Raw genomic sequence first — 83,085 nt, 5'->3', positions numbered from 1 at the left:
GAGTGGCCAAAGGGAGCAGACTGTAAATCTGCCGGCACTGCCTTCGATGGTTCGAATCCGTCCCCCTCCACCATATTGAAGAAGCCAGCTCATTGAGCTGGCTTTTTTCGTTTCAGGATCTTGATAGCATAGTCCTACTACAACGAACCTTTCACTCCTAACCGAAACTCTGCTCGATTGAATACCTATCACAGTAAATAAGTGATCAGAAATAGCGTAGGGAAAATGCTTGAGAACAAGGCGCAGTTATCGAGTATTTTAACAAGCTAGAATGACCAGTTATTTACTACGATTGGTATAACCTATACTCAATCTCACTAAAGCAACCAACCCCATGTGAAACTCCACAAACAAAAGGCTGAGGAGCAGATCTTTACCCTACAAACAATGTACTAGCTATTTTGATTTTGTTAGTTCGTATGGCCTTAATATGAATGTTCAATATAAATAGGAAAACACTTGAGGACTTACTAGAAAAAGTGGGCTCGCAAAATTACCAAACGGACTCAATTAGTGATGTTTGTATAAAAACACGTACAAGAAATATAAATGATAGATACAAAAAATCCCGAAGGGGATGCGGGATTTTTACTAGTGGCTAAATTGGTTTAAAGGTGACTAGCCTTGAATACCAACGATTAACCATGGCGCATTAGGCGCAGTCAAGTCACGCTCTAGGTGCCAGATATCTTCGATTTCTTCTTCAACACCTTCTACTGTGTCACGGTAACGACCGCTAAACTGCAGACTAAGCTGTGCTTTATTTGCATCGTAATCAGCACGGACGATCTCCGCATCAACGTACATTACGTCAGTATGCTGCTCACCGTCGAGCTTCGCGCGCTCTGCTTTTAGGTCTTCAAACAAGCTTGGAGAAACATATTCTTCAATAGTTTCTAGCTGGTTGTGATTCCACGCACCTTGCAGGATTCGATAGTGTTCACGAGAACCATTAATGAACGCTGCTTGGTCAAAACCCGGTGGGTAGTTATGTGGTACGTCTGTTTGAGCGCCAAAACCACCAAAGCCACCATTATTTGTGTTTGGTTGTTGCTCAAAGTTTTGCATGTTTGGTTGCTCAAACTTAGATGCGTTGCCACCAAATGCAGGCTGTTGACGATGCTGGTTCATACTGCCCTGCTTCGCACCTAGCATACCGCGCATTAGTTTAAAGATGACAAAGGCAATCAAACCAATAATTAGGATATCCATAAACTGGATACCTTCAAAAGCACCGCCAAAGAATGCAGCAAGTAGACCACCAGCAAGAAGTCCGCCTAGCAGACCACCCATAAGGCCTTTCTTACTTGAAGACTTTGTCGTCTGATCTTTGCCGACCGTATTGGTGTTTTGTTGCTGTTGTTTCGGTGCTGGTGCGGTTTTGTAGCTCTTACCGAAAGACTTACTGCCACCAAACTTCTTCGCTTCCGCGATAGGCGTTACAGCAACGGTAAACATCAACAAAGCAACAATAGAAAATAAACGTTTCATCGTTATCCTTAAAGTTAGCTATCTAAGATAGTGCCCCATTTTCAAGACGAAACAATCGTTGTTTCAAACAGTAGCACGCCAAAGATGATTTTTAAGTCATCATACTCTGTATACCGATTGATGAAAATAGCTTATAGAAGCTGACATGTATCAGAATATTGCCAAAAATGCAGACTGCTCACACTGCTTACAATTCAGCTGAAGGCGCTTGATCAATGTAAAAAAAGTATGGAATAAGTTCACTAATACTCCAGATTGTTTTACTTGAATTAGAATCAGTGACACAGCTCAGAATCCTACACCTTGAGGGCACTTGGACACATTGCCTTGTTGACGGTTAATAGGTAGCTGACTATCATATTGAACGATGTTCAATAAAGTAGTTTGAGAGTATGGCGCGCAGAAACGATCACACCCGAGAAGAGTTAGTGAATTTGACGTTAACAACGGTCAAAAACTTTTTAGATGAGAATTCTTACCACGAACTCAGTCTTCGTAAAATCGCTAACATGATTGGTTACGTGCCAAGCACATTGGTAAATGTTTTTGGTAATTATAATTTGTTGTTGCTTCATGTTGTCGCTCAAACTTTAGATGAGTTATCTCAAGAAGCACGCAAAGCGACTAATGACAGCAAAGACTCCCATCAAGCGCTTTTTGAACTCGCTTATTGCTACCACGATTTTGCTCAAAAACACCCATACCGTTGGCAGTTAGTGTTCGAACACAACATGAATGGAGCAGAACTTCCGGAATGGCATGCCAAACGTATCGATGGTATGACGGGAATGCTAGAGTCACTATTGGCTCAAATCGCACCACATCGTACTGAATCCGAAGTGATTCAAGCGAGTCGAGTCCTTTGGTCTGGCGTACATGGCATTACTTTACTCAGTGTTGATGATAAGTTTTTCTCTAGTGAACCGATTGATGGCAAAGAATTGATCAGTAATCTTCTTTCTAACTACCTCACGAACTGGTAACAAAGGATTATCCATGTCATCCGACAGACAGCCGTCGTTACTTACGCAGAGAAAGTTCCTGCCCTATTTCATTACTCAGTTTTTTGGCGCTTTCAACGACAATATTTTTAAAAACGTTTTGCTGTTGTTTGTCGCATTCGCTGGCTCCAGTGCACTACCTATTTCGAGCAATTTGTTCATCAACCTTGCGGCAGGCTTGTTCATTCTACCGTTCTTTCTGTTCTCTGCTTCCGCTGGCGTATTAGCCGACAAATATGAAAAGTCATGGTTTATTCGTAAGGTTAAACTATTTGAAATAGCCATCATGCTCTTGGGTGCCATCGGATTCATAACCGAAAGTTATGGTGTGCTTTTATTGCTACTGTTTTTAATGGGCACACAGTCAGCATTTTTTGGCCCAGTTAAATATGCCCTTTTGCCTCAAAAGTTAAATGCTAAAGAGTTAGTGCCCGGCAACGCTCTTGTTGAAGCTGGTACCTTTATCGCCATCCTTATTGGCACCTTAGGCGCTGGGATTATAGCCTCTGCAGACAACGCAAAATACCTTGCCGCATTTTGTGTCGTGATCTTCGCATTGTTAGGCTACTTGTCGAGCCGCTCAATCCCCTTTGCTGCAGCCAGCGCGCCCAATCTCTCTTTTCGTTGGCAACCATACAAGCAAACCAAACACACGCTCTCTATCGCCAAATCCGATCGAGTTGTTTTTCAATGCATAATGGCAATAAGCTGGTTTTGGTTTTTAGGCGCCGCATATCTAACACAATTCCCGAATTTCACTAAGATTTACCTAAATGGCACCGAGAGTGCGGTGTCTTTCTTGCTCGCTCTATTTTCCATTGGTATCGCGCTAGGGTCGCTACTTTGCAATTGGATCTCAAACCATCGTATCGAAGTCGGTATTGTGCCAATTGGTGCCTTTGGCATTACGGGATTTGGGTACCTAATGGCCACTTCCATTCCCAATGATCTACCTATTTTCCATAACTTTGTAGACTTCTTTAGATATGAGCCTTTTTGGCCATTATTTTTCTACCTATTGATGATTGGCGCTTCGGGCGGTTTGTTTATCGTGCCGCTTTACGCATTAATGCAGCATCGAGCAAAGGAAACCGAACGTGCTCAAGTCATCGCAGGGCTCAACATTTTTAACTCTCTGTTTATGGTCGGCAGCGCTGTCTTAGGTATTGTGTGCCTAAGTGTAATCAAGATGACAATTCCTCAGCTGTTTGCATTGTTAGCCATTTTAAATTTCTTAGTTGCCGCTTACATCTTTTTGCAAATTCCTATTTTTGTAGTTCGCTTTGTCATGTGGATGCTTACGCACACCATCTATCGAGTTAAGCATAAGAATCTACACAACCTACCCGAGCATGGTGGGGCATTGATTGTATGTAATCATGTAAGCTACATGGATGCATTGCTACTTAGTGCAGTATGCCCAAGGTTGATTCGTTTTGTGATGGAGGAAGATTACGCCAACCTACCTCCATTAAGGCGCTTTTTACGTCGAACTGGGGTAATTCCAATTTCAGCGAGTAACAGAAGCTCTATTAGACGTGCATTTAACGATGTGGAAGCCGCGCTAAGCGAAGGTCATATCGTCTGTATTTTCCCTGAAGGAAGATTAACTTCAGATGGTGAAATGAATGAATTCATGCGCGGTATTGATATCATTCTACGTCGTAGCCCAGTACCCGTCATACCTGTTGCACTTAAAGGCTTATGGGGAAGCTATTTCAGCCGCGCAAAAGGTCGCGCATGCTGTGGCTTACCGACTCGATTTTGGTCAAAGCTAGAAATTGAAGCAGGACAACCGGTGCCACCAAATGAGGCAACGGCAAAAACAATGTTCGATAAAGTGCATCAACTCAGAGGCGACTGGCGATAAATACACTTGAACACATGTTTAGGATAACTGAACATGTGTTCAAATCATTAAGACAAACTGACCACACCCAGTGCGATATACTCTCCCTTTCATTCACAACAGCGAATAAAAACCTTGAATAGAAACTACCTCCTGTTTGGATTGGCGTTACTTTTTTGTTTAACCCCCCTTGCCTCCTCTCCTATTGCTCTAGTTATCGGTTTTCTACTCGCAAGTTTTGGTTTTGTGCCTTCCGAGCTGCCCATCGCTTCTTTTACTAAAAAGCTGCTGTCTTACTCGATTATTGGCTTAGGCTTTGGCATCAACTTTGAGCAAGCACTTGCAGTCACATCGGATGGTATCGGCCTGATCATCGCCACTATTACAGGCACACTGATCATGGGCACTCTCATTGCCAGGGTAATTAAATTGGAGCGAGTAACCGCTTACTTAATCTCATCAGGTACTGCAATTTGTGGTGGTAGCGCAATTGCTGCTGTGGCACCGGCGATTAAAGCGAAAGACGAGCAGATTGGATTAGCACTGGCAACGGTATTTGTCCTGAACTCCATTGCACTCTTTGTGTTTCCTGTGATTGGACATGCTTTAGGGCTAGATCAACACACGTTTGGCACATGGGCTGCGATTGCCATTCATGACACATCTTCTGTTGTCGGGGCTGCCTCGGCCTATGGGGAAGAAGCACTAACGACGGCAACAACATTGAAACTCGCGCGCGCTTTATGGATCATTCCTGTTGCTTTGATCAGTGCCGTCATCTTTTCAAGAGGCCAAAAAGAGAATGGAAAGAAAAAACTAGCTATCCCTTATTTCATTTTTTGGTACTGTGCAGCTATCGCGTTTAGCGACTTCTTTCCTCAATTTGAAATGGTCTATCACGGCATTTTCATTGGAGCAAAGCAAGCGTTGGTTGTATGTCTGTTCTTGATAGGTTGTAGCATTTCAATTTCAAAACTAAAGTCTGCTGGAGCTAAGCCACTGTTGTTTGGTGTGACTCTGTGGGTGTTAATTTCGACCACTTCTCTAAGTTGGTTACTGTTTTAGATATTGGTGGTCTGCTTATCGCGTTGAGGGGACGGTATTTCCCGTTTGCTATTTTTGTATATAACGACCAACGCAATAGCGATCAAAAATGCCGTTAGCTCTGCAAGAGAGCGGGCTAGCCCTTCACTACTTATCGCGATACCAATTTGTAGTGCTACTGCCGCAATTAAAACTAGCTTTGCCATCCTGAACCTTATGCATTTTCTCTCCACGAAGAAGCATAATTATGATTCAGAGTTATAAGGATACGAAATTCTCTTTATGACTAATACATAGCAAAATTGACTAATGCTGAAGTGATGACAGTAGCCACTCTTTCACGGCCTTACGTGAAATTTTGATCCCACCTTCTAGTAGAGTTAGTGGCATTACATGGTATTCCACTGGCCATTTAAACTTCTCTAACTTTGATTGTAAGTGCTGGTCATACTCCGACTTGCTGCGCAATCCATTGGTCTGAATCACAGCTACTGGTCTATGACCAAACTCCGCGTCTTCGACTGGAACCACTATACTCTGCACTACACCATCAATTTGGTTCAAAGCGGCTTCAATCTCTTCACAATGGATATTCTCACCACCAGAGATAAACTGATTGTCGGCACGGCCGATTATCTTTAATTCATCACCTTGCCACTCGCCAAGATCCTTGCTGTAAAACCAGCCTTTCTCATCCAGAAATGGGGTAACATGTCCTTGATGGAAATACCCTGCCGCTAATGTCTTACCGCCAATAAAAATGCGTTGGTCAACTAATTTTATCTTACGGTGCTTCAATACATGTCCAGCATTACTGGTGCTGTCAATTCTCTTTGCGGTAACGGTAGAGGCCGCCTCCGTCATCCCATAACCTAACCATGTCTCAATGCCTTGCCCTGTTGCTCGTAGTGCCAACTCGTGATCAACGTGGCTGCCGCCCAGTAGCACATGTGTCAATGACAAATGTGCATCATCATCCAATAACCGTTTGAGCTGAGTCGCAACCAAAGAAGCGTGTGATACGCCCTGAACATCATCAACAAGTTTCCCTGAACCGACTTTTAGTGTTGCTCCGACATATAGCCAACGATAGACAATCGCTAATCCAGAGACGTGATACAGCGGAAGCGATAACAGCCAAGCATCTTGCTGAGTGAAAATGAACTCCTGCAACAAGCCCTCTGCAGACGCAAGATGCTGTCGATGTGTATGAACCACAGCTTTAGGCTCACCTGTAGAGCCAGAAGTAAATACTACTGAAGCGAGCCGGTCATGATGATAGCTATCTTCAGTCAACGAATCACTCTCTTGCGGTGATACTACAGGCGGTGAAAGCAATGTTGCCTTGAGTTTTTGTATATCATGTTCAGAAAAGGTCGAAGCGCATTCCTGAGAAAACCAGATAAACCGAGTTTGATCAGGCCTGTAAAGTGTAGCAAGCTTACCCTGCAACTTATCTAGTGGTTGTTCCATGGTCAGCGCAGCGAGCGCGCCTAACTGTTTGGAGGCAAGATAAAACAACAGTGTTTCTACTTGGTTCTTGCCAACCAAAGTCAGCACATCCCCCCGAGTTACACCCAAGTCATTCAAATAGTGAGTGTATTGGTCAATACGCTTCGAGAGTTGTTGCCAGTTTAAAACTTCTGTTGATGTCTTGAGTGCAATAGAAAAAGGGCTCGTTTGAGCCCAATATTTCCATGGTGCCTTCGCAATATTGTCTACGCAGAATGCCACACAATCTCCTGGTCTTTTAGAGGAAGAACGGGAAGTTCACACTTAGGCCAGCCCTGCTCTAGCTGAGCTTTGAATAAGCCAATCGTATCCAAACCTGGAACTTCATCAGGCAGCTGCCATTGGGCAAAGCGCGCTAATTGAGTTAAACCGAGACTGGATTCAATGCTCGAGCTAATCACTGCTTTCATCCCTAGTGACTTCGCTTTCTCTATCAGTGTAATACAAAAATCCACTGAACCAATGAGTGTGGGTTTGATAATGATCGTTTTCACTCCAGTTAGATCTTCAAGACGGAAATCTTCACGACGAACCGCATCTTGCAATGTTTCATCCCAAGCGATAGCAATACCAGTATTAATCGCAAAAGAGAGACTATCGCCAGGAGAGCGGCACGGCTCTTCCAAAAAGGTAATGCGCTGACGCAAAGACGGAGTAATGTATTTAGCAAACTGCTGCGCTCTTTCTGGTGTCCAAGCGCGATTGGCATCGAGTCGAAGCGTTAATTGAGGGATTGATTCAAGAAAAAGGTTCACAAGCATGCCATCGCGAATTGGCTCATAAAGTCCAACTTTCACCTTAGCGACTTTCTCACCTTCCATTTCGTTCAGCTTTGGAATGAGCTCATCTGGGTCGCCAGTGCATAGTGGCGCTGTTTGGTATTTACCTTGTTGTGGTAAGCCACCAGCTAATTCAAGCTGTGCCATCGATAAACCAAACGCAACCGACGGGTACATATTGGCATAATCCACATCCAACTCTGCTACCCAACGTTCCGCCTGTTCTTGTAGCTGAACACCCGCATCTTCGGTGCTCTCTAAACTAAAACTAGGAAGAGGAGCGACTTCTCCAAACCCTATTTGGTCACCTTCAGAAAGCGCAACAACATAACCAACACGTTCGGTTAGCTTGTTGTCACGTAGGATGACACCACTATCCATGGGCAAGCTATAACGATAAATTTTCGCTTCACGCATAATTCAAGTCCTATGTAATGCCTTATATTTGAGCGTTCTGACGAGCAATCCCACCAGCCTCCCAGAGGGCGAGGCGCTCAGGAAAAAAGGAACAGAGGAGCTAACACGCTCCTCATTTAGACGGATTATGGGTTGCGAGGGAATTTATCGAAGTCTGGGCGACGCTTCTCGTTAAAGGCGTTACGACCTTCTTGGCCTTCATCAGTCATGTAGAACATCATCGTTGCGTTACCCGCTAGCTCTTGCAGACCCGCTTGACCATCACAATCTGCGTTTAATGCAGCTTTCAGGCAGCGCAATGCCATTGGGCTGTGCTGTAGTACTTCACGACACCAACGAACGGTTTCTTTCTCTAGATCCGCTAGTGGTACAACTGTGTTTACTAGGCCCATGTCTACCGCTTCTTGAGCATTGTAGAAACGACATAGGAACCAAATTTCGCGAGCTTTCTTTTGGCCTACGATGCGAGCCATGTAAGATGCACCCCAACCGCCATCAAATGAACCCACTTTAGGGCCTGTTTGACCAAATTGAGCGTTGTCAGCTGCAATCGTTAGGTCACACATCATGTGCAGAACGTGACCACCGCCAACAGCCCAACCCGCTACCGATGCGATCACTGGTTTTGGACAAGTACGAATATCGCGTTGGAAGTCCAATACGTTTAGGTGATGCGTACCTTGGTCATCTTTATAGCCGCCATAGTCGCCACGGATCTTCTGGTCGCCGCCAGAACAGAATGCGTCTTCACCTAGACCTGTCAGAATGATCACGCCAACACCAGAGTCGTAACGCGCATCTGCCAACGCATCAATCATCTCTTTTACCGTTTGAGGACGAAACGCGTTACGCACTTGAGGACGCGCAATGGTGATTTTCGCGATACCATCTTCAGACTTATGGTAATGAATGTCCTCGTATTTCTCGCCGCAATCTTTCCATTGAACCGGAGCGTAAAGTTCTTCTTCAGAAATGCCTACTGTTTTAGCCATGGTGATTCCCATTGTTCTCGTTACTCTCACCAAAGTGAGACTGAATTATTTGCTTGGTATGTATCGCAAACTGTTTGGGCTGCTCTTGATGGACGTTATGACCAGCGCCTTCAACTTGTCGATACGCCAACCCGCTATGTTGTGCCAGTTGGCTAAATTTTTGGTCTTTCTCACCACACAAGTAATACACTGGTATGTTCTGCTTTTGCAGTGAGGGCAACAAATATGCCTGTTTGGCTAACGATGTCGCCATCAACATATTCGCCACCGCTGAGCCAAGATTATCACTTCGCTTCGCAATGAATGTTTGTCTTTGCTCATGGTTTAGTGAAGAAAACACCGCTTGTTGGTACCAATCGTTCAAAACACGTTCAAGTGGTTCAGTTTTGAAACGCATTGCCCAGCGAGCATCATTCTCTAATCTCACCTGTTTCTCTGACTCAGTTTGAAGCCCGAAGTTTCCCCCTTCAACAATCGCGCCCGCAATATTGAGATCTGGAAAGCATTGATGGGCAATACCATGCATCGCAATGCGGCCGCCCATAGAGTAACCAATCAAAATAAGTGGTTGTTGTGAGGGAAATAATAAAGATAGTGTGGAACCAAGAAGTTTGCAGCAATCATTCAGATCGCTGCAAGAAATAGATTGGCTGTGCCCATGACCAGGGAGGTCAACCGTAACACGTTCATACTCGGGTAACGCGTTGATACACGATTGCCAATCTTCACCGCTACCAAGCAAACCATGCAAAAACACCAAAGTGGGCAACGTTCTACTTTGGTGTTTTTCTAATACAGGGAAACGTTCAAAGTAAAGCATTCAGACTCTTATTAAATGCCTTGAGTGTCTCAGCAGCTTGATTAGGTGGGGTTTGAACCTCGACCAGCAACGTTCCTTGGCGGTGACATAAATGCTCTTTTACAGATGATTGGAATTGCTCCAGTGTAGAAACATGCAAATACGCCAAACCAAACTGCTTTGCCGCGTGTTCAAACTGATAACCATGAGGCATTTGATAATATGTCGTCCTGCGCTCTGGTGGTACTGGCAACATATCAAAAATCGCACCGCCGTCATTATTAGTAACAACAAGTACCGCCGGCAGTTTATTGTGAGAAAATAGCGCCAGAGAATTGAGATCATAAAGTGCTGCTGTGTCACCGATATACATTAGTAACGGATTACCTCTTGCCCGTTGCACGCCTGATGCCGCAGCAAACAAACCGTCAATCCCTGATGCGCCTCGATTAGTGAAAACCTCTACACCATCCAATTTTCCGTACATATCAACAAGCCGAACAAACAAGCTATTACCCAAGAAAACATCTACGTTCTTTGTGCGCTCGTTGATGTCTGCTGCCAACGCAATTTCGTCAATGGCAGACGCTGAATCAGATAGGAAGGCTTCTTCGATACGTTGATGAACTCGCTTAACGTCATTCGCTAACCTATCAGCCCACCCAGCAAATATTGACTTCTCAAAACTAATGCGAGAAACCCACGTTTTAGGAGGCTCAACCCAGTGCATTTGCGCCAGATGATTTTGGTTATTCCGGTCCATACAAGGTGAGACATACCAATACTGAACGTCTTTACTTTGTTGATTTTTCGATACTTGTTTATCAATCCATTGGTTCAAACGTTTGGAGATGATTCGGCTACCAAATTGGATAATAAGTTCACAAGATTCAAGCTCGTTTGCGAACTCGGGAAGTTGAAGCCATACATCGTAATACGCCCAATCCGAACTGAGACCACTTTGCGGGTCTGCAAGTACTGGCCATCCCATCTTTTGTGCAAATGCCTGCGCCGACTTCGCTTGTTCAAGCGGTAAGCTGCCAATCACAACCAAGCCTTTTTTGTCTGAAAAAGGCGGGATGTTCGCCTGTGACAAATGGCTAAAACGCTGAGTATAAGTGCCGCTTCCTTTTCGCCATCCGGCGACCGAATCTAAGTAGGTTTGATAATCCGCTTTTGCGCCGTTGGAATACAAAGGCTCTGGAAATGCACAATTAATATGAACGGCACTACCCTGCAATTGCTGAGTAAACATCACTTCGTCAACAGAGGTCAGCAACCAGTTAAGCGACGTTGCTAAATTTGGGCTTGGTAAATTCAAACTGGCCGAAACATGATGTGAAAAAATACCCAATTGATTTATCGCTTGGTTTGCACCACAGCCGACAAGTTCTACTGGACGATCTGCTGTCAGCAGCACCAGTTTTTCACCAGTAAGTTTGACTTCGGCAACCGACGGTAATAAGTTCGCCACTGCCGTACCAGAGGTAACGATAATTGCCACGGGTTCCTGAGTAGCTTTCGCTAAACCAAGAGCCATAAAGCCCAATCCACGCTCATCAAAATGAGTATGAATGGAAAAGTCGGACTGTTCTGCCGCTTCTAAAGTTAAAGGCGTAGAACGAGATCCGGGAGCGATACAAACATGCTTAACGCCAAATCGCTGAAGCTCAATCAATATGGTTTCTGACCAAACTCGATTGAGCACCGCTTGGTCATGACTCATGATGCGACTCCCAATGGCGGATGATCAGAAATCAGCGTAAGTAACGTCGACATTTTCTTATCAAGTTCTGCCCACTCATGTTCTGCAATGGAGCCTGGAACAATCCCTGCGCCCGCAAACAGTTGTACTTGCTCACCGAGCACAAGCGCACTTCTGATTGCGACACAAAACTCTGCACGCTCATGGCTGATGTAACCCATAGAGCCTGCATACCAGCCGCGTGCAAACGGCTCATTATCAAGAATAAACTGCATGGACTCTTGTCGGGGTAAGCCAGCAACCGCCGCTGTTGGCTGAAGCGCCGATAACAACTGAACACCATTTATCCCCGCTCTTAGACTAGCGTGAATATTTCGCTTAAGGTGCTGCACTTTTCGTAGTCTGACCAAACTCGGTTCAGCTTCCACTTCAACCATTTCAGAATGCGGTGATAGACGGTCAATGATGTCGTCCACCACATACTGGTTTTCGTTGAGGTTCTTTTGGTCTTGGGATAACCAATTCGCCAACTCCATATCTTGAGTGGCATTGTCTCCCCGACCAATCGTACCTGCTAACGCTTCGGTATGTAGCTCATGCCCTACGCGAGAATACAAACGTTCTGGCGTAGACCCCATAAAACTGTGCTTACTGTCTAAGCTCAGCATGAAATGGAAGCTATGATGGTTATTTAAGTAACTTGCTTTAAGTAGCTGTGCAGCACTTAATGTGTTATCAAGCTGCACGGTAGAGCGACGCGCTAAAACCACTTTCTTAAAATCATCATTCTCTATACCAGTCAGAACCTTATGAACTAACTCATTCCATTGAGGCTGACTTGGCGTATGAACAATAGAGCGGATGTGAGACGAAATTGGAGCTAAGGTTGCGACCTCACAAACCAGTTTATTCAACCCAGCTAGAGTTCGCGCTTTGTCTTCTGAAATATTAACTGCGAGAGACCACTGTTGGTCAAAACGAATTAACTCAATTTGAGGCAAAAAGAAAAAAGAAGGCATACAGCGACGATTCTTCTCATGCTGTCCATCAAAAGAGCGCCCGCCCCAGACTCTTTGCCCTTCACCTAGAATGGTATAAGCAGGACCTGGCTCAACAAAAGCGTGCAATTGCCCTAGTGCAACGACCTCTTCACGTGTATCGCGGGACTGCCAATAAAACTTAGGGAAAAGTGGTTGTGCATCAAGCCAATCAATAAATGAGAAATTAGGTTTCTCACTAAGGGGCTCGACCAGACGTGTTTGATTGCCTTCCGATTGCTGAACTCGCTCGATAATTCTCTTTACGGCTTGATGGAACTGTGACAAATCAACCTCGTTGTATGTGAGGATAAATGGTAACTGACGGCTACTCTAAGTTTAGACCCAAAGCAAATCAAGGTCGTATGCGATCTTTTGCAAAATCCTGTGATAGCAAGCGAGCAAAACTTAACCAGCAGACAGATTATTTACAGATATATATTCTAATAAAAAACAAATTATTGTATTTTAATAAAGAAATTAACGAATTTTTAGGAATTAAACAATGCAAAATATCGGGATGTCGTCAAAACTCGACAATGTCTGCTACGACATTAGGGGTCCTGTACTCAAACATGCTAAGCGCATGGAGGAAGAAGGGCATAAAATCCTAAAGCTAAACATTGGTAACCCTGCCCCATTTGGTTTTGACGCCCCTGATGAGATTTTAGTCGACGTGATTCGTAATCTGCCGACTTCTCAAGGCTATTGTGATTCCAAAGGCATTTACTCTGCTCGTAAAGCTGTGGTCCAACACTATCAGCGTAAAGGTATACGCTCGCTAGATGTCGAAGATGTGTATGTAGGTAACGGCGTGTCTGAGTTGATCGTAATGGCCATGCAAGCGCTATTAAACAATGGCGACGAAATGCTGATCCCAGCACCAGACTATCCGTTATGGACAGCTTCAGTTGCACTATCTGGTGGTAAGCCGGTTCATTATCTATGTGATGAAAAGGCTGACTGGTACCCAGACCTTGAAGACATCAAAAAGAAAATCACACCAAAGACACGTGGCATTGTTCTGATCAACCCGAACAACCCGACAGGTGCGGTATACAGCCGTGACTTCCTACTTGAAGTGATTGAGATAGCACGCCAGCACAAACTGATCATTTTCGCAGATGAGATCTACGACAAAGTGTTGTACGACGGTGCAACACATACCTCAGTCGCCACACTCACTGAAGACGTGCTAGTTATGACATTCAATGGCCTTTCAAAAGCCTACCGTGTTTGTGGTTTCCGTGGTGGCTGGATGTTCCTAACGGGGCCTAAACATCTGGCTCAAGGGTACGTGAATGGCTTGGAGCTGCTTTCATCGATGCGTTTATGCGCAAACGTACCAATGCAACATGCGATTCAAACCGCGTTAGGTGGATACCAGAGTATTAATGAACTGATTTTACCTGGCGGACGCTTATTAGAGCAGCGCAACCGAGCGTATGAACTGATCAATCAGATTCCTGGTGTTTCTTGTGTCAAACCTAAGGGTGCGATGTACCTCTTCCCGAAAATCGACACTAAAATGTACAACATCAAGAACGATCAACAGATGGTTTTAGATTTCTTAAAACAAGAGAAGGTCTTACTGGTGCAAGGTTCTGGTTTTAACTGGCCAAAACCAGACCACTTCCGCATCGTGACACTACCGCACGTTGAAGATCTAGAAATCGCCATTGGACGTTTTGAAAGATTCCTATCAACCTACAGCCAGTAATGAATCACTGGTAGTAATTAGTGCTGATCTCTCATATGCTTAGAGGAACTCCTAGTGAGTTCCTTTTTTACACCAGAAACGGAGAAAGCCATGAAAGAAAGCCATTTTTTCGCCCACCTGGCTCGAATGAAGCTGATCCAACGCTGGCCTTTAATGCGGTCCGTCTCACCAGAAAACGTTTCAGAGCATAGCTTACAAGTTGCTTTTGTCGCTCATGCCCTTGCCCTAATTAAAAACAAAAAGTTCGGCGGTAACCTTAATCCAGAGCGCATCGCGATTCTTGCCATGTACCATGACTCCAGTGAAGTATTAACGGGTGACCTTCCGACTCCAGTGAAGTATTACAACCCTGAAATTGCCAAAGAATATAAGAAGATAGAATCAGCAGCGGAGCAAAAATTACTCTCAATGTTACCGGAAGAGTTCCAAGATGATTTTGCTCCCTATCTTCTTTCTCACTCTGCACACGAAGAGGACGCAAAAATCGTTAAGCAAGCCGATTCCATCTGTGCCTATTTAAAATGTCTTGAAGAACTAAGCGCCGGTAACCATGAGTTCGCTCTGGCAAAAAAACGCTTAGACGTCACTTTGCAAGAACGCAGAACACCTGAAATGGATTACTTTCTCAATACCTTTGCCCCAAGTTTCGAATTATCGTTAGATGAAATCAGTTAGCTTACGGAGATAATCGTGTCGTTTGAATTACACCCGCAATGGCAAGAGCGCCATGATGATGAGCATAAAATCCGTCGAGACGACCATCGGAGCCCGTACCAACGAGACCGAGCGCGCATTCTTCACTCGGCTGCATTTCGACGCCTACAAGCAAAAACCCAAGTACACGGCAATAGCTTGGAAGACTTTCACCGCAGTCGGTTAACACACTCCTTAGAAGCGTCGCAACTCGGGACCGGTATCGTCGCCCAACTAAAGAAAAAACAGCCAGAGTTCCGTGATCTATTACCATCAGACAGCTTAATTGATTCATTATGTTTGGCTCACGACATCGGGCATCCTCCATACGGTCATGGAGGAGAAGTCGCTCTAAACTACGTAATGCGCGAACATGGCGGCTTCGAGGGGAACGCCCAAACCTTTCGTATCGTCACTAAGTTAGAGCCTTATACTGAGCATTTCGGAATGAATTTATCACGCCGCACACTGCTTGGTTTGATTAAGTACCCTGCCCTCATTAGTCAAACACGCTCCGTCAAGTTGCCTCAACCAGCCGAGCATCAACGTAAACTAAAAGCAAAAGATTGGAGCCCAGCTAAAGGCATTTATGATTGTGATAAAGACTTATTTGATTGGGTAATTGCACCGCTTTCTGACAACGACAAGGCATTGCTTAGTCTGATGCGTTCAACGCCAGAATCGGAGTTTGAGCACAGTAAAACGCGTTTTAAATCACTCGATTGCTCAATCATGGAGCTAGCAGATGATATCGCCTACGGTGTTCATGATTTAGAAGATGCAATCGTACTTGGTATGGTGACACGTCAGCAATGGCAAGAAGGCGCAGCAAGTCAATTAGCGGACTGTGGCGACCCGTGGTTTGAAGCTCATATCGATTCCATCGGACAGATGCTATTTAGCGGTAAGCACCATGAGCGGAAAGATGCTATCGGTGGTATGGTTAACGCGCTACTGACCAGCATTTCAATCAAAACGGTGGATGAGCCGTTTAATAACCCTTTACTTTCTTGGAATGCGTGTTTAGAACCACAGATGGCACGTGCACTTGACGTACTCAAGCACTTTGTCAGCACCTTCGTTATCCAAGTCCCGCAGGTCCAGATCGTTGAGTATAAGGGTCAGCAAATTATTATGGATATTTTTGAAGCGTTAACAGCAGACCCAGAGCGCTTACTACCCGTTCATACAAAAGAGCTGTGGTGTCAGGCGAAGAGCGAAAGCAATAAGATGAGGGTCATCGCCGATTACATTTCTGCAATGACCGATGGTCACGCACAAAAGCTACACCGCCAACTTTTCTCTTCCATCGTTCTTTAGTAACACTCAACCTTTCAAATAATTCTTTTCAAAAACGCCCGGAGGCATCTGGGCGATTTGGAATTCGATCATATTTTCAAAGGCATGCATAAGCGGTGTAAAGTCTCGCTCGGGTTCAAGCAAGCGAAGCGAATGATAACCTGCCTCGACTGTCGATAAGCTATTCTCAGAGGGCGCCTTACGAATGGTGTAGTGCCCTTGTAGTTGCTTAGGCAACTGCACGGTTGGGAGTGGATGTAAGTTGCTTGAGAGTTGCCACATTTTGTACGCTTTTTTCCACGTACCATCGAGCAAAATCAAACGTATTTTCTTAGATACACTATGACTCGCTTGAGTGATTTCAGAAATGCATCGTGACCCTTCTGATGGGTAAAGAACAAAATGTTGATATGACTCATCCGCTAATAAGTGATTTAAGACATCATCACAAGAAAAGTCCTCTCCTATCAAACAAATACAGTTATCTAAACTCAAATTGAGAATCCGTGCCGTACCAAGCGGACGATGTTCTTCACTCGTGTGCTGAAGAATGATAAGTTCTACCTCGCTTGCCAGCGGTACAATCCATTGGCAAATACACGCTTTTTGCGATTTTCCACAACGAGAACAATAACGAGACATAGAGTGAACCTTTATACCTTGCTGAGTATTATCAGCGTGATCTGTTTGATACTTCAATTTGAACCAATGGCAAGCCTAACCGAGTGGCACAGCTACAATATACGCCATGGTGAATGGTGGCGAATCGTAACAGGAAATCTCACACATACCAACTTTGCGCACTTAGGAATGAACCTCGCCGGATTGTGGATCATTACTTTTATTTTTCGCCCAAGCACTCGTAACTTCCTTATCGTTTTTTCAATCTTATGTGCATGTGTTGGTGCGCTGAATTTGTTTACCAACATGTCGGTGTACGTGGGTTTATCCGGCGTATTACACGGATTGTTTGGATTTTGGGCGCTCAGAGAAGTCTTTGAAAGTAGAAGAAGCAGTGTGTTGTTAGTCGGAGGGCTAATCGCCAAAGTAGCATGGGAGCAGGTCTATGGCCCATCAAGCAGTACTGCTGAGCTTATCGGTGCAAACGTTGCTATTGATGCTCATATGTTTGGCGCACTCGGTGGGTTAGTAATGGCTTTACTGGAAAAAGGCCTTCGCCGTCGTTTATTCGGATAAAAAATCCCGAACCACGAAAGAGGTGCTGGTTCGGGAAAGCAGTAATAGGGAAGCAGATATTGTTCTGAATTCAGACTCAATATCTGCAATACATCAAGCTACAGTAAAATGCGGTCTTCGTTTTTCTTAACTGTCGCTTCACCAATGCCTTTTACGCTCTTCAAATCTGCTGCCGTTTTAAAAGGGCCATGTTCCTCGCGGTAGTCCACTATACTCTGCGCTTTCTTCTCACCTATACCTTTCAACATGGTCGCAATTTCTTCAGCAGTGGCCGTGTTGATATTTACAGTAATTTCAATTCCTTCATATTTGTCAGTGGCTGAATCCGCAGCCATGCTAAAAGGTGCAAAAACAAATAAGCACAATGTCAAAATCCATTTCATATTGAACATACAATCTCCAAAATAGTAGGCTAAAAACAGTCGTCGAGTGCGAGTCACTATCAAGTTTGCAATGGAAAGCAATATGGTTATGCATTTAACAAACTGAGATGACCCGGAATTCACAACGGCCGCTATCACTTAAACGCGCACTAATTTAAGTAATGCCTATTGATGATTGAAGTTCATAAAGACAAAAATAAAACGGACCGCTTATGCGGTCCGTTTTATTCAACATACAAATTACACTAATTGTGCTTAGTTGCTCACAACAAAGTACTCAATGTCAGTATTTGCACGCAGTACGGCTAGTACAGATGATAAGTCTTGCTGAGAAGATGCACGCTGCATTTGCATCGCAACTTGATCTTCTAACTCACTATCTAGCTCTGCGTTTACAGCATCAAGCTCGATGATAATGATGTTACCTTCAAGATCTTTAGACTGACCGTATACTGGTTTACCATCGACTGGTTTTGCCATCGCGAATACCGTTGTTGCCAACGGAGAACGACGATCTACTGTCTCTTGTTCACCAAAGGCAAGATTGTTTTCAGCAAGCACGTTCGTCTTACCTTCTTTCAATGCCGTAACGACTTGTGTTCCAAGCTCCATCGCTTCTTGCTCACCTTTAACACGAGATAGCTCTGCAACAACCTGATCTTTCACTTCTTCTAGTGGAAGAACTGTCTCGTCACGCGCATCTTCAACACGAACAACGATAATATGCTCAGGCGCAACTTCGATAGCTTCAGAGTTTAGGCCATCTTCTTTAACTTCAGGACTCAGGATAGCTTGCATTACAGCAGGGCTACGAAGCACTTCAGGTGCATCAACCTGAGAAATAAAGTCCGTTGTCTTCACTTCTTGGTTAACCGCTTGAGAAGCATCATACAATGAGTCTGGGTATTCAAACGCTACGCGCTCAAGCTCATTTTGCAACTCGTAGAATTGATCGATAGCTTGTTGGTCAACCATCTCTTGTTTGATTTCAGCAGCGACTTCTTCAAATGGCTTCGCCACAGAATCTTTTAGCTCTTCAAGCTTGATAATGTGATAGCCAAAGTCCGACTTTACTAGACCCGACGTATCGCCAGGATTCTTCAGTTCGAATGCCGCTTCTTCAAAAGCAGGGTCCATCACATCACGCTCAATCCAACCTAGGTCACCACCGTTTTCAGCGCTGCCAAAATCGTCAGATTTCTCTTGAGCAAGCGTCGCAAAATCTGCACCCGCGTTTAGCTCATCTAGGATAGCTTGCGCTTTTGCTTCATCGTCCCCTTCTACAAGAATGTGAGCGACACGTCGTTGCTCTTCTGAAGAGTATTTGTTTAAGTGATCGTCGTAGTACTTTTTCACCTCAGCATCAGAAACATTAACTTGTTCCTTTAGCGCTTCAGCTGACAGTTCGATGTAAGAGACTTTAACCTGCTCTGGGCGTGTAAAGTTGTCTGGGTTTGCTTTGTAGTACTCTTGAATTTCTTCGTCGGTCAATTCAATATTTTTCGCAAACTCCGCTAAGTCGATCTGAATCGTGCGAATATCACGAGTTTGAGTGAACAGCTTGCCTTCTGCTTGTACTTCACCCGGCAGAATAAATTCACTGTTTTGTAGCGCATTCAGCAGTTGCTCACGAACCAATTCACGACGCATGTACTCAGCAAAAGAGTCTGGCGAAAAGCCTGCACGACGCAAAGAAGCTTGATAGATCTCTTGATCAAACTGACCATTAGATTGGAACTGAGGCATGTCTAGAATCATGCTACGCACTTGAGTGTCGCTGATTCGTAGACCCAAAGCTTCAGCTTGTTGGTCAAGCAACACGTCATTGATCATTCGATCTAAAACGGATTTGCGGAAAGATTCAACATATGCAGGGTCAGCCAGCATTTGAGAGAAGTAGTCACCCAACTGAGCTTGCATACGGTTACGCTCATTTTGGTATGCCATCTCGAACTCACCACGAGGAATCTCAGTGTTACCGACTTTCGCTGCAGAGTTGTTGCTACCACTAACGATGTAGCTACCTACACCTGCAAATACGAAAGACAGGATGATAAGTCCAAGGATAATTTTGACCGCGATGCTATTCACGCCTTCGCGTAGTCGATCCATCATAATTTAACTGCTCTCCACAATTGAAGCCTACTGCTTCTATCTAATAGAAATAATGGCGCAATAATATCAGAAAAAGAAATGCGCATCAGTATGATGCGCATAATTTAAGAAAGTTCGGCTCGAAGTTTGTAAATTTTTGTTCGAAACTTATTGTTTGAGCAAAAGTTAAGCAAATGGCCGGTTACAGAAATAACGCCGTGATTAGTTACAAGCGTCTTTCAGTGCTTTACCAGCTTTGAAAGCTGGTACTTTTGCTTCTGCGATTTGGATTTCTTCACCAGTTTTTGGGTTACGACCAGTACGTGCAGCACGAGTACGAACGCTGAATGTACCAAAGCCAACTAGAGCGACTTGATCACCAGATTGAAGAGTTCCGCTTACTGCTTCGATGAATGCATCTAGAGCACGACCCGCTGACGCTTTAGAAATATCTGCATTTTCTGCGATTTGTTCTACTAACTGAGTTTTATTCACTGTAATTTCCCCTTTGTGTCATCTGTGATTATTTTTGTGATGACTTTCGTTCCATTGTTAAGAAAATATGCTCCACCCCTTATTCATCAAGGGCTGGCAGCTATCGAAACTAACTTAGCGCCCAAAAAAAACGCTGACAAGCCTTTTTGGGCTTATCAGCGTAAACTTTTACTTATTTTTGCTACACATCACTATTTTTGAGACTCAAACTCAACGCCCGTCGGGTCTCGCTCTAGTGCGACTTTCAGTACTTCATCAATCCACTGTACAGGGATAACTTCCAGATCCGCGATAACATTATCAGGAATCTCTTCCAAATCACGCTCGTTATCTTTTGGAATTAGCACTGTCTTAATGCCACCACGGTGTGCCGCAAGTAACTTCTCTTTTAGGCCGCCGATAGGTAGAACCTCACCACGCAGTGTGATTTCACCCGTCATCGCTACTTCTGCTTTCACAGGGTTGCCTGTTAGAGAAGAAACCAATGCTGTACACATTGCTGTACCCGCACTTGGACCATCTTTTGGTGTCGCGCCTTCCGGGACGTGTACGTGAATATCTTTCTTCTCGTAGAAGTCAGTATTGATACCTAGCTTTTCTGCACGAGAGCGAACCACTGTCATTGCTGCTTGGATAGACTCTTGCATCACATCACCAAGAGAACCCGTTTGTGTCAGCTTACCTTTACCTGGCATTGATTGAGTTTCAATCGTTAACAGATCGCCACCCACCTCTGTCCAAGCTAGGCCAGTTACTTGACCAATTCGGTTACTTTCATCCGCTTTACCGTAATCGAAACGTTGAACACCTAAGTACTCTTTTAGGTTGTCCATCGTTACCGTTACTGACTTGATGTCCTTATCCAGCAAGATGTTCTTCACCGCTTTACGGCAGATCTTAGAAATCTCACGCTCTAAGTTACGGACACCCGCTTCACGCGTGTAGTAACGAATGATGCCAATAATCGCAGAATCTTCAATGACGATCTCATCCGCTTTCAAGCCATTACGCTTCACTTGTTTATCAACAAGGTGACGTTTTGCAATGTTCAGCTTCTCGTCTTCGGTGTAACCAGATAAACGAATAACTTCCATACGGTCTAACAATGGACCCGGGATGTTCATCGAGTTCGATGTCGCAACAAACATAACGTCAGAGAGATCGTAATCCACTTCTAGGTAGTGATCGTTGAACGAGTTATTCTGTTCAGGATCAAGTACTTCTAGCAGAGCCGATGCTGGATCACCACGCATATCGGAAGACATTTTGTCGATTTCGTCCAATAAGAACAGCGGGTTCTTCACACCAACCTTCGACATCTTCTGGATCAATTTGCCTGGTAATGAGCCGATATAAGTACGACGGTGACCACGAATTTCCGCTTCATCACGCACACCACCCAACGCCATACGAACATACTTACGGCCTGTAGCTGAAGCAATTGAACGACCAAGAGATGTTTTACCGACACCAGGAGGACCAACAAGACAAAGGATAGGACCTTTTAGCTTGTTGATACGGTTTTGAACCGCCAGGTATTCAAGGATACGTTCTTTGACGCGTTCTAGACCGTAGTGATCTTCATTAAGAACCTCTTCTGCTTTCGCTAAGTTTTTCTTAACTTTTGAGCGCTTAGCCCAAGGAACGCTGACCATCCAATCGATGTAGCTACGAACCACTGTTGCTTCAGCAGACATTGGAGACATCATCTTAAGCTTTTGCAGCTCTTGCTCTGTCTTTTCACGTGCCTCTTGAGGCATTTTTGATTCGTCAATCTTCTTCTGTAGCGTTTCGAACTCGTCTGGTGCGTCTTCCATCTCACCAAGTTCTTTCTGAATCGCTTTCATTTGCTCATTCAGATAGTACTCACGCTGAGATTTTTCCATTTGCTTTTTAACGCGACCACGAATTCGTTTTTCAACTTGCAGCAAGTCGATCTCTGATTCCATCTGGCCCATCAGGAATTCCAGACGCTCAGTGACGTCAACAATTTCAAGCACTTGCTGCTTATCCACCAACTTTAACGGCATATGAGCCGCAATGGTATCCGCTAAGCGTGCGGCTTCGTCGATACCATTAAGTGACGTTAGCACTTCTGGTGGAATCTTCTTGTTTAGCTTAATGAACCCTTCAAACTGATTAATCGCGCTGCGAACAATCACTTCTTGCTCACGCTCATCCAATTCTGGCGTAACAACAAATTCAGCTTCTGCTAGGAAGAAGTCACTCTCTTTAAAGTGATTGATTTTTGCTCGCTGCTGGCCTTCGACCAATACTTTTACTGTGCCATCCGGAAGCTTCAAGAGCTGGAGAATGGTGGCTACCGTACCTACGTCAAATAGGTCGTCAACCGTAGGCTCGTCAGTATCCGCTTGCTTTTGTGCCACAAGAAGAACTTGTTTGTTGGTTTCCATCGCCGTTTCTAGACAGCTAATCGATTTCTCACGACCAACAAACAATGGAATAACCATGTGTGGGTAGACCACTACGTCACGTAGAGGTAGTACCGGGATCTCGATACGCTCGGAACGTTCCAAGTTCATATAATTCTCTCTTCCGCTTTCACGTTTAACGTATTACTTAAGGCAGTATATGGGGGCTAATTGTTTGGATTCAATAAGAGAAATAAAAAAAGGAGGTAATTACTTACCTCCTTTTTCATTATGGCTGAATTTACTCTGCTCCAGCTGCCTGATTGTCTGCGTTACTGTAAATAAGCAGTGGCTCTGACTCGCCATTAATGACGGACTCATCAATCACGACTTTACTAACGTCTGTTGCAGATGGTAATTCGTACATGGTTTCAAGTAGCACGCCTTCAAGAATCGAGCGTAAGCCACGAGCACCTGTTTTACGCTCCATTGCTTTTTTCGCGATAGCGCGCAGCGCATCTTCACGGAATTCAAGTTCAGCGTTTTCTAGCTCAAACAATGCTGCATATTGCTTGGTCAGTGCGTTCTTCGGTTCACATAGGATCTGAATCAACGCTTCTTCATCAAGCTCAGTCAGTGTTGTTGTTACAGGTAGACGACCAATGAATTCTGGAATGAGGCCGTACTTCACTAAGTCTTCAGGTTCAACTTGAGTAAATAGCTCACCTACCGTCTTCGATTCATTCTTCGAACGAACTTCAGCACCAAAGCCAATACCTGTACCTGTTGCAACACGCTGCTCAATCACCTTGTCTAAGCCAGCAAAAGCACCACCACAAATGAACAGGATCTTAGATGTGTCCACTTGTAGGAATTCTTGCTGAGGATGCTTACGACCACCTTGAGGTGGAACCGATGCAACCGTACCTTCGATAAGTTTTAGTAGCGCCTGCTGAACACCTTCACCAGATACGTCACGCGTAATAGATGGGTTTTCAGCTTTGCGTGAAATCTTATCAATTTCATCAATGTAAACGATGCCGCGTTCCGCTTTAGCTACATCGTAATCACATTTTTGCAGAAGCTTTTGGATGATGTTTTCAACGTCTTCACCTACGTAACCGGCTTCGGTTAGTGTCGTCGCGTCTGCCATTGTAAATGGCACATCCAAGAATCGAGCTAATGTCTCCGCAAGTAGTGTTTTACCGCTACCTGTAGGACCAATTAGAAGGATGTTACTCTTACCAAGCTCCACACCTTCGCTCGTTGTATCACCATTGCGTAAACGCTTGTAGTGGTTATATACCGCAACTGCGAGCACTTTTTTCGCGTAATCTTGCCCGATCACATAGTCATCAAGGTGTTCACGGATCTGTTTTGGCGTTGGTAACGCTTCAGATTCTTTCTTAGGGAGAACATCCTTGATTTCTTCGCGAATAATATCGTTACATAAGTCGACACACTCGTCGCAAATGTACACTGACGGACCTGCGATTAGCTTGCGAACTTCGTGCTGACTTTTGCCGCAGAAAGAACAGTACAGCAATTTACCGCTGCCACTTTCTTTGCTTTTATCTGTCATTCGCTAACCTCTTAGCCTTTACTCTTCATGAATGAGTGTATATCAATTTTTGCCAAAATGCGCTGGCAAATTACTCGCCACGGTGGCTTAACACTGCATCCACGATACCGTATTCCACAGCCTGCTCTGATGACATGAAGTTATCACGATCAGTATCGCGCTCAATGACTTCAAGAGGTTGGCCTGTATGTTCTGCTAACAACTTGTTTAGCTTCTGTTTAATCGTCAGGATTTCCTGAGCATGGATTTGGATATCAGAAGCTTGACCCTGGAAACCACCCAATGGTTGGTGGATCATTACACGAGAGTTAGGCAGTACGTAACGCTTACCTGGCGCACCACCTGCAAGCAGGAAGGCACCCATTGAACATGCTTGACCCATACATACTGTGCTCACATTTGGCTTAATGAACTGCATGGTGTCGTAAATAGACATACCTGCTGTTACGCTGCCGCCTGGTGAGTTGATGTATAGGAAAATATCTTTATCTGGATTTTCAGATTCTAGGAAAAGTAGCTGAGCCACGACAAGGTTTGCCATGTGGTCTTCCACTTGACCCGTTAAAAAAATCACGCGCTCTTTCAGCAGACGTGAGTAGATGTCGTAAGAACGTTCGCCTCGGGAAGTTTGTTCAACCACCATTGGTACTAGCGCGTCCATAATTGGCGACATTGCATTTTTTTCTTGGTAGCTCATATTCTTATGTCCCTAAAATAAATGGCCCGGATGATGACTATCATACGGACCATTGTTAGCAGAATAGTTAACGTTAAGTCAACCTTCTACGCAAGATATTGCTTATTAAGCAGCAGGTTGTTGTTGGTTAAGTAGCTCGTTGAAGCCTACTTCTTTCTCAGAAACCTGTGCTTTAGCGATGATCGCGTCGATTGCTTGCTCTTCTAGAGCTACGTTGCGCATGTTGTTCATCATTTCTTCGTTTTGCTCGTAGTAAGCAATAACTTCTGATGGATCTTCGTATGCAGTAGCCATTTCTTCGATTAGCGCTTTAACTTTCTCGTCGTCCGCTTTTAGCTCTTCAGATTTGATTACTTCACCTAGTAGAAGACCAACAACTACGCGACGTTTAGCTTGTTCTTCGAACAGTTCACGTGGAAGCTGAGCAGCAGCTTCTGGGTTACCACCGAAGCGTTGTGCAGCTTGTTGACGTAGAACTTGGATTTCTTGCTCGATAAGCGCTGATGGTACGTTGATGTCGTTTTGCTCAACTAGACCGTCAATCGCTTGCTCTTTGATGCGGTTCTTAACAGCTTGCTTAAGTTCGCGTTCCATGTTCTTACGAACTTCAGCTTTAAGTGCTTCAACACCACCTTCAACAACACCGAACTTAGCAACGAACTCGTCGTTTAGTTCTGGAAGTTCACGAGCTTCAACTTTGTTCACTTTGATTGCGAACTTAGCTGCTTTACCTTTTAGGTTTTCAGCGTGGTAATCTTCTGGGAAAGTCACGTCGATGTCGAATTCCATACCAGCAGTTTTACCTGCGATACCGTCTTCGAAACCAGGGATCATGCGACCAGCACCCATTTCTAGAGGGAAGTTCTCAGCTTTACCGCCTTCGAACTCTTCACCGTCGATAGAACCAACGAAGTCGATGCTTACGCGTTTGCCATCTTCTGCTGCTTCTTCAACTTCAACCCAAGTTGCTTGTTGCTTACGTAGAGTATCGATCATCTCTTCTACGTCTGCATCTTTAACTTCTGTTAGTGGTTTTTCAACAGTGATGCTCTCTAGGCCTTTAAGCTCAACTTCTGGGTAAACTTCAAAAGTTGCAGTGAAAACTAGGTCTGAACCTTCTTTGTTCTCTACAGGAGCGAAAGTTGGAGCGCCAGCTGGGTTGATTTTCTCTTTAACGATAGCTTCGATGAAGTGGCGTTGCATTACTTCACCAAGAACGTCTTGACGTACTGCTTTGCCGTACATCTTAGCAACCATTTTTAGAGGCACTTTACCCTTACGGAAACCATCGAAACGACGGTTTTTAGCGATGTTGCGTAGTTCAGCTGTTACAGCGTCTTCGATGTTTGCAGCTGGAACAGTAATGTTTAGACGGCGCTCTAGGCCCTCTAGCGTTTCAACAGTAACTTGCATTATATATAAACCTCTAAAGTGGCTCGGTTTTCCGAGCGTATGAGCGAAACTCAGAGGAGCTTACGCTTCATCCTTGTGTAGTGTTCTGTCCGAACACCTAATTTAAAATCGAGTATCGATACTGGTTGTCAGTACCGGACTAATCAGTGATATCTTCGATAAAATAACCAAAGGTATCTCCTATTAGCCTCAGGACAGAATTTTTAGACGCGACATTCTAGCGATCTGTCGCAACCCTGTCGAGCCAATAGCCACTATGTGGACATTGTCTGCGCTAAATTCTCGAATGCTGACCCATTTTTTCTTCAAAAATGCGATTCAGACACCGTCTAAGCATCGCCAGCATATCTAGAATGGGGACAATAGCGACTTTTTCAAGAGAATCGACCGGTTTTTTTATCGAAAAGCCTAAAAAGAGATCTTGCTCTTGTTTTACTCCACAGAGTTGAAAACTAAATCCCTAATCCTTCCTACAAACTATTAACATTTTCTTACGTGACCAAAGGAAGTTGTAAGGAGTGTAAGGATGTCGCAAAAAAAACGGATTCTGCTGACATTTTTTGCTTTCTATTTCCTGTCCGCAATTATCGGTGGCCATTGGGTTTGGCAGACCAGTTATCAATCTCTACTTGATAAACACCAATCACAGCTGGAGCAGTTTTCTGGCCATATAAAAAATAAACTCGATAAGTACGCCCATATCCCAAATCTTCTCGCTAAAGATGATCCTCTTTATCAAGCGCTTCTGCACCCCAACAACAGTGCGCAACTGGAAATCACTAATCGGTATTTAGAATCCGTTAATGCCGTGATTGAAGCAGCGGATACGTACTTAATCGATCAATGGGGTACAACGATCGCGGCCAGCAACTGGCGTAAAGAGCGCTCCTTTATCGGTCGAAATTTTGCATTTCGACCTTATTTCAAACAAGCCATTGTAGGTAAACGAAGCCAATACTACGCACTGGGCTCAACATCTGGTAAACGTGGCTACTACTATTCTTATCCCATCGTATACGCTGGCGGTGTACTTGGTGTCGTCGTGGTGAAGATGGACCTAAGTAAGATAGAGGACAACTGGCAGCAACCTAACAGTGTTTTTGTCGCCAGCGACCCATACGGAATTGTTTTCATGAGTAGCCGAAGTGAATGGCTACTCAAAAGCTTACAACCACTGACAAAAAAAGAGAAAAAGCAAGTTTGGGCAAGCCAACAATATCTTGATGCGCCAATTGAAACGCTTGGATTAGTAGGTAGTTTGGACGAGGTGCATTCTGAGCTTAAACAGGGTTACCCATACAATAAAGGAACCTTGGTGGTCTCTTCGCTGCCCCTTCCCGAACTCAAACTGACAATTCGTGTGCTGTCTCCTAAACAGTCGATCGTTTGGTTCACCATGGGTTACATCTTTGTACTCACTCTAGCATTCATGGTTTTGTTTTTAATTGGTCAGCTTATCTATCACCGTCAACAGCGTCACTTGCAAATTGAACGAATTCAACAAGAAGCCAATCAAAAGTTGGAATATCAAGTCATGGCACGGACTGCCGAGTTGCAAGCTGAGATCGCACAGCGTATCGATACCGAGCAAACTTTACGCGTTACTCAAGATGAATTGGTGCAAGCAGCGAAACTCGCGGTGTTAGGACAAATGTCAGCCAGTATCAGCCATGAACTGAATAATCCACTTGCGGCAATTCGTAGCTTTGCGGAGAACGGCAAGCTGTTTCTAAAAAAAGAAAAATATGAGCGAGTGGAAGATAATCTCACTCGCATTTCTGCTCTCACTGACCGTATGGCAAATATCAGTCAGCAACTTCGCTCTTTCGCCAAAAAAACCAGTGGTGACGAGTTGGCTCAATCTCGATTGTTCCCTGTGATTGCCTCTGTAAAAGAACTGATGAAGCCCGCATTTAAATCAGGGCGCGTCACGTTAGAAACAAATTTGCCAAAGCATGATGTTGAAGTGCAGATCAATATTATTCAACTGGAGCAAGTGTTGGTCAATTTACTGACTAATGCGATAGAAGCACTCAAAGAACAACAAGACAAACAGGTAGAATTATCTGTAGAACACGATGAGCACACTGATTTGGTTTGGATTCATGTTGATGATAATGGCCCAGGGCTTGGCTCTTTCTCACTTTCTGATTTATGTGAACCGTTTCTAACTACTAAACTGAACGGTTTAGGTTTGGGTCTCTCTATCTCGCAACAAATCTTAGCCAGTATGAATGGAAAATTATGTGCCCATAATCGAGAACAAGGCGGCGCTCGATTCTCATTGTGTTTACCTATCACTTCTTACAACACTGAACCATCAAAAGGATAAGATCATGTGTCAGGTGTTTTTTATTGATGATGAGGCCGATCTCAGAATCGCTATAGAACAGACCTTTGAACTGGCGGATATCGACGCCAAGTTTTTTGTGGATGCAGAATCGGCTTTAATAGCGATGCAGCAAGGAGAAGAAGCTGGCGTCGTGGTCACTGATATCTGTTTGCCGGGCATTTCTGGTATGGATATGCTGACAACTTTGACTCAACGCGATGCAAACTTACCCGTCATCATGATCACTGGACACGGTGATATTTCCATGGCTGTGCAAGCCCTTCATCAAGGCGCTTACGACTTTATTGAGAAACCTTTTGCGCCAGAACATTTGGTTGAAACGGTTAAGCGGGCGATTGAGAAGCGCAAACTAACCAATGAAAATGAAAAACTGCGCCTGTCACTTAAAGCCAGTAAAACCCTTGGTCCACGAGTTATTGGTGAAACCTCTAGCATCCAAATATTACGAGAGACCATCACCCAAATCGCCGATACCGACGCCGATATTTTGTTGTTTGGTGAAACCGGTACAGGGAAAGAGTTAATCGCTCGTTCTTTACATGAGCAAAGCTCTCGCCGGAACCAAAACTTTGTCGCCGTAAATTGTGGAGCGGTTCCAGAGAACTTAATTGAGAGTGAACTCTACGGCCATGAAAAAGGCGCATTCACTGGCGCCGAAAGCCGTCGTATCGGTAAATTTGAGTTTGCACAAGGCGGCACACTTTTCTTGGATGAGATCGAGTCGATGCCTATCCAAGCCCAAATTCGTTTATTGAGGGTATTACAAGAGCGCGTGATTGAGCGTGTCGGTTCAAATGAATTATTGCCTTTAGATATTCGAGTGATTGCCGCAACAAAGGTCGATTTAAAACACGCAGCTGAAGAAGGTACTTTCCGTCAGGACCTCTATTATCGGCTCAATGTCGTGACCTTGGATCTCCCGCCACTACGCGAACGAAAAGAAGACATTCCAGCCCTCTTTCACCACTTTCTGTTGGTAGCAGCTTCACGTTATGGCAAAAGCTCACCTAGCTTGTCACCCCAAGATCTAGCGCAACTGATGAGCCATGACTGGCCTGGCAATGTTCGAGAACTCAGAAATGCTGCAGAGCGTTTTGTGCTATTGGGTAAGTTAATTCAGTTGGGAGAATCGAACCCAGTTGCTAAGTCTTCCTCAAGCCTTGCAGAGCAAGTGGCGGAGTTTGAGAGAGCAGCCATTGAAGGCGCTTTATTAGAAAACAACGGTAGTATTAAACAGACAATGTGCCAATTGAATGTGCCAAGAAAAACTCTTTACGACAAGATGCAGCGCTACCAAATAAATAAAGACCTTTACAAATAAAACACGTTCAAATAGCTGGCATTATATTCAACTTGAATCATAATTTTTAACAACGGGTTTATCATGGTTGTTATAGATATGAACGAAAAAGTGAGAATACCGATTGTTACAGATACCGTGCTCGTAGACGGTTGCTATCAAGAAGAGAGAAGATTCGGTGAAGAGCGTCGCAAAAATAAAAAGAGGTGGCGACACTATGAACGTCGAATTAATTCAGACCCGCGCAAAACTTGTTACAAGTCAATAGACGAAGAGGTGTGAATTCTCACACCTCTTTCTACTTTCTGGCTTCCATTACTTGGTAATGATCTCCGGCCCCATCAAGGTAGTAGGCAACCAAGTCGAAACCCATGGTACATATGTGACGATAATTAGGAATAAGAACATCACTCCAACCCAGGGTAATGCTGCCTTCACTACGTTCATCATCGACATTTTGGCAACACCAGCGGTCACAAATAAGTTAAGACCCACGGGCGGCGTTATCATTCCTATCTCCATATTCACCACCATCATTATGCCCAAATGAATTGGGTCTATACCTAATGCAATCGCAATTGGGAACACGAGCGGCGCAACAATGATCAACAAGCCTGATGGCTCCATGAACTGACCACCAATCAGCAACAAGACGTTCACCACAATCAAGAAAGTGATTGGTCCGAGACCAGCCGAGAGCATCGACTCGGTGATCATTTGCGGGATGCGTTCTTCCGTTAAAACATGCTTCAAAATTAAGGCATTAGCAATGATGAACAGCAGCATGATGGTGAGTTTGCCCGCTTCATATAGGGTGTGTTTGGTGTCTTTATGAACAAAGGTTTGGAAGATTTTAACGAGCGCAGGTTTAGTGTTTTTCTTGTCTGCAAATGGCCCCATGTCTTTGTATACAAAGTTAGCAATAAAGAATGAGTACACAGCAGCAACCGCAGCGGCTTCTGTCGGCGTAAAGATACCGCCATAGATACCACCAAGAATGATGACGACCAACAACAAGCCCCAGCTTGCATCCTTGGCGGCATCAAAAGTTTCTTTCCAACCGACAAAAGGTTGCTTTGGAAGGTTCTTGATTCTCGCGGCAATGTAAATCGCGATCATCAACATGACACCCGCCAGCAAACCGGGAATCACACCACCAAGGAACATACGTCCAACTGAAACATCCGTTGCGGCTGCATACACCACCATCACAATCGAAGGTGGGATCAAAATCCCTAGCGTACCTGCGTTACAAATTACCCCAGAGGCAAACTCTTTTGAGTACCCGTTTTTGATCATACCTGCGATAACAATACTACCTATGGCAACAACCGTTGCAGGTGAGGAACCTGACAACGCGGCAAACATCATACACGCTACAACCGAAGCCATCGCCAAACCGCCGCGGAACCAGCCTACAATGGCAATGGCGAAACGAATGATCCGCTTTGCTACGCCACCCGTCGACATAAAGCTTGAAGCCAATATAAAGAATGGAATAGCCAATAGCGTGTAGTGGCCCGCGAATGCATTAAACAGCGTTTGAGCAACTGACGCTAAAGAGGCATCCGAATGCATTAAAAGAAAAAGAACACTGGAAAGGCCCAGCGAAATAGCAATTGGCACGCCAACCAGCATAAAGCCAATTACCATCAAAAATAGAAATAAGATATCCATGGCTTATTGCTCCTTGTTTTTAGCGTCTTGCGAGGCCTTTGGAGCCATTACGTCTTCAGCGTCACTCATCTCAGCTTTAAGAGATTCGAGCTCTTCCTCCGCTTCATGTCCTGCAATCAAGCGATCGAGCTTACCAATAGCGATTTGCCACGTGACTTGAACAAATCTAAACGTTAGTAGCGCCATTCCAAGTGGCAAAGCGAAGTAAGGAATAAAACGTGGCAGCTTTTCATAACGCTCTCCCTCATTTAGCCAGTCGGCCATGAACTGGAGTATTTCAGGCATCGGAATATCGTCCGTTTCATACCACGCTCGGTCGGTAGCGAACGGATACCAGTAGTTCCAGGCGCCAATTAACAGCAAAATAGAGAAGGCTAAGCAACACATTGCTGCAAAAAGCGCCAGGGCTTTTCGCTTACCTTCCGGAACGATGTTAATAATGACATCGACACCAATATGAAAGTGTTTTTTCACACCATAAGATGCGCCAACCAACACCATCCATGCGAACATGAAAACGGTGAGCTCAAGCGCCCAAAGAATATTGTCGTTAAAGACATAACGAAAGATGACATTGGCAAAGGTCAGCAAGGTCATGGCACCCAAGAAGAAAGCAATCAAAGTCTCTTCAATGGCATCGGTGATTCGTCCAGCCTTGGCAAAAAAAGTCTGTTCCATAATTACATCACGTCGTCTGTAGGGGGAAAGAGCCCCCTCAGTTTGAGAGGGCTAAATGTGCTAGGTGTTATTATTTTTGGTTAGACGCCAAAGCGGCTTCGATTAGGTCAGAACCAATGTCTTTTTCGAACTTCTTCCATACTGGTTGAAGTGCAGTGACCCATTCTTGGCGCTGTTCTGGCGTTAGAGTACGAACCACACCACCTGCTTCGATGATATTGTTCTTATTCGCAAGGTTTACTTTGGTTGACTCAGCATTACGCTGCGCAGTTACCTCTTGAATAATGGTGTTTAACTGCTCGCGCTGATCATCTGGTAAGTTTTTCCAGAAGTCGTTTGACGTCACAACTAAGTAATCCAGAATTCCGTGGTTCGTTTCCGTAATGCCATCTTGAACTTCGAAGAATTTTTTGCCGTAAATGTTTGACCAAGTATTTTCTTGACCATCAATAACCTTAGTTTGCAAGCCGCCGTAAACTTCTTTGAACGACATTTTTTGTGGGTTAGCACCTAGCTGCTCAAACTGAGCAACGAGTACATCAGACGCTTGAACACGGAACTTAAGTCCTTCAGCATCAGTTGGAGAAATGAGCGGCTTGTTGGCTGACATTTGCTTCATGCCGTTATGCCAAAACGCAATGCCTTGTAGGCCACGACGTTTCATTGAATTTTTCAGCTTTTCACCCGCTTCCGAGTTTTGGAAACGGTCAACCGCGTCGACATCATCGAACAAGAAAGGGAGATCGAAAAGGCGGTACTTCTTGGTGAATTTCTCAAACTTAGAAAGAGAAGGAGCAGCGAGTTGAACATCACCATTCAGTAGCGCTTCCAACACTTTGTCATCATCATAAAGAGTTGAGTTAGGAAACACCTGCATACAGACTTTACCGTTCATCTCTTCGTTGACGCGCTTTTCAAGTAACGAAGCCGCGATGCCTTTAGGGTGTTTGTCCGCATTCGTTACATGGCTAAACTTGATGACCGTTTCACCCGGGTCACAATTTGCGGCAGCATTAAAACTGGTAACAGCAAGTGCAGAGACAGATAGTAGAGTTAGAGGCTTAAACATTATTATTCTCCTTGTTGAATCACATCCCATCCCGTCCATGAGTAACTAGGTGTTAGGCGATGGGTACGGATGTTCAACAAAGAGCAATTAATGGGCCATGTTAAAATTTATATGTATTTCAACAAATTAACAAAGCCCATTAACATAAATCCGAAGTGTAACGAGTGAATTCCACCCAAGAAAAAGATATAAATGGGTAGGAAATGACCCATTTATGAAGAACAGCTTATCTCCATTTTCTTCCCCCATTCCGGCGGCAATTTCGCGTAATCATCAAACTCGGGTTGCTCATCAAATGGGCGTTTTAACAGTTCGGCCAATCGGCGTAATTCGCTAAAGTCCCCTTCTTCCGCTTTATCAATCGCCAACTGAGCCAAGTAGTTACGCAAGATGTATTTGGGATTGGCTTGACGCATCTGTTTGCAACGCTGTTCGGTTGAAATCAGGCCCCCTAGTTCATCAACCTCTAGCTCACACCGAGCTAAGTACAGTTCAAGCCAAGCTCGCGCAGCTTCTCGGTCGAGAAATAAATCGATTACGGCTTGGGAAGGCGCATTATCAAGGTTTGAAAGCGTTCTGAAGAAGCGAGTGTAGTCCGTTTTGCTCTGGTGAAGAAGCTCAAACATAGCTTCAAACAAACGCCCATCTTCCGCTATCTTGGTTTTTAAGCCCAACTTCTCACGCATGAGGCGGCTGAACTGCTGGCTTAAATGAACTTCAAATTGACTCAACGACGATTCTAAATCTTCTCGTTCAACGAGTGGCGATAGCGCATGCGCCAGTGCTGACAGGTTCCAAAGCGCAATTCTAGGCTGTTGATCAAATGCGTAACGACCCTGGTAGTCTGAATGATTACAAATGTATCCCGGCTCATAATCATCAAGAAAGCCAAACGGACCATAATCAAAAGTTTGCCCAAGAATTGACATGTTATCGGTATTCATCACACCATGCGCAAAACCAAAAGCTTGCCAATATGCGATCATCTCGGCTGTTTTAGTCACGATGGCGTCAAACATCGCGGCATATGGTTTCTCCACCGATGCACAATCAGCAAAGTGCCACTCAATCACCTTATCCGCCAACAGCTTCTGCTCTGCTAACTGGTTGGTGTAAAAGAAATGCTCAAAGTGACCGAATCGAACATGGGTTTCAGCCATTCGAAGTAACAAAGCGCCCGATTCCGTTTTTTCTCGATAAACAGGTGTATCACTGACCATCATACCGAGAGCACGTGTCGTGGGAACCCCAAGGCCTGCCATGGCTTCACTGCACAGGTACTCACGGATAGTCGAGCGTAATACCGCTCGCCCATCTCCCATTCGCGAGTAAGGCGTTAGCCCTGCACCTTTGAGGTGAAGATCAAACCAAGTACCATCCTGATGCTCAATTTCTGCCAACAGTAATCCACGTCCATCGCCCAAATCTGGGTTGTAAACGCCAAACTGATGGCCTGCATATTTCATCGCAAGAGGACGAAATTGTTCGAATTCACTTAGCCCAGAAAAAACCGCCAATAACTCATCGTTTTGCTCTTCTGGTAAACCAAACTGCTGTGCAAACTCACCATTCCAAGCGACCCAGCGAGTGTTGTCCAAGGGTTGTGGCTCGACCAACGTATAGAACGCTGACGGTAATTGACTAAAGCGATGGGTGAAATTGACCCGTTGCCAAATGGACATGTAGGGTTCCTTAATAAAAAGAAGTACTGTTGTGAGTATACGTGTGAATGTCCCTTTCATTCAGCCATGAAATGGGCATGGGTATTTTGCGTGAATAACGCGAAAGCGGCAGGAAGGTATCAACCTGCCGCAGACCGTCTCCTAAACGGAGGTAGCTTGTAAAAACGATCAAAGGGTTAAGCGGAAAATTCTTCACCCGTTTTTGGTGGCTGTGATGGCGTATCAAAACGAGCGCGTTCGATATCCACTACCGTTTTATAGCTCAACGATAACAATGCCAGCTGGTACGCGCCAAAAATACCATAGGCCACACCGACGAGGCTCAACATAAAGAGATTCGTAAAGTGGCTAAAGATCAGCTGACTGAGCAAGCCCGCACCCAATGGAATTAGTCCCATCAAAATGAATACTTGTTTGTTGTATGCTCTGCTCTGGTTCCACGAACGACGCAAACTGCGCGGCTGATGATCCATTGCAGTCGCTGGCAACACAAATGACCATCGCGCCATTACCCAATAGCCAGGAATGCTTGCAATCGTTGTGATAATAGCCATAGCAACAAAGTCGGCTTCACCACTTTCTGCAATGTAGATAAACGACAACACAAAGATCGGGATACCAATAACGAGCATCATCATCAGTCCAAACAGTATCCACCAGCCTATGAAACGGAATTCTCGAGCTGACAAACGAAATACATCCAACGCAGAGTGCATGTAATCGCCGGCTAAATAAATTCGATGCACACGCACAGCCGCCATAGCGGCAACAAGTGGGTACAAAATAATTGTGACGAAATAAAATCCTGCGACATTGCCTTCTTGAACGTTCGCTTGATCTTTCCCCGTCATTTCAGGATACATAAAAGCAAAAATTGAGTGCACGATAATCAACGGAATACAAGCAATAACAATTGCGAGTAGATTCCTTCTGACCATCACTGCCGCTTCTCGGCATATTTCCGAAACAGAAAAGGCCTCGGTAGACATATAACATCCTTAGTTCATAAAAATCGGCCCCTAGGGTAACCGCAGAGTAGAAAAATCGCTTTAAAAATAATGAGAAACACATCTCATAAGACAATGAGAACGAAACCAAAATAGATCAGATAAAAAATAAGCCACTCAATGTGAGTGGCTTATACCGCAATTCAATACCGTTTTAGACGCGACGTCGCCAGCCTAATGTTGCAAGTAACATCAAAGCCCAATAAGAAACACTGCCGCTACCTTCAGAGTTCTTGAATGTCGTTGTCTTCAAAGAAGCAACAACCGTCACGATAACTTCACCCGTAGCAGTGGCACCATGACCGTCTGAAACCGTATATCGCAGCTTGATGCCGTCAGTAGGGCTATCCGGTGCTTGAAAACGGATTTTGCCATTCTCTACACTCGCACTTCCCACACCCGTTACGTTCTGTACGCTTTCTACAACCAGTTTATCGCCGTTCACATCCGAATCATTGCTCGCTGCATCAATCAGAATACTTTCACCAACGGCAACGGTCGCCGTATCTGCAAGCGTAAGTGGCGCTGCGTTTTTCATGGTTAAATCGACGGTAGCACTGGACGTTTCATTACTAGGATCAGTCACGGTTAAACGGAATGTCAGAACCTCACCAGCTTTTGCACCTTGAGGCACCGTAAAGCTTGTGCTAACACTGGTTGCATTGCCAAGAGAAACTGAAGTGCCAGCCAACTGCTCCCATTTATAACTCAACACATCACCATCAGCATCCGTACTATTTAACGCAGACAACGTGACTCGCTGCCCAACCGTCATGTCTTTATTATCAACATCAATCACAGCCACTGGCGCTTCGTTGCTGCCAAGCACTTCCACCTGCACATTCACGATTGAAGATGAGTACGCACCATCAACCGACAACAAACGATATTGGAAAGTGTCCAGACCAACGAAGTTAGCTTCAGGTTGGTACTGGTTGCCAGAGATGGTGCCGTGCTCAGGCTTCTGCACAATGTCCACATTGAACTGATACGCTACCGCCATGAAATCATTGTCCATCAGGTTCAGTTTGATTGGCGTATTTTTATTGGTTTGTAACGAATCAGATTTCGCTTCAACCAAGTTGCTCGCATCCACATTTAATAATGCTGCAAACGGAATATAAGAGAACCCGGCTTTTTCTAGACCAAACGTGCCAATCTCACTGTAATCACCAGTCCACATTACAGGTAGAGAGGCTTTTTCAGTTTTTAGCAAGCGACCGAAATCAAAGTTTGCATCAAATTGACCGCCTTCCAATTCAACGACCAATAAATGCTGACCCGCACTCAATTGGCTTGGTTGGGGGAATAAAATTCGAGATGACTTTTGGAAGTTACCTTGCTGTAAAAGCTCAGTGTTGTTTTGATTCAATATTAATCGATAGCCAATGTTTCCAGAAAATGGGAATCGCCAAACTCGATAAGTCATGTCACTTTGAGCGCTATCTCTTTGCGCGTAAAGTTGAAGACCATCAAGCTCTGTATCACTATTCAAGTCCAGTGACACCGCCAGAGTGTTACTCCCACTCGCGTACACATAACCTTGGTGAAGAGAGTTCAGCCATGCTGATTTATTTGGTTCGTTTGTATGCTCAAGAGAAAAGCTACCGCCGTTGGTGTTGCTGGCAATGTTGGAAATACGAACCCCAGTATCAAACCCTGTGATCGCTCTCAGACCCGGGGTCGATGTATCTGAAATGACATCGCCACCATTAGGGTATAAATCGTCAGCGTCACTCCTACCATCATTTTCTAACTCATTCAGACCATCAGCCTGCATGATTTGAACCTGCATCGCGCCAACATCATTAAAGCGGTTCTGGACATTGACCGACGTCGCTAGGATACCTTCAGCCGCCAATGCTCGGTCGTAACCGCTAAAGGTGCGATTTTCCAAGTAAATACGTGGACCAAACTCTTTCAAGTACGGGTCGAGATACACCAGCTTGACATCGTCGTTGTTCACAGAAATAGGCGCTGGACTTTCATGAGTTACCGTTGGTACAACAAAACCAGCAGCGTGTTTGCTCCATGCACTCATGTTCACCGGAGTGTCACCAGCGTATGAATCTCCCGGTTTCTGCGCCCATGAACCGCCACCCATCACGCCCCAAGAGCCGATCGAGGCATCACTGTTCCTTGCGTACAAATCCGGTAAGCCAAGCATTAAGTGGCCAAGCTCGTGTACGATCACGCCCAAGGTCGCTTGATGATCAACTTGATAGTCAGCGAACACACAATAGTCTGTGATCTTTTTACCATCTAGTGTGACATCATCGTGAGAGAATTTGTGTGGCCAAATAGCAGGACGGTTGAGAACCCCTGTTGAACGATCTCCCCCCGCAAAAATAAACATGACAGAGAGTTCTGACGGTTCTACGGTACCATTTTGATTGCTGTCGTAGGCCGAAAGATTAAAGTATGGATCCAGTTTTTGATAAGCCTCGGTGAAAACCGCATTCAACTTGGCGGTGCATGTCTTATCAGTCGAACTAGAGTGACAGTTAGGGTGGCTTTGTGCCACAGTCACATCTATCACACCGTCATTGGCGGTGCCGTAACTCTCAAGTGCAGGAACAACTTTGAATTTACCTTGAGAGTTTTTATCAAAGTAATCCACAACGCTTTGACCATTGGTATTAAATACGCGTTGCTCGAAATCGTGCACCATTGCTTGGTCATCAAACGAAACTTGCACAACCAATAGGGGCTGCTGCTTCACCGTTGAACTGCTCATCGCCTGGTAACCTTGCGCCGAACGCAGTAGGTTTTTTCGTGCCATCGGTTCAATGGTTTTTAGAGAAGATAATTGCGGTTTAACTTGTAAATCCGGGCGAAACCTCGCCGACTCAGGTGGCTCACTCGACTGCGTTTTCACCACACCTGTCGAGATCAATATTGGCGTGTCTGACTCGCGCTGAATCTGCGCGAAAAACCAAACGCCGTCTTCCTGAAGTAAGGCATTGCCCTGCTTATCTTCAAACCAGTGGAAATCTGCCGTTCCACGTAGAATTGCCTCACTGGAGCTACCATCGCTCAACGCAATAGTATGCCAAACCGGTGATGGCGGAGTAGTTGCCATGCTCTTCCCTGCAAGAAGCGCAGTTAGCATAGCCATGGCGAGTGTGTTGAATTTCAAAGTACGACTCCATCTTTTCGATTCGTTAATTAATACCGAGCACAACAAACACAAAGTAACCCTATGGGCATAGAGTAAGACTGAGTGACTATTGACGAAGGCTGGTATCAATTCGCTCAGATAACACGACGTAGTTTGGTGTCACACTACAAAAGCGTCGGATTCCAAAACGCTGTTATGAGCGTAGCTTCTGAGAATATAAATTGAGTGAATGAATAGTATCGAAACGAAAGGAAGAAGAAATGAACTTCTACGAATTTGTAGGTAAAACTGGGCAACATTCCACATATTCTATAAATGTACGAGCACTGCTATTAATCAATGCTCGTAATGGTCGCGCGGCCATTGTTTAACGCTATATTAACCTGTAAGAACGGCGTCTTCTGGGTATTTGACCAAGGTAGGTTCAGGACGTGCCAACATGTAGGCAAGCGTGAGCGGCCCAATACGACCAATGATCATCACCACGATCATAATGTATTTACCAGGTTCAGAAAGTTCCGCAGTCAAACCGGCGGTGAGCCCCACTGTGGCAAATGCGGAAATAGTTTCAAACATAACTTTATCAAAGCTGGCCTTCTCGGTAAGCATCAATAAAAACATTGCGCTTGTCAGGATGGCTCCGCTCACAACGATAATTGCCAATGACTTAGTCACAGTTTGCCAATTTATGGTTCGCTTAAACATAACCACATGTTTCTTTTGGCGTAAAAAGGTCCACGTAGCCATAAACGCAACAGCAAATGTGGAAACTTTAATACCGCCCCCCGTTGAGGTGGAACCCGCTCCAATTAACATTAGAACAATCATGACCAGTAAGGCTGGCTGGGTAAACAACGCCAAGTCAACACTATTAAACCCTGCCGTTCGAGCACTCGCAGATTGAAAGAATGCCGCCAACCATTGCCCTGTTGCAGGTAAAGACGCCATTGTGTTTGGGTTGCTTCGCTCAAGTAACCAAAACATCATCGTTCCGACTAAGAGCAATATCGGTGTCGCAATCAGCATGATTTTGGTGTGAAGATGCAAAAAGTGGAAACCTTTGCGCCAGTTTAGCCAGATGTCACCCACAACAGTAAAACCAAGCCCGCCAAAAATGAATAGCCCCGCCAGTGTAAAGATAACCAACGGATCATTCACAAAGCTCATCATACTGTCAGAAAACAGCGCGAACCCAGCGTTGTTAAATGCAGAAATTGCATGAAACAAGGCGTAAAACATACCAGTCTGCCAGCCCATTTCAGGGACCCAGCGGATAGAGAGAAAAATAAACCCGATCGTTTCTGCAACAAGCGCGAAAACAACAATCCGCTTTACTAGTCGGTTTAGATTGACTTGCCGATCTTGCCCTAATGCTTCTTTCGCCAGCGCTTGTTGACGCAAACTCAAACGCACGCCGAACATATAGAGTAAGACCGCCGACAACGTCATCTGCCCCAACCCACCGATTTGCATTAAAAACATCAGCAAGATTTTACCCGCAAGCGTAAAGTGTTGCCCAGTATCGACAACACCAAGCCCTGTCACACTAATAGCGGACGTTGCGGTAAACAAAGCATCCGTTATCGACAGGCCCGTAACAGAAAAAACTGGCAAGGTTAGCAATACCGCAGAAGGCAGTAAAACACCGAGAAAACTGAGCAATATAATTCGCGGTTCGTTGCCTTTCGCTTTCTCTTGTTTACCATCTGGTGCGTAAAAAACACCTTTCTGATGAAAATACGTCATAGCGATTTTAATTTATTTGCGAGCGCATCTTGAGGGCCGACCACAATAATTAGGTCACCAATTTCTAGTGTGGTATTAAGGTCAGGTGCCTTGGTAATTTCTGGGCCCCGTTTAAACCCTAGCACTTGCACGCCATCGACTTTGCACAGAGCCAAATCACTTAGTGTCTTACCCATCCAACGAGAGCCAATCACAAACTCCGTCATAGCTAAGCCACTGCCTAATGGGTGGAACTCAAGAACCCGTTTATCGAGCATTTTACGCGCGACACGTATCCCCATGTCACGCTCAGGCATGATAATGTGGTCTGCGCCAATTTTTTGCAGAACACGAGCTTGGAAGCGATCGTTGGCTTTAACCCATACTGACTTTACTCCCGCCTCTTTAGCAATCAATGTCGCAAGAATACTGGCATTGACATCCGCTCCGATGGCAATCATCACCATGTCGTAATCATCAAGTTTGAGCTCAGCAACCGTCTCTTCGTGAGTACAGTTAGCCACAACCGCCTGACTAACAAAACTGGCGGCTTCTTTAACTCTGTCTTCGTTGATGTCAACGGCTAAAACTTGAGCGCCTGAATCTTGTAACTCTTTACACACTGCCAAACCAAATCGGCCAAGACCAATAACGGCGAATTGCTTATCACCTGTTTTCATTTGTGCCCCATCTTATGCATTCATTAGCAAGCAAAAAAGTTTGCGCCCATTCCTTACCTTGTGCAAACCTGCGGACAGATAATTGACAAAAGCTTAACGCACCTTGATTCACTTTACGTGTTAAGCGTATGACACTGATTAACTTTTTTCCTCATTACCGAATAGAAACCGTCGCGATGGCTACATAATTGGATGCCTAAAAACGCAAAAAGCCGCAAGAATGCGGCTTTTAGATCATGGGATAAACTGGCTATTTTGATTCGCGCTTATCGTGCGGTTTACGTTTATTCTTAGGCACGTAATTTAAAATTGAAATAGGTACTGGCTTTCTTGGCGCAAAACCTTCAATTTCCACTCGCTCTAGCAAGTGCCCTAAACGACTTTCAATCATGCAGAGGTTCTTAAAGTCGTCTTTTGAAACCAGTGATATCGCCTCACCTTTCGCGCCAGCACGACCTGTACGACCAATACGATGTACATACTCATCCGCTGGGTAAGGTAAATCGTAGTTGATGACAACTGGCAGATTATCAATATCAATACCGCGCGCAGCAACGCCGGTTGCGACTAAGTACTGGATTTCACCCGCTTTAAACTTTTCTATTAATTCCTGGCGAACACGCTGATTACGGCCACTGTGGAATGCTTCTGCCACAATGCCACGTTTCTCAAGTTGGCTTACCAGTTTGGCCGCGCCGTGTTTAGTTTCAATAAATACCAGTACTTGCGACCAGTCATTTTCTTTAAGCAAGTGACTTAACAGCGACGACTTCATGTCTTTATCGACGGTCGTGATCCACTGTTTAATATTTGATTTTGAGGCACTGTGCTTTGCAATCGTGATCTCTTCAGGATCAATAATCGCATTTTTCGCCAAGTCACGAACAGGGTTAGATAACGTCGCTGAGAACAGCAAACTTTGCACATGTTCTGGCATACAGTCGACGATTTTGTCGATCGCATCGATGAATCCCATATCCAACATTTTGTCGGCTTCATCAAGCACTAGCATTTCCACTTCATCAAAGTGAATCGCGCGTTGACCGTACAGATCAATCAAGCGCCCAGGCGTGCTTACCACAATATCGACACCCTCGATCAAGGCTTGTTTTTGTGGTGCATAATCCACACCACCAAACATCGCCATTGAGCGTAATGGTAAGTTTTTACCATAAGCTTCAATACTTTGATGAACCTGAAGCGCAAGTTCGCGTGTTGGAGTTAGGATAATCGCACGAGCGCGTTTTTTACGTTGCGTTTCGCCTCGACTAAGCTTTTCTAAGATTGGCAGAACAAAACTGGCCGTTTTACCTGTGCCCGTTTGCGCTGCTGCAATTAAATTGCGGCCACGCAATACGATTGGAATGGCTTTTTGTTGGATAGAAGTGGGTTTTTCATAACCTAGCGCTTTTACTGCATCAGCAATCGATGCGCTTAAACCAAGCTTAGAAAATGGCATAGAAAGGTCTCAACAGAGGAAATGGGCGCGTAGTGTATCAGAATCCCTGTGAAGTAACAGAAGGATTCATGCACGAAAAACTAGGAACATGACACAATCTTAGCCCATGAAATTGGGCTGCAAACCTTTTTCTAATTTTTGCCTCACTTTGTAGGAAACATCATTAAGCGTGATTTTCCCCGTTTTGTGGCGGTCGATACCTGCATTCTGTCGATAGGCAATTGAGCCTTGTCTGAACAAAACGAAAGACGGCGGTTTACCAATCGCAGCAGGGTAGAGAATGGCCATGTAAGCATCTTCTAAGCTATTAATTTTATTTCGATAGGGCCAATAGTACGCTTTCACATAGTCAAGTTGTTCAAGCGCGCTCATTCTCGCAAGAGTCTTTGTGTTCACTCCTAATGATTCTGCGGTAGAGGGCATAAATTGAATTAACCCTGTAGCCCCGCTTCCGGAACCATTTTTGATGCTTGGACTGAAAGTTTCAGCAGTTTCAAATGCCATGCACGCCATAAGATGATTAGGATTGATCTTTAGCTCTTTACTAATACGGATGACTTTAGATTTGAACTCTGGAGAAACTTTGCCTCCCCACGCGACCGCGTTCTCGGGATCTGCAATCGAAGAGACCGTTGATGCGTCATGTTCTTCGACAATTTTAGAAAGTAGAGGAAGCGTTTGGCGTAGTCGATGGCTCGAACTCACCAAGCGAATTGATTTGGTAAGAAACTTGTCTTTTTTTTGATGTAGTTTTTGGAACTTTACTAACTTATACAGTTGCTTATAAACCGTTTTCACAACGAAGCCGGATGTAGGGAACACTCCCAGAATGTAATCCATTTCCTACAAATTTAATATAAATATCAGCAACAGGAATTCTAGATGTGATCAATGTCACCATAAAAATTCTCAAATTCGATACACACCGATGTAAGTGGTCAATGTGTCTCCAACACGCTAGAAGTAAAAGTAAAGAGGCATTAAAAAGGTCTTACCAATTTTTTGGTAAGACCTAGGTTTACTGATTCTCGGATAAGCGAATGTATATTCTTACAGTTCAGCTTCCCGAACCAGTTCTGCAAGCGTCGACAAACGCTGCTCACTTTGTTTTACGTAAGGATTATTCGTATCCCAAGCATATCCAGCCAAAATCGCACTAATCATCTGTTTAATACGTGGGTTCGGGTTTTGATAGAAAATCACATCTTGCAACGTGCCGTTGTACCAGCCTTCCACATAAGTGCGGAATGTGTTCACTCCCACCATTAAGCGTTGCGAGTACTCTTCTTGCCAATCAACCTTTTCACCATTCAGCTGACGAACCACGCAGTCCGCTGCAAACTCTGCCGATTTCATGGCGATAGTGACACCCGATGAAAATACAGGATCAAGAAACTCACCTGCATTACCAAGCAACGCGTAGTGCTCTGTCGCTAAACGTTTGACGTTAGCAGAATAGCCACCCAACTCGCCTGCTGGATTCGGGTAATTCGCATTTCGCAACAAAGAAGCCAAACCCGGCTCTTCATTGGCTAACTGCTGCAACGCTGCAATCTTATCTTCTGGGTATTGTTCGAAAAATTCTGGCTCACCCACCACACCAAACGAACAAGTACCATTAGAGAATGGGATTAGCCAGTACCATACGTCGTGATTTTCAGGATGAACTGAAATTAAAATTTTGTTGCGATCGTATTCCGGCTCTTGGGGAGAGATATGATCTTCGATATGGGTAAAGATCGCTTTTCTAGGCGGAAGACAAGAAGGTTCTTCTAGCTCCAACAAGCGTGGCAAAACACGCCCAAAGCCACTGGCATCCAACACAAAATCTGCTTCGATTTGATAAGCCTTCTTATTTGAGTCGAGCACTTCTAATCGAGACTTTTTCCCTTCAAACACTAGGTTGAGCAGCTCATGCTGATAGCGAATCTCTACGCCTTGCTCTTCAGCGCTATCTGCCAATACTTTATCAAAGTTGGCACGTTGAACCTGAAACGTCGTGCCCGGTCCTGGCGTGTATTTGTTTGTAAAGTCGAACTGGGTGTATACGCCATTACGACGAAATGCAGCACCATCTTTATACTGGAAGCCAAACTGCTTTACTGCATTGGTCATTCCTGCTTGTTCAACAACTTCCATACATGCAGGGAGCAGGCTTTCTCCTATGGAAAAGCGTGGAAAAGTCGCTTTTTCTAAGACAACAACATCTATGCCACGCGATTTTAATAACGCAGAAACGGTTGAACCTGATGGCCCCGCTCCTACGACAACAACTTGCTTGAGCTCTGTTTTCATTCTGAATTTAGTTTGCTTGTAGTTTTAATAAGGTATGACCAAGGCCAATATTGTCGGCTCTTTCAACGACAGATAAACCTGCCGCTTCGACAATTTCTAAGAAATCATCACTGCGATAAAAGCGACTATTACCGTTAGCTAAACAGGTAAAATAAAGAGAAGTGGCATTAAGGCTATAGGAAGCTCCCGCGTATTTTTGAGCATCCCAAAACAGCTCCAATACGTAAATAGTATCTCCCTTCGTTAACTGGGCTTTAACTTTTTTAAGGATATTGAGGATCTCAATTGGGGAAAAGCAATCCAAGAACTGGCTCATCCACCATACGTCAGCATGCTCAGGCAATGTTTGTGCTTTATCAAGCATGTTTGCAGGGTATGGACGTACACGCTCGACGAACTGGTTTTCTGAAACATTCTTCATCGCTACTTCTAATTGCTGCGGTAAATCAACAATCGTCACTTGAACGTTAGGGTCATGTTTACAACACTGAATCGCCCATTTTCCCGTATTTCCGCCAATATCCACAAGATGCTTTGGCTTGCTTGCAAATACCTCTTTAAGCAGAAGTGGGAACGAGCGATCCGAATAGAAATGATCGAACTTAAACCAGCTCTGTTTGGCTTGTTCTGGTAACGTCGATAGACCTTGATAGATGGTCTCCCAATTGCCCAACTCTTTCAAACCTGACGGTTTACCTTCTTGAATTGCTTCCGTCAAATGCATCATCGCGGCGTAACAAACATCTGCCGTAAAATCCATGTTTGCATTCGTCATACCATCATGAAGAAGATAAAAACCAAGGTTTGCAAGCGAATAGTTAGGTCGTTCCCATAAAACAATATGCGCACTAATTGCCATATCCAACAGTACTTTAACACCATATTCTGATACTCCCGTTTTCTCGGCAATATCTGTGGCACTCATGCCTTGAGCACCAGCGCTGTCTAAAGCGGCTAAAATACCTAAATCTCGAAGCGTTTTGGCGGTCTGGAACACGATTGGTGCAAAAGATAACTTCTGAGCTTCTGTCTTCGCTTCAAAAGCATTAAAAGGGTCATTATTTTGATTTAACACGGAAAAACCTAACTGCAATTAATAGTTTTATTGTTGAGATTGATTGCCCAACAATGCAATAGCTCGCTGAATATCAACATTCAAGTTGTTTACCCAACGATTGTAATTGCGGTGGATTTTGCCATCACTTGCTTTGAGATTTACTGAGTTGAGATAAATAATTGAGTAATAATTATTATTGTATGGGATTTTTACTTCTGCAGAGTGTTTACGAACGTGGATTTTTGCAATAAGAACACCAGGGCTTACTTCTTCGATCGTCCAGCCTCGGTTAGTTGCTGATTGCACTATGGCCATTTTTACTTGTTTATTTTGAAGATCATAAGCAACTGGAGTATCCTCCACATTCATTACAGGTTGTACTCGTCCACAACCAACAAGAAGCAAAGTTAATAATAACGAGACATACAGCTTAAAACGCGACATGATAATTTCCTTTTTATTGTGAATTTGGGTCAACCCCAATTTGTATCGAGCTGTAAAATAAACAATTTAACCCAATATGCCAAACTCGAAGATCAACATTTCGTTCAATATTGATGCGTGGACAGCGAATTCATTCGGTTTATCCGAATCCAATGAATGGAAACAATGGGCAACAGAGATAAAATGGCCAGAAGATGGCAAAATCAATGTTGCAAATATTCCTGCGATGATGCGCAGAAGAATGAGCCCACTCAGTAAACTGGCGGTACAAACTGCAATCGAAATGCTTAATCAACATCAAGTTGATTACCTTGTATTTTCAAGCCGTCATGGTGAACTGCATCGCAGCGTCGCACTAGTTGAAGATATAATTAATGGAGAAGAGGCGTCTCCGATGGCTTTTTCTCAATCGGTGCACAATACCGCCGCAGGGCTTGCCACTATCGCAACTAAACAACCCATTCCCCTAACTTCTATCGCTGCGGCAGAAAACACATTCCAAAGCGCAATATTAGAAGCATGGCTGTTTTTGTCCGACAATCCTGACAAAAAAGTACTGCTTGTTGATTTTGATGAGCCTATGCCTGACTCTTATTTAGAATATGAAAACCAACAATACCAAGGGTTTGGACTTGGCTTAATACTTTCTCATGGAGACAATTTCGCGATACAAAGCTCCATAAACGCAGAACGTTCCGGTCATCCTCTTCCTCAAGGTTTAGTATTTTTGCAACAATACTTGTTAGATAAAAGCCAGTGGACTATTTTCGCTCCGCATCAAGCTTGGGAATGGCACAAAAAATGATTCGCTTAAATCAGTATTGGCGTGTGCTAGCAACAGGCTTTTGTTTTTCAGTATTTGGGTTAGGTGGTTTAGTACTGAGCTTCATTGTTATTCCGACCATTCGTATTTTTGTTTCAGACCAAACGGAACGCGAATATAAAGTTCAAGGTGCGATTCGATATTCATTCAACACATTTTGTAAATTGATGAAGTTGAGTGGCGCAATCGATTATCAAATCATTGGTGCCGATATTCTTCAACAAGATCGTAATTGTTTAATTGTTGCCAACCACCCTAGTTTAATCGATTACGTTCTCATTGCTTCACAATTAAATCGCTGCGACTGTTTAGTAAAATCGGCAATATGGTCGAATCCTTTTATGAAGCACATCGTAAAAGCAGCCGGATATATTCCCAATGAAGCACCGGATGATTTATTAGCACTTTGTGATGAACGATTTAACAAAGGCAACGTGTTGCTTATATTTCCTGAAGGAACAAGAACAACGCCAGGTGTAGAACCGAAATTACAACGTGGTGCAGCACAAATTGCGGTAAGAACAGAGCGAGATTTAAGGGTGGTCCATATTACGGTAACACCAAGTTTCCTCACAAAAGAGAAAAAATGGTATCAAGTACCGGCAACAAAGCCCTTTTTCAGGGTAGAAGTTAAGGATAAAGTTGAGATTACCCCCTTTATAAAGCAAACTACGTCGCCGACAATAGCGGCGCGACGCTTACAACAGCACCTAGCTGAAAACATTTTTCCAGAAAACTTTTATTAATAAGCAGGTCCCAGTGGAACAGTTACACAACGACATTAAGCAACTTATTATTGATGCTTTAAACCTTGAAGATTTAACCGTAGATGATATTGAAACGGATGCACCACTTTTTGGTGATGGACTTGGCTTAGATTCTATCGACGCGCTTGAGCTTGGACTCGCAATAAAAAAACAATACAACATCGTTATTGATGCCGACGACTCAAATACGCGCGAACACTTTGCGTCTGTAGCAAATCTAGCGAAATACGTTTCTTCTCAAACTAATGAATAAGTTGTAGGTATATTCATGACTGATGTAAATAAAGATCAAGTATTTGAACAAGTTAAAGATGCGCTTGTTGAGCTGTTCGAAATTGACGCAGCCGACATTCAATCAGATGCGCACTTATACCAAGATCTCGATCTTGATAGCATTGACGCCGTTGATTTGGTCGTACACCTACAGAATGTCACTGGCAAAAAAATCAAGCCAGCAGAGTTTAGTGCAGTAAGAACCGTTGACGATGTGGTTAACGCTGTCACTGAGTTATTGAAGGAAAGTTAATGCGCCAATTGCTGACTGGTCTGTCTGCAATTGTACTGTTTGCCTACCCCTTCGCCGTCTATTTCGGTATAGATAAATTTGGCTTGAACTTAGTTGGGGGCTTGTTAATTGCTGCGTTACTTTTGCGTGTTTTCGTCGCAAATAAGACCCCACTAAAAGAGTTTAAGTTCTTGGCGCTCGTTACGGGCGCTGTTGGCATTGTCCTAATTACGCTTGGCATGGTGTTTAAACAACATGGGTGGCTTCAGTTTTACCCTGTCGTTGTCAATGTATGTATGCTGTGTGTATTTGGACTGAGCTTAAAACAGCCGCAATCGATCATAGAGAGGCTTGCTCGCTTGCAAGAACCCGACCTTCCGGCTAGTGGCGTGGCTTACACTCGCAAAGTGACGATGGTTTGGTGCGTTTTTTTTGTACTGAATGCCGCTTTCGCGCTCTATACCTGTTTCCTACCAGTAAAAATATGGACGCTTTATAACGGCCTCATCAGCTACTTACTTGCTGGTGGCTTGTTCGCTGGAGAATGGATCGTGCGTCAATTTGTTCGAAAGGAACACTAATCGTATGAATACAACGTATTCGAGCTTTACCTCCCTAGCGACCTTGTTCATAGCAGAGAGGTCTGAGCAATCCCCAGTCTCTTACGATCGCGATACGGTTATCACGTGGGGTGATTTCCAGCAGCACGTCGCAACACTTGCTCAGCAGTTAGAAACCCAACCAACGCAAAACATTGCGTTGTGTTTTGGCAACAGCTACCTGTTTGCCGTTGGCTTTTTTGCTTGTTGTTATGCAGGAAAATCCATTGTATTACCTGGTAATTACCAACCAGAAGCACTCAAAGAGCTCAGTGGGCACTACGATTTGTTGCTGCATGATGCCGATGTCTCGGTTCCAGAGCTCGTGAGCTCGCTTTTGATCGAAGCTCAATCATTGCTAGAAACCACCGTGATTAACGAGCCAGAGGCCAAACAACCTTATTTTTGGCGTGAATTAAACCTAGCGGAAATACCGGTAACGCTATTCACTTCGGGTTCAAGCGGCACACCAAAAGCCATTGCAAAAACGCTGAAACAGCTCGATATCGAAGTTGCTATTCTAGATAACCTGTGGGGCGACACGGTTGCCAGCACACGCATTGAAAGCACCGTTTCTCATCAACACATTTACGGCTTGCTGTTCCGCGTATTGTGGCCTTTGTGCTCTGCACGTCCATTTTCAGCACACAACCTTGAGTTCCCAGAGCAAATTGTCCATCACGCTGATGCTGACACCACGCTAGTAAGCAGCCCTGCGTTACTAAAACGACTCAGTGAAGAGCACAATCCGGTTGCGATTCGGTGCGTATTTTCTTCTGGTGGTCCCTTGCCAAACCAAGCCGCGCAGCACAGCCAGCTGTTGTTTGGGTCACTTCCTATTGAGGTTTTTGGCAGCACAGAAACCGGCGGCATCGCTTACCGTCAGCAGCACGAAGCCAGTACTCCCTGGACGTTATTCCCTGGTGTTGAAGCCGAGCTTAACCATGAAAATTGTTTAAAGCTCCGCTCGCCACACATTGATGAAAACACTTGGTACCAAACTGCGGATGAATGCTATTTCCATGATAGTATTTCTTTTGAATTGCGTGGACGCACTGACCGAATCGTCAAAGTCGAAGAAAAGCGTATTTCCCTTGTCGAGGTGGAAAAACGTTTAGAGCAATTGCCGTGGGTTCAAGAAAGCGTGGTGATCCCAATGGAAGAATCTGGTCGCCTCACGTTAGTCTCGATCATCGTACTTAACGATCAAGGCAGCGATGTGCTTAATGAACTTGGTAAAGGCAAATTTTGGCTTGAGCTTCGCAAGGCACTGCGTAATTGGCTAGAACCGATCGCTATCCCGAGAAAATTCCGAGTGGTCGACGAAATTCCATTGAACAGCCAAGGCAAACGCCAAGTTGCTGAAATTGAAAAACTATTCCAATAAAGCTAGTAACATGGAAAAAAGAAAACCAACTATTCAGAATATTGAAGTGAGTGACCACACCACAGAGCTGTCGCTGCGAGTGGATGCTGACATCTTAGATTTCCAAGGTCATTTCAATCACTTCCCTCTTTTACCCGGCGTCACTCAAATTGATTGGGCGCTGTTCTACGCCGTTCAACATTTGAATACTCCCAAGGTATTTAAAGGAATGGAAGTCATCAAATTTCAAGAGCCGATTCTGCCAAACGCCGACGTTTGCCTCTCACTCTCTTGGGACAATGAGCGCGAGAAATTGACCTTTAAGTACACATCGACAAACGGTGAAACCTTGGTGACTCACTCGTCAGGAAAAATGAAACTGGGTGAGTCACGTGAGTGATTATCGCCCCTGCTTTTTAATTCCTTGCTACAACCACGGCAGCACAATTGCAGACGTGGTGGCATCGTTATCCTCTTTCGCTTTGCCAGTGCTGGTCGTGGACGACGGCAGCAATGAAGACACCAAACAAGCGCTTTCTGCTTTGAGTGAACAAGGGCTGATAAAACTGATTAGTTTGAGTGAAAACCAAGGCAAAGGTGGCGCGGTGATGGCAGGCCTACATCAAGCTCACCAACTTGGTTTTACGCACACCATTCAAATCGACGCAGACGGTCAACACGACCTAGAAGCATTGCCGAAATTGCTCAGCGCCAGCGAAACAAAACCAGATAACCTGATTTCGGGCCAACCGATATACGACGAGAGCGTACCTAAATCCCGTTTGTATGGTCGCTACGCTACGCACGTGTGGGTGTGGATAGAAACCTTGTCACTGTCTATCAAAGACAGCATGTGCGGTTTTCGCGCCTACCCAGTGGCGAAAACGGTCGCCGTGTTGAACAAGTACAGTATCGGCAAACGCATGGATTTTGATATCGAAATTCTAGTGCGAATGTACTGGGAAGGCGTCGACATTGATTTTGTTCCAACGCGCGTGATCTACCCTGAAGGTGGCATTTCCCACTTCGACGCATTGTGGGATAACGTCAAGATAAGCTGGATGCACACTCGCCTATTTTTTGGCATGTTGCCGCGCATTCCTTCGCTACTCGCCAGAAAGCGCCAAAACACAGATGACAGTAATGCCCACTGGTCGAAACGAAAAGAACAAGGCACGATTTTAGGCATCAAAACCTTACTCGCGGTTTACCGCTTGTTCGGCAGAAAAGCGTTTGACCTGATTTTAAAGTTAGTCATGCGCTACTACCACTTCACGGGTAAATCTGCCCGTGAAGCGTCTGAGATTTACCTGCAAAACTTGCAGTACTACGCAACGCAGCAGAGCATCGCACTACCAAAACAGTTGGACAGCTATCATCATCTGCTTTCTTTTGGGCGAACCATGCTCGACAAACTGGCAGCATGGCAAGGTGACTTTAACGTCGATAACCTAACCATTCACGGCCAGCATCATTTCGAAGAGATGGCGCAGAAAAAACAAGGCGTACTCATTTTAGGCTCGCACCTTGGCAATATCGAACTCTGCCGTGCGCTTGGTCGTCGACACTCTCATGTCAAAATCAATGCCTTGGTATTTACCCAACACGCTGAACAATTTAATGCGGTAATGAAGGCGGTAAACCCAAATTCGGAACTGAATCTGATTCAAGTCAGCTCAATGGGACCAGACACCGCGATTCTGCTTCAACAAAAAATCGAGCAAGGCGAATGGGTGGTGATCGTTGGCGATCGCACTTCCACCAGCAAAGAAAATCGTGTCGTTTGGGCAGATTTTCTTGGTAAACCTGCACCATTCCCGCAAGGCCCATTCATGCTAGCCTCGGTATTAAAAGCGCCGGTTTACTTACTCTTCGGCCTACGCGACGATGAAGCGAACACTCCGCATTTTAATGTGTACTTTGAACACTTTAGTGACCAAATCACGCTACCGCGCAAGGAGCGTCAGCAGGCACTAGAACACGTTGTTCAACAGTACGCACAAAGATTAGAACACCACACACTGCAAGCGCCGTTACAGTGGTACAACTTTTTTAACTTCTGGACTTTAAGTAATCAGCCACATGACAAACAACAATAATCACAACATCACTTTTGGTGCCCAATCTTTAACCATCGAAGATGTCGTTGCCATTGCTCAAGGTGCAAAGGCAAACATGAACACCTCGCCAGAATTTACCGCGAAAATTGATCGTGGCGTGGCGTTTCTCGAACGATTACTGAAAGAAGAAGGCGTTATTTACGGCGTGACTACGGGTTACGGCGATTCATGTACTGTGGCGATTCCACCCGCTCTTGTGGATGAACTTCCGTTGCACCTTACACGCTTCCATGGTTGTGGCTTAGGTCAAATCCTTTCTCATGAGCAAGCTCGCGCGGTGTTGGCAACACGTTTATGTTCATTGTCGCAAGGCGTATCTGGCGTGTCTCACGATCTGTTAAACCAAATCGTTACGCTTATCAATCACGACATTGCGCCGCGTATTCCACAAGAAGGCTCGGTGGGCGCAAGCGGCGATTTAACGCCTCTTTCTTACCTAGCGGCGACCTTGATTGGCGAGCGTGAAGTGCTTTACAAAGGCGATGTGCGACCAACACAAGAAGTGTTCGCAGAGCTGGGCATTGAGCCAATTTGCCTAAAACCAAAAGAAGGTTTGGCGTTAATGAACGGTACATCCGTGATGACGGCCCTCGCCTGTCTTGCCTACAAACGTGCAGAATACCTAGCGCAGCTTTGCACCAAGATTACCGCAATGGTCTCTGTAGGTATGCAAGGTAACGATTTCCACTTTGATGAAGCGTTGTTTGCGGTAAAACCTCACCCTGGTCAACAGCAAGTTGCAGCTTGGCTGCGTGATGATCTCAATGCTGAGCGTCCGCCACGCAATAGCGACCGACTGCAAGATCGCTACTCGCTGCGTTGCGCGCCACACGTAATTGGCATGGTGCAAGACTCCCTGCCTTGGCTACGTCAATTGATTGAGAATGAACTAAATAGTGCCAACGACAATCCAATCATCGATGGCGACAACGAGCGCGTTCTGCATGGTGGTCACTTCTACGGTGGTCATATCGCAATGGCGATGGATACGTTGAAAGTGAACATTGCCAACTTAGCTGATTTGCTGGACCGTCAGATGGCGCAACTGATGGATTACAAGTTCAATAACGGCCTGCCGTTTAACTTAACCGGTGCAGAAGGCGAGCGTAAACCGATCAACCACGGCTTTAAAGCGGTTCAGATTGGTATCTCAGCTTGGACGGCAGAGGCGTTGAAAAACACCATGCCAGCAAGCGTTTTTTCTCGCTCAACCGAATGTCACAACCAAGACAAAGTGAGCATGGGCACCATTGCGGCTCGTGATTGCTTACGCGTACTTGAGTTAACAGAGCAAGTTGCTGCGGCTTCACTCCTAGCAAGCGTTCAAGCGGTTGAGATTCGTCGCCGTCATAACGAATTGGACGAACACCACATGAGTCAGAGTTTGCGAGTAATTCGTGACGCCGTACTGAGCGAGTTTGAATTTGTGATTGAAGATCGCCCATTGGAACAAGATTTGCGTCATTTCATTGAACGCATTCAGCAACGTCATTGGCCACTCTACGCGGAGGTATAATGCAAGAGCAGGTTCTCTACCCATTAGAAGCGGAGGTGACTATGGTCACCTCATTCCAAGATGCTGACCCGATGGGCGTGATTTATCACGGCAACTTCTTTCGGTATTTTGAAGAAGCGCGTCGTGTGCTGATGGAGAAGATTCAATACAGCTATCGCGATATGCAAGACTCTGGGTATATGTGGCCGATCATCGACACGCGCGTTAAATACGTCAAGGCGATTCCGTTTAATCACACCATTCGTATTACCGCGCAACTCACTGAGTGGGAAAACCGCTTGCGTGTGGATTACGTGATTTACGACGCCGAAACGAATCAACGTATGTCCAAAGCGCATACAACGCAAGTCGCCGTATCCATTGAAAAGCAAGAGATGTGCTTTGTGTCTCCAGCAGTCTTTTTAGATAAAGTAGAGCAATGGCACAACCATGGGAGCCTGAACTAATGCAAAAGTGGTTACTCTCTTTTTTGTTGATATTTTCTGTTCCAGCACTGGCCACACCGACAGCAAACGTAACGGATTTGGCATCGCTTCAACAGCAGTTGTCTCAGCATGAAATCGTACGCGGAGATTTTACGCAGCAGCGTCATCTGGAAATGTTTAGTCAACCTTTAACCTCTAAAGGTCAGTTCACACTGAGCAAAACACATGGCTTGTTGTGGCAACAAACTGAACCTTTCGCAGTCAATTTGGTATTGACGGAAAACAAACTTCGTCAGACTTTTGCCGACCAAGCTCCGAAAACGATTTCTGCTGAAGAAAACCCAATGGCGTTCTACTTTAGCCATGTGTTTTTATCCGTGTTCCACGGGGATACTTCTGCACTGCAAGAACAATTCACACTCGATTTTTCAGTTGAGAACAATCAATGGCAGCTCGTTTTAGTGCCAAAACAGTCGCCATTAAATGCGGTGTTTCAATCCATCACTCTTTCCGGTAAAACGCACATTGATCGCCTAACCCTACAAGAGCTGCGTGGCGATAAGACCGAAATCACGTTTACGAACCAGACCTCTCTACCTCAGGAACTCACGGATGCCGAAGACGCTCAATTCCGTTTCTAAACTCAGTCTCGGCACTCACACCTTTGCGATTGTTTGGCTCAATCTCGTTGTTTTAGCGGGCGCGTTGCTACTCAAACAATGGGTTTGGAGTGCAGAATCTCCGATTGAGACCAACATTTTAAAACTGCTGCCGAAGAACCAACAAAACCCGGTGGCTGAGCAAGCCTTTGAGTCGGTCTCGGCAAGTATGAGCGACAAAGTCATTTTCGTGATCACAGCGCCGGACAAAAATGCCCTTTTTGCAGCGGCCGCTGAATTTGATAAGGGGTTACGCCAAAGTAATCATTTTCGCGATGTGGTAGGGAAAATCTCACCTCAAGAACAGCAAGCTTGGGCAAGTTACTACTTTAAGCACCGCTTCCAACTGCTAACACCTGAACAACGAGAGCGTTTAAGCCAAAATCCAGAACAGCAAGTGCAGCATGTGATTCAGTCTCTGTATAACCCGTTTTCTGGGGTGACCGGGCAAGAGTTACAAAATGACCCTTTCTTGCTATTTCGTGATTATTTAAGCCAAGTTACCCAGCAATCGTCCTCTTTCCGATTGGATAACGGCTATCTATCCGTCGAAAAAGACGGTGCTCAATACTTGCTTATTACTGCCGAGCTAAAAGACTCACCTTATAGCCTAACTGGGCAGCTTGCCGTCCCTGACATTCAAGCGCTAGAACAAAGCGTCGCGCAGAAATATGGCGCTGAAGTCGCACATACTGGCGTTCTATTTTACGCCGACTTTGGTACGCAAAGTGCAAAATCGGAGATCAGCACCATCGGTGTATTCTCTCTGCTCGGTATCATTGCATTGTTCGTATTGGTCTTTCGTAGTGTGGTTCCACTGTCTCTGGCACTGCTTTCCATCACCATTGGTTTGCTCGTTGCGTTGTCAGTTACGACGTGGATTTTTGGAAAAGTCCATCTATTCAGCTTAGTGTTTGGCGCAAGTTTAATCGGTGTGTCTATCGACTACGCATTCCACTACCTAACGGAACGTCTTGCGGCGGGAAATGAATGGGATAGCGAGCAAGGGTTAAAGCATATTTTCATCGCTATCACACTTGGTTTAATCACCAGTTTGATCGGCTATTTGGGCATGTTAGTGGCACCTTTTCCTGGTTTGCAGCAGCTTGCGCTGTTTTCATCCATTGGTCTGATTGCCGCTTACATCACCGTGGTGGCTTGGTATCCGATACTGGCTCGTAACCCATCGCGCACCATTTCGACTTTACCGGGACAATCATTGTTGGCGAAATGGTTAACGCTTTGGAATCAACCTCGAATTAAAGTCGGATTACCGATGTTATGTGTGGTTGCGAGTGGCTTTTTCTTGCTGCAATTGAACTACGATGACGACATTCGTCTGCTGCAAACGATGCCGAACGATCTCAAGCAGCAAGAAACCTTGATTACGACGCTCAGTGGCATGCAATCTTCGCAGCAAATGTTGGTCGTTACCGCCGACGATGACGAAAACCTAATGAAAAAGCTAGAGTCTTTGACACCAACTTTAGAAGCGTGGAAAGCGGACAGCACCATCGAAAGCTACCAGAGCCTGAGCCGCTACTTGAGCTCAGTGGAACGTCAGCAACAAGACTATCAATTGATTCGCGATCTTTACGCAACACAATCCAGCCCACTTGCATCCGGACTGCGCTTAAATAAAAAGCCGAAAATGGACGCCGACTTTATCCCTGTTACGGTTGAACAGTACTTGCAAAACCCGGTATCAGCGCCTGTACGTTTTCTTCATTTGGGTAAAATTAAAGGAAGATCGGCAACGGTTGTGGTGTTAAACCAATTGCAAGACTCCGCTGTTGTTAAGGCATTTGCCAAATCACAGTCTGATGTTGTTTACCTAAACAAAGCTGAAGAAATATCCGCCCTATTTGGTGAATACCGAATCAAAATCATGGAGCTATTGGTAGCCGCCAGTGCTGTGATCTTTCTGGTATTAATCAAGCGGTACGGTCTGCAACACAGTTGGCGAGTTTTACTGCCATCATTGATTGCTTGCGCGTGTGGTCTGGCAACTGCTGTCGCGATGGGAACAACATTAAACCTGTTCAACTTGCTTGGCTTGGTGCTCATTCTTGGTATAGGGATCGATTACACTCTGTTCTTTGCCGAGAAAGCGCGCAGTGTGAGCACACTATTGGCGATCACCCTTTCGGCAATAACCACTGTGCTGTCATTTGGGTTGCTGTCACTCAGCCAAACTCACGCGATTCACAGTTTCGGCATTACGGTGTTAAGTGGTATTTTTGTCGCTTGGTTGCTCTCTCCGATTGCAATTAAAACAGAGGAAACGACGTCATGATTTTCAATCACGCCTTTCGCTACGCGACGTTCATCACACTGAGCCTGTTTTTAAGTGCATGCAGCTTGGTCCCTCACCAATCGACGCCTCAGGTCGACATTGACGAGCACACCCAAGTTAGCTTGCCCACTCCCGCAAGCTTGGGCTATCAGTTGTCTGCCAGTCAGTTAATTACGGCTTCTTGGGCAATAGATGGTAAAACCAAATCTGAGCAACTTCCGGTACAACTGCAAGTGACCAACAACGAAGTGGTGTTGGCAGGCTTTTCATCCTGGGGGACAAGAGTACTCTCACTGTCTTACGATGGAGAACAAATTCAAACCGAAGTGCTCAACGGTTTACAAGGTTCGCTACCGCAGCCAGAACAGGTATTATTTAACCTGATGATCACGCTCTGGCCGAGTTCCGCTTGGGAAGGATCGTTAAATGAGGTAAGGTGGCGAATTATTGATAAAAATAATTCTCGCGCCATCTTTGATAGCGACGGTGAAAAGATCATTGAGATTCAATACAGCTCTTCTAACAAGTTAGAGGGTAAGATTGATTTTCATCACCTCAAACATCAGTTTTCAATTTCTATTCAAACACTGCAACATCAGATTAATTAAGAACAATTTAGAATAACAATATGCCTATTCGCTCTTCTCAACCTTTGTATATTCAGGCCTGTGGCTTTAACTCTGCCATGGGACAAGATGATGCGCTCATCCACCAGTGTTTATCGGGAGCGAAGCCATCCAACATGGTGGTTGACCGAGATATTTTAAATTCAGGCCGCCAAACAGTAATCGGTCGAATCGCACAGACGTTACCGCAATTACCACCCGCACTCAGCCAGTTTGATACGAGAAACAACCGCCTCGCACTTTCGGCTTTGCAGCAAATCGAAGGCGACGTGCGTGACGCCATTGCTAAATATGGTCGTGACCGTATCGCAGTCGTGATCGGCACCAGCACATCTGGCATTTCAGATGGCGAAATCGCATTTGGTGAAAAGCTGGCAAAGGGTAATTTTCCTGCCGACTACCATTACACCAAACAAGAGCTTGGCAACTGCAGCGATTTTATTGCCGCCTACTTTGATTTGAGCGGCCCACATTACTCAGTTTCAACCGCCTGTTCTTCTAGTGGCCGTGTCTTTTTAACCGCGCAACGCCTGATTCGCTCTGGCATTGTTGATGCGGTTATTGTGGGTGGTGTGGATACCATTTGTCGCCTCACACTAAACGGCTTTAACGGTTTAGAAGCTCTATCCGATACCCTTTGTAAGCCGTTTGACCAACATCGCAACGGCATCAATATCGGTGAAACCGCAGCATTAATGTTGCTAAGCAAAACACCTGCGCCCGTTGCTCTTCTCGGAGCTGGCGACAGCTCAGACGCACACCATATTTCCGCACCACATCCAGAAGGGTTAGGCGCAGAAGAAGCGATGAAAAAAGCGTTGGCCAATGCAGGACTTACAGCGCAAGACATTGGTTACATCAACGCGCATGGCACAGCAACGCCGTTAAACGATGCGATGGAAAGCAAAGCCATTCATCGCTGCTTTGGTGACTCCGTTCCCGTAAGCTCGACAAAGCCACTTACCGGACACACATTAGGCGCAGCAAGTGCAACGGAAGCCGCGATCGCTTGGCATATTCTCAAGTACAACCTTGATTTGCCAATACAACACTGCGAAACCAAAGCAGACGATATCCATATATCGTTAGTTGAGACGCCAACCAAACTGGGTAACAAAGCGATTCTCAGCAACTCTTTTGCTTTTGGTGGCAATAATATTAGTCTTATTTTTGGTTACGCTCATGACTAAACTTCCTCCCATCGAACAACTTTTGCCACACGACAAACCAATGATCTTGGTCGATCGTGCTTTGGATGTTCAACAAGATACGATTCACTGCCAGGTTGATATCGCAGAACACAACCCGTTCTTCGACTCGGCCTCTCAAACTGTGCCAGCTTACGTTGGCATTGAGTTTATGGCGCAATCTGTCGCGGCGTGGTCTGGTTACCACGCATTAATGAAAGAACAAGCGCCACCGATTGGCTTTTTGCTTGGTAGCCGTCGATACACGTCTGAATGCGATACGTTTTCTCGCGGACAGGTGCTCGATGTGTATGCTGAAAAAGTTATGGAAGATAACGGTATGGCGGTTTTTTCAGCCCGTATTGAGCTACAAGGAACTGTTGTAGCGACTTGCCAATTGAACGTTTACGTTCCATCAGAAGAAAAATTACAAGAAATGAAAATCAGGAGTCAACAATGACCCGACAAGTCCTCGTTACAGGTGCCAGCAAAGGCATCGGTAAAGCCATTGCCGTTCAATTAGCCAAAGATGGTTTCCAAGTCATTGTCCATTACATGGGCGATCAACAAGGCGCGCAAGACACCCTAAACACCATCGAACAGCATGGTGGTAGCGGTCGTCTTATCCAATTCGACATCAGTGACCGTGCAGATTGTCGTGAGAAGCTAGAAGCCGATATCGCCGAACACGGCGCTTACTATGGCGTAGTAAACAACGCTGGCATCACAAAAGATACCGCTTTCCCTGCGATGACCGAAGAAGAATGGGATGGTGTGATTCATACCAACTTAGACAGCTTCTACAACGTTCTTCACCCTTGTGTTATGCCAATGGTGCAAAAGCGCAAAGGCGGCCGAATTGTTACCCTTGCATCAGTCTCTGGCCTAATGGGGAATCGTGGTCAAACTAACTACAGCGCAGCGAAAGCGGGCGTAATTGGTGCAACAAAATCACTCGCGCTTGAACTGGCAAAACGCAAAATCACCGTCAACTGCGTTGCTCCAGGGCTTATCGACACAGGCATGGTAGACGAACACGTGAAAGAACATGCGATGCCGCAAATTCCTTTGCGCCGCATGGGAGAGCCAGAAGAAGTTGCTGGTTTAGTCAGTTACCTTATGTCTGACATCGCAGGCTATGTAACTCGCCAAGTCATTTCGGTAAACGGAGGCCTAGTATGAACCGTCGAGTCGTTGTAACCGGAATGTCGGGCGTGACTGCGTTTGGTAACAATTGGCAATCTGTCGAGCCAAAACTGCGTGACTGCCAGAACGCGACGCAATACATGCCTTCTTACGAACAGTATGATGGTTTGAACACCAAGCTCGCGGCACCAATTTTAGATTTTGAACTGCCAAAGCACTACAAGCGCAAGCAAGTACGCGGCATGGGGCGTGTTTCTAAATTGGCGACCGTCGCAACAGAAAACGCACTGAGCCAAGCAGGTTTGATTGGTAACGACGTACTCACCAATGGTCAAACGGGTATCGCATACGGCTCATCAACAGGCAGTACTGACGCAATCGGCGCATTTGGTGTCATGCTGAATGAGAAAACCACTAAAGCGATCACCGCAACGACTTACGTGCAGATGATGCCGCATACCACGGCAGTGAACGTTGGTCTATTTTTCGGTTTGAAAGGCCGAGTGATCCCAACCAGCAGTGCATGTACCTCTGGCAGCCAAGCAATCGGCTACGCCTACGAAGCGATCAAGCACGGCTACCAAACGGTCATGGTTGCTGGTGGCGCTGAAGAATTGTGCCCAACGGAATCCGCTGTCTTCGATACCCTTTTTGCCACCAGTCTAAAGAATGAAGACCCGAAAAGCACACCAAGACCTTATGACTCCGATCGCGATGGTTTGGTGATTGGTGAAGGTGCGGGAACGCTAGTTCTGGAAGAGTACGAACACGCCGTCGCTCGTGGCGCGAAAATCTATGCAGAAATCATCGGTTTTGCCAGCAACTGTGATGCCGCACACGTCACTCAACCACAGATGGAAACCATGCAAATCTGTATGGAAATGGCTTTGCAAAACGCGGGGATTCCTGCTGAGAAGATCGACTATGTATCTGCTCACGGCACTGCCACCGACCGCGGCGATATTGCGGAAAGCAACGCAACAGCGAATGCTCTGGGCAAAGTGCCAATAAGTTCACTCAAGAGCTACTTTGGCCACACACTAGGCGCCTGTGGCGCGATTGAAGCGTGGCTAGGTTTAGAAATGATGCACACAGGTTGGTTTAACCCAACGCTCAACCTAGAAAACCTCGACGAGCAATGTGGCGATTTAGACTACATCGCTGGACAAGGTCGAGAGCTGGACGTGAAATATTTGATGAGTAACAACTTCGCCTTTGGCGGCATCAACACCTCCATCATCTTTAAAAAGATGTAATTCCCTTAATAAATGCAAAAGCGCTGGTTAACCAGCGCTTTTTTGTTGGTGGCTATCCAGATTGCTAGAAATTGCAATGGCTAGAATGCCATTCAAAAGTTGTAGATAGAGTGGCAATTACAGCCAAAAACCTAAAAACGACAAAGCCCCGACAACTCAAAGAGTTATCGGGGCTTTTGAATAAATGGCACGCCCTATTGGATTCGAACCAATGACCACATCCTTAGAAGGGACGTGCTCTATCCAGCTGAGCTAAGGGCGCGCTACAGGGACAGGATTATACGAGTTCAAACGGGTAAATCAACGGGTTTTCATAACATTCTGATCTGAATGCCTAAAAAAAGTCCATTAAAACGCTTAATGTTCAAAAACACCACAAAGCAAACGTTTGCGTATGGATGTTGATAAGAAATTCTGCGACAATGCGCCGCAGATAATCTGCCTTCTTAATTTATAAGGAAAGTCATGACTGCTCAAAATATAGACGGAACTCTCATTTCCCAAACTGTTCGATCCGAAGTGGCTGCACGTGTTAAAGCACGTGTTGAAGCTGGGCTACGTGCTCCTGGTTTAGCAGTGGTTCTAGTTGGTGAAGATCCTGCTTCTCAGGTTTATGTCGGTAGCAAACGCCGCGCATGTGAAGAAGTTGGGTTTGTTTCTAAGTCTTTTGACCTTCCTGCGTCTAGCTCAGAAGAAGAGTTACTAGCGCTGATTGATGAATTAAACAACGATGATGAAATTGACGGCATTCTAGTGCAATTACCCCTTCCTGCGGGCATAGACACAACACATGTTTTAGAGCGCATTCACCCAGAGAAGGACGTGGATGGCTTCCACCCTTATAACGTTGGCCGTCTTGCGCAACGTATTCCAAAGCTTCGCTCTTGCACGCCAAAGGGCATCATTACCCTACTCGACCGTTACAACATTGAGCTACGTGGTAAACATGCGGTTGTGGTTGGCGCATCAAACATTGTTGGTCGTCCAATGACACTTGAGCTGCTGCTTGCGGGCTGCACAACAACAACATGTCACCGTTTTACCAAAGACCTAGAGAGTCATGTGCGTCAAGCTGACGTTGTCGTGGTTGCGGTTGGTAAGCCTAACTTCATCCCTGGTGAGTGGATTAAAAAAGGCGCAGTGGTGGTCGATGTCGGTATTAACCGTCTTGATTCAGGCAAACTAGTTGGTGACGTGGAATACGACAAAGCACGTGAAAGTGCGAGCTTTATTACTCCTGTTCCTGGTGGTGTTGGCCCAATGACCGTCGCAAGTTTAATTGAGAACACAATGCTCGCTTGCGAACAGTTCCACACAGACAAATAATGTAAAACTTCAGATACGAAAAAGGCTCCGCAAGGAGCCTTTTTGCTAATTGTTGATATCTATTTCAATTACAGACTTAAAATCACGCCCGCAATCGAAGCGCTCATTAAGTTCGCCATGACACCAGCGATAATCGCACGGAAACCATGCTTAGAAACAAATGCACGCTTTTCTGGTACCAATGAGCCCAACCCACCAATCAGCATCGCCATGCTTGAGATGTTTGCAAAGCCACACAAAGCAAACGTCACGATTGCTTGTGAGTGTTCACTAAGTTGAGACTTCACTTCTGCAAGCTGGATGAAAGCGACGAACTCATTCACCACAATCTTGTTACCAATCAGCGAGCCTGCTGTGGTTGCTTCTTGCCATGGTATACCCAACAACCAAGCGACTGGCGCAAACACAAAACCTAGGATGAGCTCAAAACTTAATGGTGTCCCAATAAGATCACCTATCCAGCCTAACATGCCGTTTAGCATTGCAATGACACTAATAAACGCCAGTAACGTACCACCGACCGATACAGCAATGCGTACACCCGCCATGGCACCATCGGCTAATGCTTCTACTACGTTGGTTGCACGTGGAATTTCAACTTGGCTAATGTCGATATCTGCTGCTTTATCCGTATCTTCTGGCATTAAAATTTTTGCCATCAACAAGCCGGCAGGTGCTGACATAAATGCAGCAGCAATAAGATAGTTGAGGTCGACACCCAGTGATGCGTAACCAACCAACGTTCCGCCAGCAACTGACGCTAAACCACCTGTCATAACTGCAAAGAACTGCGAGTCAGTCATGTGTTTTAGGTAAGGCTTTACCATTAATGGTGCTTCAATGGTGCCAACAAAGATATTCGCCGTAGCAGACAAAGACTCAGCACGACCGATACCCAGCAGCTTTTGAATACCACCACCGATAAAGTTAATGATTTTTGGCATCACACCAATGTGATAAAGACCTGAGATAAGAGAGGAGAAGAAAACGATGATACCCAGAACATTGATCGCAAAGGTGAAGCCCCCTGTCGCCAAATTACCGAATAAAAACGCAATGCCCTCTTGACCATAGTTGATCAAATTCGACACAACACTGCTCACTGAATTCAGCGCATCTCGTCCTGCTGGTACATATAAAACCAACAACGCAAACAGTACCTGCAAAGCAAACGCAAACGACACCGTTCTCAGCTTTATATTTTTTCTATTTGTAGAAAGTAGCCATGCTAGGAATAGTATGGCTACGATACCAATAATTGAGTTCATAAAATGAATCCGACAGAAGGGGGATATGGAAGGCACCGGATTGTATAGCGGACTCAAAATGCTGCAAGTTGAGGATGTTAACAGTGTGAAAAGTTTAAGCGACCAATAACTGACCAACAAAATAACCAATTGAATTTATTGAAGATAAACGTTTGCTTATTTTAATTATTTCCATATGGAAAATATGTTTCTGATTCAGGAAAAATTTTTGTGAAGTGAATCACCTTATGTGTCGTTATACAACGTCATTGATCCTGTTATTTAGGAATAGAGATGTAAGGCGCCAAACGTTGGTCCCAATGACAAGGGTTGCCGATCTTCTGTTTGATAAAGTTAATCACTGCGGATATTTTTTTTGGCATATGCTGGCGGCTTGGGTATACCGCATAAAACGGCATCGACTGGCTGGCTTTCCAATCAGGTAACAGCTGTATTAACTTACCCGTTCTGAACTCATCACCCAGCAAGTAAGTGGCAAGGTAGGCAATACCCCAACCTGCAATAGCCGCATCCCGAACGGCTTCTGCCAGATCTACTGAATAGTTACCCGAGACTTTTACGTTCAATTCTTGCTGATCTTTGGTAAACGCCCACCCCGTATAGTCACGCTCCCAGCTTCTGTATATGAGGCAGTTGTGAGCAGATAGGTCATCCGGTTCTGTTGGCGTGTCATGTTTCAATAAGTAATCTGGCGATGCCGCAACAACAAACTGGCAATCCGTCAAACGCTGCGCAATGTAACCTTCAGGCAAATGCTCGTTGTTGGTTACCCATAAATCGAGCCCTTCGGCTAACATATCGACCTTATAGTCAAACAGATGTACTTCCACTTGAAGTTGAGGATACAGTTCGCGTAACTCTTGAATCGCTGGAATAATGTGTAAGGTACCAAATGATTGCGACAACCCAAGACGTACCAAACCTGCCACTTCATCCCGCTGGGTTTCCATCTCTAATGTGGCGCTGCTCACCGCTTGTACCACTTGCTCACAGTGATGAAAAAAGGTTTTCCCTGCCTCAGTCGGCGTAAAGCTTCGCGTAGTGCGTTGAACAAGCTTGATACCAAGAGACGCTTCTAACTGACTCAACTGTTTACTCACATGAGACACCGACACGCCTAAGCTCTTTGCAGCAGCTGTGAAGCTTTTGTGTTTAAGAAGAGCGGAGAAAATCACCATTTGTGCGGCACGTTCAGATAACACGCTTTACCTCGATTTGGTTATAGAAAAAACAAAGGGCTCCGAAGAGCCCTTGTATTGAAGACTGAATGCCAAATTGTTTGATGGCAGATCAGTATTTAATGCGGTCAGCCAAGTGACTCACAGCAAGTGCGAAGTAGTAAGAGCGGTTCCACTTCATCAATACGTTGTAGTTATTGTAAACCAGATACGTACGACCATTCTCGTCGTCCGGCATGATCAACCATGCTTTGATGTCTTCATCCAGTTTTGGCAACGGGCTACCGTCATATTTTGTGATACCTAATTGGCTCCACTCTTGAAGGTATTTGCCTTTTTCAGCCGTGCGCCCTTCTAGGCTGCGATCAATATTTTTAGGAACCTTAACTTGGCGACCCCAAGTATATTTATCATCCCAACCAGACTTGCTCAAATAGTTAGCGGTTGATGCAAACACGTCCGCTTCAGATTGCCATATGTCTTTTTTACCATCACCGTTGCCGTCAGCAGCAAAACGAAGGAAAGAGCTTGGCATAAACTGGCATTGACCCATCGCACCAGCCCATGAGCCTTTAAAGTTCTCTAGCTCAATATGGCCTTGATCGAGGATCTGAAGTGCCGACATAGTCTCTTTACGGAAAAACTCTTCACGACGGCCTTCAAATGCCATTGTGGATAGTGCATCAATCACTTTAAAGTTGCCGGTAAACTTACCAAAGTTACTTTCAACTCCCCAAAGCGCCACAATAAAGCGCGGGTGGACACCGTACTCATCGCCTATACGCTTTAGCTCGGTGTAATGCTCTTTGTAGAGTTGTCTGGCTTGCTTCACCTTCCATTCAGGCACCGCGCGAGGAATGTACTCATCCAATGTCAGTTTCTTTTCTGGTTGGTTTCGGTCCGCTTTTACTGCTCGGGGCTTGTACTCAACATTAGCAAAAGCAGCACTAATGACCTGCTCTGAGATACCTTTATCACGAGCTTCAGCACGCAGCTTATTCAAGTATTCATCAAAACCCTCGCTACTTGCAAAAGCCGAGGTACACATACCAACGCTAAGCATGGTAGCCAGTATCTTTTTCATATTGCCCTCCTTGAGCAAGGCAGAAATCCCAGATGAAAAACGATGACGTTATTCGCCTTTCTGCTGGGCTTTTTGTTCTTTGTACTTTTCTAATAGGTTCTCCGGCGGCGGTGGAACCTGAAGAAAGAAGCCATCATTTTGTAATGAAGCCTTCACTTTTTCGATATCAACTTGTGCCAATTTACGGCCATCAAGTTTAATCGTCATGACAGCGATAGGCTTACCGAACATCTGCATTAAGGTGTCAGGAACCTGTGAAAAATCATCCTTTTTCGGAATATAGAGATAAGTACCTTCTTTTTTCGAGCTTTTATAAATAGAACAAAGCATGACACGCCTTTTATGCTGATTTAGCCGCGTTGAGTGCGGATTAGGTTGTAAACGTCAAATTCTCGCAAACTTAATAGCAAATTTGAGATTAATTCACCTATTTGCCCCCGAGAGAACTTGCTGCGTCAAAGGATGAAATATAACATGACATACCTAGTTTAAGGCAACGCTCTTTCAATAAAGGCAAGAAGTCCACGATGACCCATTCACCAGACCTTAAAGGTAGCAGTTTTACATTGTCAGTTTTACACCTTTCTGACAATGAGATCGCAAAGACTGTCGAATTTTTGCAAGAAAAAGTTTCTCAAGCACCTTCTTTTTTTGCATCCGCGCCTTTGGTAATCAATATAGCAAAAGTACAAGGCGACATTGATTTCCCTAAGCTTAAACAAGGCATCTCAGATGCTGGTTTTATTCCGGTCGGTGTAACGGGCTGTAAAGACAAGCGTGTACAAAACCTTGCTTCCGAAGCTGGCTTCGCCATTATGTCGGCGAGCAAATCACCAAGCCAAGCACCTGCCAAAATGGCACCAACGAAAGTAGTTCGTACGCCTGTCCGCTCAGGACAACAGATCTACGCAAAAGATGGTGATTTGGTGGTGCTAGCGCACGTAAGTGCTGGTGCTGAAGTCATTGCTGACGGCTCTATTCATATCCATGGCACACTTCGAGGTCGTGCGATTGCAGGAGCAAGTGGTCAGCAGGAAGCGCGTATTATTTGCCACGATTTACAAGCAGAACTGGTATCCATTGCGGGTGACTACTGGTTAAGCGATCAAATTGAAAGCGAGTACTGGCAAAAGAAAGTAATGATCAGTAAAGCCGATGAATCATTACATTTAGAAGTTCTCGCGATTTAATCTAAAAAGGAAAAAAAATGGCACGCATTATTGTAGTAACGTCTGGTAAAGGTGGCGTTGGTAAAACCACTTCAAGCGCAGCCATCGCCTCTGGTCTAGCTCTTAAGGGAAAAAAGACCGCGGTGATCGATTTTGACATCGGTTTGCGTAACCTCGATCTAATCATGGGCTGTGAGCGCCGCGTCGTGTATGACTTTGTGAACGTCATTAACGGCGAAGCGACATTAAACCAAGCGCTGATCAAAGATAAGCGCACGGACAACCTATTTATTCTTCCTGCTTCTCAAACTCGTGATAAAGACGCACTGACAAAAGATGGTGTTCAGCGCGTATTCGGCGAACTTGATGAAATGGGCTTTGATTTCATTATTTGTGATTCACCAGCAGGTATCGAGCAAGGCGCGTTAATGGCCTTGTACTATGCCGATGAAGCCATTGTCACAACGAACCCAGAAGTCTCTTCTGTGCGTGACTCTGACCGCATTCTCGGTATTTTAGATTCCAAGTCACTGCGTGCAGAACAAGGGCTAGAGCCAGTAAAACAGCACCTTCTACTGACTCGCTACAACCCATCTCGCGTCACTCAAGGCGAAATGCTAAGCGTTGAAGACGTAGAGGAGATCTTACATATTCCACTACTGGGCGTGATTCCAGAAAGCCAAGCCGTGCTTAACGCGTCAAACAAAGGTGTGCCAGTCACTTTTGACGATAACACCGATGCGGGTATGGCTTATTCTGACACCGTTGATCGCTTATTAGGCAATCAGGTTGAATTTCGTTTCCTTACTGAGGAGAAGAAAGGACTCTTTAAACGACTCTTTGGAGGCTAGACATGTCATTATTAGAATTTTTCCGTCCACAGAAGAAAACTTCTGCGAATCTAGCTAAAGAGCGTTTGCAAATCATTGTCGCAGAGCGCCGCAGCCAAAATGATCCTGCGCCGTCTTACTTGCCTCAATTAAAAGAAGACATCTTGAAGGTGATCAGCAAGTACGTGGCAATTGATCCAAATATGGTTGACTTAACATTTGAGCACAAAGACGACGATATCTCAGTTCTTGAGCTGAATGTGAAGCTACCAGACGAAGAAAAGTAATCAGTTTCTCTCGCCAGACGAATGCTCTAATTAGAACGAAAAAGGTTGGCATCGAGGCCAACCTTTTTCATCTTTCATTACTTTAATGCTTTGTTCATCTTGTCGCCGAGTAAATCCAAACGCCACCCTTGCATCAAATCAGGCAATACTTCTGGGTCACGATCTTTTTTCCAAACCCAACTGATCAACTGATTGATCTGCTTTTTAGAGGCAAGGAACTCCGTGGCTAAACCTGACTTCTGCGAAGCCGATTTCACCAAGTCTTTCATATTTTTGAAGACCTGCTTGTAACCCGGATAGTCCATTAAACGCTCAATTTTCGCAGGATACTCTTCAGAAGGTGTTTGCTTCGCTTGTTTAACAATCGCGGCAATCTTCGCGCCATGGCGGTTAATCGCTCGGATATCAATATCTTCTGCTTCCATCTTCTTAAAGTTCGTTAAACCAAGACGAGCGACCGTTAATAGATCACCTTCTTTGAAGATAAAGTTCAGCGCTAAATCTCGTTTGATTGCTTCACGATAACGCCACGTCGCCAATGGCTTTAAAATCGCCAGCTCAGAAGGTTTTAATTGCCAAGCGCCCTTAATATCAAGGTAGGCATGCTCTTCATTGGTTACGCGAATACGTTTCGAAACGAGTAAATCACTTTCTTGCTGTACAGCTTCCCACCAACCTGCTTGCGTCACCTTATCGAACAGCTTTTCGTATAACGGTAACAAGTAATGAACATCTGCGGCAGCATAATCTAATTGCTTTTGTGTCAGTGGACGAGCCATCCAGTCGGTACGTGATTCACTTTTGTCGAGCTCTACGCCTAAATATTCTTCCACCAGCGAAGCGAAGCCTGTCGATAGGCCGTGACCGAGAAAAGCGGCCATCAGCTGCGTATCCACCATAGGGAATGGTGTACAACCAAAAGCGTTTTGGAAAACTTCTAAATCTTCACCACATGCGTGCAGCACTTTTAGCACAGAAGTATCTTTTAATAGCGCTACAAACGGCGTCATATCCGTTAATTCAGTCGGATCAATCAGCGAGAGGCGATTACCATCGAAAAGCTGAATCAGACCTAACTGCGGGTAGAAAGTGCGAATACGAACGAATTCGGTATCCAGCATCACTACGTCTGCCTCTCGGGCATGAGTGCAAACCTCTTCTAGGTCTTTGTTTTTAGTAATAATTTGATAGTTCACATACTTCTCGCTATAAAAAATGCCAGCAAAACGCTGGCATTCTATCATTTTTTAAATATCTCGACTCGACGAAATCGGCTTATGCGCTTTTCTTCGCAAGTTCAGCGTCATTCTCTTCGCGTAAAACACGACGCAAGATCTTACCGACATTGGTTTTAGGTAAGTCTTCGCGGAATTCAACCAACTTCGGAACTTTGTAGCCAGTTAGGTGTTCTCGACAATGCGCGATCACTTCGTCTTTGGTCAAGCTCGGATCGCGTTTCACGACATAAATCTTCACTAATTCACCAGACACTTCATGCGGCTGACCAATAGCTGCAACTTCAAGTACTTTTCCGTGTAGTGCTACAACGTCTTCGATTTCGTTCGGGTAAACATTAAAGCCTGATACTAAGATCATGTCTTTCTTACGGTCAACGATATGCAGGAAGCCTTCGTCATCGAACTTAACGATGTCGCCGGTTGATAGCCAGCCGTCTTCGTTAATCGTATCTTTCGTTGCTTCAGGTCGTTGCCAGTAACCTTGCATAACCTGAGGACCACGAACTTGAAGTTCGCCAGTTTCAGTATTCGCAAGAGCGTTACCTTCTTCGTCCACGATACGAACTTCTGTTGATGGTACCGGCAGACCAATAGAGCCATTGTATTCAACAAGATCATGCGGATATGCCGCCACCAACGGAGAACACTCTGTTAGACCGTAACCTTCGAGCAAATAGCAACCCGTGGTCTTTTGCCATCTTTCTGCCACTGAGCGCTGCACTGCCATGCCGCCGCCAACGGCTAAACGTAGATTACTGAAATCCAACTCGTGGAAATCTTCATTGTTGACCAATGCATTAAATAAGGTATTCACGCCCGTAATCGCAGTAAACGGATGCTTTTGTAGCTCTTTCACGAACCCTGGAATATCTCTAGGGTTGGTAATAAGTAAGTTACGACCACCCATTTCGACAAACAGCAGACAGTTTACGGTAAGAGCAAATACGTGATACAGCGGTAATGCTGTTACGACTAATTCACGCCCCGGAGATAAAACCGGTCCGTACGCGCCTTTTGCCTGTAGAACGTTCGCAATCATGTTGCGGTGAGTCAGAATCGCGCCTTTCGCGACACCTGTCGTCCCCCCCGTATATTGCAGGAATGCAATGTCATCCCCAGACATAAACGGTTTAACGTATTGTAGACGACGACCTTTACGTAGAGCCTGACGCATTGAGATTGCACCAGGTAAATCGTACTTAGGCACCATGCCCTTAACGTACTTCACGACAAAATCGACAATCGTACCTTTCGCTCGTGGCAGCATTTGACCAAGACTGGTTAACACTACGTGTTTGACTGGTGTTTTATCGACAATTTGTTCTAACGTATTCGCAAAGTTAGACACAATCACAATCGTCGTCGCACCTGAGTCATTCAATTGGTGTTCAAGTTCACGAGGAGTGTAAAGTGGGTTAACGTTTACGGCGATACAACCTGCACGCAAAATACCAAACAACGCCACTGGGTATTGCAGTAGGTTTGGCATCATCAGAGCAACACGGTCACCCTTTTGCAGTTTTAACTCGTTTTGCAGATACGCTGCGAATGCGCGACTACGCTCTTCCAATTTACGGAAGGTCATAACCGAGCCCATGTTCATGAATGCTGGTTGGTCTGCATATTTTTGTACAGACTGTTCAAACATTTCTACCAAAGACTCATATTGCTCTGGATTAATGGTTTCAGGTACGTCACTTGGATAACGTGAAAGCCATGGTTTATCCACGATGTTACTCCTCGTTTATAACTGGCTAAAAAATAGCGTCCTTTTTATTTTGAAAGCTATTACAGCACAGCGAACGTGCTTGAGCACGCAACTCTCAAACACTTGTTTAAATTTTGTTAACTACACCAAGAATTCGCGTTGCGACCTCGAGTATTTGCTCTAAATGACAGTGATGACCACCCTTGACAGAAACCACTTGCGGTGGGTTCTCTCCCCAATCAGCTTGGTTAGATGGTAAATTCTGAAATCCTTGATCGCCTAATACAATCAAATGAGGACAACGTATTTGGCTGGTAATCGAGTTAGCATGCGCTTGCGCCATTCGGTAAAGCGACGCACATTTTAACTTGGCGTCATGCCGCCAATACCATTTATCTCCTCGCTGCTCTGTTCCACGCTCGACTATCGGTAGAAGTTGCTCAGCGGTTAATTGGTTGGCTTGCATGCGTAATTTTAACGCCAGATCGAAGGAGGCAATGGCTCGCTCTGGCTTGTTTTGCTGTCTTATTCGACTTAAAACGCCATCGCGAAGACGAGGCAAACTGTTAGTAGGATCCTCATGAAGAGGTCCTGCTCCCTCAATTTGCACAAGAGCTTCGACCTGCTCTGGAAACGCTGCACTATAGCAACTTGCGATTAAAGCACCAAGTGAATGCCCTACTAATATCAGTCTGTTTGGTGATAATTCGTCCAAAAACTGATACAAATCGGCAATATAGTCGTGAAAGGGGTAATAATTATCGTGAGATTTATGACTCGATAAACCGTGACCAAAATGATCGATGGCGAGGAGGTGTAAGTGAGGATTAAGTTGATTCAACTGCTCCATGAGCGCTTTAAAGCTGCCCGCATTATCTAACCACCCATGAAGAAAAACGACTGACAAGTCAGCCGTTTTCTCGTTCCCTATCTCAAGGGCTGCCATTTTGCCGGCAGGAAGCTCGAATTGACGCTCATGCATCGCAGATTATTTGACCTGTTTTATCACTTTACCGTCTTGCGGGAAATCATTACGCCACATGCGGCAGTTAATCGAGTAACATGGGTAAAAGTAGGTTGGCGAGTCATACATGCGTACACGTTCTTCAATTTTCCATAAACGGTACCCTTCCCCCTTAATTACTGGGAAGATGTAACCGTGCTCACCGATCTTTCCTTCTTCTTCCCCTGCTCCTTTGCCTACAACCGTCACCAAACGGCCTTCACTAAAGGCGACAGGCTCTAAATAGCCATCAAAATAGGCGACAAAACGCCCCGTAGGCTCTTCATCAATATCAGGTTTACCAGACTTACTGATAGGAAGGTTTACAATCTCTAGACGCGTTTTATCTTTAAAGTTATCCACTTTAGCGATGATTCCACCAAGGCGAACATCTTCACTCACTTGCCCCTGAGACTCAGCAAACGCTTTATAGTCTGTAACGACCAATTCTGTGCTTGCATTTAGCTCCTCTGGCAAAGAGCTACACGCAGACAAACCAACCGTAGCAAATAATGCGAGAAAAAACCGTCCAAAAACCTTCATAAACCACCTTTCAATATTAGTAACCCCAAGCTGGGGAGATCTCACACGTAAATATCGACACCAAGTAATTGAGCCAGTTCCTCTTTTTTAGCTCGATTCATGACGTCCATGTACTGCTCCATTGCTTTACGTGCGCCCCCTTCAGGAAGGTCATATTGCACTTGAGCTCGGTGAATTTGGGACTCATCCACGTGTTTTATGGAGTGCGCCACGGCGTTAGCAACCTTTGAAGGCTGACCTACAGGCTGCTTTGTTTGTGATTTATTTACCTGCTTCTTTTGACTGGCTTTATGAGTGCGATTTGCACCGGGAATCAAAGAAGGAGGCAAGCCATTAATCGACGCCATAGCACTCCATAAAAATACAGGGCAAACGCCCTGCTTTTTGTCAGGTTAATGAAAAACGGACTATTCGCGACCAGGAAGTTTTTTCCATGTCACATTATCACGTAAATAAACAGGGCTCGAATCTTCGACCGGCACGGTATTACCCTTTTTAAATTCTTGTTCAGCAAGAATCACGATGTCTTGTGAATCAGGGTACAGAACGTCACTATGCGTCAAATTAAACGGTAGGTCTGCTAATACTTCTTGGTAAGCATCCCAACCAGTACCTGCTGTCGTCCACGTTTTGTCGTCTGCTTGTGCTTCTTCAACGAGACGTGCTGGTGGAATTACGCACTCTGCATCCATCTCTGCCCACTCACCGTTTGCTTGGCGAGTGTAACGTGCCCAGTAAACTTCACCCATACGTGCGTCAATAGCCACAGCGACATCGGTCACACCATGTAAGCGATAGCTACCTTGAGCCATTGCAGCCAGCGTTGAAACGCCGATCATAGGTAAGTCAGCACCGAACGCCAAACCTTGTGCGATACCAATACCGATACGAACGCCAGTAAAGCTACCTGGACCACGTCCAAACGCTAACGCATCCAGCTCTTGTAGAGTCAGGCCAGCTTCTTTGAGTACTTCATCAACCATTGGCAGTACTTTTTTGGTGTGATCGCGTGGTGCAACCGCGCTACGTGAAATCACTTGATCATTAGCCAACAACGCAACTGAACAGTTTTCAGTCGCTGTATCGATAGCAAGAATTTTTGCGCTCATTTAACTCTCTACAACTCTCATTTATTGGGTTATGCCTCAGCACTTGCGTCTGTGACAGATTGTTCTGCTTTCAGGAATGCTTTGATTCCATCTAAGTCTCGCGTCCTTGGGATAGGTGGTAGACTTCCGAGGAAAATACCACCATAGTCTCGCGTGACGAGGCGATTATCACAAATGATCAACGCACCGTGATCCTTCTGATCTCGAATTAATCGCCCGACTCCCTGCTTTAACGTAATCACTGCATCCGGGATTTGTACTTCAGCAAATGGTTCACCGCCACGTAATCGACAATCCTCGATACGGGCTTTGAGTAACGGATCGTCAGGGGCGGTAAACGGTAATTTGTCGATAATAACACAGCTCAGCGCATCACCTCTAACATCAATCCCTTCCCAGAAAGCGCCCGTCGCCACGAGTAAAGCGTTACCCAGTTCCATAAACTCCGCCAAGGTTTTCTGCTTACTCATCTCCCCTTGCATTAACACAGGCAGCTCAAGTACTTCTCGGAACTTCTCACCTAGTTCACGCATCATGCTGTGCGAGGTACATAAAAAGAAGCAGCGACCATCATTTTCTTCAATCACCGGAGCAAGCATTCGGACTAACTTATCCGCTAAGCCGTTACTGTTTGGCTCTGGCAAATACCTTGGCACACAAAGGCGCGCTTGCTTTTGATAATCAAAGGGGGACGGCAGAGAAAATTGCTTTGTAGGCTTGAGGCCAAGGCGCTCAGTAAAGTGCTTGAAATCGCCCGATACGGCTAGGGTTGCTGACGTGAAAATCCAAGCGCCTTGTTTAATCTCTATTTGCTCATGGAACTTGTCCGCGACAGAAAGAGGCGTAATGTGCAGAGCGAAATGACGAGGCGAGGTATCGTACCAGTATGAGTAACCGGTAATATCGACATCACATACCCGGTCGATACGGCCTTTGATCAAATTTGCTCGTTCAAAGGCGGTATCCAGTAATTGACTGCGCCCTAAGGCTATTTTGAGTACATCAATCGCCAATTCGAGGCTGTCAGTTAAGCGCAATAATTCTCGCTTAATAGAACCTGATTGCAACGCCTCACGCCAGTTGCCACGAAAGCCTGGCTCACCCAATACAATCCGCATGTCCATTGCGCTTTGCATGAGTTTGTCGCCCACTTTTTGCAATTGACGCATATCTTTGGCTTCGGTGCGATAGGCTATTTCAATGTCTTTGGCAAGATCGTGAATTTGGCGGCTTGAAACTGACTGGCCGAAATATTCGCTCGCAATATCTGGCAACTGATGAGCTTCATCAAAAATAAACACATCGGCTTCTGGAATCAGTTCACCGAATCCTGTTTCTTTGATCGCTAAATCAGCAAGAAACAAGTGATGGTTCACTACAACAATGTCGGAATCCATGGCTCGCTTACGCGCTTTCAATACAAAGCAATCGGTGTAGCTCGGACATTCTTTACCTAAACAGTTATCATTGGTTGAGGTGATAGTCGGAATGATCATGCTGTCTTCTGGCAGATCATCACAATCACCAAGGTCACCTGTTTTGGTTTCTGATGACCAAGCACGCACTTTAACCAGTTGAGTTAATAACGTCGGGTCAGATTCATTAGTGTGGCTTTCGACCATTTGGCGGCTCAAACGATCCAAACACAGATAATTAGAACGCCCTTTTAATAACGCCACTTGACCATAAAAACCAAGCGCATTGACCATGAGCGGTAAGTCCCGATGGTACAACTGCTCTTGCAAGTTTTTCGAGCCTGTACTGATAATCACTTTTTTACCGCTCAACAGCGCAGGGACTAGGTAGGCAAAGGTCTTACCGGTTCCGGTTCCTGCCTCCACCACCAACTGGGTTTGATCTTTGATCGCACTGCTGACGGCTTCCGCCATATCGATTTGTGGCTGACGAGCTTGAAAGCCAGGAATGGCCTTACCTAACGCGCCATCAGAGGAAAAAGTTTTTGCGATCATGCTTGGTATTGAGTTTGAAAAATTATCGAGAGTATATCAGAGGAATAGGAGTGACATCAGCCCACAATCTGACCAGCTTGCGGCGACACGCGGATATTTTGTTGAAACCAACGTAAGAATAGATTATTTATGGTGAAACATGGCAGTACAGTTACACCCGCCAGGGAATAATAACAAATTCGTACGCTAAAATATTAATGCATGGAAGTACCTGATTTATGGAAAAGAAAACACTGTTGACCCACTGTTCTGACGCCCCGGGTCTCATCTCGAAAATTACTAATATCTGTTACAAGCACCAACTCAACATCGTTCACAATAACGAATTTGTTGATAATACCAGTGGCCACTTTTTCATGAGAACGGAGCTAGAGGGATACTTCAACGATCAAACGTTTCTTGCCGACTTGGACCAAGCTCTCCCGCAAGGTGCTAAGCGTAAATTGGTTGGCTCTCGCCGTAAGCGCATCGTCATTCTCGTCACAAAAGAAGCGCATTGTTTAGGCGATATTCTGATGAAAACCTACGATGGAAGCCTAGATGTTGAGATCGCCGCTGTGGTGGGGAATTACGACAAACTGCAAACTCTCACTGAACGCTTCGACATTCCTTACCACCATGTGACCCATGAAAACCTTAGCCGTGAAGAACACGAGCAGAAGATGCTAGAAGTGATCGATCAATACGATGCTGACTTTTTGGTGCTAGCTAAATACATGCGCGTATTAACGCCGACGTTTGTTGAGAAATATCACCACAAAATCATTAATATTCATCACAGCTTCTTACCTGCTTTTATTGGCGCGAAGCCATATCAACAAGCTTACGATCGCGGTGTGAAAATCATCGGTGCAACAGCACACTTCGTGACTAATGATTTAGATGAAGGGCCGATCATCAAGCAAGACGTAATTCCTGTCGACCATACATTCAATGCCCAAGATATGGCGCAAGCGGGACGCGATGTAGAGAAGAACGTATTGAGTAAGGCTTTGAATAAAGTGATCAATGACCACGTCTTTGTTTATGGGAATAAGACAGTGATCCTGTAATCCCTCCGTACTAGTTACAACGATAGTGAAACCCGTCCAACTTGGCGGGTTTCATCTTTTCAGAAGATCCCCCCTCCAATTCTAACCATCAAAGTTAAACCGATACGTTATAATTTTTCATTTCTCCACAACTATTTACTGAGAGAATGATTCCGTTTATCATTTGCCCTCCTTATAATAAACCACGTTAATATTACGGAATTAAAATGAAAAAAACGTTAGTGGCTTTTCTGATTGGGCTGACTTTACCAGCAACCACAATCGCAGATACTCTTGAGCCTGTTCAGAATGATGTATCCACTCGCATTATCGGCGGCGAACCTGCCAACACTTCCGACTGGAAATTTATTGCTTCACTGGTACGTAAAGGACAACCTACATCTATTGGTCACTTTTGTGGTGGCAGTTTCCTAGGTGGAAAATACGTATTAACTGCTGCGCACTGTGTGGAAGGTCTTAATGCGGACGATCTGGATATCGTTCTTGGTCTTTATGACAAAAACAGAGAGTCTCAAGCACAGCGCATCGCCATTAAAAATATCTATTCACATGATGAATATAACAACATAACAACGAACAATGACATCGCTCTTATTGAATTAGAACGCAATATCGATAGCGCAACTATTGACCTGGCAACGCCAGAACTTTTAGATAGCGTACGCGTAGGAGACAAGTTGCACGTGGCTGGATGGGGAAATACGTCCACGACAGACCGAATATACCCAACCGTTTTACAACAAGTAGATTTGGAATACGTAGATCGAGCTACCTGCCAAAACCTACCAGGAAACTACTCTAATGTATCAGATGACGGTATTTGCGCCGGATACTATTGGGGAGGTAAAGATAGCTGCCAAGGAGATAGCGGCGGTCCACTCATCGTTGATGATAACGGTATCAACAAATTGCTAGGCGTGGTCAGCTGGGGGGATGGATGTGCTCAACCAAACGCTTATGGTGTTTACGCCAACGTCGCTCATTTTCAACACAATGGATGGATAGATAGCCATCGCAATACTATCAGCTTCACTAAGTACCGAGATCTTCGTTTCGTTGAGCGAAAAGCGCAGCAAGAGACCTTTACTATTCGTAATGACGATACTATCCCATTCAACATCTACCAAAGCACAATATCATACGGAAGTACCATCGAGAAAAGCACTTGTACTGGTACCTTAAAGCCTTCGCAAAGCTGTCAAATTACCGTCGGCTACCAACCTAGCTATTCGGGATCAGAAACAACGATAGAGCTCTTTACCGATCATCCGAAACTGTCCAGACTCACAACAACTTTCGAGTATTCAGGTGTAGATAAAGCAAGCAGATCAGTGCGTAATGCCATTCCGCTAGCAGACGCAAATGTTTATACCGGTCAAAACGCTTGGACGGCTGAAAATGGTGAACTGCAATCAGCGGATATGGGAGCTTATCCTGGTGTATCTGAGCTGGTTTTGACCGATCTTCCGAAGGGCAAACTTACCATGGATCTCAAAGTAATGTCCGATGGTTTTGATTACTTGTTCATCTTAGTTAATGGTGAAATTTACGATAGCACCAACCAACTCCTCGATTATAAAGAGATCCAGATCGATCTTTACAAAGCATCTAATACGATAACGTTTGAATACGTCCAACACCCGTTTTCAAGTGGCATTTACAGCGCGCAAGCATTTGTTCGCAACATAAATATGTCAGTCAGCACAGATAATACGGGCGATGCTGGTAACGACGTTAATAAAAAGTCTAGTTCAGGCGGCAGTTTATCTATTGGCCTACTGGTGTTAATGGCTGCAGGTTCATTCGTACGACGCAAAAAAAGGTAACGAGATGAAACATAGACTCAAGATATTCCTACTTGGTTTGGGCACTATCAGTTTAACTGCATGTTCAGCAAACGCAGGACTGCAAACAAACCAGACGTCTGAGCACCAAGCAATGATGGTAGAGACTTATAGGACAAGTGAGAGTCAAATTTCATTTATCACAGAGTCTAACGGCTGCAGTAAGAACGATGATTTTAGCCTAAAAATAGAGCAAAGCTCACAGACAGAAGCTCTTATTACTATCGTTAGAGACAAGGCGGATCATTGTAAACGAATGCCGTTTGCCAAAACTTTTACACTGCCTTTAGATGAAGAGTTGAAAGGCAAAAAACTTTCCATTACCAACCCAAAAAGCAAGTCACTGGCTAAATAGTGATTCGCTTACGAAAGGGAGCCTCGGCTCCCTTTTTGCCTATCGCAACTCAGCAATTCTCACCCTAGCGTTTTACGCCTGCTCAGACTCCACAATACGCTTAAGTGAATGCGGGTGCAGCTTGATACAAATGCCTTGGTACTTAAACGCCACCGTTGGGTTGTTCAAGCGTTCGCCATCCCCTTTCGGGCTCGACAGTTTGATCTTCACACCCAGCTCTTCCAACTCATTAAAACGCGCCCCAAACGCTGGGTAAGTATGTTTCAAATCAGCAAGAAACTCGTCTGCAGTTTCGGTATGAGACGGAATAACAAACTCCACATGTTCCCAGCTTTCAGTTGGGTAGATTTTGCCTTCCGCAGGGTATGGCAGTTCCAGACACTCTATCTTCCAGCCACGGCTTTCTAACGCTTTGTCGAATTCAATAACAATAATCGGGCGACCGTTGATTTTCGCTTGTGAAATCACCTTACCGTATTGATTCCATGCTTCATGCGCGGCTTTTGCTGTTTCAGTATCATTAATTCGCAGCGCAATATGGTCAGCTTGAGCAAAGCTCAGATCCAGTTTTAACAGGGATGCAAGCTCTTCAATCTTCGCCATAAATGCATCCAGATCTTGGATCATCAATTTAGGCGCTAGGCGTTTTTCAACTAGTTGAGTCGTCATTGTGGTTCTCTTTTGGGGCGATTTATCTCATTACTCTGAGCGCAATAGTAAACGCAAACCAAACCACATTTCCATTCAATCGAAAAAGTATAAATTTCCCCAATTCCTCTCTGTATGAAAAGCAATAAAGTTGTTATCATTAGCCCCATTTTTGTGAACTCCAACAGAACTCGGCACTTACTTCGCCGAGTTCTTCGTCCTTGAATTGAAGGAAACGCGTGTGAATATCCAAGCACTTATTAATGACAAAGTATCTCAGGCTCTAGAAGCCGCTGGCGCACCTGCAGGCAGTCCTGCGGCAGTACGCCAATCAGCAAAGCCACAATTTGGTGACTACCAAGCAAACGGCGTAATGGGCGTTGCTAAAAAACTGGGTACTAACCCACGAGAATTTGCACAGAAAGTACTGGATGTTCTAGACCTAGATGGTATTGCGAGCAAGACAGAAATCGCTGGCCCTGGTTTCATCAACATTTTCCTAAGCGAAGAGTTCCTAGCAAAACAAGCGGAAGCAGCACTGGCTGACTCACGTCTTGGCGTTGCAGAAGACGAAGCTCAAACTATCGTTGCTGACTACTCTGCACCAAACGTTGCTAAAGAAATGCACGTTGGTCACCTACGTTCAACCATCATCGGTGATGCGGTAGTACGTACTCTTGAGTTCCTAGGTCACAAAGTGATCCGTGCGAACCACATCGGCGACTGGGGTACTCAGTTCGGTATGCTTATCGCAAACCTTGAGCGTGTACAACAAGAGTCTGGCGAAGTTTCTATGGAACTTGCGGACCTTGAAGGCTTCTACCGCGAATCGAAAAAGCTGTACGACGAAGATGAAGACTTCGCAGTAAAGGCGCGAAACTACGTTGTGAAACTGCAAAGCGGTGACGAGTACTGTGCAGAAATGTGGAAAAAACTCGTTGATGTAACCATGATCCAAAACCAGCGCAACTACGACCGTCTAAACGTGTCACTGACTCGTGACGACGTGATGGGCGAGAGCATGTACAACGACATGCTTCCTAAGATCGTTGCAGACCTAAAAGAACAAGGTCTTGCCGTTGAAGATGATGGCGCGCAAGTTGTATTCCTAGATGAATACAAGAACAAAGATGGCGAACCAATGGGCGTTATCGTTCAAAAACGCGATGGCGGTTTCCTATACACAACAACAGACATCGCATGTGCAAAATATCGTTATGAAGAGCTAAGCGCAGACCGTGTGCTTTACTTCATCGACTCACGTCAACACCAGCACCTAATGCAAGCTTGGACAATTGTTCGTAAAGCAGGCTACGTGCCAGAGTCAGTATCTCTTGAGCACCACGCGTTCGGCATGATGCTTGGTAAAGATGGTAAGCCATTCAAGACTCGTGCGGGTGGTACCGTTCGCCTTGCCGACCTTCTAGATGAAGCAGAAGTTCGTGCAGCACAACTGATCGAATCTAAAAACCCTGAGCTAGATGCGGAAGAAAAAGAGAAGATCTCTAAAACAGTTGCAATGGCAGCGGTTAAATACTCTGACTTATCTAAACACCGTACGACTGACTACGTGTTCGATTGGGACAACATGTTAGCGTTTGAAGGTAACACAGCACCATACATGCAATATGCATACACTCGCGTAGCTTCTATTTTCGCTAAAGCTGGTGTTGCTATGGACGCTCTCCAAGGTGACATCAAAATCACTGATGAGAAAGAGAAAGCACTTATTGCTAAGCTTATGCAGTTCGAAGAAGCGGTTCAATCTGTCGCTCGCGAAGGTCAACCACACATCATGTGTAGCTACCTATTCGAACTAGCAGGTCAGTTCTCTAGCTTCTACGAAGCGTGCCCTATCCTAGTTGCTGAAGACGAAGCAGTGAAACAAAGCCGTCTGAAACTAGCAGCGCTAACAGCGAAGACCATCAAGCAAGGTCTGTCTCTACTAGGTATTGATACTCTAGAGCGCATGTAAGCGATTCGAGAATCGAGAATCGAGAATCGAGAATCGAGAATCGAGAATCGAGAATCGAGAATCGAGAATCGAGAATCGAGAATCGAGAA

At 45.1% G+C, this 83,085-nt stretch carries 76 protein-coding genes and 1 tRNA gene; 35 read left to right on the top strand and 42 right to left on the bottom strand.

Annotated elements, in window-relative coordinates; genetic code table 11:
- Positions 1 to 618: 618 nt before the first annotated feature.
- Positions 619 to 1,491: a Tim44 domain-containing protein gene (locus tag R7O13_RS19765; RefSeq protein WP_005384268.1), complete on the bottom strand. Its 873-nt coding sequence runs from the start codon at positions 1,489 to 1,491 to the stop codon at positions 619 to 621.
- A 392-nt stretch (positions 1,492 to 1,883) separates the two neighbouring features.
- Between R7O13_RS19765 and R7O13_RS19760 the strand changes: the two genes are divergently transcribed.
- From R7O13_RS19760 to R7O13_RS19750, 3 genes are all read left to right on the top strand, one after another.
- Entirely contained in the window at positions 1,884 to 2,474 is a 591-nt protein-coding gene (locus R7O13_RS19760) for a TetR/AcrR family transcriptional regulator (protein ID WP_005382308.1), read from the top strand.
- Positions 2,475 to 2,487: 13 nt separating this feature from the next.
- Positions 2,488 to 4,362 carry an MFS transporter gene (locus R7O13_RS19755; RefSeq protein WP_262606982.1) on the top strand — a complete coding sequence of 625 codons (1,875 nt, stop codon included), beginning with the start codon at positions 2,488 to 2,490 and terminating at the stop codon, positions 4,360 to 4,362.
- 114 nt (positions 4,363 to 4,476) lie between these two features.
- Positions 4,477 to 5,406: a YeiH family protein gene (locus tag R7O13_RS19750; RefSeq protein WP_005384270.1), complete on the top strand. Its 930-nt coding sequence runs from the start codon at positions 4,477 to 4,479 to the stop codon at positions 5,404 to 5,406.
- Here R7O13_RS19750 and R7O13_RS19745 read toward each other — a convergent pair.
- The 7 genes from R7O13_RS19745 to R7O13_RS19715 form a co-directional block, all read right to left on the bottom strand.
- A complete protein-coding gene (locus R7O13_RS19745) occupies positions 5,403 to 5,591 on the bottom strand; it encodes a hypothetical protein (RefSeq protein ID WP_017634658.1) in 189 nt (62 codons plus the stop codon). The two genes, R7O13_RS19750 and R7O13_RS19745, sit on opposite strands and share 4 nt — an antisense overlap.
- Positions 5,592 to 5,691: 100 nt before the next feature.
- Positions 5,692 to 7,119: an o-succinylbenzoate--CoA ligase gene (gene menE / locus R7O13_RS19740; protein WP_176310858.1), complete on the bottom strand. Its 1,428-nt coding sequence runs from the start codon at positions 7,117 to 7,119 to the stop codon at positions 5,692 to 5,694.
- Positions 7,104 to 8,093 (bottom strand): o-succinylbenzoate synthase, encoded by a 990-nt coding sequence (gene menC / locus R7O13_RS19735; RefSeq protein WP_176310857.1) that lies wholly within the window; start codon positions 8,091 to 8,093, stop codon positions 7,104 to 7,106. The genes menE and menC overlap by 16 nt, the downstream gene beginning before the upstream one ends.
- 125 nt (positions 8,094 to 8,218) lie before the next feature.
- Positions 8,219 to 9,085 carry a 1,4-dihydroxy-2-naphthoyl-CoA synthase gene (menB, locus tag R7O13_RS19730; RefSeq protein ID WP_005382318.1) on the bottom strand — a complete coding sequence of 289 codons (867 nt, stop codon included), beginning with the start codon at positions 9,083 to 9,085 and terminating at the stop codon, positions 8,219 to 8,221.
- The gene (menH, locus tag R7O13_RS19725) at positions 9,078 to 9,905 is read right to left on the bottom strand and encodes a 2-succinyl-6-hydroxy-2,4-cyclohexadiene-1-carboxylate synthase (protein WP_213899478.1); all 828 of its coding nucleotides are present in this window, start codon (positions 9,903 to 9,905) and stop codon (positions 9,078 to 9,080) included. The genes menB and menH overlap by 8 nt, the downstream gene beginning before the upstream one ends.
- The gene (gene menD / locus R7O13_RS19720) at positions 9,892 to 11,610 is read right to left on the bottom strand and encodes a 2-succinyl-5-enolpyruvyl-6-hydroxy-3-cyclohexene-1-carboxylic-acid synthase (RefSeq protein WP_262606980.1); all 1,719 of its coding nucleotides are present in this window, start codon (positions 11,608 to 11,610) and stop codon (positions 9,892 to 9,894) included. Before menD ends, menH begins: the two co-directional genes overlap by 14 nt.
- Positions 11,607 to 12,914: an isochorismate synthase MenF gene (locus R7O13_RS19715; protein WP_033906881.1), complete on the bottom strand. Its 1,308-nt coding sequence runs from the start codon at positions 12,912 to 12,914 to the stop codon at positions 11,607 to 11,609. The genes menD and R7O13_RS19715 overlap by 4 nt, the downstream gene beginning before the upstream one ends.
- A 217-nt stretch (positions 12,915 to 13,131) precedes the next feature.
- On the opposite strand from R7O13_RS19715, the gene R7O13_RS19710 reads away from it, so the two are divergent.
- The 3 genes from R7O13_RS19710 (at position 13,132) to R7O13_RS19700 (ending at position 16,359) form a co-directional block, all read left to right on the top strand.
- Positions 13,132 to 14,346 carry a pyridoxal phosphate-dependent aminotransferase gene (locus R7O13_RS19710; protein WP_213874656.1) on the top strand — a complete coding sequence of 405 codons (1,215 nt, stop codon included), beginning with the start codon at positions 13,132 to 13,134 and terminating at the stop codon, positions 14,344 to 14,346.
- A gap of 90 nt (positions 14,347 to 14,436) precedes the next feature.
- Positions 14,437 to 15,021, top strand: a complete 585-nt coding sequence (yfbR, locus tag R7O13_RS19705; RefSeq protein WP_025766954.1) for a 5'-deoxynucleotidase — start codon at positions 14,437 to 14,439, stop codon at positions 15,019 to 15,021.
- 15 nt (positions 15,022 to 15,036) lie between these two features.
- On the top strand, positions 15,037 to 16,359 hold the full coding sequence (locus R7O13_RS19700) for an anti-phage deoxyguanosine triphosphatase (protein WP_318304528.1): 1,323 nt from the start codon (positions 15,037 to 15,039) through the stop codon (positions 16,357 to 16,359).
- Positions 16,360 to 16,365: 6 nt separating this feature from the next.
- Here the strand turns inward: R7O13_RS19700 and R7O13_RS19695 are convergent, their stop codons facing one another.
- Complete coding sequence (locus R7O13_RS19695; RefSeq protein ID WP_054575199.1) at positions 16,366 to 16,980, bottom strand: tRNA-uridine aminocarboxypropyltransferase; 615 nt, start codon at positions 16,978 to 16,980, stop codon at positions 16,366 to 16,368.
- A 3-nt stretch (positions 16,981 to 16,983) separates the two neighbouring features.
- On the opposite strand from R7O13_RS19695, the gene rrtA reads away from it, so the two are divergent.
- Entirely contained in the window at positions 16,984 to 17,535 is a 552-nt protein-coding gene (rrtA, locus tag R7O13_RS19690; RefSeq protein ID WP_005382331.1) for a rhombosortase, read from the top strand.
- Between the two features lie 98 nt (positions 17,536 to 17,633).
- Here rrtA and R7O13_RS19685 read toward each other — a convergent pair whose 3' ends face one another.
- The 7 genes from R7O13_RS19685 to tig all read right to left on the bottom strand — a co-directional run bounded on the left by R7O13_RS19685 (position 17,634) and on the right by tig (position 26,571).
- Complete coding sequence (locus tag R7O13_RS19685) at positions 17,634 to 17,918, bottom strand: ComEA family DNA-binding protein (RefSeq protein WP_031777211.1); 285 nt, start codon at positions 17,916 to 17,918, stop codon at positions 17,634 to 17,636.
- Positions 17,919 to 18,173: 255 nt separating this feature from the next.
- Positions 18,174 to 20,033 (bottom strand): peptidylprolyl isomerase, encoded by a 1,860-nt coding sequence (ppiD, locus tag R7O13_RS19680; protein ID WP_258671514.1) that lies wholly within the window; start codon positions 20,031 to 20,033, stop codon positions 18,174 to 18,176.
- 201 nt (positions 20,034 to 20,234) lie between these two features.
- Positions 20,235 to 20,507, bottom strand: coding sequence for an HU family DNA-binding protein (locus R7O13_RS19675; protein WP_005382341.1), 273 nt, complete (start codon positions 20,505 to 20,507; stop codon positions 20,235 to 20,237).
- A gap of 191 nt (positions 20,508 to 20,698) precedes the next feature.
- Complete coding sequence (gene lon / locus R7O13_RS19670; RefSeq protein WP_005382343.1) at positions 20,699 to 23,050, bottom strand: endopeptidase La; 2,352 nt, start codon at positions 23,048 to 23,050, stop codon at positions 20,699 to 20,701.
- A 130-nt stretch (positions 23,051 to 23,180) separates the two neighbouring features.
- Positions 23,181 to 24,461, bottom strand: a complete 1,281-nt coding sequence (gene clpX / locus R7O13_RS19665) for an ATP-dependent protease ATP-binding subunit ClpX (protein WP_005382345.1) — start codon at positions 24,459 to 24,461, stop codon at positions 23,181 to 23,183.
- A gap of 70 nt (positions 24,462 to 24,531) precedes the next feature.
- A complete protein-coding gene (clpP, locus tag R7O13_RS19660) occupies positions 24,532 to 25,158 on the bottom strand; it encodes an ATP-dependent Clp endopeptidase proteolytic subunit ClpP (RefSeq protein ID WP_005382347.1) in 627 nt (208 codons plus the stop codon).
- 105 nt (positions 25,159 to 25,263) lie between these two features.
- On the bottom strand, positions 25,264 to 26,571 hold the full coding sequence (gene tig / locus R7O13_RS19655; protein ID WP_005382251.1) for a trigger factor: 1,308 nt from the start codon (positions 26,569 to 26,571) through the stop codon (positions 25,264 to 25,266).
- Between the two features lie 526 nt (positions 26,572 to 27,097).
- On the opposite strand from tig, the gene R7O13_RS19650 reads away from it, so the two are divergent.
- The 3 genes from R7O13_RS19650 (at position 27,098) to R7O13_RS19640 (ending at position 30,506) form a co-directional block, all read left to right on the top strand.
- Positions 27,098 to 28,903: an ATP-binding protein gene (locus tag R7O13_RS19650; RefSeq protein ID WP_053307496.1), complete on the top strand. Its 1,806-nt coding sequence runs from the start codon at positions 27,098 to 27,100 to the stop codon at positions 28,901 to 28,903.
- Positions 28,904 to 28,907: 4 nt separating this feature from the next.
- Positions 28,908 to 30,245, top strand: a complete 1,338-nt coding sequence (locus tag R7O13_RS19645; RefSeq protein ID WP_005382254.1) for a sigma-54-dependent transcriptional regulator — start codon at positions 28,908 to 28,910, stop codon at positions 30,243 to 30,245.
- Between the two features lie 78 nt (positions 30,246 to 30,323).
- Positions 30,324 to 30,506, top strand: a complete 183-nt coding sequence (locus tag R7O13_RS19640) for a hypothetical protein (RefSeq protein ID WP_021034161.1) — start codon at positions 30,324 to 30,326, stop codon at positions 30,504 to 30,506.
- A 33-nt stretch (positions 30,507 to 30,539) separates the two neighbouring features.
- Here R7O13_RS19640 and R7O13_RS19635 read toward each other — a convergent pair whose 3' ends face one another.
- From R7O13_RS19635 to R7O13_RS19575, 13 genes are all read right to left on the bottom strand, one after another.
- Positions 30,540 to 31,901 (bottom strand): TRAP transporter large permease, encoded by a 1,362-nt coding sequence (locus tag R7O13_RS19635; protein ID WP_005382255.1) that lies wholly within the window; start codon positions 31,899 to 31,901, stop codon positions 30,540 to 30,542.
- A gap of 3 nt (positions 31,902 to 31,904) precedes the next feature.
- Positions 31,905 to 32,579 carry a TRAP transporter small permease gene (locus tag R7O13_RS19630; RefSeq protein ID WP_318304526.1) on the bottom strand — a complete coding sequence of 225 codons (675 nt, stop codon included), beginning with the start codon at positions 32,577 to 32,579 and terminating at the stop codon, positions 31,905 to 31,907.
- A 70-nt stretch (positions 32,580 to 32,649) separates the two neighbouring features.
- The gene (locus tag R7O13_RS19625) at positions 32,650 to 33,648 is read right to left on the bottom strand and encodes a TRAP transporter substrate-binding protein (RefSeq protein ID WP_017634784.1); all 999 of its coding nucleotides are present in this window, start codon (positions 33,646 to 33,648) and stop codon (positions 32,650 to 32,652) included.
- Positions 33,649 to 33,860: 212 nt separating this feature from the next.
- Positions 33,861 to 35,330: a protein adenylyltransferase SelO gene (locus R7O13_RS19620; protein ID WP_318304525.1), complete on the bottom strand. Its 1,470-nt coding sequence runs from the start codon at positions 35,328 to 35,330 to the stop codon at positions 33,861 to 33,863.
- A gap of 176 nt (positions 35,331 to 35,506) precedes the next feature.
- Entirely contained in the window at positions 35,507 to 36,319 is an 813-nt protein-coding gene (locus R7O13_RS19615; protein ID WP_213868301.1) for a sugar transporter, read from the bottom strand.
- A 172-nt stretch (positions 36,320 to 36,491) separates the two neighbouring features.
- Positions 36,492 to 39,476, bottom strand: a complete 2,985-nt coding sequence (locus R7O13_RS19610) for a M6 family metalloprotease domain-containing protein (RefSeq protein ID WP_318304524.1) — start codon at positions 39,474 to 39,476, stop codon at positions 36,492 to 36,494.
- A gap of 360 nt (positions 39,477 to 39,836) precedes the next feature.
- Positions 39,837 to 41,204 carry a TrkH family potassium uptake protein gene (locus R7O13_RS19605; RefSeq protein ID WP_005388288.1) on the bottom strand — a complete coding sequence of 456 codons (1,368 nt, stop codon included), beginning with the start codon at positions 41,202 to 41,204 and terminating at the stop codon, positions 39,837 to 39,839.
- The gene (locus R7O13_RS19600; RefSeq protein WP_005388291.1) at positions 41,201 to 41,863 is read right to left on the bottom strand and encodes a potassium channel family protein; all 663 of its coding nucleotides are present in this window, start codon (positions 41,861 to 41,863) and stop codon (positions 41,201 to 41,203) included. Before R7O13_RS19600 ends, R7O13_RS19605 begins: the two co-directional genes overlap by 4 nt.
- Positions 41,864 to 42,113: 250 nt before the next feature.
- Positions 42,114 to 43,322 (bottom strand): DEAD/DEAH box helicase, encoded by a 1,209-nt coding sequence (locus R7O13_RS19595; RefSeq protein ID WP_005382264.1) that lies wholly within the window; start codon positions 43,320 to 43,322, stop codon positions 42,114 to 42,116.
- Positions 43,323 to 43,421: 99 nt separating this feature from the next.
- On the bottom strand, positions 43,422 to 44,162 hold the full coding sequence (locus R7O13_RS19590) for a transglycosylase SLT domain-containing protein (RefSeq protein ID WP_080276914.1): 741 nt from the start codon (positions 44,160 to 44,162) through the stop codon (positions 43,422 to 43,424).
- 210 nt (positions 44,163 to 44,372) lie between these two features.
- The gene (locus R7O13_RS19585) at positions 44,373 to 45,617 is read right to left on the bottom strand and encodes an NAD(P)/FAD-dependent oxidoreductase (protein ID WP_042524009.1); all 1,245 of its coding nucleotides are present in this window, start codon (positions 45,615 to 45,617) and stop codon (positions 44,373 to 44,375) included.
- 7 nt (positions 45,618 to 45,624) lie between these two features.
- A complete protein-coding gene (locus R7O13_RS19580; protein WP_042524007.1) occupies positions 45,625 to 46,692 on the bottom strand; it encodes a methyltransferase in 1,068 nt (355 codons plus the stop codon).
- 27 nt (positions 46,693 to 46,719) lie between these two features.
- Positions 46,720 to 47,118: a hypothetical protein gene (locus R7O13_RS19575; RefSeq protein WP_042524005.1), complete on the bottom strand. Its 399-nt coding sequence runs from the start codon at positions 47,116 to 47,118 to the stop codon at positions 46,720 to 46,722.
- A gap of 76 nt (positions 47,119 to 47,194) precedes the next feature.
- Here R7O13_RS19575 and R7O13_RS19570 point away from each other — a divergent pair, with 76 nt between their 5' ends.
- Genes R7O13_RS19570 through R7O13_RS19490 form a run of 17 tightly spaced genes read left to right on the top strand, consistent with a single transcriptional unit; the run spans position 47,195 to position 62,409 of the window.
- Positions 47,195 to 47,923 (top strand): beta-ketoacyl synthase chain length factor, encoded by a 729-nt coding sequence (locus R7O13_RS19570; protein ID WP_054865733.1) that lies wholly within the window; start codon positions 47,195 to 47,197, stop codon positions 47,921 to 47,923.
- A complete protein-coding gene (locus R7O13_RS19565) occupies positions 47,920 to 48,687 on the top strand; it encodes a lysophospholipid acyltransferase family protein (protein ID WP_053307503.1) in 768 nt (255 codons plus the stop codon). Before R7O13_RS19570 ends, R7O13_RS19565 begins: the two co-directional genes overlap by 4 nt.
- 13 nt (positions 48,688 to 48,700) lie before the next feature.
- The gene (locus R7O13_RS19560) at positions 48,701 to 48,961 is read left to right on the top strand and encodes a phosphopantetheine-binding protein (protein ID WP_005382278.1); all 261 of its coding nucleotides are present in this window, start codon (positions 48,701 to 48,703) and stop codon (positions 48,959 to 48,961) included.
- Positions 48,962 to 48,976: 15 nt separating this feature from the next.
- On the top strand, positions 48,977 to 49,234 hold the full coding sequence (locus tag R7O13_RS19555; protein WP_005382279.1) for an acyl carrier protein: 258 nt from the start codon (positions 48,977 to 48,979) through the stop codon (positions 49,232 to 49,234).
- Positions 49,234 to 49,794, top strand: a complete 561-nt coding sequence (locus R7O13_RS19550; RefSeq protein ID WP_225461877.1) for a hypothetical protein — start codon at positions 49,234 to 49,236, stop codon at positions 49,792 to 49,794. The genes R7O13_RS19555 and R7O13_RS19550 overlap by 1 nt, the downstream gene beginning before the upstream one ends.
- A 4-nt stretch (positions 49,795 to 49,798) precedes the next feature.
- Entirely contained in the window at positions 49,799 to 51,199 is a 1,401-nt protein-coding gene (locus R7O13_RS19545; RefSeq protein WP_318304509.1) for an AMP-binding protein, read from the top strand.
- Between the two features lie 10 nt (positions 51,200 to 51,209).
- Complete coding sequence (locus R7O13_RS19540; RefSeq protein WP_182039296.1) at positions 51,210 to 51,578, top strand: 3-hydroxyacyl-ACP dehydratase; 369 nt, start codon at positions 51,210 to 51,212, stop codon at positions 51,576 to 51,578.
- Positions 51,571 to 53,277, top strand: coding sequence for a glycosyltransferase family 2 protein (locus R7O13_RS19535; RefSeq protein ID WP_182039297.1), 1,707 nt, complete (start codon positions 51,571 to 51,573; stop codon positions 53,275 to 53,277). The genes R7O13_RS19540 and R7O13_RS19535 overlap by 8 nt, the downstream gene beginning before the upstream one ends.
- On the top strand, positions 53,261 to 54,814 hold the full coding sequence (locus R7O13_RS19530) for an HAL/PAL/TAL family ammonia-lyase (protein WP_213893654.1): 1,554 nt from the start codon (positions 53,261 to 53,263) through the stop codon (positions 54,812 to 54,814). The genes R7O13_RS19535 and R7O13_RS19530 overlap by 17 nt, the downstream gene beginning before the upstream one ends.
- Entirely contained in the window at positions 54,814 to 55,260 is a 447-nt protein-coding gene (locus R7O13_RS19525; protein WP_213893653.1) for an acyl-CoA thioesterase, read from the top strand. Before R7O13_RS19530 ends, R7O13_RS19525 begins: the two co-directional genes overlap by 1 nt.
- Complete coding sequence (locus tag R7O13_RS19520; protein WP_017634795.1) at positions 55,260 to 55,880, top strand: LolA family protein; 621 nt, start codon at positions 55,260 to 55,262, stop codon at positions 55,878 to 55,880. Before R7O13_RS19525 ends, R7O13_RS19520 begins: the two co-directional genes overlap by 1 nt.
- Positions 55,852 to 58,194 carry an MMPL family transporter gene (locus tag R7O13_RS19515; RefSeq protein ID WP_318304504.1) on the top strand — a complete coding sequence of 781 codons (2,343 nt, stop codon included), beginning with the start codon at positions 55,852 to 55,854 and terminating at the stop codon, positions 58,192 to 58,194. The genes R7O13_RS19520 and R7O13_RS19515 overlap by 29 nt, the downstream gene beginning before the upstream one ends.
- Complete coding sequence (locus R7O13_RS19510) at positions 58,191 to 58,802, top strand: DUF3261 domain-containing protein (protein ID WP_318057861.1); 612 nt, start codon at positions 58,191 to 58,193, stop codon at positions 58,800 to 58,802. Before R7O13_RS19515 ends, R7O13_RS19510 begins: the two co-directional genes overlap by 4 nt.
- 20 nt (positions 58,803 to 58,822) lie before the next feature.
- The gene (locus tag R7O13_RS19505) at positions 58,823 to 60,010 is read left to right on the top strand and encodes a beta-ketoacyl-[acyl-carrier-protein] synthase family protein (protein WP_318304500.1); all 1,188 of its coding nucleotides are present in this window, start codon (positions 58,823 to 58,825) and stop codon (positions 60,008 to 60,010) included.
- The gene (locus R7O13_RS19500; RefSeq protein WP_017634799.1) at positions 60,003 to 60,467 is read left to right on the top strand and encodes a hotdog family protein; all 465 of its coding nucleotides are present in this window, start codon (positions 60,003 to 60,005) and stop codon (positions 60,465 to 60,467) included. Before R7O13_RS19505 ends, R7O13_RS19500 begins: the two co-directional genes overlap by 8 nt.
- Positions 60,464 to 61,189 (top strand): 3-oxoacyl-ACP reductase FabG, encoded by a 726-nt coding sequence (gene fabG, locus R7O13_RS19495; RefSeq protein WP_005388326.1) that lies wholly within the window; start codon positions 60,464 to 60,466, stop codon positions 61,187 to 61,189. The genes R7O13_RS19500 and fabG overlap by 4 nt, the downstream gene beginning before the upstream one ends.
- Positions 61,186 to 62,409: a beta-ketoacyl-ACP synthase gene (locus tag R7O13_RS19490; protein WP_021485418.1), complete on the top strand. Its 1,224-nt coding sequence runs from the start codon at positions 61,186 to 61,188 to the stop codon at positions 62,407 to 62,409. The genes fabG and R7O13_RS19490 overlap by 4 nt, the downstream gene beginning before the upstream one ends.
- A gap of 185 nt (positions 62,410 to 62,594) precedes the next feature.
- Here the strand turns inward: R7O13_RS19490 and R7O13_RS19485 are convergent.
- Positions 62,595 to 62,671 (bottom strand) — tRNA-Arg (locus tag R7O13_RS19485).
- Between the two features lie 203 nt (positions 62,672 to 62,874).
- On the opposite strand from R7O13_RS19485, the gene folD reads away from it, so the two are divergent.
- Entirely contained in the window at positions 62,875 to 63,735 is an 861-nt protein-coding gene (folD, locus tag R7O13_RS19480) for a bifunctional methylenetetrahydrofolate dehydrogenase/methenyltetrahydrofolate cyclohydrolase FolD (RefSeq protein WP_005382297.1), read from the top strand.
- Between the two features lie 68 nt (positions 63,736 to 63,803).
- Here folD and R7O13_RS19475 read toward each other — a convergent pair whose 3' ends face one another.
- The 4 genes from R7O13_RS19475 to R7O13_RS19460 all read right to left on the bottom strand — a co-directional run bounded on the left by R7O13_RS19475 (position 63,804) and on the right by R7O13_RS19460 (position 67,595).
- A complete protein-coding gene (locus R7O13_RS19475; protein ID WP_005382298.1) occupies positions 63,804 to 65,003 on the bottom strand; it encodes a NupC/NupG family nucleoside CNT transporter in 1,200 nt (399 codons plus the stop codon).
- A 257-nt stretch (positions 65,004 to 65,260) separates the two neighbouring features.
- A complete protein-coding gene (locus R7O13_RS19470; RefSeq protein ID WP_017634801.1) occupies positions 65,261 to 66,205 on the bottom strand; it encodes a LysR family transcriptional regulator in 945 nt (314 codons plus the stop codon).
- Positions 66,206 to 66,293: 88 nt separating this feature from the next.
- Positions 66,294 to 67,265: a lytic transglycosylase domain-containing protein gene (locus tag R7O13_RS19465; RefSeq protein WP_005388330.1), complete on the bottom strand. Its 972-nt coding sequence runs from the start codon at positions 67,263 to 67,265 to the stop codon at positions 66,294 to 66,296.
- Positions 67,266 to 67,313: 48 nt separating this feature from the next.
- Entirely contained in the window at positions 67,314 to 67,595 is a 282-nt protein-coding gene (locus tag R7O13_RS19460; RefSeq protein ID WP_005382303.1) for a YcgL domain-containing protein, read from the bottom strand.
- Positions 67,596 to 67,792: 197 nt separating this feature from the next.
- Between R7O13_RS19460 and minC the strand changes: the two genes are divergently transcribed.
- Genes minC through minE form a run of 3 tightly spaced genes read left to right on the top strand, consistent with a single transcriptional unit; the run spans position 67,793 to position 69,551 of the window.
- On the top strand, positions 67,793 to 68,455 hold the full coding sequence (minC, locus tag R7O13_RS19455; protein ID WP_005382304.1) for a septum site-determining protein MinC: 663 nt from the start codon (positions 67,793 to 67,795) through the stop codon (positions 68,453 to 68,455).
- Positions 68,456 to 68,472: 17 nt separating this feature from the next.
- Complete coding sequence (minD, locus tag R7O13_RS19450) at positions 68,473 to 69,285, top strand: septum site-determining protein MinD (protein ID WP_005388331.1); 813 nt, start codon at positions 68,473 to 68,475, stop codon at positions 69,283 to 69,285.
- A 2-nt stretch (positions 69,286 to 69,287) separates the two neighbouring features.
- Positions 69,288 to 69,551, top strand: coding sequence for a cell division topological specificity factor MinE (minE, locus tag R7O13_RS19445; protein ID WP_005388332.1), 264 nt, complete (start codon positions 69,288 to 69,290; stop codon positions 69,549 to 69,551).
- A 77-nt stretch (positions 69,552 to 69,628) separates the two neighbouring features.
- On the opposite strand, the gene rnd is transcribed toward minE, so the two are convergent.
- From rnd to R7O13_RS19410, 7 genes are all read right to left on the bottom strand, one after another.
- Positions 69,629 to 70,747 carry a ribonuclease D gene (gene rnd / locus R7O13_RS19440; RefSeq protein WP_138939406.1) on the bottom strand — a complete coding sequence of 373 codons (1,119 nt, stop codon included), beginning with the start codon at positions 70,745 to 70,747 and terminating at the stop codon, positions 69,629 to 69,631.
- Positions 70,748 to 70,826: 79 nt separating this feature from the next.
- Positions 70,827 to 72,518 (bottom strand): long-chain-fatty-acid--CoA ligase FadD, encoded by a 1,692-nt coding sequence (fadD, locus tag R7O13_RS19435; protein WP_005382216.1) that lies wholly within the window; start codon positions 72,516 to 72,518, stop codon positions 70,827 to 70,829.
- Between the two features lie 106 nt (positions 72,519 to 72,624).
- Positions 72,625 to 73,479, bottom strand: coding sequence for an alpha/beta fold hydrolase (locus tag R7O13_RS19430; protein ID WP_005382215.1), 855 nt, complete (start codon positions 73,477 to 73,479; stop codon positions 72,625 to 72,627).
- A gap of 6 nt (positions 73,480 to 73,485) precedes the next feature.
- Entirely contained in the window at positions 73,486 to 74,043 is a 558-nt protein-coding gene (locus R7O13_RS19425; protein WP_005382214.1) for a Slp family lipoprotein, read from the bottom strand.
- A gap of 41 nt (positions 74,044 to 74,084) precedes the next feature.
- Positions 74,085 to 74,390 (bottom strand): hypothetical protein, encoded by a 306-nt coding sequence (locus R7O13_RS19420; RefSeq protein ID WP_017819942.1) that lies wholly within the window; start codon positions 74,388 to 74,390, stop codon positions 74,085 to 74,087.
- A gap of 60 nt (positions 74,391 to 74,450) precedes the next feature.
- Entirely contained in the window at positions 74,451 to 75,152 is a 702-nt protein-coding gene (gene tsaB / locus R7O13_RS19415; protein ID WP_017819943.1) for a tRNA (adenosine(37)-N6)-threonylcarbamoyltransferase complex dimerization subunit type 1 TsaB, read from the bottom strand.
- A gap of 29 nt (positions 75,153 to 75,181) precedes the next feature.
- A complete protein-coding gene (locus R7O13_RS19410) occupies positions 75,182 to 77,122 on the bottom strand; it encodes an ATP-dependent DNA helicase (RefSeq protein WP_005382210.1) in 1,941 nt (646 codons plus the stop codon).
- Between the two features lie 218 nt (positions 77,123 to 77,340).
- On the opposite strand from R7O13_RS19410, the gene purU reads away from it, so the two are divergent.
- From purU to R7O13_RS19395, 3 genes are all read left to right on the top strand, one after another.
- Positions 77,341 to 78,174, top strand: coding sequence for a formyltetrahydrofolate deformylase (gene purU, locus R7O13_RS19405; RefSeq protein ID WP_005382206.1), 834 nt, complete (start codon positions 77,341 to 77,343; stop codon positions 78,172 to 78,174).
- Between the two features lie 206 nt (positions 78,175 to 78,380).
- Positions 78,381 to 80,000 carry a S1 family peptidase gene (locus R7O13_RS19400; protein WP_005382202.1) on the top strand — a complete coding sequence of 540 codons (1,620 nt, stop codon included), beginning with the start codon at positions 78,381 to 78,383 and terminating at the stop codon, positions 79,998 to 80,000.
- 4 nt (positions 80,001 to 80,004) lie between these two features.
- Positions 80,005 to 80,373: a hypothetical protein gene (locus R7O13_RS19395; RefSeq protein WP_005382200.1), complete on the top strand. Its 369-nt coding sequence runs from the start codon at positions 80,005 to 80,007 to the stop codon at positions 80,371 to 80,373.
- Between the two features lie 72 nt (positions 80,374 to 80,445).
- On the opposite strand, the gene R7O13_RS19390 is transcribed toward R7O13_RS19395, so the two are convergent.
- Positions 80,446 to 81,042 carry a VOC family protein gene (locus tag R7O13_RS19390; RefSeq protein ID WP_167415073.1) on the bottom strand — a complete coding sequence of 199 codons (597 nt, stop codon included), beginning with the start codon at positions 81,040 to 81,042 and terminating at the stop codon, positions 80,446 to 80,448.
- A 220-nt stretch (positions 81,043 to 81,262) separates the two neighbouring features.
- On the opposite strand from R7O13_RS19390, the gene argS reads away from it, so the two are divergent.
- On the top strand, positions 81,263 to 82,996 hold the full coding sequence (gene argS / locus R7O13_RS19385; protein ID WP_054576704.1) for an arginine--tRNA ligase: 1,734 nt from the start codon (positions 81,263 to 81,265) through the stop codon (positions 82,994 to 82,996).
- Positions 82,997 to 83,085 lie beyond the last annotated feature (89 nt).

The sequence above is a fragment of the Vibrio sp. Y176 genome (assembly GCF_033438945.1).
This window is presented reverse-complemented; position numbering and strand designations above follow the sequence as displayed.

What these genes read in the sequence shown, in the direction of transcription:
- R7O13_RS19710 (WP_213874656.1), top strand. Translation starts at nt 13,132, where the DNA reads ATGCAAAATATCGGGATGTCGTCAAAACTCGACAATGTCTGCTACGAC.
- R7O13_RS19615 (WP_213868301.1), bottom strand. Translation starts at nt 36,319, where the DNA reads ATGTCTACCGAGGCCTTTTCTGTTTCGGAAATATGCCGAGAAGCGGCA.
- purU (WP_005382206.1), top strand. Translation starts at nt 77,341, where the DNA reads ATGGAAAAGAAAACACTGTTGACCCACTGTTCTGACGCCCCGGGTCTC.
- R7O13_RS19475 (WP_005382298.1), bottom strand. Translation starts at nt 65,003, where the DNA reads ATGAACTCAATTATTGGTATCGTAGCCATACTATTCCTAGCATGGCTA.
- menC (WP_176310857.1), bottom strand. Translation starts at nt 8,093, where the DNA reads ATGCGTGAAGCGAAAATTTATCGTTATAGCTTGCCCATGGATAGTGGT.
- R7O13_RS19545 (WP_318304509.1), top strand. Translation starts at nt 49,799, where the DNA reads ATGAATACAACGTATTCGAGCTTTACCTCCCTAGCGACCTTGTTCATA.
- tsaB (WP_017819943.1), bottom strand. Translation starts at nt 75,152, where the DNA reads ATGAGCGCAAAAATTCTTGCTATCGATACAGCGACTGAAAACTGTTCA.
- R7O13_RS19640 (WP_021034161.1), top strand. Translation starts at nt 30,324, where the DNA reads ATGAACGAAAAAGTGAGAATACCGATTGTTACAGATACCGTGCTCGTA.
- R7O13_RS19410 (WP_005382210.1), bottom strand. Translation starts at nt 77,122, where the DNA reads ATGATCGCAAAAACTTTTTCCTCTGATGGCGCGTTAGGTAAGGCCATT.
- R7O13_RS19650 (WP_053307496.1), top strand. Translation starts at nt 27,098, where the DNA reads ATGTCGCAAAAAAAACGGATTCTGCTGACATTTTTTGCTTTCTATTTC.
- yfbR (WP_025766954.1), top strand. Translation starts at nt 14,437, where the DNA reads ATGAAAGAAAGCCATTTTTTCGCCCACCTGGCTCGAATGAAGCTGATC.
- R7O13_RS19745 (WP_017634658.1), bottom strand. Translation starts at nt 5,591, where the DNA reads ATGGCAAAGCTAGTTTTAATTGCGGCAGTAGCACTACAAATTGGTATC.
- menH (WP_213899478.1), bottom strand. Translation starts at nt 9,905, where the DNA reads ATGCTTTACTTTGAACGTTTCCCTGTATTAGAAAAACACCAAAGTAGA.
- menB (WP_005382318.1), bottom strand. Translation starts at nt 9,085, where the DNA reads ATGGCTAAAACAGTAGGCATTTCTGAAGAAGAACTTTACGCTCCGGTT.
- R7O13_RS19630 (WP_318304526.1), bottom strand. Translation starts at nt 32,579, where the DNA reads ATGGAACAGACTTTTTTTGCCAAGGCTGGACGAATCACCGATGCCATT.
- R7O13_RS19575 (WP_042524005.1), bottom strand. Translation starts at nt 47,118, where the DNA reads ATGTCGCGTTTTAAGCTGTATGTCTCGTTATTATTAACTTTGCTTCTT.
- fabG (WP_005388326.1), top strand. Translation starts at nt 60,464, where the DNA reads ATGACCCGACAAGTCCTCGTTACAGGTGCCAGCAAAGGCATCGGTAAA.
- R7O13_RS19620 (WP_318304525.1), bottom strand. Translation starts at nt 35,330, where the DNA reads ATGTCCATTTGGCAACGGGTCAATTTCACCCATCGCTTTAGTCAATTA.
- R7O13_RS19695 (WP_054575199.1), bottom strand. Translation starts at nt 16,980, where the DNA reads ATGTCTCGTTATTGTTCTCGTTGTGGAAAATCGCAAAAAGCGTGTATT.
- R7O13_RS19585 (WP_042524009.1), bottom strand. Translation starts at nt 45,617, where the DNA reads ATGAAAACAGAGCTCAAGCAAGTTGTTGTCGTAGGAGCGGGGCCATCA.
- R7O13_RS19685 (WP_031777211.1), bottom strand. Translation starts at nt 17,918, where the DNA reads ATGAAATGGATTTTGACATTGTGCTTATTTGTTTTTGCACCTTTTAGC.
- minC (WP_005382304.1), top strand. Translation starts at nt 67,793, where the DNA reads ATGACCCATTCACCAGACCTTAAAGGTAGCAGTTTTACATTGTCAGTT.
- R7O13_RS19390 (WP_167415073.1), bottom strand. Translation starts at nt 81,042, where the DNA reads ATGACGACTCAACTAGTTGAAAAACGCCTAGCGCCTAAATTGATGATC.
- R7O13_RS19760 (WP_005382308.1), top strand. Translation starts at nt 1,884, where the DNA reads ATGGCGCGCAGAAACGATCACACCCGAGAAGAGTTAGTGAATTTGACG.
- R7O13_RS19425 (WP_005382214.1), bottom strand. Translation starts at nt 74,043, where the DNA reads ATGAAGGTTTTTGGACGGTTTTTTCTCGCATTATTTGCTACGGTTGGT.
- folD (WP_005382297.1), top strand. Translation starts at nt 62,875, where the DNA reads ATGACTGCTCAAAATATAGACGGAACTCTCATTTCCCAAACTGTTCGA.
- R7O13_RS19505 (WP_318304500.1), top strand. Translation starts at nt 58,823, where the DNA reads ATGCCTATTCGCTCTTCTCAACCTTTGTATATTCAGGCCTGTGGCTTT.
- R7O13_RS19540 (WP_182039296.1), top strand. Translation starts at nt 51,210, where the DNA reads ATGGAAAAAAGAAAACCAACTATTCAGAATATTGAAGTGAGTGACCAC.
- R7O13_RS19520 (WP_017634795.1), top strand. Translation starts at nt 55,260, where the DNA reads ATGCAAAAGTGGTTACTCTCTTTTTTGTTGATATTTTCTGTTCCAGCA.
- clpP (WP_005382347.1), bottom strand. Translation starts at nt 25,158, where the DNA reads ATGAGCTACCAAGAAAAAAATGCAATGTCGCCAATTATGGACGCGCTA.
- menD (WP_262606980.1), bottom strand. Translation starts at nt 11,610, where the DNA reads ATGAGTCATGACCAAGCGGTGCTCAATCGAGTTTGGTCAGAAACCATA.
- minE (WP_005388332.1), top strand. Translation starts at nt 69,288, where the DNA reads ATGTCATTATTAGAATTTTTCCGTCCACAGAAGAAAACTTCTGCGAAT.
- R7O13_RS19420 (WP_017819942.1), bottom strand. Translation starts at nt 74,390, where the DNA reads ATGGCGTCGATTAATGGCTTGCCTCCTTCTTTGATTCCCGGTGCAAAT.
- R7O13_RS19530 (WP_213893654.1), top strand. Translation starts at nt 53,261, where the DNA reads ATGACAAACAACAATAATCACAACATCACTTTTGGTGCCCAATCTTTA.
- R7O13_RS19525 (WP_213893653.1), top strand. Translation starts at nt 54,814, where the DNA reads ATGCAAGAGCAGGTTCTCTACCCATTAGAAGCGGAGGTGACTATGGTC.
- lon (WP_005382343.1), bottom strand. Translation starts at nt 23,050, where the DNA reads ATGAACTTGGAACGTTCCGAGCGTATCGAGATCCCGGTACTACCTCTA.
- R7O13_RS19500 (WP_017634799.1), top strand. Translation starts at nt 60,003, where the DNA reads ATGACTAAACTTCCTCCCATCGAACAACTTTTGCCACACGACAAACCA.
- R7O13_RS19765 (WP_005384268.1), bottom strand. Translation starts at nt 1,491, where the DNA reads ATGAAACGTTTATTTTCTATTGTTGCTTTGTTGATGTTTACCGTTGCT.
- R7O13_RS19625 (WP_017634784.1), bottom strand. Translation starts at nt 33,648, where the DNA reads ATGTTTAAGCCTCTAACTCTACTATCTGTCTCTGCACTTGCTGTTACC.
- R7O13_RS19565 (WP_053307503.1), top strand. Translation starts at nt 47,920, where the DNA reads ATGATTCGCTTAAATCAGTATTGGCGTGTGCTAGCAACAGGCTTTTGT.
- R7O13_RS19645 (WP_005382254.1), top strand. Translation starts at nt 28,908, where the DNA reads ATGTGTCAGGTGTTTTTTATTGATGATGAGGCCGATCTCAGAATCGCT.
- R7O13_RS19570 (WP_054865733.1), top strand. Translation starts at nt 47,195, where the DNA reads ATGCCAAACTCGAAGATCAACATTTCGTTCAATATTGATGCGTGGACA.
- R7O13_RS19510 (WP_318057861.1), top strand. Translation starts at nt 58,191, where the DNA reads ATGATTTTCAATCACGCCTTTCGCTACGCGACGTTCATCACACTGAGC.
- R7O13_RS19400 (WP_005382202.1), top strand. Translation starts at nt 78,381, where the DNA reads ATGAAAAAAACGTTAGTGGCTTTTCTGATTGGGCTGACTTTACCAGCA.
- R7O13_RS19490 (WP_021485418.1), top strand. Translation starts at nt 61,186, where the DNA reads ATGAACCGTCGAGTCGTTGTAACCGGAATGTCGGGCGTGACTGCGTTT.
- R7O13_RS19465 (WP_005388330.1), bottom strand. Translation starts at nt 67,265, where the DNA reads ATGAAAAAGATACTGGCTACCATGCTTAGCGTTGGTATGTGTACCTCG.
- R7O13_RS19595 (WP_005382264.1), bottom strand. Translation starts at nt 43,322, where the DNA reads ATGCCATTTTCTAAGCTTGGTTTAAGCGCATCGATTGCTGATGCAGTA.
- minD (WP_005388331.1), top strand. Translation starts at nt 68,473, where the DNA reads ATGGCACGCATTATTGTAGTAACGTCTGGTAAAGGTGGCGTTGGTAAA.
- R7O13_RS19460 (WP_005382303.1), bottom strand. Translation starts at nt 67,595, where the DNA reads ATGCTTTGTTCTATTTATAAAAGCTCGAAAAAAGAAGGTACTTATCTC.
- ppiD (WP_258671514.1), bottom strand. Translation starts at nt 20,033, where the DNA reads ATGATGGATCGACTACGCGAAGGCGTGAATAGCATCGCGGTCAAAATT.
- R7O13_RS19605 (WP_005388288.1), bottom strand. Translation starts at nt 41,204, where the DNA reads ATGACGTATTTTCATCAGAAAGGTGTTTTTTACGCACCAGATGGTAAA.
- R7O13_RS19755 (WP_262606982.1), top strand. Translation starts at nt 2,488, where the DNA reads ATGTCATCCGACAGACAGCCGTCGTTACTTACGCAGAGAAAGTTCCTG.
- tig (WP_005382251.1), bottom strand. Translation starts at nt 26,571, where the DNA reads ATGCAAGTTACTGTTGAAACGCTAGAGGGCCTAGAGCGCCGTCTAAAC.
- R7O13_RS19555 (WP_005382279.1), top strand. Translation starts at nt 48,977, where the DNA reads ATGACTGATGTAAATAAAGATCAAGTATTTGAACAAGTTAAAGATGCG.
- R7O13_RS19395 (WP_005382200.1), top strand. Translation starts at nt 80,005, where the DNA reads ATGAAACATAGACTCAAGATATTCCTACTTGGTTTGGGCACTATCAGT.
- R7O13_RS19600 (WP_005388291.1), bottom strand. Translation starts at nt 41,863, where the DNA reads ATGAAAACAGGTGATAAGCAATTCGCCGTTATTGGTCTTGGCCGATTT.
- clpX (WP_005382345.1), bottom strand. Translation starts at nt 24,461, where the DNA reads ATGACAGATAAAAGCAAAGAAAGTGGCAGCGGTAAATTGCTGTACTGT.
- R7O13_RS19635 (WP_005382255.1), bottom strand. Translation starts at nt 31,901, where the DNA reads ATGGATATCTTATTTCTATTTTTGATGGTAATTGGCTTTATGCTGGTT.
- R7O13_RS19515 (WP_318304504.1), top strand. Translation starts at nt 55,852, where the DNA reads ATGCCGAAGACGCTCAATTCCGTTTCTAAACTCAGTCTCGGCACTCAC.
- R7O13_RS19590 (WP_080276914.1), bottom strand. Translation starts at nt 44,162, where the DNA reads ATGGATTACATTCTGGGAGTGTTCCCTACATCCGGCTTCGTTGTGAAA.
- R7O13_RS19550 (WP_225461877.1), top strand. Translation starts at nt 49,234, where the DNA reads ATGCGCCAATTGCTGACTGGTCTGTCTGCAATTGTACTGTTTGCCTAC.
- R7O13_RS19430 (WP_005382215.1), bottom strand. Translation starts at nt 73,479, where the DNA reads ATGCATGAGCGTCAATTCGAGCTTCCTGCCGGCAAAATGGCAGCCCTT.